Source organism: Comamonas humi, from assembly GCF_054782535.1.
On the sequence record NZ_BAAGSH010000018.1, the window covers coordinates 112,096 to 222,771 of the forward strand.

General features: G+C 67.5%; 107 protein-coding genes (1 of these 107 only partly in view). 55 read left to right on the forward strand and 52 right to left on the reverse strand.

Annotation, left to right across the window (positions count from 1 at the left end; translation table 11 throughout):
* Window positions 1-312, reverse strand: partial view of a sterol desaturase family protein gene (locus tag ACYVKR_RS18600; RefSeq protein WP_460482445.1) — the start only. It extends 813 nt beyond the left edge of the window; only the first 312 of its 1,125 coding nucleotides appear in the window; the start codon lies at window positions 310-312; its stop codon lies off the left edge, out of view.
* Between the two features lie 269 nt (window positions 313-581).
* On the opposite strand from ACYVKR_RS18600, the gene ACYVKR_RS18605 reads away from it, so the two are divergent.
* Window positions 582-1,043 (forward strand): Lrp/AsnC family transcriptional regulator, encoded by a 462-nt coding sequence (locus ACYVKR_RS18605; RefSeq protein ID WP_460482446.1) that lies wholly within the window; start codon window positions 582-584, stop codon window positions 1,041-1,043.
* Between the two features lie 70 nt (window positions 1,044-1,113).
* Complete coding sequence (locus ACYVKR_RS18610; protein ID WP_460482447.1) at window positions 1,114-1,470, forward strand: VOC family protein; 357 nt, start codon at window positions 1,114-1,116, stop codon at window positions 1,468-1,470.
* Here ACYVKR_RS18610 and ACYVKR_RS18615 read toward each other — a convergent pair.
* Window positions 1,467-2,369: a LysR substrate-binding domain-containing protein gene (locus ACYVKR_RS18615; RefSeq protein ID WP_460482448.1), complete on the reverse strand. Its 903-nt coding sequence runs from the start codon at window positions 2,367-2,369 to the stop codon at window positions 1,467-1,469. The two genes, ACYVKR_RS18610 and ACYVKR_RS18615, sit on opposite strands and share 4 nt — an antisense overlap.
* A 75-nt stretch (window positions 2,370-2,444) precedes the next feature.
* On the opposite strand from ACYVKR_RS18615, the gene ACYVKR_RS18620 reads away from it, so the two are divergent.
* The 11 genes from ACYVKR_RS18620 to ACYVKR_RS18670 all read left to right on the forward strand — a co-directional run bounded on the left by ACYVKR_RS18620 (window position 2,445) and on the right by ACYVKR_RS18670 (window position 12,377).
* Entirely contained in the window at window positions 2,445-3,614 is a 1,170-nt protein-coding gene (locus ACYVKR_RS18620; RefSeq protein ID WP_460482449.1) for an MFS transporter, read from the forward strand.
* Window positions 3,615-3,632: 18 nt separating this feature from the next.
* Window positions 3,633-4,439 (forward strand): 2,5-didehydrogluconate reductase DkgB, encoded by an 807-nt coding sequence (gene dkgB / locus ACYVKR_RS18625; protein WP_460482450.1) that lies wholly within the window; start codon window positions 3,633-3,635, stop codon window positions 4,437-4,439.
* A gap of 154 nt (window positions 4,440-4,593) precedes the next feature.
* Window positions 4,594-4,953: a MoaF-related domain-containing protein gene (locus ACYVKR_RS18630; RefSeq protein ID WP_460482451.1), complete on the forward strand. Its 360-nt coding sequence runs from the start codon at window positions 4,594-4,596 to the stop codon at window positions 4,951-4,953.
* Window positions 4,954-5,493: 540 nt separating this feature from the next.
* Entirely contained in the window at window positions 5,494-6,501 is a 1,008-nt protein-coding gene (locus tag ACYVKR_RS18635) for a thiamine pyrophosphate-dependent dehydrogenase E1 component subunit alpha (protein WP_187737502.1), read from the forward strand.
* Window positions 6,502-6,527: 26 nt separating this feature from the next.
* The gene (locus ACYVKR_RS18640) at window positions 6,528-7,565 is read left to right on the forward strand and encodes an alpha-ketoacid dehydrogenase subunit beta (protein ID WP_460482452.1); all 1,038 of its coding nucleotides are present in this window, start codon (window positions 6,528-6,530) and stop codon (window positions 7,563-7,565) included.
* Window positions 7,562-7,807, forward strand: a complete 246-nt coding sequence (locus ACYVKR_RS18645; protein WP_283488632.1) for a lipoyl domain-containing protein — start codon at window positions 7,562-7,564, stop codon at window positions 7,805-7,807. Before ACYVKR_RS18640 ends, ACYVKR_RS18645 begins: the two co-directional genes overlap by 4 nt.
* The gene (locus tag ACYVKR_RS18650) at window positions 7,804-8,526 is read left to right on the forward strand and encodes a dihydrolipoamide acetyltransferase family protein (protein ID WP_460482453.1); all 723 of its coding nucleotides are present in this window, start codon (window positions 7,804-7,806) and stop codon (window positions 8,524-8,526) included. Before ACYVKR_RS18645 ends, ACYVKR_RS18650 begins: the two co-directional genes overlap by 4 nt.
* 8 nt (window positions 8,527-8,534) lie before the next feature.
* Complete coding sequence (locus ACYVKR_RS18655) at window positions 8,535-9,245, forward strand: lipoate--protein ligase family protein (protein ID WP_460482454.1); 711 nt, start codon at window positions 8,535-8,537, stop codon at window positions 9,243-9,245.
* Window positions 9,246-9,317: 72 nt separating this feature from the next.
* Window positions 9,318-9,899, forward strand: coding sequence for a gluconate 2-dehydrogenase subunit 3 family protein (locus ACYVKR_RS18660; protein ID WP_460482455.1), 582 nt, complete (start codon window positions 9,318-9,320; stop codon window positions 9,897-9,899).
* 32 nt (window positions 9,900-9,931) lie between these two features.
* Complete coding sequence (locus tag ACYVKR_RS18665) at window positions 9,932-11,512, forward strand: GMC family oxidoreductase (protein ID WP_460482456.1); 1,581 nt, start codon at window positions 9,932-9,934, stop codon at window positions 11,510-11,512.
* A gap of 13 nt (window positions 11,513-11,525) precedes the next feature.
* The gene (locus tag ACYVKR_RS18670; RefSeq protein WP_460482457.1) at window positions 11,526-12,377 is read left to right on the forward strand and encodes an alpha/beta fold hydrolase; all 852 of its coding nucleotides are present in this window, start codon (window positions 11,526-11,528) and stop codon (window positions 12,375-12,377) included.
* On the opposite strand, the gene ACYVKR_RS18675 is transcribed toward ACYVKR_RS18670, so the two are convergent.
* A complete protein-coding gene (locus ACYVKR_RS18675; RefSeq protein ID WP_460482458.1) occupies window positions 12,319-13,338 on the reverse strand; it encodes a diacylglycerol kinase family protein in 1,020 nt (339 codons plus the stop codon). The two genes, ACYVKR_RS18670 and ACYVKR_RS18675, sit on opposite strands and share 59 nt — an antisense overlap.
* A gap of 171 nt (window positions 13,339-13,509) precedes the next feature.
* Between ACYVKR_RS18675 and ACYVKR_RS18680 the strand changes: the two genes are divergently transcribed.
* Window positions 13,510-15,453 (forward strand): sigma-54-dependent Fis family transcriptional regulator, encoded by a 1,944-nt coding sequence (locus tag ACYVKR_RS18680; protein WP_460482459.1) that lies wholly within the window; start codon window positions 13,510-13,512, stop codon window positions 15,451-15,453.
* Window positions 15,454-15,712: 259 nt separating this feature from the next.
* Window positions 15,713-16,627, forward strand: coding sequence for a tyrosine-protein phosphatase (locus ACYVKR_RS18685; protein WP_460482460.1), 915 nt, complete (start codon window positions 15,713-15,715; stop codon window positions 16,625-16,627).
* A gap of 167 nt (window positions 16,628-16,794) precedes the next feature.
* On the opposite strand, the gene ACYVKR_RS18690 is transcribed toward ACYVKR_RS18685, so the two are convergent.
* The 9 genes from ACYVKR_RS18690 to ACYVKR_RS18730 form a co-directional block, all read right to left on the reverse strand.
* The gene (locus ACYVKR_RS18690) at window positions 16,795-17,589 is read right to left on the reverse strand and encodes an ABC transporter ATP-binding protein (RefSeq protein WP_460482461.1); all 795 of its coding nucleotides are present in this window, start codon (window positions 17,587-17,589) and stop codon (window positions 16,795-16,797) included.
* A 17-nt stretch (window positions 17,590-17,606) separates the two neighbouring features.
* Complete coding sequence (locus tag ACYVKR_RS18695; protein WP_460482462.1) at window positions 17,607-18,491, reverse strand: ABC transporter permease; 885 nt, start codon at window positions 18,489-18,491, stop codon at window positions 17,607-17,609.
* 94 nt (window positions 18,492-18,585) lie between these two features.
* Window positions 18,586-19,554, reverse strand: a complete 969-nt coding sequence (locus tag ACYVKR_RS18700; RefSeq protein ID WP_460482463.1) for an ABC transporter substrate-binding protein — start codon at window positions 19,552-19,554, stop codon at window positions 18,586-18,588.
* A gap of 192 nt (window positions 19,555-19,746) precedes the next feature.
* Window positions 19,747-21,453: an electron transfer flavoprotein-ubiquinone oxidoreductase gene (locus ACYVKR_RS18705; protein WP_460482464.1), complete on the reverse strand. Its 1,707-nt coding sequence runs from the start codon at window positions 21,451-21,453 to the stop codon at window positions 19,747-19,749.
* A 243-nt stretch (window positions 21,454-21,696) separates the two neighbouring features.
* Entirely contained in the window at window positions 21,697-22,188 is a 492-nt protein-coding gene (locus tag ACYVKR_RS18710) for a dihydrofolate reductase (RefSeq protein ID WP_460482465.1), read from the reverse strand.
* On the reverse strand, window positions 22,185-23,264 hold the full coding sequence (locus ACYVKR_RS18715) for an acyltransferase family protein (RefSeq protein ID WP_460482466.1): 1,080 nt from the start codon (window positions 23,262-23,264) through the stop codon (window positions 22,185-22,187). Before ACYVKR_RS18715 ends, ACYVKR_RS18710 begins: the two co-directional genes overlap by 4 nt.
* 38 nt (window positions 23,265-23,302) lie before the next feature.
* A complete protein-coding gene (locus ACYVKR_RS18720) occupies window positions 23,303-24,121 on the reverse strand; it encodes a thymidylate synthase (RefSeq protein ID WP_460482467.1) in 819 nt (272 codons plus the stop codon).
* Window positions 24,122-24,232: 111 nt separating this feature from the next.
* Entirely contained in the window at window positions 24,233-25,675 is a 1,443-nt protein-coding gene (locus ACYVKR_RS18725; RefSeq protein WP_460482468.1) for an FAD-binding oxidoreductase, read from the reverse strand.
* 14 nt (window positions 25,676-25,689) lie between these two features.
* Window positions 25,690-26,085 (reverse strand): DUF2069 domain-containing protein, encoded by a 396-nt coding sequence (locus ACYVKR_RS18730; protein WP_460482469.1) that lies wholly within the window; start codon window positions 26,083-26,085, stop codon window positions 25,690-25,692.
* Between the two features lie 29 nt (window positions 26,086-26,114).
* Between ACYVKR_RS18730 and ACYVKR_RS18735 the strand changes: the two genes are divergently transcribed.
* Window positions 26,115-27,410, forward strand: a complete 1,296-nt coding sequence (locus tag ACYVKR_RS18735) for a YihY family inner membrane protein (protein ID WP_460482470.1) — start codon at window positions 26,115-26,117, stop codon at window positions 27,408-27,410.
* A 9-nt stretch (window positions 27,411-27,419) separates the two neighbouring features.
* Here the strand turns inward: ACYVKR_RS18735 and ACYVKR_RS18740 are convergent, their stop codons facing one another.
* From ACYVKR_RS18740 to ACYVKR_RS18755, 4 genes are read right to left on the reverse strand one after another with little or no spacing between them, the layout of a single operon-like run.
* Window positions 27,420-28,304, reverse strand: a complete 885-nt coding sequence (locus ACYVKR_RS18740; RefSeq protein WP_460482471.1) for a PoNe immunity protein domain-containing protein — start codon at window positions 28,302-28,304, stop codon at window positions 27,420-27,422.
* 17 nt (window positions 28,305-28,321) lie between these two features.
* Entirely contained in the window at window positions 28,322-29,131 is an 810-nt protein-coding gene (locus tag ACYVKR_RS18745) for an alpha/beta fold hydrolase (protein WP_460482472.1), read from the reverse strand.
* A 30-nt stretch (window positions 29,132-29,161) separates the two neighbouring features.
* Window positions 29,162-29,584 (reverse strand): GNAT family N-acetyltransferase, encoded by a 423-nt coding sequence (locus ACYVKR_RS18750; RefSeq protein WP_460482473.1) that lies wholly within the window; start codon window positions 29,582-29,584, stop codon window positions 29,162-29,164.
* 5 nt (window positions 29,585-29,589) lie between these two features.
* Complete coding sequence (locus ACYVKR_RS18755; protein WP_460482474.1) at window positions 29,590-30,888, reverse strand: O-acetylhomoserine aminocarboxypropyltransferase; 1,299 nt, start codon at window positions 30,886-30,888, stop codon at window positions 29,590-29,592.
* Between the two features lie 99 nt (window positions 30,889-30,987).
* On the opposite strand from ACYVKR_RS18755, the gene ACYVKR_RS18760 reads away from it, so the two are divergent.
* Window positions 30,988-31,434, forward strand: a complete 447-nt coding sequence (locus ACYVKR_RS18760) for a CBS domain-containing protein (RefSeq protein WP_460482475.1) — start codon at window positions 30,988-30,990, stop codon at window positions 31,432-31,434.
* A gap of 59 nt (window positions 31,435-31,493) precedes the next feature.
* Here ACYVKR_RS18760 and ACYVKR_RS18765 read toward each other — a convergent pair whose 3' ends face one another.
* Window positions 31,494-32,066 (reverse strand): peroxidase-related enzyme, encoded by a 573-nt coding sequence (locus ACYVKR_RS18765; RefSeq protein ID WP_460482476.1) that lies wholly within the window; start codon window positions 32,064-32,066, stop codon window positions 31,494-31,496.
* Between the two features lie 43 nt (window positions 32,067-32,109).
* A complete protein-coding gene (locus ACYVKR_RS18770) occupies window positions 32,110-32,919 on the reverse strand; it encodes an IclR family transcriptional regulator (protein ID WP_460482477.1) in 810 nt (269 codons plus the stop codon).
* A gap of 120 nt (window positions 32,920-33,039) precedes the next feature.
* On the opposite strand from ACYVKR_RS18770, the gene ACYVKR_RS18775 reads away from it, so the two are divergent.
* From ACYVKR_RS18775 to ACYVKR_RS18805, 7 genes are all read left to right on the forward strand, one after another.
* Window positions 33,040-34,047 (forward strand): Bug family tripartite tricarboxylate transporter substrate binding protein, encoded by a 1,008-nt coding sequence (locus ACYVKR_RS18775; RefSeq protein WP_460482478.1) that lies wholly within the window; start codon window positions 33,040-33,042, stop codon window positions 34,045-34,047.
* A gap of 42 nt (window positions 34,048-34,089) precedes the next feature.
* On the forward strand, window positions 34,090-34,776 hold the full coding sequence (locus tag ACYVKR_RS18780) for an RraA family protein (RefSeq protein ID WP_460482479.1): 687 nt from the start codon (window positions 34,090-34,092) through the stop codon (window positions 34,774-34,776).
* Window positions 34,773-35,702, forward strand: a complete 930-nt coding sequence (locus ACYVKR_RS18785) for a Rossmann-fold NAD(P)-binding domain-containing protein (protein ID WP_460482480.1) — start codon at window positions 34,773-34,775, stop codon at window positions 35,700-35,702. Before ACYVKR_RS18780 ends, ACYVKR_RS18785 begins: the two co-directional genes overlap by 4 nt.
* Window positions 35,703-35,739: 37 nt before the next feature.
* Window positions 35,740-36,708 carry a Bug family tripartite tricarboxylate transporter substrate binding protein gene (locus ACYVKR_RS18790; RefSeq protein WP_460482481.1) on the forward strand — a complete coding sequence of 323 codons (969 nt, stop codon included), beginning with the start codon at window positions 35,740-35,742 and terminating at the stop codon, window positions 36,706-36,708.
* 63 nt (window positions 36,709-36,771) lie between these two features.
* Window positions 36,772-37,764, forward strand: coding sequence for a Bug family tripartite tricarboxylate transporter substrate binding protein (locus ACYVKR_RS18795; RefSeq protein ID WP_460482482.1), 993 nt, complete (start codon window positions 36,772-36,774; stop codon window positions 37,762-37,764).
* Window positions 37,765-37,863: 99 nt separating this feature from the next.
* Window positions 37,864-38,727, forward strand: coding sequence for an amidohydrolase family protein (locus ACYVKR_RS18800; protein WP_460482483.1), 864 nt, complete (start codon window positions 37,864-37,866; stop codon window positions 38,725-38,727).
* Window positions 38,728-38,738: 11 nt separating this feature from the next.
* A complete protein-coding gene (locus ACYVKR_RS18805) occupies window positions 38,739-39,653 on the forward strand; it encodes an SMP-30/gluconolactonase/LRE family protein (protein ID WP_460482484.1) in 915 nt (304 codons plus the stop codon).
* Between the two features lie 7 nt (window positions 39,654-39,660).
* On the opposite strand, the gene ACYVKR_RS18810 is transcribed toward ACYVKR_RS18805, so the two are convergent.
* From ACYVKR_RS18810 to ACYVKR_RS18860, 11 genes are all read right to left on the reverse strand, one after another.
* On the reverse strand, window positions 39,661-39,972 hold the full coding sequence (locus ACYVKR_RS18810) for a putative quinol monooxygenase (RefSeq protein WP_460482485.1): 312 nt from the start codon (window positions 39,970-39,972) through the stop codon (window positions 39,661-39,663).
* A 92-nt stretch (window positions 39,973-40,064) separates the two neighbouring features.
* A complete protein-coding gene (locus ACYVKR_RS18815; protein WP_460482486.1) occupies window positions 40,065-40,694 on the reverse strand; it encodes a C40 family peptidase in 630 nt (209 codons plus the stop codon).
* A 61-nt stretch (window positions 40,695-40,755) separates the two neighbouring features.
* Window positions 40,756-41,643, reverse strand: a complete 888-nt coding sequence (gene prmB / locus ACYVKR_RS18820; protein WP_460482487.1) for a 50S ribosomal protein L3 N(5)-glutamine methyltransferase — start codon at window positions 41,641-41,643, stop codon at window positions 40,756-40,758.
* Window positions 41,644-41,685: 42 nt separating this feature from the next.
* Window positions 41,686-42,849, reverse strand: a complete 1,164-nt coding sequence (gene dapE / locus ACYVKR_RS18825; RefSeq protein ID WP_460482488.1) for a succinyl-diaminopimelate desuccinylase — start codon at window positions 42,847-42,849, stop codon at window positions 41,686-41,688.
* Window positions 42,850-42,947: 98 nt separating this feature from the next.
* Window positions 42,948-44,111 carry a PilT/PilU family type 4a pilus ATPase gene (locus ACYVKR_RS18830; RefSeq protein WP_460482489.1) on the reverse strand — a complete coding sequence of 388 codons (1,164 nt, stop codon included), beginning with the start codon at window positions 44,109-44,111 and terminating at the stop codon, window positions 42,948-42,950.
* 138 nt (window positions 44,112-44,249) lie between these two features.
* Window positions 44,250-45,074: a 2,3,4,5-tetrahydropyridine-2,6-dicarboxylate N-succinyltransferase gene (dapD, locus tag ACYVKR_RS18835; RefSeq protein ID WP_460482490.1), complete on the reverse strand. Its 825-nt coding sequence runs from the start codon at window positions 45,072-45,074 to the stop codon at window positions 44,250-44,252.
* Window positions 45,075-45,079: 5 nt separating this feature from the next.
* On the reverse strand, window positions 45,080-46,288 hold the full coding sequence (gene dapC, locus ACYVKR_RS18840) for a succinyldiaminopimelate transaminase (protein ID WP_460482491.1): 1,209 nt from the start codon (window positions 46,286-46,288) through the stop codon (window positions 45,080-45,082).
* 59 nt (window positions 46,289-46,347) lie between these two features.
* The gene (locus ACYVKR_RS18845; protein ID WP_460482492.1) at window positions 46,348-47,016 is read right to left on the reverse strand and encodes an RnfABCDGE type electron transport complex subunit B; all 669 of its coding nucleotides are present in this window, start codon (window positions 47,014-47,016) and stop codon (window positions 46,348-46,350) included.
* On the reverse strand, window positions 47,013-48,335 hold the full coding sequence (locus ACYVKR_RS18850; RefSeq protein ID WP_460482493.1) for a polyhydroxyalkanoate depolymerase: 1,323 nt from the start codon (window positions 48,333-48,335) through the stop codon (window positions 47,013-47,015). The genes ACYVKR_RS18845 and ACYVKR_RS18850 overlap by 4 nt, the downstream gene beginning before the upstream one ends.
* A gap of 236 nt (window positions 48,336-48,571) precedes the next feature.
* A complete protein-coding gene (locus ACYVKR_RS18855; protein WP_460482494.1) occupies window positions 48,572-49,630 on the reverse strand; it encodes a GTP pyrophosphokinase in 1,059 nt (352 codons plus the stop codon).
* A gap of 13 nt (window positions 49,631-49,643) precedes the next feature.
* Window positions 49,644-50,714, reverse strand: a complete 1,071-nt coding sequence (locus ACYVKR_RS18860) for an AI-2E family transporter (protein WP_460482495.1) — start codon at window positions 50,712-50,714, stop codon at window positions 49,644-49,646.
* A 245-nt stretch (window positions 50,715-50,959) separates the two neighbouring features.
* On the opposite strand from ACYVKR_RS18860, the gene ACYVKR_RS18865 reads away from it, so the two are divergent.
* The 5 genes from ACYVKR_RS18865 to ACYVKR_RS18885 all read left to right on the forward strand — a co-directional run bounded on the left by ACYVKR_RS18865 (window position 50,960) and on the right by ACYVKR_RS18885 (window position 58,591).
* The gene (locus tag ACYVKR_RS18865; protein WP_460482496.1) at window positions 50,960-53,839 is read left to right on the forward strand and encodes a 2-oxoglutarate dehydrogenase family protein; all 2,880 of its coding nucleotides are present in this window, start codon (window positions 50,960-50,962) and stop codon (window positions 53,837-53,839) included.
* Between the two features lie 81 nt (window positions 53,840-53,920).
* Entirely contained in the window at window positions 53,921-55,180 is a 1,260-nt protein-coding gene (gene odhB / locus ACYVKR_RS18870) for a 2-oxoglutarate dehydrogenase complex dihydrolipoyllysine-residue succinyltransferase (protein ID WP_460482497.1), read from the forward strand.
* 64 nt (window positions 55,181-55,244) lie between these two features.
* Window positions 55,245-56,672: a dihydrolipoyl dehydrogenase gene (gene lpdA / locus ACYVKR_RS18875; RefSeq protein ID WP_460482498.1), complete on the forward strand. Its 1,428-nt coding sequence runs from the start codon at window positions 55,245-55,247 to the stop codon at window positions 56,670-56,672.
* Window positions 56,673-56,756: 84 nt separating this feature from the next.
* A complete protein-coding gene (gene zapE / locus ACYVKR_RS18880) occupies window positions 56,757-57,860 on the forward strand; it encodes an AFG1/ZapE family ATPase (RefSeq protein ID WP_460482499.1) in 1,104 nt (367 codons plus the stop codon).
* Window positions 57,860-58,591 (forward strand): hypothetical protein, encoded by a 732-nt coding sequence (locus tag ACYVKR_RS18885; RefSeq protein WP_460482500.1) that lies wholly within the window; start codon window positions 57,860-57,862, stop codon window positions 58,589-58,591. Before zapE ends, ACYVKR_RS18885 begins: the two co-directional genes overlap by 1 nt.
* Window positions 58,592-58,597: 6 nt before the next feature.
* Here ACYVKR_RS18885 and ACYVKR_RS18890 read toward each other — a convergent pair whose 3' ends face one another.
* From ACYVKR_RS18890 to ACYVKR_RS18915, 6 genes are all read right to left on the reverse strand, one after another.
* Window positions 58,598-59,626, reverse strand: a complete 1,029-nt coding sequence (locus ACYVKR_RS18890; protein WP_460482501.1) for an Ldh family oxidoreductase — start codon at window positions 59,624-59,626, stop codon at window positions 58,598-58,600.
* A gap of 14 nt (window positions 59,627-59,640) precedes the next feature.
* Entirely contained in the window at window positions 59,641-60,597 is a 957-nt protein-coding gene (locus ACYVKR_RS18895) for a M14 family metallopeptidase (protein WP_460482502.1), read from the reverse strand.
* A gap of 152 nt (window positions 60,598-60,749) precedes the next feature.
* Window positions 60,750-61,532, reverse strand: coding sequence for a tRNA (guanine(46)-N(7))-methyltransferase TrmB (gene trmB / locus ACYVKR_RS18900; RefSeq protein ID WP_460482503.1), 783 nt, complete (start codon window positions 61,530-61,532; stop codon window positions 60,750-60,752).
* Window positions 61,533-61,567: 35 nt separating this feature from the next.
* Window positions 61,568-62,527, reverse strand: coding sequence for a glutamyl-Q tRNA(Asp) synthetase (gene gluQRS / locus ACYVKR_RS18905; RefSeq protein ID WP_460482504.1), 960 nt, complete (start codon window positions 62,525-62,527; stop codon window positions 61,568-61,570).
* 26 nt (window positions 62,528-62,553) lie between these two features.
* Window positions 62,554-63,684 (reverse strand): NAD(P)/FAD-dependent oxidoreductase, encoded by a 1,131-nt coding sequence (locus ACYVKR_RS18910; protein ID WP_460482505.1) that lies wholly within the window; start codon window positions 63,682-63,684, stop codon window positions 62,554-62,556.
* A gap of 76 nt (window positions 63,685-63,760) precedes the next feature.
* Window positions 63,761-64,693: a LysR family transcriptional regulator gene (locus ACYVKR_RS18915; RefSeq protein WP_460482506.1), complete on the reverse strand. Its 933-nt coding sequence runs from the start codon at window positions 64,691-64,693 to the stop codon at window positions 63,761-63,763.
* 147 nt (window positions 64,694-64,840) lie between these two features.
* On the opposite strand from ACYVKR_RS18915, the gene ACYVKR_RS18920 reads away from it, so the two are divergent.
* Together ACYVKR_RS18920 and ACYVKR_RS18925 are read left to right on the forward strand one after the other, a co-directional pair.
* On the forward strand, window positions 64,841-65,542 hold the full coding sequence (locus ACYVKR_RS18920; protein WP_460482507.1) for a pirin family protein: 702 nt from the start codon (window positions 64,841-64,843) through the stop codon (window positions 65,540-65,542).
* A 55-nt stretch (window positions 65,543-65,597) separates the two neighbouring features.
* Window positions 65,598-66,002: a DoxX family protein gene (locus ACYVKR_RS18925; protein ID WP_460482508.1), complete on the forward strand. Its 405-nt coding sequence runs from the start codon at window positions 65,598-65,600 to the stop codon at window positions 66,000-66,002.
* 3 nt (window positions 66,003-66,005) lie between these two features.
* Here ACYVKR_RS18925 and ACYVKR_RS18930 read toward each other — a convergent pair whose 3' ends face one another.
* Window positions 66,006-66,743 (reverse strand): rhodanese-like domain-containing protein, encoded by a 738-nt coding sequence (locus ACYVKR_RS18930; protein ID WP_460482509.1) that lies wholly within the window; start codon window positions 66,741-66,743, stop codon window positions 66,006-66,008.
* Window positions 66,744-66,805: 62 nt separating this feature from the next.
* Window positions 66,806-68,485, reverse strand: a complete 1,680-nt coding sequence (locus tag ACYVKR_RS18935; protein ID WP_460482510.1) for a SulP family inorganic anion transporter — start codon at window positions 68,483-68,485, stop codon at window positions 66,806-66,808.
* A gap of 162 nt (window positions 68,486-68,647) precedes the next feature.
* On the opposite strand from ACYVKR_RS18935, the gene ACYVKR_RS18940 reads away from it, so the two are divergent.
* Window positions 68,648-69,628 (forward strand): S66 peptidase family protein, encoded by a 981-nt coding sequence (locus tag ACYVKR_RS18940; protein ID WP_460482511.1) that lies wholly within the window; start codon window positions 68,648-68,650, stop codon window positions 69,626-69,628.
* Between the two features lie 45 nt (window positions 69,629-69,673).
* Window positions 69,674-70,582, forward strand: a complete 909-nt coding sequence (locus ACYVKR_RS18945; protein ID WP_460482512.1) for an adenylate/guanylate cyclase domain-containing protein — start codon at window positions 69,674-69,676, stop codon at window positions 70,580-70,582.
* Here the strand turns inward: ACYVKR_RS18945 and ACYVKR_RS18950 are convergent, their stop codons facing one another.
* The 5 genes from ACYVKR_RS18950 to ACYVKR_RS18970 form a co-directional block, all read right to left on the reverse strand.
* Window positions 70,583-70,909, reverse strand: a complete 327-nt coding sequence (locus ACYVKR_RS18950) for a thioredoxin family protein (RefSeq protein WP_460482513.1) — start codon at window positions 70,907-70,909, stop codon at window positions 70,583-70,585.
* Between the two features lie 25 nt (window positions 70,910-70,934).
* Entirely contained in the window at window positions 70,935-71,564 is a 630-nt protein-coding gene (gene mobA, locus ACYVKR_RS18955; protein ID WP_460482514.1) for a molybdenum cofactor guanylyltransferase, read from the reverse strand.
* Window position 71,565: 1 nt separating this feature from the next.
* Complete coding sequence (moaA, locus tag ACYVKR_RS18960; RefSeq protein ID WP_460482515.1) at window positions 71,566-72,723, reverse strand: GTP 3',8-cyclase MoaA; 1,158 nt, start codon at window positions 72,721-72,723, stop codon at window positions 71,566-71,568.
* Between the two features lie 45 nt (window positions 72,724-72,768).
* Window positions 72,769-73,308 (reverse strand): DUF2889 domain-containing protein, encoded by a 540-nt coding sequence (locus tag ACYVKR_RS18965; RefSeq protein ID WP_460482516.1) that lies wholly within the window; start codon window positions 73,306-73,308, stop codon window positions 72,769-72,771.
* A 95-nt stretch (window positions 73,309-73,403) separates the two neighbouring features.
* Window positions 73,404-74,837, reverse strand: coding sequence for an aldehyde dehydrogenase family protein (locus tag ACYVKR_RS18970; protein WP_460482517.1), 1,434 nt, complete (start codon window positions 74,835-74,837; stop codon window positions 73,404-73,406).
* Window positions 74,838-75,010: 173 nt separating this feature from the next.
* Between ACYVKR_RS18970 and ppa the strand changes: the two genes are divergently transcribed.
* From ppa to ACYVKR_RS18995, 5 genes are all read left to right on the forward strand, one after another.
* Window positions 75,011-75,538, forward strand: a complete 528-nt coding sequence (gene ppa, locus ACYVKR_RS18975; protein WP_460482518.1) for an inorganic diphosphatase — start codon at window positions 75,011-75,013, stop codon at window positions 75,536-75,538.
* 113 nt (window positions 75,539-75,651) lie between these two features.
* Window positions 75,652-76,767: an NAD(P)/FAD-dependent oxidoreductase gene (locus ACYVKR_RS18980; protein WP_460482519.1), complete on the forward strand. Its 1,116-nt coding sequence runs from the start codon at window positions 75,652-75,654 to the stop codon at window positions 76,765-76,767.
* Between the two features lie 161 nt (window positions 76,768-76,928).
* Window positions 76,929-77,246 (forward strand): glycine zipper domain-containing protein, encoded by a 318-nt coding sequence (locus tag ACYVKR_RS18985; protein WP_460482520.1) that lies wholly within the window; start codon window positions 76,929-76,931, stop codon window positions 77,244-77,246.
* 81 nt (window positions 77,247-77,327) lie between these two features.
* Window positions 77,328-77,723: a phage holin family protein gene (locus ACYVKR_RS18990; protein ID WP_460482521.1), complete on the forward strand. Its 396-nt coding sequence runs from the start codon at window positions 77,328-77,330 to the stop codon at window positions 77,721-77,723.
* A 24-nt stretch (window positions 77,724-77,747) separates the two neighbouring features.
* Window positions 77,748-78,086 (forward strand): hypothetical protein, encoded by a 339-nt coding sequence (locus ACYVKR_RS18995; protein WP_460482522.1) that lies wholly within the window; start codon window positions 77,748-77,750, stop codon window positions 78,084-78,086.
* Window positions 78,087-78,151: 65 nt separating this feature from the next.
* On the opposite strand, the gene ACYVKR_RS19000 is transcribed toward ACYVKR_RS18995, so the two are convergent.
* Window positions 78,152-79,600, reverse strand: coding sequence for a short-chain fatty acyl-CoA regulator family protein (locus ACYVKR_RS19000; protein ID WP_460482523.1), 1,449 nt, complete (start codon window positions 79,598-79,600; stop codon window positions 78,152-78,154).
* Between the two features lie 115 nt (window positions 79,601-79,715).
* On the opposite strand from ACYVKR_RS19000, the gene scpA reads away from it, so the two are divergent.
* Genes scpA through accC form a run of 5 tightly spaced genes read left to right on the forward strand, consistent with a single transcriptional unit; the run spans window position 79,716 to window position 87,572 of the window.
* Window positions 79,716-81,860, forward strand: coding sequence for a methylmalonyl-CoA mutase (gene scpA / locus ACYVKR_RS19005; protein ID WP_460482524.1), 2,145 nt, complete (start codon window positions 79,716-79,718; stop codon window positions 81,858-81,860).
* 41 nt (window positions 81,861-81,901) lie between these two features.
* On the forward strand, window positions 81,902-82,933 hold the full coding sequence (gene meaB, locus ACYVKR_RS19010; RefSeq protein ID WP_460482756.1) for a methylmalonyl Co-A mutase-associated GTPase MeaB: 1,032 nt from the start codon (window positions 81,902-81,904) through the stop codon (window positions 82,931-82,933).
* 26 nt (window positions 82,934-82,959) lie between these two features.
* Window positions 82,960-84,492 (forward strand): acyl-CoA carboxylase subunit beta, encoded by a 1,533-nt coding sequence (locus ACYVKR_RS19015; protein ID WP_460482525.1) that lies wholly within the window; start codon window positions 82,960-82,962, stop codon window positions 84,490-84,492.
* A gap of 23 nt (window positions 84,493-84,515) precedes the next feature.
* The gene (locus ACYVKR_RS19020) at window positions 84,516-85,463 is read left to right on the forward strand and encodes a hypothetical protein (RefSeq protein ID WP_460482526.1); all 948 of its coding nucleotides are present in this window, start codon (window positions 84,516-84,518) and stop codon (window positions 85,461-85,463) included.
* A gap of 60 nt (window positions 85,464-85,523) precedes the next feature.
* Complete coding sequence (gene accC / locus ACYVKR_RS19025; RefSeq protein ID WP_460482527.1) at window positions 85,524-87,572, forward strand: acetyl-CoA carboxylase biotin carboxylase subunit; 2,049 nt, start codon at window positions 85,524-85,526, stop codon at window positions 87,570-87,572.
* Window positions 87,573-87,666: 94 nt separating this feature from the next.
* On the opposite strand, the gene ACYVKR_RS19030 is transcribed toward accC, so the two are convergent.
* On the reverse strand, window positions 87,667-88,707 hold the full coding sequence (locus tag ACYVKR_RS19030) for an AraC family transcriptional regulator (protein ID WP_460482528.1): 1,041 nt from the start codon (window positions 88,705-88,707) through the stop codon (window positions 87,667-87,669).
* A gap of 182 nt (window positions 88,708-88,889) precedes the next feature.
* Between ACYVKR_RS19030 and ACYVKR_RS19035 the strand changes: the two genes are divergently transcribed.
* The 3 genes from ACYVKR_RS19035 to ACYVKR_RS19045 are packed head-to-tail and all read left to right on the forward strand — an operon-like array spanning window position 88,890 to window position 91,550.
* Window positions 88,890-89,444, forward strand: coding sequence for an RBBP9/YdeN family alpha/beta hydrolase (locus ACYVKR_RS19035; protein WP_460482529.1), 555 nt, complete (start codon window positions 88,890-88,892; stop codon window positions 89,442-89,444).
* Between the two features lie 49 nt (window positions 89,445-89,493).
* Window positions 89,494-90,498 (forward strand): Bug family tripartite tricarboxylate transporter substrate binding protein, encoded by a 1,005-nt coding sequence (locus ACYVKR_RS19040; RefSeq protein WP_460482530.1) that lies wholly within the window; start codon window positions 89,494-89,496, stop codon window positions 90,496-90,498.
* Between the two features lie 59 nt (window positions 90,499-90,557).
* Window positions 90,558-91,550, forward strand: coding sequence for a Bug family tripartite tricarboxylate transporter substrate binding protein (locus tag ACYVKR_RS19045; protein ID WP_460482531.1), 993 nt, complete (start codon window positions 90,558-90,560; stop codon window positions 91,548-91,550).
* A gap of 47 nt (window positions 91,551-91,597) precedes the next feature.
* Here ACYVKR_RS19045 and ACYVKR_RS19050 read toward each other — a convergent pair whose 3' ends face one another.
* Window positions 91,598-92,629 carry an AraC family transcriptional regulator gene (locus ACYVKR_RS19050; RefSeq protein WP_460482532.1) on the reverse strand — a complete coding sequence of 344 codons (1,032 nt, stop codon included), beginning with the start codon at window positions 92,627-92,629 and terminating at the stop codon, window positions 91,598-91,600.
* Window positions 92,630-92,910: 281 nt separating this feature from the next.
* On the opposite strand from ACYVKR_RS19050, the gene ACYVKR_RS19055 reads away from it, so the two are divergent.
* The 4 genes from ACYVKR_RS19055 to ACYVKR_RS19070 all read left to right on the forward strand — a co-directional run bounded on the left by ACYVKR_RS19055 (window position 92,911) and on the right by ACYVKR_RS19070 (window position 97,043).
* Window positions 92,911-93,891 carry a quinone oxidoreductase family protein gene (locus ACYVKR_RS19055; RefSeq protein WP_460482533.1) on the forward strand — a complete coding sequence of 327 codons (981 nt, stop codon included), beginning with the start codon at window positions 92,911-92,913 and terminating at the stop codon, window positions 93,889-93,891.
* 13 nt (window positions 93,892-93,904) lie between these two features.
* The gene (locus ACYVKR_RS19060; RefSeq protein ID WP_460482534.1) at window positions 93,905-94,747 is read left to right on the forward strand and encodes a TauD/TfdA dioxygenase family protein; all 843 of its coding nucleotides are present in this window, start codon (window positions 93,905-93,907) and stop codon (window positions 94,745-94,747) included.
* Between the two features lie 30 nt (window positions 94,748-94,777).
* Window positions 94,778-95,788, forward strand: a complete 1,011-nt coding sequence (locus tag ACYVKR_RS19065) for a tripartite tricarboxylate transporter substrate binding protein (RefSeq protein ID WP_460482535.1) — start codon at window positions 94,778-94,780, stop codon at window positions 95,786-95,788.
* A 178-nt stretch (window positions 95,789-95,966) separates the two neighbouring features.
* Window positions 95,967-97,043 carry a porin gene (locus tag ACYVKR_RS19070; protein WP_460482536.1) on the forward strand — a complete coding sequence of 359 codons (1,077 nt, stop codon included), beginning with the start codon at window positions 95,967-95,969 and terminating at the stop codon, window positions 97,041-97,043.
* A 230-nt stretch (window positions 97,044-97,273) separates the two neighbouring features.
* On the opposite strand, the gene ACYVKR_RS19075 is transcribed toward ACYVKR_RS19070, so the two are convergent.
* Window positions 97,274-98,332 (reverse strand): beta-keto acid cleavage family enzyme, encoded by a 1,059-nt coding sequence (locus tag ACYVKR_RS19075; RefSeq protein ID WP_460482537.1) that lies wholly within the window; start codon window positions 98,330-98,332, stop codon window positions 97,274-97,276.
* Between the two features lie 306 nt (window positions 98,333-98,638).
* Between ACYVKR_RS19075 and ACYVKR_RS19080 the strand changes: the two genes are divergently transcribed.
* From ACYVKR_RS19080 to ACYVKR_RS19095, 4 genes are all read left to right on the forward strand, one after another.
* Window positions 98,639-99,697 (forward strand): beta-keto acid cleavage family enzyme, encoded by a 1,059-nt coding sequence (locus ACYVKR_RS19080; RefSeq protein WP_460482538.1) that lies wholly within the window; start codon window positions 98,639-98,641, stop codon window positions 99,695-99,697.
* Between the two features lie 181 nt (window positions 99,698-99,878).
* Window positions 99,879-100,868 carry a Bug family tripartite tricarboxylate transporter substrate binding protein gene (locus tag ACYVKR_RS19085; protein ID WP_460482539.1) on the forward strand — a complete coding sequence of 330 codons (990 nt, stop codon included), beginning with the start codon at window positions 99,879-99,881 and terminating at the stop codon, window positions 100,866-100,868.
* Window positions 100,869-100,870: 2 nt separating this feature from the next.
* The gene (locus ACYVKR_RS19090) at window positions 100,871-101,329 is read left to right on the forward strand and encodes a hypothetical protein (RefSeq protein WP_460482540.1); all 459 of its coding nucleotides are present in this window, start codon (window positions 100,871-100,873) and stop codon (window positions 101,327-101,329) included.
* Window positions 101,326-101,697 (forward strand): hypothetical protein, encoded by a 372-nt coding sequence (locus ACYVKR_RS19095; protein WP_460482541.1) that lies wholly within the window; start codon window positions 101,326-101,328, stop codon window positions 101,695-101,697. The genes ACYVKR_RS19090 and ACYVKR_RS19095 overlap by 4 nt, the downstream gene beginning before the upstream one ends.
* Here ACYVKR_RS19095 and ACYVKR_RS19100 read toward each other — a convergent pair.
* The 6 genes from ACYVKR_RS19100 to ACYVKR_RS19125 all read right to left on the reverse strand — a co-directional run bounded on the left by ACYVKR_RS19100 (window position 101,686) and on the right by ACYVKR_RS19125 (window position 109,439).
* Window positions 101,686-102,717, reverse strand: coding sequence for an AraC family transcriptional regulator (locus ACYVKR_RS19100; protein WP_460482542.1), 1,032 nt, complete (start codon window positions 102,715-102,717; stop codon window positions 101,686-101,688). The genes ACYVKR_RS19095 and ACYVKR_RS19100 overlap by 12 nt on opposite strands.
* A 250-nt stretch (window positions 102,718-102,967) precedes the next feature.
* On the reverse strand, window positions 102,968-104,098 hold the full coding sequence (locus tag ACYVKR_RS19105; RefSeq protein WP_460482757.1) for a TIGR03364 family FAD-dependent oxidoreductase: 1,131 nt from the start codon (window positions 104,096-104,098) through the stop codon (window positions 102,968-102,970).
* Between the two features lie 2 nt (window positions 104,099-104,100).
* On the reverse strand, window positions 104,101-105,741 hold the full coding sequence (locus tag ACYVKR_RS19110; protein WP_460482758.1) for a putative 2-aminoethylphosphonate ABC transporter permease subunit: 1,641 nt from the start codon (window positions 105,739-105,741) through the stop codon (window positions 104,101-104,103).
* Window positions 105,742-105,963: 222 nt separating this feature from the next.
* Entirely contained in the window at window positions 105,964-107,187 is a 1,224-nt protein-coding gene (locus ACYVKR_RS19115; protein ID WP_460482543.1) for a P-loop NTPase family protein, read from the reverse strand.
* A 5-nt stretch (window positions 107,188-107,192) separates the two neighbouring features.
* Window positions 107,193-108,227, reverse strand: a complete 1,035-nt coding sequence (locus tag ACYVKR_RS19120) for a type 2 periplasmic-binding domain-containing protein (protein ID WP_460482544.1) — start codon at window positions 108,225-108,227, stop codon at window positions 107,193-107,195.
* Window positions 108,228-108,326: 99 nt separating this feature from the next.
* Window positions 108,327-109,439, reverse strand: a complete 1,113-nt coding sequence (locus tag ACYVKR_RS19125) for a DNA-binding protein (RefSeq protein ID WP_460482545.1) — start codon at window positions 109,437-109,439, stop codon at window positions 108,327-108,329.
* 134 nt (window positions 109,440-109,573) lie between these two features.
* On the opposite strand from ACYVKR_RS19125, the gene ACYVKR_RS19130 reads away from it, so the two are divergent.
* A complete protein-coding gene (locus ACYVKR_RS19130) occupies window positions 109,574-110,617 on the forward strand; it encodes a site-specific integrase (protein WP_460482546.1) in 1,044 nt (347 codons plus the stop codon).
* Window positions 110,618-110,676: the final 59 nt, after the last annotated feature.

Genomic DNA, 110,676 nt, shown 5'->3' on the forward strand with positions numbered 1-110,676 from the left:
GCCGCCCAGCAGCAGCGACAGCGCCACCAGCCCGAAGGCCCAGGCGGCGATCCAGCGCACCCGGCCCAGCACGATCAGGCCCAGGCTGACGCCGCCCGAGACCACCATGCACCAGAACAGCAGCTGCCGCAAGGCATCGACGCTGTAGGACTTGCGCAGCTCGGGCGTCGTCAGGTACTGCGGGAAGTGGAAGGCCAGCACGCCCAGCAGGCACAGCGCGGCCAGGATGAGCGCGGCCACGCCCAGCACCATGCCCTTGCCCGGCTGCAGCGCGCCGTGGCTTTCGGAGAGTCGATTCAATCGTTTGAACATCGCACAGGTCCTGTAAAACAGGGCGAACTATGCCACGGCTGCAGCCGCTTCGGGCCGTCCAATGCAACAACTCCCGGGCAGCGGTAACCGCCAGGGAGCTGGGCATGCGAGGGATTGTCGGTAAACAGGCTCTGCGAGAAAGCGGCTTCGGTAAAAGTGTTTCGATGGAGAAAGTATGCGTGCATAGCGCCGGGAGGATTTTTTGTTTTATCTGATAATTGGTGGTAATTTGGAAAAATATTCTGCTGATTTGAGAATGGTAAAAAATCATGCTGCTTGATCGTCTGGATCGGAAAATTCTTGCGGTGCTGCAGGCCAACAGCCGCGCCAGCCTGCAGGACATAGGCCACGCCGTGGGCCTGAGCCCGTCGCCGTGCTGGGGCCGCATCAAGAAACTGGAGGAGGCCGGCGTGATCGAGGGCTACACCGTGCGCCTGAACCCGCAGGCGCTGGGCCTGGGCGACACGGTGCTGGTGCAGGTCACGCTCGACAGCCACTCCGACAACACGCTGGAGAAGTTTGGCGAGGTGCTGGCCACCATCCCCGAGGTGGTCGAGGCGCACCTGGTCTCGGGCGAATACGACTACCTGCTGCGCGTGGTGGTGAAGGACACGCGCGACTACGAGCGCCTGCTGCGCGAGCAGCTCTACAAGATCAAGGGCATACGCCACAGCCAGTCGAGCTTCGTGCTGCGCACCTTGAAGAAGGCGGACCTGCCGCTGGGCGTGTGAGGCGCCGCGTCCGACAGCCGCTGGCGCCGGCCGGTGGCATCATGGCCAGCACAGCGCAACGGAGGACCACATGGGCACCCAGGGCCGTGATCGGCAGATCGACAACATCGAGTTCCAGGTGGCGGACATCGCCCGCAGCAAGGCCTTCTATGGCCAGGTGTTCGGCTGGACCTTCACCGACTATGGGCCGAGCTACACCGAGTTCAGCGACGGCCGGCTCACCGGCGGGTTCACCACCGGCGGCGAGGTGCGGCCCGGCGGCCCGCTGGTGATCCTCTATGCCGACGACCTGGCCGCGGCGCAGCGCCGCGTGGAGGCGGCCGGCGCGCACATCAGCCGCGCGGCGTTCGCGTTTCCGGGCGGGCGGCGCTTCCACTTCATCGACCCCGACGGCTACGAGCTGGCCGTCTGGTCGGCCGACGCCTAGTCCTGGAAGGCCCGCTGGCCGAGCACCTCGACCACATGGTCTACAAAGCAGGTGATGCGCGCCGCCAGCGCGGTGTTGCGGTAGTAGACCGCGTTGATCGACTGGCGCACGTCCAGCGTCTGGCCGGGGAACAGCTGCACCAGCTGGCCGCTGCGGCGGTCCTCGCGCGTCATGAAGTCCGACAGGCAGACCAGCCCCAAGCCCGCCAGCGCCATGTGCCGCAGCGTCTCGCCGCTCGAGGAGGCGATCGTCGGCTGGATGCGCAGGGTGTTGCCAGCCGCATCGCGCAGCGGCCACTCGTTCAGCGACTCGGGCTGGGTGAAGCCCAGCAGCGCATGGCGGGCGAGCTGGCCCGGATGGGCGGGCTTGCCGTGGCGCTTCAGGTAGGCGGGGCTGGCGAGCACGCGCACGCGGCTGACACCGATGGGCCGCGCATGGAGCGTGGAGTCCTTCAGCACGCCGATGCGGAAGGCTACGTCGGTGCGCTTCTCGATCAGATCGATGATGCCCTCATTTGAATTCAGCTCCAGCTCCACCTCGGGGTAGCGCTCGCGAAAGCCCTCGACCAGCGGCACCAGCACATGCAGCATGAAGGGCGTGGCGGCATCGACGCGCAGCCGGCCGGCCGGCCGCAGCCGCCTTGCCGCCATTTGCTCCTCGGCCGCGTCGACCGAGGCCAAGATGGCGCGGGCCTGCTGCAGGAAGGCCGCGCCTTCCTCGGTCAGCTCCAGCCGCCTTGTGGTGCGCCGCAGCAGCGTGGTCTGCAGCTTTTCCTCCAGCCGGCCCAGCGTGCGGCTGGTGGCCGAAACCGTCAGCCCGAGCAGCTCCGAGGCCGCGGTGATCGAGCCGGTATCCACCACGGCCACCAGGGCCTGCAGTTCGTCGAGCGTGGTCTTCATTGTTGAATTGAAATCAAGAGTATTTGTTTGATATGGGGCTTAATCTGCAAATATTAACCGGGCACACTGCAGGCCATGAAATCCTCTGCTGCATTGTTCGCCCTCGCCATCGGGGCATTCGCCATCGGCACTACCGAGTTCACCCCCATGGGCCTGCTGCCCGTGATCGCCGACGGCGTGGGGGTCAGCATCCCCACGGCCGGCATGCTGGTCTCGGCCTATGCCATCGGCGTGATGGCCAGCGCGCCGGTCATGACCCTGCTGTTCAGCCGCTTCGGCAAGCGCGCGGCGCTGATGGCACTGATGGTGCTGTTCACCGTGGGCAACCTGCTGTCGGCGTTCGCGCCCAGCTACACCACGCTGCTGCTGTCGCGCCTGATCACCAGCCTCAACCACGGCGCCTTCTTCGGCATAGGCGCCGTGGTGGCGGCCAGCGTGGTGCCCAAGGACAAGCAGGCCAGCGCCATCGCCATGATGTTCATGGGCCTGACCATCGCCAACATCGGCGGCGTGCCGGCCGCGACCTGGATAGGCCAGCAGGTGGGCTGGCGCGTAGCCTTCGGCGGCACGGCCGTGCTGGGCCTGGTCACCATCGCCGCGCTGTGGCTGGCCCTGCCCCAGGGCGAACCCGGCACGCGCCCCGACGTGCGCCGCGAGCTGAAGGTGCTGACCCGCCCCGAAGTCCTGCTGGCCATGGGCACGACGGTGATGGGCGCGGGCGCCATGTTCACGCTCTACACCTATGTCGCCCCCGTGCTGGCCGACCTCACCCACGCCAGCCCCGGCTTCGTGGCCTTTGCGCTGGTGCTGATCGGCATCGGCTTCACGCTGGGCAACAGCATAGGCGGCAAGCTGGCCGACTGGTCGCTCGATGGTGCCACCAAGCTCATCCTCGCGGCGCTGGCCGTGGTCATGGCCGTGCTGCCGCTGCTGATGAGCACCCATGTGGGCGCGGCCATCGGCCTCGTGGCCTGGGGCGCCGCGGCCTTCGGCATCGTGCCGCCGGTGCAGATGCGCGTCATGCAGGCGGCCTCGCAAGCTCCGGGCCTGGCCTCGTCGGTCAACGTGGGCGCCTTCAACCTGGGCAATGCCGTGGGCGCGGCCCTGGGCGGCGCCGTGATCGGGCAGGGCCTGGGCTATGCGGCCGTGCCGCTGGCCGGAGCAGCCCTGGCCGCCGGTGGCCTGGGGCTGGTCTGGCTGGGCAATACCCGCCGCCGTCCTGTTTCGATTTCTTCTTCCATCTAAATCCCCTAGGAGTTTTCCATGAGCAATATCCCAACCTTTGGCGTCGGTACCTTCCGTTTGAATGGCCAAGTCGTGATCGACTCGGTGCGCAACGCCCTGGACGTGGGCTACCGCGCTGTCGACACGGCGCAGATCTACAGCAACGAGGCCGAAGTCGGCCAGGCGATTGCAGAAAGCGGCGTGGCGCGCGAAGCGCTTTTCGTGACCACCAAGATCTGGACCGACAACTACGCCAGAACCAAGCTGGTGCCCAGCCTGCGTGACAGCCTGAAGAAGCTGCGCACCGACTACGTGGACCTGACGCTGATCCACTGGCCGGCCCCTGGCAATGGCGTGGAACTGCCCGAGTTCATGGAAGCGCTGGCCGAGGCCAAGGCCCAGGGCCTGACGCGCCAGATCGGCATCTCCAACTTCAACATCGAGCTGACCCGCCAGGCCATCGCCGCCGTGGGCCAGGGCGAGATCGCCACCAACCAGATCGAACTCAGCCCCTACCTGCAAGGCAGCAAGCTGACCGCCTTCCTCATGGAGCAGGGCATCCAGGTGACCTCCTACATGACCCTGGCCTACGGCAAGGTGCTCAAGGACCCGGTGCTGGCCCGGATCGCCGGCAAGCACCAGGCCACGGTGGCGCAGGTGGCGCTGGCCTGGGCGCTGCAGCTGGGCTATGCGGTGATCCCGTCCTCGACCAGGCGCGAGAACCTGGCCAGCAACCTGCTGGCCCGCGACCTCAAGCTGGACGCCGAGGACATGGCCCTGATCGCCACGCTGGAGCGCAATGGCCGCGAAGTCAGCCCCGAGGGCCTGGCCCCGGTGTGGGATTGAGGAGCGCTTGCAATGACTGCTCTGGCGCGCGCTTGACCGAAGGCAGCTTCGCCGAGCACGTGCTGCCTGTTTTTCACTTCCCGTCGACCCGAGCGGCCACGCCGGGCGGGCGGCGCGGTCCGTTCCCCGTTCCCCGTTCCTGCAGCGATCCACCATGAATTCCACACACACTTCCCGTCCGCCGTTTGCGGGCCGCGGCTTCCGTGTCGATTACGACGGCCTGTCCGCGCACAACATCTACTCCGAAGACGGCGACACCATCCAGTACGCCATCGTCTCCGGCCCCTACGCGGGCGCCAGCGGCCAGGCGCGCTGCCAGTGGCAGCAGATCGGCGAGGGTGTCTATGCGATCTCGTGGCAGGAGGCCGACGGCGCCACGGTGGTGCATGTCGACGACTTCGCCCGGGGCCGTTCGCAGGCCTTCTTCACGGCGGCCGACCTGAGCTTTCACCGCATGCAGGGGCCGCTGACGGCCATGGATGCGGCAGAGGCGGGCACGACCAAGGTCGTTTGACCTGCCGCTGCGGCAAGGGCCTGTCTTTCAAAAAAGAGAGCTTTTAGCGCTTATCTGCATTGGTTTGTGAATGGGAAATATATTGAGAGTAAATGCAGATGAGCGCTAGATGCTATTGTTTTTGATTTTCCATGCGCATGGCTTTGCCAAACATATGCGCCAATCCGCTGGGCGCCTGGGGGCTCGTGAACGGCCAGCCCACGCCCGCGGCCAAGTCCTGATCGCCGGCGCTGTCTCACTGGCCTGAGACAGCTGTCACATCTTCCGCAGCCCGATGCGACACCTGTCGCATCGGGCTGTCGCATTTGTCGCATGCGCCCGGGGTGAGACCACCCCGTCTCGCGGGCTGCCAGGGCAGGGCAGGGCCGAAATCCGGGCTGGCATGCCGGAATTTCCTGGGATTTACCCGTACTTGTTGGTGATGGCACAGCGGTTGGCACACCGCTTGCGCTGAAGGGTGCGTGGACGCGATGGCGTGCATGCAGGGCCCGGCCGGTGCAACCGGCGGGCCGCAACCCAACGACAGACGGAGACATCACCATGAATCCAAGCACCGAGCGCAAGCTGTGGATGTACGAGAAGATGATCGAGATCCGGGAATACGAAGAGACCATGGCCCGGGTCTACATGGAAGGCAAGCTGCCGCCGCATATCCAGAAGGGCCTGGCCTTCGACATCGGTTCCGGCCCCGTGCCGGGCGAGATGCACCTGGCGGCCGGGCAGGAGCCCGTGGCGGTGGGCGTATGCGCCCATCTGCATGACGACGACACCGTGGTTGGCTCGCACCGCCCGCACCACTTTGCGATCGCCAAGGGCGTGCCGCTCAATCCCATGACGGCCGAGATGTTCGGCAAGGACACGGGCCTGGGCCGCGGCAAGGGCGGGCACATGCACCTGTTCGATCCGGCGCACAAGTTCAGCTGCAGCGGCATCATCGGCGCCAGCATGCCGCCGGCCTGCGGCGCGGCGCTGGCCGCCAAGAAGCGCGGCAAGGACTGGGTGGCCGTGGCCTTCTTCGGCGAGGGCGCGACCAACCAGGGCGCCTTCCACGAATCGATGAACCTCGCGGCGCTGTGGAAGCTGCCCGTGCTCTTCGTCTGCGAGGACAACAAGTACGCAATCTCGGTGGAAAAGAGCGAGTCCACCTCAGTGGCCTGGAATGCCGACCGCGCCGCCGCCTACGGCATGCCCGGCGTGCTGGTGGACCAGAACGATGCGCTCGCGGTCTACGAGGCCGCCGGCGTGGCCATCGCTCGCGCCCGCCGCGGCGAAGGGCCGACGCTGATCGAGGTCAAGACCGACCGCTATCTGGGCCACTTCCAGGGCGACCCCGAGACCTACCGCCCCAAGGGCGAGGCGGCCGAGCTGCGCAAGAACGACCCGATCCCGCGCCTGGCCGAGCACCTGCGCCGCGCCGGCCTGCTCGACGACGCGGCCGACCAGGCGCTGCGCCAGCGTGTCAACGCGCGCATCGCCGAGGCCTACGAGTACGGTCGCAGCAGCCCGTACCCCAAGCCCGAGGACGCGCTGCTGCACGTCTTCTGCTAACGCCCCACGAACTTCGGAGACCCAGCATGACAACCCGCAAATTGACCATGGCCCAGGCCGTGTCGGAGGCCATCGGCCAGGAAATCGAGCGCGATCCCAATGTCTTCGTGATGGGCGAGGACATCGGCAAGTACGGCGGCATCTTCGGCGCCACCGGCGGCCTGCTGGCCAAGCACGGCAAGGACCGCATCATGGACACGCCGATCTCGGAGACCGCCTTCATCGGCACCGCCATCGGCGCGGCGGCCGAGGGCATGCGCCCCATCGCCGAGATCATGTTCGTCGACTTCTTCGGCGTGTGCATGGACATGATCTACAACCACATGGCCAAGAACATCTACATGGCCGGCGGCAACATCAAGATGCCCATGGTGCTGATGGCGGGCATCGGCGGCGGCTACAACGATGCGGCCCAGCACTCGCAGTGCCTGTACGGCACCTTTGCCCACATGCCGGGCATGAAGGTGGTGGTGCCGTCCAACGCCTATGACGCCAAGGGCCTGATGACCCAGGCCATCCGCGACGACAACCCGGTGGTGTTCCTGTTCCACAAGGGCATCATGGGCCTGCCGTGGATGTCGTACTTCGAGGGCAGCACCAACGAGGTGCCCGAGGAGCAGTACACCATCCCCTTCGGCCAGGCCAAGGTCGTGCGCGAGGGTGCCGACGTGACCATCGTCACGCTGAGCCAGATGGTGCAGAAGACCGTGCTGGCCGCGCAGCAGCTCGCCGATGCGGGCATAGACGCCGAGGTGATCGACCTGCGCACCATCGTGCCGCTGGACCGCGAGGCGGTGCTCAAGTCGGTGCGCAAGACCGGCCGCCTGCTGGTGGCCGACGAGGACTACCTGAGCTTCGGCCTGTCGGGCGAGATCGCCGCGCTGGTGGCCGAGAACCTCGACAACGTGCGCCTCAAGGCCCCGGTCCGGCGCCTGGCCGTGCCCGACGTGCCCATCCCCTTCAGCCGCCCGCTGGAGCAGTTCGTCATTCCCCAGGTCGACGCCATCGTTGCCGCCGCGCAGCAGCTCGTCGCCGCACCGCAACTCGAAGGAGCCTACGCATGAGCACCGACATCATTCTTCCGCAAGACGCCTGGCAGGACGTGGAGCCCGGCACCGAGGCCCTGGTCGAGGACTGGCTGGTGCAGGTGGGCGACAGCGTCAAGGCCGGCCAGCCGCTGGCCAGCGTGGTCGTGGTCAAGTCCAGCCACGAGGTGCTGGCGCCCGCCGATGGCGTGGTCGAGTCCATCCTCGTGCCGGCCGAAGGCACCTTCAAGCCCGGCCAGAGCCTGGGCACGCTGGCATGAGCACCGCCGCCGCCACTGTTGCTGCTGAAGCCGGCGTTGCCAACGCCAGCGCCCCGGGCATCCCGCTCAAGGGTCTGCGCGGCGCCATCGCGCGCAACATGGCCGTGGGTTGGCAGGCGCCGCGCGTGGCCATGGGCGTCGATGTCGATGTCTCGGCCTGCCAGGCCTGGCTGCGGGCCCACCCGATGGCGGAGGGCGGGGCCAAGCCCACCATCACCGCTTGCGTGCTGCGCGCCACCGCGCTGGCGCTGGCCGGGCACCCGCGCATGAACGCGCTGCTCAAGGACAACGTCATCGAGTGCCAGGGCGCCGTGAACCTGGGCCTGGCCGTGGCGCTGGACGAGGGGCTGATGGTGCCGGTGATCCGCGATGCCGAGACCAAGCCAGTGGCGCAGCTCGCGCAGGAAACGCGCGAGCTGGCGGCCGGCGCCCGCACCGGCAAGCTGTCGCCCAAGGCCTACCAGGGCGCGACCTTCACGGTTACCAACCTGGGCATGACCGGCATCGACTGGTTCACCCCGGTGCTGAACGCGCCGCAAGTAGGGATCCTGGGTGTGAGCAGCGTGCGCGAACGCGCCGTGGTTCGGGACGGAAAGCTGGGCATCGCCGCGATGACGACGCTGACCCTGGTGTTCGACCACCGGGCCATCGACGGCTACCCGGCAGCGCAGTTCCTGCAGGCCGTCAAGGCCCACCTCGAAGCCCCCGATTCGCTGTAAGGCCGGCCATGTCCACGATCCCCTCTCTGACACCACCCGAGGCCGTGCGCGAGCAGCTGTGGAACGAGCAGCAGCTTGCCCAGCCGGTGGCCGTGCCCGGCTTTCGCCTCTGGCGCTACCAGGAGCCGGCCATCGTGCTCGGCTGTTCGCAGCGCCGGCTGCTGGCGCAGGCCCGTGGTTCCGTGCCGGTGCTGCTGCGCCAGTCCGGCGGCGGCGCGGTGCTGACCGGGCCGTGGATGCTGGGCCTGTCGGCGGCGCTGCCGACCGATCACCCGTTGGCCCGCCAGGGCCTGGTCGCCAGCTACCGCTGGCTGGGCGAGGCCATCGCCGGGGTGTTGCAGCAGGGCGGCGTGGAGGCACAGGCCCTGGCCCCCGAGGCGCTGCGCGCCATGAGCGCTGCGCAGCGCACGGCGGTGGACTGGGCCTGCTTTGGCGGCCTGTCGCCCTGGGAGGTGCTGGCCGGCGGCCGCAAGATCGCTGGCCTGGCGCAGGTGCGCCGCGCCCACGGCGTGCTGCTGGTCGGCGGGCTCCTGCTGCAGCCTTCGCCGTGGCGGCTGATGGGCGAGGCCCTGGGCTGCGATGCATCCGATGTGCAAGCCCTGGCCGCCGCCACCGTCAGCGCCGGCGAGCTGGCCGCGGCCTTCGATGGCCAGGCCTGCGCCGAGCGGCTGGAGCGGGCGCTGCAGGCCGCCCTGGAACAGGAGGCCTGCCCCATGTGAGCCGATGAACGACCTTTGCGACCCCGGGATTCCGATCCACACACCAACCCATAAAGCGATGGAGACACGACGATGAAAAACCTCAACGACCAACCGGCACCCGGCGCCATGCGCGTGCTGGACAAGCAGCCCGCGCTGCAGCGCCGCAGCTTCCTGCGCGGCGGCGGCCTCGGGGCCATCGGCATCACGGTCATTCCCGCGGCCAGCCTCGCGGCCGCCAAGGACGTGGCCGCCCAGCAGAGCTTCCGCCACCTGGGCGCGGCCACCGGCAAGACCCTGGTGCGCATGGCGCGCGACATCTACCCGCACGACAAGCTGGCCGACAAGTTCTATGTCGAGGCCGTGGCGCCATACGACACGGCGGCGGCCAAGGACAAGACCGAGAAGCAGCTGCTGACCGACGGCGTGAAGGACCTGGACCGCCGCGCCAAGGAGCGCTACGGCATGCCCTATGCCGCGGTGAAGACCGAGGAAGAGCGCGTGGCCCTGCTCAAGGACATCGAGGCCACGCCGTTCTTCAAGAAGATCCAGGGCGGCCTAGTCACCGGCCTCTACAACAACAAGAAGCTGTGGCCGCTGTTCGGCTACGAGGGCTCGTCCTGGCAGAAGGGCGGCTACGTGAACCGCGGCTTCGACGACATCGACTGGCTGTGACAGCCCGGGCATCAGCGAAGGAGACATCCATCATGGCAGACCAAACCAAATTTTCCCTGAATGACGACAGCGTCGTCGTGATCGTCGGCTCGGGCGCGGGCGGCGGCACGCTGGCCAACGAGCTGGCGCAGCGCGGCGTCAAGTGCGTGGTGCTGGAGGCCGGCAAGCACTACACCCAGAACGACTTCGAGAACGACGAGTGGGCGATGTTCAACAAGATCTCGTGGCTGGACAAGCGCATCTCGGCCGGGGGCTGGCACCACACCCAGACCTACCCGAACCTGCCGGCCTGGATCGTCAAGGGCGTGGGCGGCTCCACGGTGCACTGGTCGGGCGTGGCGCTGCGCTTCCAGGAGCACGACTTCCACACCAGGACGACCTACGGCGCCATCGAGGGCGCGAACGTGCTCGACTGGCCGATCACGCTGGCCGAGCTGGAGCCGTACTACGACCTGGCCGAGAAGAAGATGGGCGTGAGCGGCAGCAAGGCCAGCGGCCTGCCGCCCATGCCGCCCAACAACCACTACAAGGTGATCGAGGCCGGCGCCCGCAAGGTGGGCTACAAGAACATCGTGCGCCCGGCGGCGTCGAACAGCGAGGTCTACGACGGCCGTCCCGCCTGCCAGCAGATCGGCTTCTGCATGCAGGGCTGCAAGATCGGCGCCAAGTGGTCCACGCTGTACACCGAGGTGCCGCGCGCCCAGGCCACGGGCAATGTCGAGCTGCGGCCCGAATCGATGGTGCTGCAGATCCAGCACGACAAGGAAGGCCGCGCCAACGGCGTGCTCTATGTGGACGGCAAGGGCCGCCGCCAGCTGCAGAAGGCCCGCGTGGTCTGCGTGGCGGGCAACTCCATCGAGTCGCCGCGGCTGCTGCTGAACTCGGCCTCCAGCCTGTTCACCAATGGCCTGGCCAACTCCTCGGGCCAGGTGGGCAAGAACTACATGAACCACGCCACGGCGGCGGCGGTGTCCATCCACAAGAAGCCGGTCTACATGTACCGCGGCTTCGACATCGCGGCCGTGGTGGCCGACGAGGTGCCGCTCGACACCAAGCGCGGCTTCGTCGGCGGCTACTACCTCGAGGGCCTGGCCATCCACCTGCCATACACGGCGGCCTTCATGAAGCCTGGCGGCTGGGGGCGCGACTTTGCCTCGGCCATGGAGGCCTACGACCACATGAGCTGCGTCTGGGTCTGCGGCGAAGACCTCGCGCGCGAGCAGAACTCGATCACGCTGCACCCCACCGAGAAGGACCAGTACGGCCTGCCCGTGCCCATCGTGACCAAGACCTACCACGCCAACGACGACAAGATCACCGCCCACGGCCTGGTGCAGTGGCGCAAGCTGTCCGAGGCGGTGGGCGCGACCCGCGTGATCGACATGCCGGCCTATCCGGCCAGCCACAACATGGGTACCAACCGCATGAGCGCCAAGGCCAGCGACGGCGTGGTCAACAAGTGGGGCCAGGCGCACGACGTGAAGAACCTCTTCATCTCGGACGGCAGCCAGTTCACTTCCAGCGCCGCGGCCAACCCCACGCTGACCATCGTGGCGCTGGCGATCCGCCAGGCGGAGTACATCGCCGGGGCCATGCAGCGGCGCGAGCTGTGAAGGGAGGCAGGACATGAAGCTGTCCTGCCGCAGCTACCCGGGTGGCGACGCCGGCTGCGCGCCGCTGGTGCTGCTGCATGGCCTGTTCGGCAGCGCCGCGCAGTGGCACCATATCGCGGCGCCGCTGTCGGCCCGCGCGCGCGTGCTGGCGGTGGACCTGCGCAACCATGGCCTGTCGCCGCATGCCGATGCCATGGACTACGAGGCCATGGCCGAGGACCTGCGCGAGCTGCTCGACGCCCAGGGCATCGCCCAGGCCCGCATCGTGGGCCACAGCATGGGCGGCAAGGTGGCCATGGCTTTCGCGCTGCGGCACCCCGAACGCACCGAAGCGTTGGCCGTGCTCGACATCGCGCCGGTCGCCTACCACGACCATTTCTCGGCCCTGGTCTGCGCCGCGCTGCGGCTGGACCTGGCCGCCGCCCGTTCGCGACAGGACGCCGACCGCCAGCTCGAACGCTTCGTGCCCTCGGCCCGGCTGCGGGCCATGCTGCTGCAGAACCTGGCCTGGCGCAACGGGCGGCTGGCCTGGCGCATCCACTGGCTGGGCATAGGCGGCTCGCTGCCGCAGCTGCTGGGCTTTCCGGCCGCGCTGCAGCGCGCGTCCAGCGCCGTTGATGCACTGTTCGTGCGCGGCGAGGCCTCGGACTATGTGCTGCCGCGCCACGAGGACGCGATCCACGCGCTGTTCCCGCGGGCGCGGATCGAAGACCTCGCGGACGCCGGCCACTGGTTGCACGCCGACCAGCCCGCCGCGCTGCTGCAACTGCTGGCCGAATGGCTGGAAAGGCCGGCCGCGGCCCCGTTCAGCCCAGTGGCAACCGGTTGGCCAGGGCGGCCTGCCGCAGCACCGCTTCGACCATGATGCTGCGCGGGCCCAGGCCGTCCAGCGTCACCGTCAGCGGCGCATGGGCGGCGATCTCGATGCTGCGCTCGCCGTCGAGCGCCAGCGTGCCCCGCGTGGCCGATATGGCCACCGGCACGCCGGGCTGCAGGCGGGCCAGGCGGCCCACGCCCACCTCGGCCACCATGCCCGGCATCAGCGGCGCCTGCACGGCGCAGGGCGCCCCGGCGGCCATGCGCAGGTGCAGGCCATGGGCGCAGTCGCGGCCGGTGGGCTCCAGCAGCGCGGCGATGGACGCCAGGCCGATGACGCCGGGCTCGCAGAAGCTCACGAACAGCTCCTGCAGGTCCTGGGCGCAGTCCACCGCGCCGGCGCCGGTGGCGTCCTGGCGCGAGACGGCGACATCCACCAGCGCCAGCTCGTCGATGCCCTGGCCGCGCACCCGCAGCCGCTTGTTGCGGCGGATGCCAATGTCCTCGCCCACCCGGCCCGTGGCCACCAGCGCGGCGGCCATGCCGGCCAGCGTGGCATCGAAGCGCTCGGGAAAGGCGTTGTTGGTGCCGGTCGAGAGCGTGGCCAGCGGCACCTCGCCGCAGCCCCGGGCCACCGCGCGGTGCGTGCCGTCGCCGCCCAGCACGGCGATGGCGCGCACGCCGCGTTCTGCCATCAGCGCCGCGGCGCGGGTGCTGTCCTGGGCGCTGTCGGTCAGCGCCAGCTCCAGCAGCCGTACCTCGGGCATCACGGGCTGGCGCAGCCGTGCCTGCTGTGCGCGGGACTGCACCTCGCGCGCCAGGCCCGAGGTGTCGGGCATCAGCCAGGCCTCGGTGATGCCCAGCGCGCCCGCGGAGGACAGCAGGCGCAGCATGGCGTTGATCTTCTCGGCCATCGAAAAGGTGCTGCCCCAGGAGAACAGCCGCCGCAGGTCGCGGCCCGACGAGGGGTTGGCAATGACGCCGATGGAGAGGGGGTGTGCGAGGGTCATGCAGCCAGCCATGCAAGAAAGAGGCCAACCCGGTTTTGCCGTAAGGCCGCTGCAAGCCGCGGGCTTATCATGCGCAGGTATGCAACAACTGTCGCGGCCGCCTGCGGCAGCTGTCGCATCCCATGCAGGTCCGACCTCGGCCGATGAGCGCGAGGCGAATGGAGACAGACAATGCAATGGAACCCCACGAAGCCTTCCGACAGCGCCCCGGCCGCGCCGGTCGACGTCGCGCTGATCGAGCGCTCGCGGCTGCGCTCCTTCGAGCTGCACCGGCTGGACCCCGGGCGCGGCGAGCCGCCGCGCGTGCTGACCACCAACGCCCTCAAGGACCACCGCGAGCCCATGGAGCGCTTCATGCGCATCGCGCGCGGCGGCATGGAGACGCTGTTCGGCCAGATCCGCGATGCGGGCTATGTGGTGCTGCTGACCGACACCCACGGCGTGGCGGTGGACTTCATCGGCAACCCGCTGTTCGACCAGGACTGGCGCCGTGCCGGGCTGTGGCTGGGCAGCTGCTGGACCGAGGAGAAGGAGGGCACCTGCGCGGTGGCGCTGGCCAACCTCGAGCAGCGCGCCATCACCGTGCACCATGCGGAGCATTTCCGTGCGCCCAACCAGCGGCTGACCTGCAGCGCCGTGCCCATCTTCGCGCCCGACGGGCGGCCGCTGGCGGTGCTCGACGCCTCGGCCATGGAATCACCCGACGACCGCCGCAGCCAGCACCTGGTGCTGCAGATGGTGCGCTCGGCCGCGCGCATGGCCGAGGACGCGAACTTCCTGCACGAGTTCGAGCACCACCACGTGCTCAAGCTCGCGCGGCGGCGCGACTTCCTCGAAGTCTCGGCCGACGGCATGCTCGCGCTCGACGAGGCGGGCCGCATCGTCGCCATCAGCCAGTCGCTGCGCGAGCAGGGCGCCTTGGTTGCCGACGTGGGCCGCAGCATCGAGGCCGTCTTTGACCAGCGCTTCGAGCAGGTGGCCGATGCGGCGCAGCACGGCGGCTATCCGCTGGCCATGCGCTACCTGCCGACCGGCACGCAGTGCTTTGCGCTGGTGCGGCCGCCGCGCCGCCGGCCCGCTGCGGCACCAGCGGCACCGCGCCCGGCAGCGCCTGCCGCAGCGCCGGTCGATGTGGATGCGCTGCAGGCGATCGCCGGCCACGATCCGCAGATGCAGACCAACGCGCGCCAGGCGCTGCGCGTGCTCGACAAGGGGCTGGCGATATTGCTGCACGGCGAGTCGGGCTCGGGCAAGGAGGCCTTTGCCAAGGCCATGCACGAGGCCAGCGCGCGCCGGGCCCAGCCCTTCGTGGCGGTCAACTGCGCGGCGATTCCCGAGACGCTGATCGAGAGCGAGCTGTTCGGCTACCGCGAGGGCGCCTTCACCGGCGCGCGGGCCAAGGGCGCGCGCGGCAAGATCGCGCAGGCGCATGGCGGCACGCTATTCCTCGACGAGATCGGCGACATGCCGCAAGCCATGCAGACGCGGCTGCTGCGCGTGCTGGCCGAGCGCGAGGTCACGCCGCTGGGCTCGGAGCAGCCCATCGCCGTCGACGTGCAGCTGATCTGCGCCACGCACCGCGACCTGCGCGAGATGGTGGCGCAGGGCCAGTTCCGGCTCGACCTGTACTACCGCCTCAACAGCGTGACGCTGGCGCTGCCGGCGCTGCGCGAGCGGGCCGACAAGGCGCAGCTGATCGACCGCCTGCTGCAAGAGGACGGCCAGCAGCTCTACGGCCGCGCCGTGGCCATCACCGAGGCGGCCCGCGGCCTGCTGCTGGGCTACGGCTGGCCGGGCAATATCCGCCAGCTCAAGAACGTGCTGCGCACGGCGATGGCGCTGAGCGGCGGCGAGGCCGTGGGCCCCGAGCACCTGCCGGCAGAACTGCAGGGCGGCCAGCCCGCCGTGCTGCCGCCCGAGCGCATGCTGTCGTTCGGCGGGGTGGAGCCCGAGGCGGCGGAAGCGCCGGGCGAGCGCGCCGCGCTGCTGCAGGCGCTGAAGGCCAGCCGCTGGAACGTGACCGAGGCCGCGCGCAGCCTGGGCATGTCCCGCGCCACGGTGTACCGCCACATGCAGAAATGGCAGATCCAGAGCCCCAACCGCCAGGGGCATTGAGTTTTTCGCACTTCTGTTTTGATAGCTGCTTGCGCTCATGATTGCTTGGCTCTAGGAAAAAAAGCACCTGAAGACAAGCAATGGCAAGCGCCAGCAGCTATCAAAAACACCAAACCCCATACCTTCATCCACCCCGCCTAGGCCGTTCAGACTAAGGTGTAGAGCCGGTTTGGAAAGTGAATCGTCCCTGATAGCCTGCGCCCTGCCAAAGATCCACGAGGGGTGGATGGATGGCATAGATCCACACAAGGAGACAGGCATGAAGGGTTTGACAGGGACGACCGCAGCGGTGGCCGGCAGCGGCATGGACAGGCGCCACCTGCTGCGCCTGGGGCTGCTGGGGCTGGTGTCCACCGGTGCCGGCGGGCTGCTGGCGGCCTGCGGCGGCGGTGACGGCGGCGGCATCGAGCCGAAGGCGGCGACGCCGCGGCTGGCGTCCATCAACAACTTCCGCGACGTGGCCGGCGCCGATGACGCCTCGGTCTACCGCAATGCGGTCGGCCAGCCGCTGCGGCGCGGCGTGTTCTACCGCTCCAACGCCGTGCTGCCGAGCGCGGCCGACGCAGCGACGCTGGCTGGCCTGGGCATCACCACCGCCTACGACCTGCGCACCACGAACGAGGTGGCCAAGGACCCGGACCGCCTGCCGGAGGGAATCCGCTATGTGCACGTGAACATCTTCGGCACGGCCGACCCGGTGTTCTCGCCCTTCCGTACGCCCAAGGAGGCCGAGGCCGCGATGGAGGAGATGGGCCGCGTGATGGTGCGCGACGCCGGCATGCGCGGGCGCGTGGGCCAGTTGCTGCGCAGCATGGCCACCACCGGCGATGCGCAGCTGTTCCACTGCACCGCCGGTAAGGACCGCACGGGCTGGGTGACGGCGCTGCTGCACACCATCGCCGGCGTGCCGCGCGAGACCACCATCAAGGACTACCTGCTCACCAACACCTACACCGAGGCCTGGATGCAGGCCACCTACCAGCAGATGCTGGCGCACAACGGCAAGGCCGCAGCCGACATGTACTGGCCGCTGCTGGGCGTGCAGCGCAGCTACCTGGAGGCGGAATTCGCCGAGGCGGAGCGCGGCTTCGGCTCGATGGACAACTACCTGAGCGAGGGGCTGGGCCTGGGCGCGGACGAGATCGCGCAGCTGCGCGGCAAGCTGCTGGGCTGAAGTAGCTGCTATCGTTGGAGGAGCTGCCAGCGCTTGCCATATCTGATTTTCAGATATGAAACCATCAAATATATAGAACTGCCAAGCGCTGGCAGCTATCAAAAAGAAAGTCCGCCACTGGCGGACTTTCTGTTGGGGGAGGGCCGCAGGCGCCCCTGGCGCCGGGCTCAGCCCAGCAGCAGCGCGTCGTCGGAGAGCTTTTCGCCGCGCACCTTCTCGAACATCTGCAACAGGTCGGGCACGTCCATCTTCGCGCGCTCCTCGCCGCTCACGTCCAGCACCACCTGGCCCTGGTGCAGCATCACGGTGCGCGTGCCCACGTCCAGCGCCTGGCGCATGCTGTGGGTGACCATCATCGTGGTGAGCTTGCCTTCCTCGACGATGCGCGCGGTGAGCTGCAGCACGAAGTCGGCGGTGCGCGGGTCGAGCGCGGCGGTGTGCTCGTCCAGCAACAGGATGCGCGAGGGCTGCAGCGCGGCCATCAGCAGGCTCACCGCCTGGCGCTGGCCGCCCGAGAGCAGGCCGATGCGGTCGGTCAGGCGGTTCTCCAGGCCCAGGCCCAGCGTGGCCAGGCGGTCGCGGTACAGGTCGCGGTTGGCGGCCTTCACGGCCTTCGAGAGGCCGCGGAAGTTGCCGCGCTCGTGCGCCAGCGCCATGTTCTCCTCGATGGACAGGTCCTCGCAGGTGCCGGCCATCGGGTCCTGGAACACGCGGGCCACGCGCGAGGAGCGCTCCCACACGGGCTTGCGGGTCATGTCCTCGCCGTCGATGACGATGGAGCCGGTGTCCACCAGCAGGTCGCCCGAGATGGCGTTCAAAAAGGTGGACTTGCCGGCGCCGTTGGAGCCGATGACGGTGACGAACTGGCCGGCGGGAATCTCCAGCGTGGCGCCGCGCAGGGCGCGGGTCTCGATGGGCGTGCCGGGGTTGAAGGTGATCTTGAGGTCTTTTGCGCTCAGCATGTTGTTGTCTCCGGGCATCACAGCTTCTTGGCCAGCTTGCGCTTGAGTTGCGGGATGACCAGGGCCACGGTCACCAGCACGGCGGTCACCAGGTTCAGGTCCTGGGCCTTGAGGCCGATGAAGTCGCTGTTCAGCGCCAGCGCGATGAAGAAGCGGTAGACGATGGCGCCCAGGATCACGGCCAGCGTGGCCATCACCAGGCGGCGCGACGGCAGGATGGCCTCGCCCACGATCACCGCGGCCAGGCCGATCACGATGGTGCCGATGCCCATGGAGATGTCGGAGCCGCCCTGGGTCTGCGCGAAGAGGGCGCCGGCCAGCGCCACCAGCGCGTTCGAGACCGCCATGCCCAGCAGGATCATGCCGCCGGTGTTCACGCCCTGGGCGCGCGCCATGCGGGCGTTGGTGCCGGTGGCGCGGATGGCCAGGCCCCGTTCGGTCAGGAAGAACCAGTCCATCGCCAGCTTGGCGGCGATCACGATCACCAGCAGCAGCAGGGGGCGGAACACGTAGTCTTCCATCGAGGCCGGCTGCAGTTGGTTGAACAGCGTGGGGTCGTTGATCAGCGGGATGTTGGGGCCGCCCATGATGCGCAGGTTCACCGAGTACAGCGCGATCATCATCAGGATGCTGGCCAGCAGGTCCATGATCTTGAGCTTGACGTTGAGCCAGCCGGTGATGAAACCCGCCACCGCGCCGGCGAGGCCGGCGGCGATGGTAGCCACGAGGGGGCTGTAGCCGCCTGCGATCATCACGGCGCAGACCGCGCCGCCGAGAGGAAAGCTGCCATCCACCGTGAGGTCGGGAAAGCGCAGCAGCCTGAAGGAGATATAGACGCCCAGGGCGACCAGGGCAAAGATCAGGCCGATCTCGATGGCGCCCAGAAAGGAAAACAGAGTCATGGTCGTTGCGAACAAAAGAGCCCCGCTTCTGGCGGGGCTGTGATGTCAATAGCCGGCTTGCACGGATGGTGCAAGCGCCGGCTGCTCATGATTTTTACTGGACGACCTTGGTGGCCGACTTGATCAGTTCGTCGGACAGCTTCACGCCCTGCTTCTCGGCGGCGCCGGGGTTCACGAAGAGTTCCACCTTGGTCGAGACTTCGGGCTTGATGTCGCCGGGCTTCTCACCCTTCAGGATGCGGGCCACCATGCGGCCGGTCTGCTCGCCCAGGTCGCGGTAGTTGATGCCCAGCGCGGCCACGGCGCCGCGGCCGACCGAGTCGGTGTCCGAGGCCACCAGCGGCAGCTTGGATTCCTGGCCCACCTTGACCAGCGATTCGTAGGCCGACACCACGTTGTTGTCGGTGTTGGTGTAGATCACGTCGGCCTTGCCGACCAGGCTGCGCGCGGCGCTGCTCACGTCCACCGAGCGGGGCGCGGCGGCTTCGACCAGGGTCATGCCCATCTTGGGCAGCAGGGCCTTCAGCTCCTTCACCACCACGGTGGAGTTGGCTTCGCCGGGGTTGTAGACCATGCCCACGCGCTTGGCGTTCGGCACCACCTTCTTCAGCAGCTCCATCTGCTTGTCGAGGGCCAGCAGGTCGGACACGCCGGTCACGTTGGTCTTGGAGGGCTCCCAGCTCGGCACCAGCTTGGCGACGACCGGGTCGGTCACGGCGGAGAACACCACCGGCACGCTCTTGCTGGCAGCCACCACGGCCTGGGCCGAGGGGGTGGCGATGGCAACGATCACGTCGGGCTTGTCGCCGACGAACTTGCGTGCGATCTGCGCGGCCGTGCCGGTGTTGCCCTGGGCGCTCTGGTACTGCCACTTCAGGTTCTTGTCGGCTTCGAAGCCCTCGGCCTTCAGCGCGGCCTGCACGCCGTCGCGCACGGCATCCAGCGCGGGGTGCTCGACGATGGCGGTCACGGCCACCGATTTCTGATCCGCCGCTTGCGCGGGGGCGATGGCGGCGATTGCCAGTGCGAGCGCGCCCAAGGGTGCCCAGGCCAGTTGCTTCATATGCGTATCTCCACGGAACGTGAAAGTTGAACGGACGTGCGGGTTTGGACCTCGCACAAAAGTGGCAGCAGTCTACACCCGGTAACGCGCGCAAGATACATTAAGCGCATATCGGAATCCCTAGTTGCGACGCGCTTTGCGGGGCCAAAAAAAACGGCCACCTTGGGGTGGCCGTTGCGGGTTTGAAAGACTTTACATGCCCGAGTAGTTCGGGCCGCCGCCGCCTTCGGGCGTAACCCAGACGATGTTCTGCGTCGGGTCCTTGATGTCGCAGGTCTTGCAGTGCACGCAGTTCTGCGCGTTGATCTGCAGGCGCTGGGCGTGGCCGCCCTGGGTCTCGTCGGGCACGAACTCGTACACGCCGGCCGGGCAGAAGCGGGCCTCGGGGCCGGCGTACTTGGCCAGGTTGATGTTGACCGGCACCGAGGCGTCCTTCAGCGTCAGGTGCGAGGGCTGGTTCTCGGCGTGGTTGGTGTTGCTGATGAACACGCTGGAGAGGCGGTCGAAGGTCAGCTTGCCGTCCGGCTTCGGGTACTCGATGGGCTTGCACTCGGCCGCGGGCTTGAGGTAGGCGTGGTCGGGCTTGTCGCGGTGCAGCGTCCAGGGGATGTTGCCCTTGAGCACGAACTGCTCGATGCCGTTCATCACCGTGGCGGTGACCAAGCCCTTCTTGAACCAGGCCTTGAAGTTGCGGCTCTTGTTCAGCTCTTCGTACAGCCAGCTCTTCTCGAAGGCCGCGGGGTAGGCGGTCAGCTCGTCGTGCTGGCGGCCGGCCACGATGGCATCGTAGGCGGCCTCGGCGGCCAGCATGCCGGTCTTGATCGCGGCGTGGCTGCCCTTGATGCGGCTCACGTTCAGGTAGCCGGCGTCGCAGCCCACCAGCGCGCCGCCGGGGAAGATGGTCTTGGGCAGCGACAGCAGGCCGCCGGCGGTGATGGCGCGCGCGCCGTACGACAGGCGCTTGGCGGGCTTGATGCCCTTGGACTCGTCGCCCTCGAGGTAGTAGCGGATGTTGGGATGGGTCTTCCAGCGCTGCATCTCCTCGAACGGCGAGAGATACGGGTTGCTGTAGTCCAGGCCGGTGATGAAGCCCAGCGTGACCAGGTTGTCATCGAGGTGGTAGAGGAAGGCGCCGCCGTAGGTGTGGTTGTCCATGGGCCAGCCGGCGGTGTGCATCACGAAGCCGGGCTGGTGGCGCTTGGGGTCGATCTCCCACAGCTCCTTGACGCCGATGCCGTAGGTCTGCGGGTCCTTGCCGGCGTCGAGCTTGAAGCGGGCGATCAGCTGCTTGCCCAGGTGGCCGCGCGCGCCTTCGGCGAAGACGGTGTACTTGGCATGCAGCTCCATGCCGAGCTGGAAGTCGCCGGTGGGCTCGCCTTCCTTGCTGATGCCCATGTTGCCGGTGGCCACGCCCTTGACGGAGCCGTCGTCGTTGTACAGCACCTCGGCGGCCGCGAAGCCGGGGAAGATCTCCACGCCCAGCGCCTCGGCCTGGTCGGCCAGCCACTTGGTGACATGGCCCAGGCGCACGATGTAGTTGCCGTGGTTCTGGAAGCACGCCGGCAGCAGGAAGTTGGGCGTGCGCAGGCCCGACTTTTCGCTCAGGAAGACCATGGCGTCATCGGTGACGGCCTGGGTCAGCGGCGCGCCTTTTTCCTTCCAGTCGGGGATCAGCTCGGTCAGCGCGCGCGGGTCCATGATGGCGCCCGAGAGAATGTGGGCGCCGGGCTCGGAGCCTTTTTCGAGCACGACGACGGAAACGTCCGTTCCCTTCTTGGCCGCGAGCTGCTTGAGGCGGATGGCCGTGGCCAGGCCGCCGGGCCCGCCACCGACGATCACAACGTCGTATTCCATCGCTTCGCGGGGGCCGAACTGGGCCAGTATCTCTTCTTGGTTCATCGGGGCTCCGGGGAGAAAAATAATCTTGTGGGCTCGCGTGGCGCGGCTTCTGCCTGTAACAGGCACATCCAGTCGATTTTAGGGCGATGCTGCACTGCGGGAGTTAGTAGAAACCTGGGGTTATTACCAATCAAACACCGGTTTGTTTCGCATCGCCCCGCTGCAGATCACACTGGCATATGCCGATATGCTATGAAAATTGAATGTCACCAATCAATTGTTAGGTGATGGTTAGACTTGGCATCAGGCGGTCCGGCGCCGGTATTCGACAAAGCTGAACGGCAATCCGTTACCACTGGTGTGGCGCTCGCGGCTGAGCTCGGTCCAGGCGGCGTCCAGCCCCGGCGCGAAGGCGTCGCCGTCGAAGTCCTGCTCGATCTCGGTGACGACGACCACGCCGGCCAGCGGCAGCGCCTGCGCATACAGCTCGGCGCCACCGATCACCCAGGTGGGCCGGCCGCTGGCCTCGGCGGCGGCCAGGGCCTGCTCCAGCGAATGGGCGACCTGCGCACCCTCGGCCTGCCAGCCGGTCTGGCGGGTCACCACGATGTTGGTGCGGCCCGGCAGCGGGCGAAAGCGCGGCGGCAGCGAGTCCCAGGTCTTGCGGCCCATGACGACGGCCGCACCCGCGGTGCGCTGCTTGAAGTGGGCCATGTCCTCGGGCAGGTGCCAGGGCATGGTGTTGTCCTTGCCGATGACGCCGTTGCGGGCGCGCGCGTAGATGAGATGGATCATGGTCGGGGAGCCAGCCAGCGGCTGATCTGGTTGCGGCAGAGCAGGTAGAGCGGGTGCTCCACCCAGTGGTAGTAGAGGGCGGACGCGAGCACCACCAGGGCCAGCGCCAGCAGCGTCATCGGGCCTCGCAGCTGCAGCGCTGCGGGCAGCGCGGCCCACAGCAGCGCCAGGCACCAATATACGAGCATGTGCAGCAGGTAGATCGCGAACGAGTAGTCGCCCAGCCGGGCCAGCGCGAGCAGCACGCGGCTGCGCGGCTCGGCCAGCGCCAGCGCCATGCCGACCAGGGCGGTGGCGGCCGTGCCGATCAGCAGCGCCCGCTCGGGCCAGTGGAAGAAGCCGGACAACCCCGGCTCGTAGACGACGAAACGCTGCGCGTACACCACCGCGCAGGCGCCCAGCGCCACGGCGGCGGTGGCCCACAGGCCCCAGCGCTGCCGCGGGCGGACCTGCACGAAGCGGTAGAGGAAGTAGCCGAGCAGGAACTCGGCCACCAGCGGCGAGGCGTAGAGCATCAGCAACCAGCCGGCCTGCTCGAACATCTCGGGCGCAAAGCGCTGCTGCGCATGGTGGTAGCCGATGCTCAGCACCAGCGCGGCGAACAGCAGCCCCAGCACGCGATCGCGCCAGGCCGGGGGGAGCAGCAGGCTGGCGGCGATGAGGGCGTAGAAGTACAGCTCGAACACCAGCGTCCAGATCACCGGGCTGATGTGGTGGGTGAAATTGGTGGGGTAGAGCAGGGCCGACGCGAGCAGGCCCACGTTGGGCGGCAGGCGGTGCGCCGCGCCGAGCACCGCCACGAACAGCAGCAGCGCGGGCCACCAGCCGGTGTAGATGCGCGAGAACCGGACCAGCCCGAAGCGCAGCGCCGCCCGCCAGCCATGCGGCATGCCCGCGGTGGAGCGGGCCATGATGACGCCGCTGATGACGAAGAAGATGTCCACGCCGGCATAGCCGCCGGCCGCGACCTGCTGCAGCAGTGGCGGTAGTTGCGCGAAGAACGGAAGGCCCTGCACATGCAGCAGCGCCACCCACATCGCCGCGGCAAAGCGCAGTATCTGTATGTGCTGGAGCATGCGGCCGCGGGGCTAGGCCGGCAGGAGAAGGGTGCCGCTCACACCGCCACCGGCGCCTTGATCGCCAGGTGGTGCTGGTAGTCCACGACCTCGAAGTCCTCGTACTCGTAGTCGAAGATCGACGCCGGGCGGCGCTTGATCTGCAGCTGGGGCAGTGGCAGCGGCTCGCGGGCGAGCTGGGTCTCGACCTGCTCGAAGTGGTTGTTGTAGATGTGGCAGTCGCCGCCGGTCCAGATGAAGTCGCCCACCTCCAGGTCGCACTGCTGCGCCAGCATGTGGGTCAGCAGCGCGTAGCTGGCGATGTTGAACGGCACGCCGAGGAAGATGTCGGCGCTGCGCTGGTAGAGCTGGCAGCTGAGCCTGCCGTCGGCCACGTAGAACTGGAAGAAGGCGTGGCAGGGCATCAGCGCCATCTCGCTCAGCTCGGCCACGTTCCAGGCGCTGACGATGATGCGGCGGCTGTCGGGGTTGGCCTTGAGCTGCTTGACCACCTCGGCGATCTGGTCGATGTGCGTGCCGTCGGCCTTGGGCCAGCTGCGCCACTGCACGCCGTAGACCGGGCCGAGGTCGCCATCGGCGCGCGCCCATTCGTCCCAGATGGTGCAGCCGCGCTCCTGCAGCCATTTCACATTGCTGTCGCCGCGCAGGAACCACAGCAGCTCCAGGATGATGGACTTGAGGTGCACCTTCTTGGTGGTGACCAGCGGAAAGCCCTGGCGCAGGTCGAAGCGCATCTGGTAGCCGAACACGCTCTTGGTGCCGGTGCCGGTGCGGTCGGTCTTGGCCACGCCATGGGTGTAGACGTGCCGCATGAAGTCTTCGTAGGTGGACGGAGCGGGGCGGGGAGCGGTGGTCATGCGGGTATTCTCAAAAAAGTGAGCTGCTGGCGCTTGATGAGCAACGATTCTGGATGGTTTTTATACGTAAATCATTGCACAGCAAGTGCTAGCAGCTATGGTTTTATCGGCTCAGGCAGCGGGCGCGGCGCGTCGCAGCATGCACTGCGGGTTCAGGATGCCCTGCGGGTCCAGCGCCTGCTTGATGGCGTGCATCATAGCCAGCGCCACGGGCGACTGGTATTGCGGCAGGGTTTCTGCCTTGAGCGCGCCGATGCCGTGCTCGGCCGAGATCGAGCCGCCGAACTCGGCCACCGCGTCGTAGACCAGGTGGTTGACCTGGTACTCGCGCTCGCGCAGGAAGGTGGGGCCATCGGCGCCCTCGGGCGCCTGCACGTTGAAGTGCAGGTTGCCGTCGCCCAGGTGGCCGAAGTTCACCAGGCGCATGCCAGGGATCTCTTGGGCCAGCAGTGCCTCGGCGTGCTCGACGAAGGCCGGGATGCGCGAGATCGGCACCGAGATGTCGTGCTTGATGTTCAGCCCTTCCTCGGCCTGGGCCAGCGGCACGCTCTCACGGATGTGCCACAGGTTGTGTGCCTGCGAGAGGTTCTCGGCCACCACGGCGTCCATCACGCAGCCCTGCTCGAAGGCCGCTTCCATCAGCGCCTCGAAGCGTGCGCGGGCATGCTCCTCGGATTCGCTGTCCGAGTTCTCCAGCACCACGGCGTAGGGGTAGTCCTCGTTATCGATGAAGGGCACGCGCAGCTGCGGCATGTGCTTGTGCACCAGGGTCAGCGCAAAGCGGTTCATCACCTCGAAGCCGGTCAGGCCCGCGCCCAGGTAGCGGTGCGCCTGGCCCAGCAGCTCGACGGCCGCTTCCATCGACGGCACGGCCGCCCAGGCGGTGAGCTGGCTCGCGGGCAGCGGGTAGAGCTTCATCGTCGCCGCGGTGATGATCCCGAGCGTGCCTTCGCTGCCTATCATCAGGTTGCGCAGGTCGTAGCCGGTGTTGTCCTTGCGCAGGCCCTTGAGGCCGTTCCAGACCTCGCCCTGCGCGTTGACCACCTCCAGCCCCAGGCACAGCTCGCGCGTGTTGCCGTAGCGCACCACCTGGGTGCCGCCGGCGTTCGTGCCCAGGTTGCCGCCGATGGTGCAACTGCCCTCGGCCGCCAGCGACAGCGGGAACAGGTAGCCCTCGCGCTCGGCGGCCTCCTGCAGCGTCTGCAATATGCAGCCGGCCTCGACGGTAAAGGTCAGGTTGTCTTTGTCGAAGGCGCGGATGGCGTTCATGCGGGTGAGGCTCAGCAGCACCTGGGTGCCCGTGCCGTCGGGGATGGAGCCGACGACCAGGCCGGTGTTGCCGCCCTGCGGCACGATGGCCGTGCGGTGCGCGGCGCAGGCCTTGACCACGGCGGCCACCTGCTCGGTGCTGGCGGGGCGCACCACGGCCAGCGCACGGCCGCGCTCGCGGCGGCGCCAGTCCTGTTCGTAGGCGGTGAGGTCGCCCTCGGTCAATACATGGGCATCGCCCACGATCTGGCGCAGCGCGGCCAGCAGGTTCAGCTTGTCAGTCATTGCAGTTCTCGGTATCAGGGGCGGGCAGCCTTGGCGGCGCGCAGGCGCCAGCGCACATGCAGCGTGCAGGCCACGAACAGCAGCAGGCACAGCGCGATCTCGGCCAGGGCCAGCCAGCGGCTGGGAGCGGGGTCGCTCCAGGCGCGCACCACGCCTTCGGTAAAGTACAGCCAGACCAATAGGCTCAGCCAGCGAAAGGTATACATGCGGCGCTTGAGCAGCCCGGCCAGCGGCAGGGCCAGCGGCAGGGCCTTGAGGGCCAGCCACGAGCCGCCCGGGCGCAGCGGCGCCAGCCACAGCTCCCAGGCCAGGCACAGCAGCAGCAGCGCGCCCAGGGCGCCTACGGCCAGCCATTGGGTGCCCAGTGCCTGGGCGCTGGGCTGAACAACAGTTACAGAATTCGTCCGCATGAGGCTGGCATCATAGCGGTCCTATGACTATGGATAAGGAACGAGCGCCGGCCGTGCCGCTATCGGATCGCGCTGCCCAGGTGCTGGAGCGGCTGGCGAGCTTTCCCTGGGGCACCACGGCCAATACGCTGCGCGTGCGCTTCCGCGAGGACCGCCTGGGGCTGACCGCCAGCAGCCTGACCTTCACCACGCTGCTGGCGCTGGTGCCCTTCGTGACGGTGGCGCTGGCGCTGTTCACCGCCTTCCCGATCTTTTCGCAGGTGGAGGGCGTGCTGCAGCGCTGGCTGGTCAGCAGCCTGATCCCGGCCACCATCGCCAACCAGGTGCTCGACTACGTGACCCAGTTCGCCAGCAAGGCCAGCCGCCTGGGCCTGGCCGGCCTGAGCGCGCTGCTGGTGACGGCGCTGGCGCTGATCCTGACCATCGACCGCACGCTGAACACCATCTGGCGCGTGCCGCGACTGCGCCCGCTGGGCCAGCGCGTGCTGATCTACTGGGCCGCGATCACGCTGGGCCCGGTGGTGCTGGGCCTGAGCCTGGCGCTCACCTCGTCGGCCGTGGCGGCGTCGCGCAGCGTGTTCGGCTCCATGCCCTTTTTGCTGCGGCTGCTGTTCGACTCGATCGAGTTCGTGCTGATGGCGGCGGGCATGAGCGCCATGTACCGCTACGTGCCCAACACCCACGTGCCCTGGCGCCATGCGCTGGCCGGCGGCGTGTTCGTGGCGCTGGGCATCGAGCTGGCCAAGAAGGTGCTGGGGCTGTACCTGGCGAGCGTGCCGGTGTACTCGATGATCTACGGCACCTTCGCCACGCTGCCCATCCTGCTTGTGTGGATCTACGTGGCCTGGGTCATCGTGCTGCTGGGCGCGGTGGTGGCCGCCTACCTGCCCAGCCTGCTGGCGGGCGTGCACCGCCTGCCCACGGCGCAGAGCTGGGATTTCCAGCTCGCACTGGAGTCGCTGCAGGCGCTGGGCCAGGTGCGCTTTCTGCCCGAAAAGGGCCTGCGCCTGCACGAGCTGGCCACGCGCCTGGGCGTGGAGGAGGGGCAGCTGCGCCGGCCGCTCGAGGTGCTGACCCTGCTCGACTGGGTGGGCGCCGTGGCCGATGTGCAGGACAAGGCCACCATGCCGGTGGACAACGAGCTGCGCTACGTGCTGCTGATCGACCCGGCCGCGACGCGGGCGCAGCCGCTGTTCGAGGTGCTGCTGCTGGAGCACAACGCCGCCACCGACGCACTGTGGTGGCACTGCGGACTGGACCAGCTCATGCTGATCGACGTGCTGCAAAAGCGCGAACTGGTGGAGGCGGCGGCGCAGCCGGCCTGACCACCGTCTTCACGCCGCCGGCGCCGCGCGGGCAAAGTCCACCAGATCGGCCGGATAGTGGGGACTGGCGCGCAGGGCCGCGTCGTCCCAGCCATACAGCACCGAGAGCGCGGCCACTTCCAGCGCCCAGTAATAGGTGCCCATCCAGGGGCCGCCTTTCTTTTGCCGCTGGGGCGGGAGCCGGTGGAAGTCGGTGTACTGCGCCTGCAGGTAGGGCACCAGCGGATCGGGCAGGGCCACATCGAGCTGCTCGAAGAACGGCAGCAGCGCGCCATAGGGGCGCCGGTGGAACAGGGTTTCGTTGACCGAGTGCAGCTCGATCGCGCCGGCGCTCAGGTAGTCGAGCAGCCGGTCGGTGTCGAACTCGAGCACCTGCTCGACGATGGCTGGCACTTCGTCCTGGGCCGCCAGCAGCGAAGCCAGGGCCAGCAGGATGACGGCAAAGGGGTAGTCGCTGCCGCGCGTGGCCAGGACGGGCGCCACGCCATAGGGTTCGCCGTACGGCTCGCCGGTTTCCGCCGCCATGCTGGCGCGCGCATGGCCGGCCACGGCGGCGGCGTCCTGCCACAGCGCCACGGTTTCGAGGTAGATGGGGCGCAGCACATCGCCGGGCAGGCCCAGGTCGATGCCGTAGATGAGCAGGCGGCAGGCCTGCCGGCCAGCCTCCTGCCACTGCCAGAGGTTCTCCAGCGCGGCATGGGCCTGCAGTTGGGCCGGCGCTTGGTAGCCCGGGCTGGCCGCAAAGCGGCCGAGCGCCGCCAGCGCCTGTTTCCAGTCCGCCCGCTTGTCCGCGAGGGCCAGCCTGCGCCGCGGCGCGAGGCTGCTCAGGGCGATGGTGCGCCAGGCGGCGCAGGCGGTGGCCAATTGGCCGCGGTGCAGGAAAGCGGAATCCATGCGGGGAGCCTGGCGGCTCATCGGGCGAGGAAATCGCGGATGGCGAACAGCGTTTCGTCCGGCGATTCGCTCATCTGGTTGTGGCCGTGGGGAATCGTCTGCACCGCCACCGCCTGGCCCGCTGCCTGGGCGGCGGCGATCAGGCCCTTGGCGGCCTTGGGCGGCGTCATCTGGTCCTGCTCGCCCAGCACGAAGAGCACCGGGCAGGCCAGCGCGGCCATCGCCGCCTCGCCGCCCAGGTAGCTGTCGCAGGCCACGAAGCCGGCATGCAGCAGGTTGGTGCGGGCATTGCTGGCCAGCACGCGCCGTCCCAGCGCCGTGCCGGCGCCGAACACCCAGCTGCCCGCGCCGCCCGGCGGCGACAGCGTGGCGCGCGAGAAGGTCTGCACCATGGCGATGGCCTGGTCGGGCGCGCTCTGTGCCAGGTCGAGCAGCGCGGGCGAGACCTTCATCGGCGCGGCCGTGCCCACCAGCACCAGGTGGCTGATGCGTTCCTTCAGGCGGGCCGCGGCCTCCATGGCGATCAGGCTGCCCCAGCTGTGGCCGATCAGCGCGGCTTGCCGTACGCCGGCAGCGTTCATCAAATCGCCGATGAAGGCGGCCGCCGCCTCGACAGACTGCGGCGCCTCGCCGCCGCTCCTGCAGTGGCCGGGCAGGTCCAGGGCCAACACGTTCCAGCCGTGGTTGGCGAGGTAGCGGCTTTGCAGCGCCCAGACGCTGTGGTCGCAGAGCACGCCATGGATGAAGATGGCCGTGGGCTTGGCGGCGTCGAAGGGCTTGCCGCCGGTGTAGGCGTAGATCTGTGCGTCTTGAACTTGTAGGTGCATGTCGGTCTCCGAATTCAGGCGGGGCGTCGCTCAGTGGTCCGCAATCAGCCGTTTGCCCATCGAGACGGTCCGGTCGTCGGCGTAGCCCAGGCTGGCGTAGAAGGCGATCACCGCCTCGTTGCCGGCGCGGATCTGCAGGTTGAGCTTGGGGCAGCCGCGTGCGGCGAGCAGTTGCTCGGCCCGCTCCATCAGGCGGCGCGCGTGGCCCTGGCGCTGCTGCGCCGGGTGCACGGCCAGGTAGTTGATCCAGCCGCGGTGACCGTCGTAGCCAACCATGATGGAGGCCATAACGGCGCCGGCCTCGTCGGTGCCCACCAGGAACAGCTCGGGATGGACCTGCAGCTTGCGCGCTATGTCCTTGTAGGGATCGTTCCAGGGCCGCGTCAGGCCGCAGGCCTGCCACAGCTGTACCGTGGCCTCGGTATCGGCCGGGGCAAAGGGGCGGATCAGCATGGCGGTCAGGCAGCCTTTTCCGCGGCCTTGAGCGCGCGCTTGAGGTCCTCGATCAGGTCATCGGCGTCTTCGAGGCCAATCGACAGGCGGATCGTGCCCTGGCCGATGCCAGCCTGGGCCAGCGCCTCGTCGCTCATGCGGAAGTGCGTGGTGCTGGCCGGGTGGATGACCAGCGAGCGGCAGTCGCCCACGTTGGCGAGGTGGCTGAAGAGCTTGAGCGTCTCGATGAACTTCTTGCCCTGGTTGCGGTTGCCGGCGATGTCGAAGCTGAACACCGAGCCCGCGCCACGCGGCAGCAGCTTCTGGGCCAGTGCATGCGAGGGGTGCGACTCCAGCATCGGGTGGCCCACGCGGCTGACCAGCGGGTGGCTGGCCAGGAACTGCACCACCTTCTCGGTGTTGCGCATGTGCTGCTGCATGCGCAGCGGCAAAGTCTCTATGCCCTGCAGGATCAGCCAGGCCGTGTGTGGGCTCATGCAGGCGCCGAAGTCGCGCAGGCCTTCGCGGCGCGCGCGCAGCAAAAAGGCGCCCACCGTGCTTTCCTCGCTGAACACCATGTTGTGGAAGCCGTCGTAGGGCGCGGTCAGCTCGGGGAAGCGGCCGCTCTTTTCCCAGTCGAAGCTGCCGCCATCCACCACCAGGCCGCCGATCACCGTGCCGTGGCCCGACAGGAACTTGGTGGCCGAGTGGTAGACCATGTCCGCACCATGCTCGAAGGGCTTGATCAGCCAGGGCGAGGTGAGGGTGGAGTCCACCAGCAGCGGCACGCCCGCCTCGTGGGCTATGGAAGAGACGGTGGGAATGTCCAGCACATCCAGGCCCGGGTTGCCCACGGTCTCGCCAAAGAAGAGCTTGGTGTTGGGGCGCACCGCGGCGCGCCAGCCGTCGATGTCGCCGGGCTGCACGAAGGTGGTGTCGATGCCGAAGCGGCGCAGCGTGTAGTGCAGCAGGTTCTGGCTACCGCCGTACAGCGCCGTGCTGGCCACGATGTGGCTGCCCGCGCCCATCAGCGTGGCGATGGACAGGTGCAGCGCGGCCTGGCCGCTGGCCACAGCGATGGCGCCCACGCCGCCTTCCAGGGCCGACACGCGCTGCTCCAGCACGGCATTGGTCGGGTTGCTCAGCCGGCTGTAGACATGGCCGGGCCGCTCCAGGTTGAACAGGCTGGCCGCGTGGTCGCTGGACTCGAAGACGAACGAGGTGGTCAGGTGGATGGGAGTGGCGCGCGCACCGGTGGCGGGGTCGGGCTGGGCACCGGCGTGCAGGCTCAGCGTATCGAAGCCGGGGTCGGAAAATCCGGGCATGCAAAGTCTCCTGATTCGTGTGGACTGCGGATGATTGTCGGCTATATTTGTGGCTTATCAGGCCTGCGGCCGTATCTGGGTCAATTGGGAGATAACGCCATGAAAGTCAGCGACATCCTGCGCGTCAAGGGCAACACCTTGTACACCGTGAACGTGGACGAGCCACTGAGTACCGCCATCGAAACCATGGCCGACAAGGACATCGGTTCGCTGGTCGTGATGGACCATGGCGAACTGGTGGGCATGCTGACGTTCCGCGAGGTCATCGTCACCATCGTCAAGAGCGGCGGCGACGCCGGCGCGCAGCAGGTGCGCAGCGCCATGGACGATGCGCCGCTCACCTGCACCACAGAGACCGAGCTCGACGAGGTGCGCCGCATGATGCTGGACCGCCACGCGCGCTACATGCCGGTGATGGACAAGAAGATGCTGATGGGCGTGATCAGCTTCTACGACGTGGCCAAGGCCGTGGTGGACAGCCAGAACTTCGAGAACAAGATGCTCAAGGCCTACATCCGCGACTGGCCGGCGGGCGACGACGAATAGGCGCGCGGCACGCGCGAAAAAACCAAGGGTGGCTGAGCCACCCTTTTTTCATGCCTGTTTCATTTCTGTCGCGGCAGCCGGCCCATCAGGAAGAACTCGGTGTTGGGCTGCATGCCGGCAAAGCTGGCCATGCGGTTCGACAGGCCGAAGAACGCGGTGATCGCCGCGATGTCCCAGATGTCCTCGTCGTCGAAGCCGTGCGCATGCAGCGCGTCGAAATCGGCATCGGCCATTTCCTGCGAGCGGGTGCAGACCTTCATCGCAAAGTCGAGCATCGCGTGCTGGCGCGGCGTGATGTCGGCCTTGCGCCAGTTCACCGCCAGCTGGTCGGCCAGCAGCGGCTGCTTCTCGTAGATGCGCACCAGCGCGCCGTGCGCCACCACGCAGTACAGGCACTGGTTGTGCGCGCTGGTGGCGGTGACGATCATCTCGCGCTCGCCCTTGGTCAGCGAGCCTTCCTCCTTCAGCATCAGCGCATCGTGGTAGGCGAAGAAGGCGCGCCACTCGGCCGGCCGCCGTGCAAAGGCCAGGAAGACGTTGGGGATGAAGCCGGCCTTCTCCTGCACTTCGAGAATGCGCTGCTGGATGTCGGGCGGCAGGGTGTTGAGATCGGGCAGGGGGTAGCGGCTCACGGCTTGTCTCCAGGGTTGCTGCGATAGGTAGGGCACCACGGTATCACGGATGCCAGCGGCTGGGCGGTAGCGCGGTGGGCGCGGCGCTGGCGTTGCCGGCCAGCGCGTACGAGAGCTGGCGGGCCGCGTTCATCACCAGCGGCGCCAGCTTCTCGAGCGTGGCGGGGGGCAGGCGCGACTCGGGGCCCGAGATGCAGACCGAGCCCAGCAGCCGCTGGTTCATGCCGAAGACCGGCGCCGACACGGTGGCCACGCCGGTTTCGCGCTCGCCGATCGACCACTGGTAGCCCTGCTTGCGGATCTGCTCGTAGACCCGGCCCGGCGCGCCCGAGAACGCCAGGATCACGCGGCCCGGCGAACCCTGGTCCAGCGGCAGGCCCTCGCCCATGCGCGCGTGGTGGCGCAGCGCCTGCGGCCCCTCGACGCGCACCAGGCAGGTGCGCACATTGCCCTCGCGCACATAGAAGGCCGCGCTTTCGCCGCTGCTCTGCGTGAGCGCGCGCAGCGCCGGCTCCAGCACGTTCTGCACGTCGAAACCCGCCTGGTAGCGCGCCCCTAGCCAGCCCGCCGATGGCCCCAGCCGCCAGTCGCCGTCGTCGCGCTGCACCAGGTAGCCCGATTGCGCCAGCGTGCGCGCCAGCCGCAGCACCGTGGTCTTGTGCAGGCCGCAGCGGCGGCTGAGTTCGGCCAGCGGCAATTGCGACTCGCCCAGTGCAAAGGCATCGAGCACCTGCAGCGCGCGCGTCACCGCGATGACGCCGCCATCGTTGCCCGCGGGCGCGGAGGGCGCTGCCGGGGAGCCGGAAGGCGCGGTACGGCGCGGTCTGGAAGCATGGTGTTCAGGGTTTTCCATGGCTGTTTTGTTTCGTTCTGTGCAACGTCATTGTATGGATTGAAACGTTTTTCCACAATCGCCTCCATGCCAGGCCCGGATGCCCGGCAAGTTTGCTGAACACACAAGGAGACCCCCAGCATGCGTTTCTTCCCCGCTTCCCGCAGCCGCGCCGCCACCTGCATGGCCATCGCCGGCGCCGGCCTGCTCGCCCTGGCGCTGCCGGCCGGCACGGCCTTCGCCCAGTCCGACTATCCCGCCAAGCCGATCCGGCTGATCGTGCCGTTTCCGCCCGGCGGCGGCACCGACATGATCGCGCGCACCGTGGCCCAGAAGGTGGCCGAGCAGAACCAGTGGAGCGTGGTGGTGGACAACCGCCCCGGCGCCGGCGGCAACCTGGGCGTGGACGCGGCGGCCAAGGCGCAGCCCGACGGCTACACGCTGGTGATGGGGCAGACCAGCAACCTGGCGATCAACCCCACGCTGTACGCCAAGCTGCCCTACAAGCCGCTGAAGGACCTGGCGCCGGTGGCCTTGGTGTCGTCGTCGCCCATCGTGATGGTGGCGCAGGTCACCTCGCCCTTCAAGAGCTATGCCGACGTGGTGGCCGCGGCCAAGAAGGCACCCGAGTCGCTGACGCTGGGCTTTTCCGGCAACGGCACCGTGGCCCACCTTGCGGGCGAGCTGGCCGAGAACGCCGCCGGCATCCAGCTGCGGCACGTGCCCTACAAGGGCGCGGCCCAGGCGATGACCGACGTGATGAGCGGCCAGGTCGACCTGTACATGTCGTCCATCCCCACGCTGCTTGGCCATGTGCGCAGCGGCAAGCTGCGGCCCATCGCGGTCACTTCCAAGACCCGCTCGTCGCAACTGCCCGACACGCCGACGCTGGCCGAGGCCGGCTACAAGGACTTCGACGCGATCTCCTGGTTCGGCATCCTCGCGCCCGCCGGCACGCCGGCCGCCATCGTGAACAAGCTCAACCAGGCCATCAACCAGGCGCTGAAGCAGCCCGACGTGGCCGAGCGCCTGCGCTCCGAAGGCGGCGACGTGCTGGGCGGCAGCCCCGAGCAGTTCAGCCAGCTGCTCAAGACCGAGATCCCGCGCTGGGGCGAGATCGTCAAGCGCTCGGGCGCCAGCCTGGACTGAGGCCGGCCACTCTCTTTTTCTCTTCTCCTTTGACGCACCACCATGACCCAACTCCCCGAAATCATCCGCAACATCGAGCGCGTAGGCGCCGATGTCGTCCAGCAGGCCGCCAGCTTCCAGGCCGCCATCCTCGCCGACGTGGCGGGCCGCCGCGGCACCATGAACGCCCGCGTGGCGCCGGTGCACGAGCGCATGCAGCTTGCCGGCCCGGCCTTCACCGTCGAGGTGCGCCCTGGCGACAACCTCATGATCCACGCCGCCATCGCGCTGGCCCAGCCCGGCGACATCCTGGTGATCGACGGCAAGGGCGACCAGACCGCGGCCCTGATGGGCACGCTGATGCTCAGCGCCTGCAAGAAGATAGGCCTGGGCGGCGTGATTGTCGACGGTGCGATCCGCGACAAGCTCGAGCTGCTGGAGCTGGGCTTTCCGGTGTTCAGCGCCGGCTACAACCCGGCGGGCCCGACCAAGTTCGTGCCCGGGCGCATCAACCACCCGATCAGCTGCGGCGGCGCCACGGTGAACCCCGGCGACCTGGTGGTGGGCGATGCCGACGGCGTGGTGGTGATCGAGCGTGCCAAGGCGCCGGCCATGCTGGCACTGGCGGTGAAGAAAGTGGCCGACGAGGCGGCACGCATCGATGCGATCACCCGGGGCGACACGGCCTCGAAGTGGCTGCCGGCCGCATTGCGCGCCGCCGGCGTGCTGAAGGAAGGAGAGACCCTGTGAGCCGCGGCAACATCCTCATCACCGCCGCCGACCTGGCGCCCCAGGCGCTGGCGCTGCTGGCCGACTACCGCATCGTCTATGCCGGCAAGACGCCCAGCGAGGACGATATCGTCGCGCTGTGCCGCGAGCACGACCCGGCCGCCATCATCGTGCGCTACAGCAAGGTCGGCGCGGCCGCCATGGACGCCGCGCCTTCGCTGAGGGTCATCTCCAAGCACGGCAGCGGCACCGACACCATCGACAAGGTGGCGGCCAAGCAGCGCGGCATCGAGGTGGTGGCCGCCGTAGGCGCCAACGCCGCCGCGGTGGCCGAGCAGGCCCTGGCGCTGCTGCTGGCCTGCGCCAAGTCGGTGCCGCAGCTCGACGAGCGCATGCATGCCGGCCATTGGGACAAGGCCACGCACAAGAGCCTGGAGCTGGGCGGGCGCACCATCGGCCTGGTGGGCCTGGGCGCGATCGGCCTACGCTTTGCGAAGATGGCCGATGCGCTGGGCATGCGCGTGCTCGGCTTCGATCCTTTTGCCAAGAACCTGCCGGACTTCGTGCAGCCCGCCGATCTGGAAACCCTCTGGCGCGAGAGCGATGCGATCTCTTTGCATTGCCCGCTGACGGATGACAATCGCGGCTTGCTGAACGCCGACACGCTGGCGCGCTGCAAGCGCGGCGTGATCGTGGTCAACACCGCGCGCGGCGGCCTGATCGACGAAGCCGCGCTGCTGGCTGCGGTGCAGGGCGGCCAGGTGCGCATGGCTGGGCTGGACAGCTTTGCCATCGAGCCCATGGTGGCCGGCCACCCGTTCCAGCACCAGCCGGGCTTCATCCTCAGCCCGCACATCGGTGGCGTGACCAGCGACGCCTATGTGAACATGGGCCTGGGCGCCGCGCGCAATGCGCTGGCGGTGCTGAACAGCGCGGCCACGGCCTGACTTCTTCCCGTTTCGACTTTAGAGGAGAGAACACGTCATGAACCGTCGCAATTTCAACGTGCTTGCCGCTGCGCTGGCGGCTGGGTTCGGTGCGCTTCCCGCCGCCGCATCGAGCTGGCCGAGCAAGCCGATCACGCTGGTGGTGCCCTACGCGCCGGGCGGAACGGCCGATGCCCTGGCCCGGGTGCTTGCCCAGCATCTGGGAACCAGACTCAAAGTGTCCGTCGTCGTGCTGAACAAGGCGGGCGCCAGCGGCGTCATTGGCGCGGCATCGGTCGCGCAGGCCCCGGCGGATGGCTATACGGTGCTGTACGACGCGACGCCGCTGTCCATCAACCCGCATCTGCAGAAGCTGCCTTTCGATGCCGACAAAGACCTGCAGCCGGTGACGCTGGTGGGCGTGACGCCCATGCTGGTGGTGGTTCCCAAGAGCTCGCCCTACAACACGCTGCAGGAACTCATCGCGGCGGCTGCCAAGGAGCCCGGCAAGCTGACCTTCGGCTCGGGCGGCCAGGGCACCGTGCAGTACATGGGGGCCGAGCTGTTCAACCAGGGCGTCGGCATCAAGATGCTGCATGTGCCGTATCGCGCCGGCGGATTGGCGCTGCAGGCGATTCTTGCGGGTGAAGTGGACATGGGCTTCTTCAACCTGCCGGCGCTGAGCAGCCACATCAAGGGCGGGGCGCTCAAGCCCCTGGCCATCACGTCGGCCAAGCGCAACCCCTTGTTCCCCAACGTCCCCACCATCGGCGAAGCCGGCGTGAAGGGCTACGAGGTCTATGAGTGGAACGGCATGTTCGTGCCCAGCGCCACGCCGGCCGAGATCGTGGCCCGGCTCAACGCTGCCGTGCGGGAGGTGCTGGCCATGCCCGAGGTCAAGGCCCGCTTCGATGCGCTGGGCTCGGAGATCGTGGGCTCGCAGCCGGATGAGTTCCGCAGGCGCCTGGCGGCGGAATCCGCACGGTGGGCAGAGACCATCAAGGCCGCAGGCATCAAGAAGGAGTAGGCGGGCGGCGCGGGCCCGGCGCCTGCGCCATTCGCATGGATTGAGACTGCAAGGAGACTCCATATGTTCAAGCCAAATCAGCCTCTGGCGCTTGCTGGCAAAGCGCTGGCAGCTTCTCTTTTAGTAGCATCCGGCCTCTGCCTTGCGCAGCCGGGCGCCTATCCGTCCAGGCCGGTGCGGCTGGTGGTGGGCTTTGCGGCGGGCGGCCCCACCGACGTGGTGGCCCGCGCCTTTGCCGACCATGCGGGCCGCGCGCTGGGGCAGCCCTTCGTGGTCGAGAACAAGCCCGGCGCCAACACCATCCTGGCGGCGCAGGCCGTGGCCAGCGCGCCGGCCGACGGCTACACGCTGCTGTTCGGCGCCACCAACCACACGATGATCCCGGCGCTCTATGGCTCGCGGGTGAAGTTCGACGTCATCCAGTCCTTCCAGCCGCTGTGCACCGTGGCCACCAGCCCCACGGTGCTGGTGGTGGGGCCGGCGCTCCAGGTGCGCACGCTGGGCGACTACATGGCGCTGGCGCGCAAGGAGCCGGGCCGGGTGACGGTGGGCTCGCCCGGCGTGGGCAGCTCGGTCCACTTCGCGACCGAGATGTTCGCGCAGGCCAATGGGTTGCGCTTCAACCACGTCCCCTACAAGGGCGCATCGCCGGTGGTGACCGACCTGATGGGCGGGCAACTCGACAGCTCGTTCGCCACGCTGGGCTCGGTGCTGCCGCAGATCCAGAGCGGCAAGCTCACCGCGCTGGCGGTGGCCGCGCCCAGGCGCTCGGCACTGCTGCCGCAGGTGCCGACCTTTGCGCAGGCCGGCGGCGGCGATTTCTCGGCCGATGCCTGGTACGGCGTGCTGGCCCCCGCGGGCGTGCCCGCACCGGTGGTGCAGGCGCTGGAGGCCGTGGCCGCCGGCTTTGCCGGCAGCGCCGCCGCGGCCGACAAGCTGCGCGGCCTGGGCCTCGAAGCCGCACCGCGCTGCGGCGCGCCGTTCGCCGAACAGGTGCGCCGCGAAGTGGCCACCTATACCCGCATCGCGCGGGAGCTGGATATCAAGGCCGACTGAAAGGCTGCAATCTCTTGCCTGCAAGGATGAATCTTCCATGAACCGCATGTATTTCTCTCCAGCTTTGTGCGTGGCGGCGAAGGTCGCCGCGAACAAGCCATGACCAGCGCCGTGCCGCATTCCGCGGGCCTGAACCGGCCCGCGCAGACGCTGCCGCCGCTGGCCTGCGACAGCCACATGCACATCTTCGATGCGCGCTTCGCGCCGTCGCCGCACTGGACGCGCCAGCCGCCCGATGTGCCCGTGGCCGCCTACCGGCAACTGCAGCAGCGCCTGGGTACGCAGCGTGCGGTGGTGGTCACGCCGTCCACCTACGGCACCGACAATGCCTGCACGCTGGATGCGCTGGCGCAGCTGGGCGACGGCGCGCGCGGCGTGGCCGTGGTGGCCCAGGAGGTGGGCGACGCCGAGCTGGACCTGCTGGCGGCGCGCGGCGTGTGCGGGCTGCGCGTGAACTTCGTCAGCCCGCAGGCCTGGGGCCGGACCACGCAGCAGATGCTGACCACGCTGGCTGCCAAGGTGCAGCGCCTGGGCTGGCACATCCAGGTCTTCATGCACCCGGAGCAGCTGGTGCAGCTGGCCTCGGTGCTGGCCGCGCTGCCAGTGCCGCTGGTGATCGATCACCTGGGCCGCATCGATCCGGCCGAGGGCACGCGGGGCGCGGCCTATGATGCGCTGCGCCGGCTGCTCGACGGCGGCAACACCTGGGTCAAGCTCTCGGGCGCCTACATGCGCTCCACGGTGCATGGCCCGTCGTACGCCGATACGCTGCCGCTGGGTCGGGCGCTGGTGCGCGCCGCGCCCGAGCGGCTGGTGTGGGGCAGCGACTGGCCGCACACCACCGAGGCGCCCGGCAGCGTGAACGACGCCGATCTGGTCGATCTGCTGTGGGCCTGGGCCGGCACGCCGGCCACGCTGGAGCGCATCCTTGTCGACAACCCGGCGCACCTGTACGGTTTTTGAAGGAATCCGCCATGTTTCTGCTGCAAGCCCCCGAAGTCCGCGAACTGGATCTGTTCAGCGCGATGCCCGAAGACCTGCGCCGCCGCGAGCGCGGTGCCTGGGCCGATGCCAACCGCGGCGGCGTGGTGACCGATTCCTTTCTCGAAGGCCCGGTGTTCGACGAGGCCGGCAGCCTCTACGTGACCGACATCCCCTGGGGCCGCGTGCTGCGCATCGACCCGCAGGGGCGGTGGTCGCTGGTGGCTGAGTACGACGGCGAGCCCAACGGCATGAAGTTCCTCGACGCCGGCACGCTGCTCATCACCGACTACAAGAACGGCCTGGTGCGCCTGGATGTGGCCAGCGGGCAGGTCAGCCCCTACCTGGAGCGGCGCAACAGCGAGCGCTTCAAGGGCGTGAACGACCTGGTCTTCGACAGCCAGGGCAACCTGTATTTCACCGACCAGGGCCAGAGCGGGCTGCACGACCCGTCGGGGCGGCTGTACCGGCTGCGGCCGAACGGCCAGCTCGACCTGCTGCTGGCCAACGTGCCCAGCCCCAACGGCGTGGCGCTGTCGCCGGACGAGCGCGTGCTGTACCTGGCCGTGACGCGCGGCAACTGCGTCTGGCGCGTGCCGCTGCTGCCCGACGGCAGCGTATCGAAGGTGAGCCAGTTCTTCACGTCCTACGGCCCCAGCGGCCCGGACGGACTGGCGGTGGACGCGCAGGGCCGCTTGCTGGTCGCCAACCCGGGCCTGGGCCATGTGTGGGTGCTCAACAGCCGCGCCGAGCCGGTCCAGGTGCTGCGCGGCGTGCCCGGCAGCTCGCTCACCAACCTGGCCTTCGGCGGCGCGGACCGGCGCATGCTGTATGTGACCGACTCCACGCACGGCCGCATCCTGCGCGCCACGCTGGAGGCGCCGGGGCTGCCGCTGCAGCGGCCGTAGCGGGCGATCAGCCCGCAGGCTGCAGGATGTGGATGAGCCGCGAGGCCACCAGCGGCTTGGTCTGGGCGCCATAGGCCAGCATGTGCGGCGCGGCGGCATGGGCCTGCAGCGCGGCCATGCTTTCCCATTTCTCGATGACCATGAAGGTGTCCGCCCCGATGCTGCCCTTGGACGGCGGCAGGCCGTCGGCGTCGATGGCGGCGTTGTATTCGATGCAGCCGGCTTCGGCGAGCACGGCGGGGCGGTTGGCGGCAAAGGCCTCGAGCACGGCGGCGCGCTGGCCGGGCTGGGCGGTGATGATGGCGACGACCTGGATCATGGCGGAGGACAGCAGGGTGGGGACGGGGCCATTCTAGGAACGGGGCCGGGTCCGCGGCTGTCTCCGGGGCGCCAGGCGGGCGCCGGTGCGCCTCAGTGCAGGGCGCCGCTGGTGCTGAGCAGCAGGGTCAGCAGGTCGTCGGCCTTTTTCTCGTCGGTGCCCACCTTGGTGAGCTGCATCGCCAGTTCGGGCGAGCCTTCGACGCGGCGGGCGCCGTCGAAGCGGCGCTGCCAGTAGGAGATGGTCATGTCTTCGATGCGCACGCGGGCGCCGGTGCGCGGCGCGTGGATGAACTTGCCGTCGCCCATGTAGATGCCCACATGGCTGAAGGCGCGGCGCATGGTGTTGAAGAACACCAGGTCGCCGGGTTTGAGTTCGCTCTTGTCGATCTTCTCGGTGGCGGCGGCCTGCTCGTCGGCGCGGCGCGGCAGGATGGTGCCCCAGGCCTGGGCGTACAGCGCGCGCACCAGGCCGCTGCAGTCGAAGCCGGTCTCGGCGCTTTCACCGCCGTGGCGGTAGGGCACGCCGATGAAGTTCATGGCATTGGTGATCACCTGGGCGGTGTTGTCCTGCACGCTGTGGCGCATGTCGTCGAGCCGCGAAACAATGCCCCGGTGTTTGGGCGCGGACTCGTCCGCCACCGCAGTCGGTGCAATATTAGGAGCAGCCTGGGCACAGGCGGCGCCAGCCAGGATGATGGTGCAGAGCCATTTCGAAGACATAGCGCGCGACTTTAACATAGTTGACTTTTGGGATAGTTGCGAGCAAATGTAAGCAATATCTTCAAATGCGAGCCTCGCGCCAGGCCTGCAGCGCTTCGGCGGTGACGAGCAGCACCTGTTCGTCGCCGGCGCTGGTGTCGAGCCAGAAGACCGGCAGCGTGGGGAAGGCGGTGTCGAAAAATGGCTTTTCGTTACCAATTTCCAGCACTAGCACACCCTGCGGGCCGAGGCGCGCGGGCGCATCGGCGAGCAGCTGGCGGATGAAGTCCATGCCGTCGCTACCACCGGCCAGCGCCAGTTCGGGTTCGGCGCGGTACTCGGCCGGCAGGGCGGCCATGCTGTCGGCGTTCACGTAGGGCGGGTTGCACAGGATCAGGTCCCAGGGGCCGGGCACCGCGGCCAGGCCGTCGGATTCGACCAGCGCCACGCGCCCGCCCAGGCCGTGCTTGTCGACGTTGATGCGAGCCACGGCCAGCGCGTCGGGCGAGAGGTCGGCGCCCGTCACCTGCACGTCGGGATAGGCCATGGCCGCGAGGCAGGCCAGGCTGCCGTTGCCGGTGCACAGGTCGAGCACCTGGTGGGTCTGGTCGCTGAGCCATTCGTCGATGCTGCCGTCGGCCAGCAGTTCGGCGATCAGGCTGCGCGGCACGATGGAGCGCTCGTCGATATAGAAGGGCACGCCCTGCAGCCAGGCCTCGCGCGTGAGGTAGGCGGCGGGCTTGCGGCTGGCGATGCGCTCGGCGACCAAGGCGCGCACCTGCTCGGCATCGGCGTCGGTGACGGTCTGTGTGTCGAGGCTGTCCAGGTCGGTGTCCAGCGGCAGGCCCAGCTTCCACAGCACCAGCCAGGCGGCCTCGTCGTGGGCGTTGGTGGTGCCATGGCCGAAGTGCACGCCGGCGGCGGTGAGGGCTTCGGCGCTGCCAGCGATGAGTTCGTGCAGAGTGGGCATCAATAGATTGCTATTTAATTTATAGCTATTTGCGCTTGTTGATCAAGCGTTGGAGGCCGATTTGGCCAGATTTTCCAGCACGCGGCGGTAGATGTTCTTCAGCGGCTCGATGTCGGCTACGGCCACGTGCTCGTCGATCTTGTGGATGGTGGCGTTGGGCGGGCCCAGCTCGATGACCTGCGGACAGATGCGGGCCACGAAGCGGCCGTCGCTGGTGCCGCCGGTGGTGGACAGCTCGGTGGCGATGCCCACCTCGTCGTGGATGGCCTGCTGCACGGCGCTGACCAGGGTGCCGGGCGTGGTCAGGAAGGGCTGGCCGCCCACGGTCCACTGCAGCTCGTAGTCGAGGCCGTGGCGGTCGAGCACCTCGTGCACGCGGGCCTGCAGGCCCTCGGCGGTGGATTCGGTGCAGAAGCGGAAGTTGAACATCACCTGCACCTCGCCGGGGATGACGTTGGTGGCGCCGGTGCCGCCGTGCATGTTGCTGATCTGCCAGCTGGTGGGCGGGAAGAACTCGTTGCCGCGGTCCCATTCGGTGGCAGCCAGCTCGGCCAGCGCGGGCAGGGCCTGGTGGATGGGGTTGCGCGCCAGCTGCGGGTAGGCGATGTGGCCCTGCACGCCGCGCACGGTGAGCTTGCCGCCCATGGTGCCGCGGCGGCCGTTCTTGATCATGTCGCCGGTGCGCTGCACCGAGGTGGGCTCGCCGACGATGCAATAGTCGAGCGGCTCGCCGCGCTGCTCCAGCGCCTGCACGACGACGGTGGTGCCATCGACGGCCGGGCCTTCCTCGTCGCTGGTCAGCAGCAGGGCGATGTTCAGCGGCGCCTGGGGCTGGGCGGCGATGAATTCCTCGACCGCGACGACGAAGGCGGCGATCGAGGTCTTCATGTCGCTGGTGCCGCGGCCGTAGAGCTTGCCGTCCTTGTGCGTGGGCACGAAGGGCGGGCTGCTCCACTGCTCCAGCGGCCCGGTGGGCACCACGTCGGTGTGGCCGACGAAGACCAGGGTCTTGGCGCCGGCCGCGGCGGCGCTGCGCTTGGCCCAGAGGTTGCTCACGCGGAAATCGTCCGGGCCGCTGTCGATGCGCTCGCACACGAAGCCGCAGGGCGCGAGCAGCTCGGCGATCATCTCGAGGCAGCCTTCGTCGCTGGGGGTGATAGAGGGGCGGGAGATCAGTTGCTCGGTCAGTTGCAGGGTTCGGGACATGGCGGGCGGGCTCGCGGGCCGAAGAAGAGGGGCAGAAAAGGGGGCCAAAACCGCAAGGCGGCCGGTGGCCGCCTTGTCGAGGGAAGGAGTGTGCGATCTTACTGCGGGTTCACGTCGAGCACGATTTCGGTGAACGAAGGGCCGTCGTCGGCCGCGGCTTCGGCGGCGGCGACCTGGGCCTTCGCGGCCTTGGTAGCCATCTGGAAGTCGTTCTGCAGCCGCCAGGTGAGGTTGGTGGGCGAGTCGGCGTGGGCCAGGCCTTCCTGGCGGTCGATGGTGCCGGCCATGATGAGCTGGGCCAGCGACTGCTCGAAGGTGACCGAGCCGGGCGCCATGGACTTTTCCATGGCCTCGCGGATGCCGGTGAAGTCGCTCTTCTCGATCAGCTCGGACACCAGCGCGGTGTTGAGCATGACCTCGGCCGCCGCCGTGCGCTTGCCGGTGCGGGTCTTGACCAGGCGCTGCGAGATGATGGCCCGCATGGCCGCGGCCAGGTCGCCGAGCATGGTGGGGCGCACCTCGACGGGGTAGAAGCTCAGGATGCGGTTGAGCGCGTGGTAGCTGTTGTTGCCATGCAGCGTGGCCAGGCACAGGTGGCCGGACTGGGCGTAGGCGATGGCGGCCGACATGGTCTCGCGGTCGCGGATCTCTCCGATCAGGATCACGTCGGGCGCCTGGCGCAGCGCGTTCTTCAGCGCAACCTGCAGCGATTGGGTGTCGCTGCCCACCTCGCGCTGGTTGACGATGGAGCGCCGGTTGGCGAACTGGTACTCGATCGGGTCTTCCACCGTGAGGATGTGGCCTGCCTGGTGCGTGTTGCGGTGGTCGATCATCGCCGCCAGCGAAGTGGACTTGCCCGAGCCGGTGGCGCCCACCAGCAGCACCAGCCCGCGCTTGGCCATGACGAGTTCGCTGAACACCTCGGGCAGCGCCAGGCTCTGCAGCGTGGGCACGTCCTGCGGCACGAAGCGGATCACCACCGCGTACGAGCCGCGCTGGCGCATGGCGCTGACGCGGAAGCGCCCGACGCCGGCCAGCGGCACGGCGAGGTTCAGCTCGCCAGTCTCCTCCAGCTCTTCCATGCGCTCGGGCGAGACGATCTCGGACAGCAGGGTGCGGGGGGCGTCGGGCGACAGCGTCTGCTGGTTCAGCGGAATGCAGTCGCCCTGGATCTTGACCAGCGCCGGCGCGTTGGCCGACAGGTAGACGTCCGACGCCTTCTGCTCGGCCATCAGCCGCAGGATTCTTTCCATCGTGCCCATAAGCTCCCTCCCTAGCTCTGACTACAAATAAATATAGCTGCTAGCGCTGGTTCTATAAGGGTTTCAATATATTTTCTATTTGAAACCCTTGCCAGTTGTGCGCTAGCAGCTATGGTTTTACGCTTGCCGCGTCGATGCTCAGTCGCGCAGCAGGTCGTTGATGCTGGTCTTGGCGCGGGTTTCCGGCGTGACCTGCTTGACGATCACCGCGCAGTACAGGCTGTGGCTGCCGTCCTTGGAGGGCAGCGAGCCGCTGACCACCACCGAGCCGGCCGGAATGCGGCCGTAGGTGATCTCGCCCGTCATGCGGTTGTAGATCTTGGTGCTCTGGCTGATGTACACGCCCATGGAGATCACCGAGTTTTCCTCGACGATCACGCCCTCGACCACTTCGGAGCGTGCGCCGACGAAGCAGTTGTCCTCGATGATGGTCGGGTTGGCTTGCAGCGGCTCCAGCACGCCGCCGATGCCCACGCCGCCAGAGAGGTGCACGTTGGCGCCGATCTGCGCGCACGAGCCCACGGTGGCCCAGGTGTCGACCATGGTGTTCTCGCCAACGTAGGCACCGATGTTCACATAGCTGGGCATCAGCACCGCGCCCTTGGCGACGAAGCTGCCGCGGCGCGCCACGGCGGGCGGCACCACGCGCACGCCGGTGGCGGCGATGTCGGCCTCGCTCATGCCGGCGAACTTGGTCGGCACCTTGTCGAAGAAGTTCAGGTCGCCGGATTGCACCACGGCGTTGTCCTTCAGGCGGAAGGACAGCAGCACGGCCTTCTTGAGCCACTGGTGCACCGTCCACTGGCCCACGCCCTCGCGGGTGGCCACGCGCAGCGCGCCGGTGTTCAGGCCATCGATCACATGGTCGACCGCATCCACGACCTCCTTGGGAGCGGAAGAGGGCGACAGCGAGGCACGGTTGTCCCAGGCGGATTCGATGATGGTTTGCAGTTGTTGGCTCATGTCTACTAGTTTTTCCACGATTGAATGAATTGCACGATGCGCTGCGCGGCTTCCAGGCATTCGGCCGTCTCCGCCACCAGCGCCATCCGTACCCGGCCCGCGCCGGGATTGGCGCCATGGGCGTCGCGTGCCAGATAGCTGCCCGGCAGCACCGTGACATTGTATTGGGCGTACAGCTCGCGGGCGAACTCGGCGTCGCTCAGGCCCATCTGCGGCGGCACGCCGGCCCACAGGTAGAAGCTGGCGTCGGGCAGGCGCACGTCCATCACGCTGGCCAAGAGCGGCGTGACTTCGGCGAACTTCTGCCGGTACATCTCGCGGTTGGCCTGCACGTGCTCCTCGTCGCCCCAGGCGGCGATGCTGGCCGTCTGCACCGACGGGCTCATCGCGCTGCCGTGGTAGGTGCGATACACCAGGAAGGACTGGATCAGCTTCGCATCGCCGGCCACGAAGCCGCTGCGCAGGCCCGGCACGTTGCTGCGCTTGCTGAGGCTGGTGAAGGCCATCAGGTTGCGGAAATCGCTGCGGCCGAGCTGGTGCGCGGCCTCCAGGCCGCCCAGCGGCGGCTCTTCGCGGAAGTAGATCTCGCTGTAGCACTCGTCCGAGGCGATCACGAAGCCGTAGCGGTCCGACAGCTCGAACAGCTTCTTCCATTCGGCCAGCGGCATCACCGCGCCGGTGGGGTTGCCGGGCGAGCACACGAAGATCAGCTGCGTGCGCTGCCACACGGATTCGGGCACGCTGTCCCAGTCCACCGCGAAGTTCTTCTCGGGCACGCTGGGTGCGTAGTACGGCGTGGCGCCAGCCAGCAGGGCCGCGCCTTCGTAGATCTGGTAGAACGGGTTCGGGCAGATCACCGTGGGCTCGGCGCGCGTGGGGTCGATCACCGTCTGCGTGAAGGCGAACAGCGCCTCGCGCGAGCCGTTGACCGGCAGCGTCTGCTGCTGGGCATCGACCGGTATGCCGTAGCGCCTGGTCAGCCACTGGCCAAAGGCCTCGCGCAGCGCCGGCACGCCAGCGGTGGCCGGGTAGCTGGCCAGGCCGGTCGACAGGCTGTCCGCCAGCGCCTGCTGGATGAACGGCGGCGTGGGGTGGCGTGGCTCGCCGATCCCCAGGCTGATGGGCCGGTGGGCGGCGGACGGCGTGGCGCCCGCGAACAGCTGGCGCAGCCGCTCGAAGGGGTAGGGCTGCAGTTTGTGGAGCAAGGGATTCATAGCCGGACGATTATCGTCCAAGCCGGCCGGCGTCGGGTGCTGCCGGGTTGCCGGGGCGACTAGGCGCCGCCGCTGCGCTGGCGTGCCTTGGCCAGGATCGCGGCCAGGGCGACCTGCTTGGCGCTGCCGGCATCGGCTGGCGGGGCCACGGCGGCAGGCGCCGGTGCGGGCGCAGCGGGCTTGGCCGCCGGCTGCAGCCGCGCCTGGTGGCGCTGGTAGCGCGCGCGGGCCTCGGCGGCCTGTGCGGGCGACCAGGCGGCCCAGCCGGTAGCGTCGCCGCTCACCGGCTCCAGCACGATGCAGTCGACCGGGCAGACCGGGATGCACAGCTCGCAGCCGGTGCAGGCCGCATCGATCACCGTGTGCATGAGCTTGTTCGCGCCCAGGATGGCATCGGTGGGGCAGGCCTTGATGCACAGCGTGCAGCCAATGCACCAGTCCTCGTCGATGCGGGCCAGCAGGCGCGGGCCTTCCGCGCCGTGCACCGGGTTGAGCGCGATTTCTGGCTGGCCGGTGAGGGCGGCGAGGCGGCGCACGCCTTCCTGCCCGCCCGGCGGGCACTGGTTGATGGCAGCCTGGCCGGTGGCAATGGCCTCGGCATAGGCGTGGCAGTCGGGATAGCCGCAGCGCGTGCATTGCGTCTGCGGCAGCGCCGCATCGATGGCTGCGGCAGAAATGAAAACAGCCAGCGGCTGGGCTGGCTGTGGTGCGGGGGAGGGTGAACTCACGCTACATGCAGATTCTTCAGTTCAGGCTGGCTGGATTGTACCGGCACGGCCTGCTGGTCCACATTGTTGGCCAGGATGAACTCCTTGAGCTGCGGGTACACCATCTTGCGCCAGCGGCTGCCGCTGAAGATGCCATAGTGCCCGGCGCCCGTGACTTCGAGGTGGCGCTTCTCGCCGGTGATGCCGGTGCACAGGTCGTGCGCCGCCCGGGTCTGGCCGGAGCCGGAGATGTCGTCCAGCTCGCCTTCCACCGTCAGTAGCGCGGTGCCGGTGATGTCCTGCGGCTTGACCAGTTCCGGCTGGCCTTCGGGCGAGCGGATCTGCCAGGTGCCGTTGACCAGCGAGAAGTCCTGGAACACGGTCTTGATGGTCTCGAGGTAGTAGTCGGCGTCCATGTCGAGCACGGCGTTGTACTCGTCGTAGAAACGGCGGTGGTGCTCAGCGCTCTCGCCGTCGCCCTTGAGCAGGCTCTTGAAGTAGTCGTAGTGGCTGCTGGCATGGCGGTCAGGGTTCATCGCCACGAAGCCCGAATGCTGCAGGAAGCCGGGATAGACACGGCGGCCCGCACCGGGGAAGTTGGTGGGCACCGGGTAGATCACGTTGTTCTCGAACCAGCGGATGTCGTGGTTGGTCGCGAGGTTGTTCACGGCCGTGGGCGACTTACGGGCATCGATGGGGCCGCCCATCATGGTCATCGACAGCGGCGTCTTCTCGCCACGGCTGGCCATCAGCGACACGGCAGCCAGCACCGGCACGGTGGGCTGGCACACGCTGACCACGTGGCAGTTGCCGTACTTGGACTGCACGTAGCGGATGAACTCCTGCACGTAGTTGACGTAGTCGTCGAGGTGGAAGCTGCCTTCGGCCTGCGGCACGAGGCGGGCATTGACCCAGTCGGTGATGTAGACGCGGTGGTCGGTCAGCATGGTGCGCACGGTCTCGCGCAGCAGCGTGGCGTAGTGGCCCGACAGCGGCGCCACGATCAGTACGGCGGGCTGGTTCTTGAGCGCAGTCAGGGTCTGCGGATCGTCGGAATAGCGCTTGAAGCGGCGCAGCTCGCAGAAGGGCTTGGAGGCTTCGACCCGTTCGTGGACGGCGATCTCGTGGCCGTTGGATTCGACGGTGTTGATGTTGAAGCGGGGCTTCTCGTAGTCCTTGCCCAAGCGGTACATCAGGTCGAAGCCGGCGGAGACGCGCTGCGTCATGGTGTTCTGGCTAACGGGCCACAACGGGTTGTTGAGCATCTTGGCGGTGGCGTGCGCGTATTCGGCGAACGGCTCCAGCAGTGCACGTTGGGTTTCGTAAATTTGGTACAGCATTGAAACTCCCGTATGTTGCGGTGCAATGTAGCACCAAGACTTGACAGGCTGTGTAAACAATCCGCTGGTGGAAGTACTAGGGGGACCGGTGCAATGGAGGCCACCGGATCTGGATTGATATTATAAATTTGATAGCGTCACAGTGTTGTCATCTGTGGCTTTTCCGCCATCCACCTCGGCAGCACCGCACAAGGGCGGCCCGCTGCGGCGGATGAGGCGCCCCTAGGGTAAGCCAGTTAAGGACTTTCACCAGTACGGCCCGCCTGGCGCAGCCATTCGTCGAAGGCTTCGCGGGCCGAATTGCGCAGCACCTTGCGAAAGCGCTGCTGGTCTTCGAGGTACAGGCAGTGCCGCATCACGGTGAAGGGGTTGAAGCTGCTACTCGGGTACAGGTGCTGGAAATGAGCCTTGTAATGCCGCGCTGTGGACAGGTGCTTCTGCACCACGGTAAACAGCACCGAGGCCCGATCCATGGCGAAGTCCTGCGTCATCTCGTCCACGAAGAACTCGACCTTCTGTGGCTGGAACTCGTAGCCCGGGAAGTGCTTCTGCCCGAAGCCGACCAGGCGGAAGGCCGTCAGCCGGTCCAGTTCCTCGGAATGGGCCGCCACGTCTTCCGGCGCCTCGGTCTGCCCCAGCGACAGCGCGAGGTTGGTCTCGTTGCGGATCTGCAGGAATTCCCGATCAGCCAACTCAAACAATGCCGACAGGATGTTGATCCGGCGCTTCAGGTTGGTGGGAATGGATTTCTTGTACTTGATCTGGTGGTCGAGCTCGCTCCAGGAGTCCTGGATGATGGTGCGGATCTGCAATTCGAAGGCCTGCGAGGCATAGGCCTGGTGCTGCGGCGCCTGCATCTGCGTGGAATTCAGGCGCAGATCCATATGGATGCCCTTGTAGCCGAATTCCGATTCGGTATCTTCCATCGGCGCGGTTTTGTCGGTGATCTCGATCACGTCGAAATACTCGCGCACGGCCTGCATGATGATCGGCGGCTCGTCCTCGTACAGGCAGACCACGCGCACGCCCACCAGGTCGCTGATGTAATCCTTGATGGCGTAGCTTTGCTGCTCCTCGTCCAGCGCATTGCGGTATTTGCGCTTGAACTTGCGTATGCATTCGTCCGCGTTTTTGACCCGCCATTCGATTTTGGCGATATTGACGGCAGGCAGCGTCGCCAATATCGACGACAGCAGATTGCCATAGGCCTCGGCGGCCGCATCCAGGCAGCTCAGCCGGTCTTCGTAATAGGCGAGAAATTCACGGCGGTGATTCTCGAAATCGGGGTAGGGCATAAGAACACCGGAATCAGGAGGCGGAATGGTCTTCGATATGCGCGTCCGGCGCAAAGATATCCCAGGCGGCGACGAACAGCGCCGCGATCAGCGGGCCGATCACGAAGCCCGTCAGCCCGAACAGCGACAGGCCGCCCAGGGTGGAGATCAGGATGACATAGTCGGGCAGCTTGGTGTCCTTGCCCACCAGCAGCGGGCGTAGCACGTTGTCCACCATGCCCATGATGCCGGCGCCGTAGCCCGCCAGCACCACGCCCTGCACAACAGAGCCGGTGGCGAAGAAGTAGATGGCCACCGGAGCCCAGATGATGGCGGCGCCGACGGCGGGCAGCAGCGACAGGAAGGCCATCACCACGCCCCACAGCAGCGGGCCCTGGATGTCGAGGATCCAGAAGATGATGCCGCCCAGGGCGCCCTGCGTGGCGGCGACGGCCAGGTTGCCCTTGACCGTGGCACGCACCACGGTCACGAACTTGCGGCCCAGCTTGCGCTTGTGGTCGATATCCAGCGGCGTGGCGTTGACGATTTTCTGCGTCAGGCTGGAGCCGTCGCGCAAGAAGAAGAACAGCAGGTACAGCGCAATACAGAAACTGACCAGAAAACCCACGGTGTTCTGGCCGATGGCCAATGCCTTGGTCGCGACAAACTGGCTGATCTGCACCGCCAGGCCGGAAATCTTTTCCTGGATGGTCTTGGCATCGGCGAGCTGGAATTTCTGCAGCAGGTCGAGCACCCACTGGGGCAGGCTGGCATAGATCTGCTGGAAATACTGGCCGAAATTCAGCTGCCCCGACGAAACCCGGTCGTAAATGGCCGCCGCCTCCTTGGTGAGCGAGATGAAAATCAGGGTCAACGGCAGAATGACCAGTACCAGGCACAGCGCCAGGGTAATGAGGCTGGCGATGGTCGGATAACGGGGCAGGCGCCGGGCAATCCTTTTGTGCAGCGGCATGAAGACCACCGCCAATATCACGCTCCACAGTACCGCCCCCTGGAAGGGCCAGAGCACGGCCAGGAAGGCCAGCGTCACCAGGATGAGCAAAAGAATGAAGGCCCTGTCTTGCAAGGTTTGGGTTTTGAGCATGAAGCAATGCGGAGAGCGTACGATGCCGCCACTGTATCGGAGCGCCATGGCGGCACCGGAAAATCTATGCATGGCGTGTGGCGCAACGATGGCATGCCGCGACAGGGGCCGGCAGAAGTGGCACAATAGCCGCCGTTCGGCCCTTCCCAGCCACAGTCGCATCCGCCAATCGGTTCAGCCGTGTCGCGGAAGGTTTTACTTACCAGCTAATGTTCCCTGAAGGGGAGCGGAGGTCAGCGGAAAATATGAGCGATACGAACTCTGTGTATCAGGCCTACCAAGGCAACACCTATCTTTTTGGCGGCAACGCGCCGTATGTCGAGGAGATGTACGAGAACTACCTCGAGAACCCAGGTAGCGTACCCGACACGTGGCGAGCCTACTTTGACGCACTGCAAAACGTCCCCGCGACGGACGGCAGCGCCGCCAAGGATGTTCCGCACCTTCCCGTCATCAATGCATTCGCCGAGCGCGCCAAGCAGGGCGGCACCCGCGTGGTGGTGGCCAGCGGCGCTGATTCGGAGCTGGGCCGCAAGCGCACCGCGGTGCAGCAGCTGATCGCTGCCTACCGCAACGTGGGCGCACGCTGGGCCGACCTGGACCCGCTCAAGCGCGCCGAACGCCCCGAGATCCCCGAGCTGGAGCCTTCGTTCTACGGCTTCACCGACGCCGACCAGGAAACGGTGTTCAACACGAGCAACACCTTCTTCGGCAAGGAGTCGATGTCGCTGCGCGAGCTGCTGAACGCACTGCGCGAGACCTACTGCGGCACCCTCGGCACCGAGTACATGTATGCCACCGACCAGAACCAGAAGCGCTGGTGGCAGCAGAAGCTGGAGACCATCCGCAGCAAGCCCGCCTTCGACGCCGAGCAGAAGAAGCGCATCCTCGACCGCCTGACCGCGGCCGAAGGCCTGGAGCGCTACCTGCACACCAAGTACGTCGGCCAGAAGCGCTTCTCGCTCGAGGGCGGCGAGAGCTTCATCGCGGCGATGGATGAGCTGATCAACGATGCAGGCCAGCGCGGCGTGCAGGAAGTGGTGATCGGCATGGCCCACCGCGGCCGCCTGAACGTGCTGGTGAACACGCTGGGCAAGATGCCCAAGGACCTGTTCGCCGAATTCGACCACACCGCGCCGGAAGACCTGCCGGCCGGTGACGTGAAGTACCACCAGGGCTTCAGCTCCGACGTGTCGACCAAGGGCGGCCCGGTGCACCTGTCGCTGGCCTTCAACCCCTCGCACCTCGAAATCGTGAACCCCGTGGTCGAAGGCTCGGTGCGCTCGCGCATGGACCGACGCAACGACCCGCAGGGCAAGCAGGTGCTGCCGGTGCTGGTGCACGGCGACGCCGCCTTCGCCGGCCAGGGCGTGAACCAGGAAACCCTGGCGCTGTCCGAAACCCGTGGCTACACCACGGGCGGCACGGTGCACATCATCATCAACAACCAGATCGGCTTCACCACCTCCGATCCGCGCGACCTGCGCTCCACGCTGTACTGCACCGACATCGTCAAGATGATCGAGTCGCCCGTGCTGCACGTCAACGGCGACGATCCGGAAGCCGTGTGCCTGGCCATGCAGCTGGCGCTGGAATTCCGCATGGAGTTCTCCAAGGACGTGGTGGTGGACATCATCTGCTTCCGCAAGCTGGGCCACAACGAGCAGGACACGCCGGCGCTGACGCAGCCGCTGATGTACAAGAAGATCGGCCAGCACCCCGGCACCCGCAAGCTGTACGCCGACAAGCTGGCCACGCAGGGCCTGGGCGAGACGCTCGGCGACGACATGGTCAAGGCATACCGCGCCGCCATGGACGAGGGCAAGCATACGGTTGACCCGGTGCTGACCAACTTCAAGAGCATGTACGCGGTGGACTGGAGCCCCTTCCTGCACAAGAAGTGGACCGACGCCGCCGAAACCGCGATCCCGCAGGCCGAGTGGAAGCGCCTGGCCGAGCGCGTGACCACGCTGCCCGAGTCGGTGACGCCGCACCAGCTCGTGAAGAAGGTGTACGACGACCGCGCCGCCATGGGCCGCGGCGAAGTCAACGTGGACTGGGGCATGGGCGAGACCATGGCCTACGCCTCGCTGGTGGCATCGGGCTATCCGGTGCGCCTGTCGGGCGAAGACTCCGGCCGCGGCACCTTCACGCACCGCCACTCGGTGGTGCATGACCAGAAGCGCGAGAAGTGGGACGAAGGCACCTACATCCCGCTGCAGAACGTGGCCGACAAGCAGGCGCCGTTCGCCGTGATTGACTCCATCCTGTCCGAAGAGGCGGTGCTGGGCTTCGAATACGGCTACGCGTCGAACGACCCGAACACGCTGGTCGTCTGGGAAGCCCAGTTCGGCGACTTCGCCAACGGCGCCCAGGTGGTGATCGACCAGTTCATCGCCTCCGGCGAGGTGAAGTGGGGCCGCGTCAACGGCCTGACGCTGATGCTGCCGCACGGCTACGAAGGCCAGGGCCCCGAGCACAGCTCGGCGCGCCTTGAGCGCTTCATGCAGCTGGCTGCCGACCAGAACATGCAGATCACGCAGCCGACCACGGCCAGCCAGATCTTCCACCTGCTGCGCCGCCAGATGGTCCGTTCGCTGCGCAAGCCGCTGATCATCATGACCCCCAAGTCGCTGCTGCGCAACAAGGACGCGACCTCGCCGCTGTCCGAGTTCACCTCCGGTGGCTTCCAGACGGTGATCGGCGAGCGCGACGCTGCCGTGCTCGCCAAGGCCGACAAGGTCAAGCGCGTGATCGCCTGCTCGGGCAAGGTGTACTACGACCTGGTGAAGAAGCGCACCGAGGACGGTGTCTCCGACGTCGCCATCGTGCGCGTGGAGCAGCTGTACCCGTTCCCGCACAAGGTGTTCGCGGCCGAGCTCAAGAAGTACCCGAACGCCAAGGAAGTGGTCTGGTGCCAGGACGAGCCCCAGAACCAGGGTGCCTGGTTCTTCGTGCAGCACTACATCCACGAGAACATGTTCGACGGCCAGAAGCTGGGCTACTCCGGCCGCGCTGCCTCGGCATCGCCCGCCGCCGGCTACTCGCACCTGCACGTCGAGCAGCAGAAGGCGCTGGTCGAAGGCGCATTCGGCAAGCTCAAGGGCTTTGTGCTGACCAAGTAAAGAACCGGGAGTGCGTTGGGCCCGCGGCGTTGGAGCGCCGGGCCCGGCGCCCCACGCTGAACCGTATTTTGAGGAATTCCCATGGCAATCGTAGAAGTCAAAGTCCCCCAGCTGTCTGAATCCGTGGCCGAAGCCACGCTGCTGAACTGGAAGAAGAAGGCCGGCGAAGCCGTCGCCATCGACGAGATCCTGATCGAGATCGAGACCGACAAGGTTGTGCTCGAAGTGCCCGCCCCCGCCGCTGGCGTACTGACCGAGATCGTGCAGGGCGATGGCGCCACCGTCACTGCCGAGCAGCTGATCGCCAAGATCGACACCGCCGCCGTGGCCGGCGCCGCCGCTCCTGCGGCAGCAGCCCCCGCATCCGCACCTGCCGCGGCCGCTCCGGCTGCTGCACCCGCTGCCGCCGGCGGTAACAAGGGCGACGTGGCCATGCCGGCCGCCGCCAAGCTGCTGGCCGAGAACAACCTGTCCGCTGGCGCCGTGGCCGGCTCGGGCAAGGACGGCCGCGTGACCAAGGGCGACGTGCTGGCCGCCGTGGCCGGTGGCGTCAAGTCCACCGCCGCCACCATCCCCACCGGCGCGCCCACCAAGTCGCTGCCCCAAGTGGCCGCGCCCGTGGCCCAGCCCGACCTGGGCGACCGCCCCGAGCAGCGCGTGCCCATGAGCCGCCTGCGTGCCCGCGTGGCCGAGCGCCTGCTGCAATCGCAGTCGACCAACGCCATCCTGACCACGTTCAACGAAGTGAACATGGCCCCGGTGATGGACCTGCGCAAGAAGTTCCAGGACGCGTTCACCAAGGAGCATGGCGTCAAGCTGGGCTTCATGTCCTTCTTCGTGAAGGCCGCCGTGCATGCGCTCAAGAAGTTCCCGGTGCTGAACGCCTCGGTGGACGGCAACGACATCGTCTACCACGGCTATTTCGACATCGGCATCGCCGTGGGCTCGCCCCGCGGCCTGGTGGTGCCGATCCTGCGCAACGCCGACCAGATGAGCTTCGCCGACATCGAGAAGAAGATCGCCGAGTTCGGCAAGAAGGCTGCCGACGGCAAGCTGGGTATCGAGGACATGACCGGCGGTACCTTCTCGATCTCCAACGGCGGCACCTTCGGTTCGATGATGTCCACCCCCATCATCAACCCGCCGCAGTCGGCCATCCTGGGCGTGCACGCCACCAAGGACCGCGCCATGGTCGAGAACGGCCAGGTGGTCGTGCGCCCGATGAACTATCTGGCCATGTCCTACGACCACCGCATCATCGACGGCCGCGAAGCCGTGTTGGGCCTGGTGGCGATGAAGGACGCGCTGGAAGATCCGTCGCGCCTGCTGTTCGACCTGTAATCGGCCGTGCGCCAAGACCCACCCTCGGGTGGGTTTTTCGATACCAAGACAAGAGATTCAACACATGAGCAAGCAATTTGACGTCATCGTGATCGGCGCCGGCCCTGGCGGCTACATCGCCGCGATCCGCGCCGCCCAGCTGGGCAAGAGCGTGGCCTGCATCGACGAGTGGAAGAACGCCGCCGGCGGCGCCGCGCCCGGCGGCACCTGCACCAACGTGGGCTGCATCCCGTCCAAGGCACTGCTGCAGTCGTCCGAGCATTTCGAGCATGCCCGCCTGCATTTCGCCGACCACGGCATCTCCACCGGCAAGGTCGAGATGGACGTGGCCAAGATGCTGGCCCGCAAGGACACCGTCGTGAAGCAGAACAACGACGGCATCCTGTACCTGTTCAAGAAGAACAAGGTCACCTTCTTCCACGGCCGCGGCTCGTTCGTGAAGGCTGCCGACGGCGGCTACGAGATCAAGGTCGCCGGCAAGGAAGAGGAAACCCTCTCCGCCAAGCAGATCATCGTCGCCACCGGTTCCAACGCCCGCCCGCTGCCCGGCGTGCCTTTCGATGAAGAGAACATCCTGTCCAACGACGGCGCGCTGCGCGTGGGCAAGACCCCCAAGACCCTGGGCCTGATCGGCTCCGGCGTGATCGGCCTGGAGATGGGCTCGGTCTGGCGCCGCCTGGGCTCGGAAGTGACCGTGCTCGAAGGCATGGACAAGTTCCTGCCCGCCGTGGACGAGCAGATCGCCAAGGAAGCCAAGAAGGCCTTCGACAAGCAGGGCCTGAAGATCGAGCTGGGCGTGAAGGTCGGCGAGGTCAAGACCGGCAAGAAGGGCGTGACCGTCTCCTACACCAACGCCAAGGGCGAAGCCCAGACGCTGGAAGTCGAGAAGCTGATCGTCTCCATCGGCCGCACCGCCAACACCACCGGCCTGAACGCCGAAGCCGTGGGCCTGCAGCTCGACGAGCGCGGCGCCATCGTGGTCGATGCCGACTGCAAGACGAACCTGCCGGGCGTGTGGGCCGTGGGCGACGTGGTGCGCGGCCCGATGCTGGCGCACAAGGCCGAGGAAGAGGGCGTGGCGGTTGCCGAGCGCATCGCCGGCCAGCACGGCCACGTGAACTTCGACACCATCCCCTTCGTGATCTACACCAGCCCCGAAGTGGCGTGGGTGGGCCGCACCGAGCAGCAGCTCAAGGAGCAGGGCGTGGCCTACAAGGCCGGCAGCTTCCCGTTCCTGGCCAACGGCCGTGCGCGCGCGCTGGGCGACACGACCGGCATGGTCAAGTTCGTGGCCGATGCCAAGACCGACGAGATCCTGGGCGTGCACATGGTGGGCCCGATGGTCTCCGAGCTGATCTCCGAAGCCGTGGTGGCGATGGAGTTCAAGGCCTCGAGCGAAGACATCGCCCGCATCTGCCACGCGCACCCCTCGCTGTCCGAGGCGACCAAGGAAGCGGCACTCGCCGTGGACAAGCGCACGCTGAACTTCTGAGCCTGATGGTTTGAAGCCAAATTAGCCTCTAGCGCTTGCTACATAAGCGCTAGAGGCTATTGTTTTTATAGTATTGACGACACCATGGGCACTTCCGTTCGAGAACTGTACGAGGCCGAACTCCAGGCCAAGGGCTTCCAGAGCGATCCGGCGCAATTGCAGGCCATCGACGCACTGCAGCGCTGCGCCGACGAATGGGCGGTCTACAAGACCAAGCGCTCCAACGCCCTCAAGAAGCTGATCAACCACCCGGACCTGCCCAAGGGTGTGTACATGTACGGCGGCGTGGGCCGGGGCAAGAGCTTCCTGATGGACTGCTTCTTCAATGCCGTCCCCATCCGCCGCAAGACGCGGCTGCATTTCCACGAGTTCATGCGCGAGGTGCAGCGCGAGCTGTCGGCGCTCAGCGGCACGCAGAACCCGCTCGACGTGCTGGGCGCGCGCATGGCCAAGCGCTACAAGCTGATCTGCTTCGACGAGTTCCACGTGGCGGACATCACCGATGCGATGATCCTCTACCGCCTGCTGCTGGCGCTGTTCGACAACGGCGTGGGCTTCGTCACCACCTCGAACTTCATGCCCGACGGGCTGTACCCGGACGGCCTGCACCGCGACCGCATCCTGCCCGCGATCGCGCTGCTCAACGAGCGCATGGACGTGGTGAACGTGGACAACGGCACCGACTACCGCCGCCGCACGCTCGAGAAGGTGCAGCTCTACCACTGCCCGCTGGGGCCGGAGGCCGACCAGGCCATGGAGGATGCCTTCAACCACCTGGCCGAGACCAAGGACGAAAGCCCGGTGCTGAAGATCGAGGCGCGCGAGATCCATGCGCGCCGGCGCGCCGGCGGCGTGGTGTGGTTCGACTTCCAGACGCTGTGCGGCGGCCCGCGCTCGCAGAACGACTACCTGGAGATCGCCAGCCAGTTCCACACGGTGCTGCTGTCCGACGTGCCCTTCATGCCCGTCAGCCTGGCCTCGCCCGCGCGGCGTTTCACCTGGCTGGTCGATGTGCTGTACGATCGGCGCGTGAAGCTGATCATGTCGGCCGCCGTGCCGCCCGAGCAGCTCTATGTGGAAGGCCCGCTGGTGCACGAGTTTCCACGCACCGTGTCGCGGCTCAACGAAATGCAGTCGCAGGAATACCTGTCGCTGGAGCGGCGGGTGGTCGATACCTCCCTTACCTGATGCCGAATCCCCATCTTCTTTCGTGGACCCTGGCTGCTGCACTGGCGGCAGCCTCGGCCGCCGCCCATGCCCAGCCGGCCGAAACCCCGGCCCCGAGCGCCGCCGCCGCGCAGCGCGCCAGCGAGCGCGAGGCCATCGCGCAGCAGCGCCAGGCCAACCAGGCCCAGCTGCTGGCCAACGAGAAGATCTGCTACCAGCAGTTCGCGGTGACGGACTGCCTGAAGAACGTCCGCCGCGACTCGCGCCTGCAGGAGCAGGCGCTGCACAAGCGCGAGCTGGTCATCAATGCCGCCGAGCGTGCCGAGCGCGTGCAGCAGCAGGAGGCCAACCGCGCCCAGAAGCGCAAGGACCACGCCGACAAGGCCGCCACCATGCTGGATGCGCCGCCGGCCGGCGAGACGCTGGAGCAGCGCGATGCCGAGCACCGCGACGAGGCGCGCCAGCGCGCCAAGCCGGGCGCGAGCGAGGCGGAAAGGGCCGCCCAGCGCGAGCAGCAGCACCACGATGCTGCGCAGCGCGCGGCGCAGCAGAATGACAAGCGCGCCTCGAAGGCGCGCGAACTGGACCGACGCAACACCGAAAGCCCGGCCAAGGTCGACGAGGCCCGCGGCAAGTACGACGCCAAGCAGACCCAGGCCATTGAGCGCAAGCGCGAGTACGAAGAGCGCATGAAGAAGCTCCAGGACGATGGCAAGGTCTCGCGCCCGCTGGGCGATCCGCCCGCGCCCTGAGCGGCCTCAGCGCTCCAGCAGCGCCATGATTTCCTCGTGCAGGCCGCGCGGCACGGCGATGCCGCGGCGCTCGCTGTCGCGGCGGGCTGCATAGCGGCGCTCGGACGGCAGGCGCGCGCCCTGGTTGGTGATCGAGGCGAACAGTTCTTCGGCCCGCTGCTGGTGCAGGGGCCAGTCGTCGCCGGCGAAGCGCTCGGGGTCGAAGGCCAGGATCAGCTCGCCGTGGCAGGGCTGGCCGCCGCGGCCGGCGTCGAAGGCGATCGAGTCCTGGCTGGTCCAGTCGCCGATCAGGATGCCCGCCATCAGTTCCACCATGGTCGACAGCGCCGAGCCCTTGTGGCCGCCGAAGGTCAGCATGGCGCCGCGCGCCACGGCCAGCGGGTCGGTGCTGGGCGCGCCGTTCTCGTCGACGCCGGCGCCATCGGGCAGCGGCGTGCCGGCGCGGCGGTGCAGCTCCAGGTCGCCGCGCGCGATGGCGCTGGTGGCAAAGTCGAACACGTAGGGCACCTCGCCCGGGCGCGGCCAGCCGAAGGCGATGGGGTTGGTGCCGAACACCGGCTTGCTGCCGCCGGCCGGCGCCACCCAGGCGTGGCTGGGCGTCATGATCAGCGCGGCCAGGCCGTGCGCGGTGATGGCCTCGACCTCGGGCCAGAGCGCGGTGAAGTGCACGCACTGGTTGATGACCAGCGCACCCAGGCCCAGGCGCTTCGTGGTCTCGACCAGCGCGGGCAGGCCGGTCTCGAAGGCCAGCGGCGAGAAGCCGCGCTGCGCATCCACGCGCACCACGGCGCCCTGCACGGGCTGCAATTGCGGCTGCGCCTGCAGGTTGACCAGGCCGGTGCGCGCCGCGCTGGCGCAGCTCAGGATGCGGTAGATGCCATGCGAGCCGCAGGCATCGCGCTGGCCGCTGACGACAACCTGGGCAATCGCGCGGGCGTGGTCTTCGCCCAGGCCCACGTGGCGGGCCACGCGCTGGGCCAGCTGCAGCAGTTCGTCGAAGGAGAAATACAGGGAATCGGTGGCGGAATCGTGCATGGATGAAGAAGGGCTCAACGCCGGGCGAGGTAGAACCATTCGCGGTCCAGCGGCGCGTCGTCGTGCGGGAAAAGCATGCAGCCGTCGAACGGCGCATGGATGGGGGTTCCGTCCTCGCGGGTGGCGAGCAGGTCGCCACGCCGGAACGGGTCGAAATTCTTCCAGCTGCAGGCCAGGCGGTCGCCGCCGTGGCGCTTGATGAACACCTCCTGCAGCCGCACGATCTGGTGCGCGGGCTGCGGGCTGGGCTGCAGATCGACCAGGCCGAGCAGCTGCAGCGCGCCGGCGATGGCGCGGTCGGCCACCTCGATGGCGGCGGGTTCGTCGTGCGCGCCCGATTCGACGGTGATCGCATAGCCGCCGCGGCTGCGCATGAATTCGTTGGTGCCCAGGCCTTCGTCGCTGCGCATGCGGCCGCGGCTGGCCTGCACGGCTTTGTCGTAGACCTCGAGCCAACCCTGCACGATGCGCGGCAGGCCCACGGCCTGGGCCAGCGCCAGCTCTTCGGCGGCGCGGGCAAAGGGTTCGAGCGGGCCGGGGTTGTTCTGCGGGCCAGTCATCGCGAACGGCACGCCATCGCCCTCGTAGGAATGCAGGTCGAGCAGCGCGTCGTGGCTGGCCAAGAGCGGCGCCAGCACGCTGACGGCGTGGTCCTCGTAGTCCAGCGGCTGCTCGTGCGGCAGGAAGCGCCGGTTCAGGTTGCGGTCGCCCTCGCGGGTGTTGCGCGCAAAGGCTTTGGGGTTGGCGACGGGCACCAGGGTGAGCCGGCCGCGCAGCAGCTGCGCCTGTCCAGCCTCGAAGCGCTGCACCCAGCGGCGGATGGCATGCGTGCCGCTTTGCTCGTTGCCATGCACCGCGCCCAGGATGATCAGCGCCGGGCCGGGCTCGGTGGCCGCCCAGCCGTGCCACTGGATGGGAAACGGCGAGGCGGAGGCTGGCGCGGGGCGCAGTTCAAAAGCAGGAGAAGCCATGGATGGCATCGTACCCGATGGCTGTTACCGCGCCGGGACAGCGCCTTGGTCATGCAGAAAAGATAGCTGCTTGCGCTTGCTCCGTATTGGTTTCAAGGTGAAATATATCTAGAAACCAATAGGGGTGAGCGCAAGGCGCTCCTGTTTCAGGATCAAGCGCTGCGCGTGAACACCAGGTCCCACACGCCGTGGCCCAGGCGCAGGCCGCGGTTCTCGAACTTGGTGAGCGGGCGGTAGGCGGGCTGCTCGGCGTAGCCGTCGGCGCTGGTGGCGGTGTTGGCCAGCTGCGGGTTGGCGCCCAGCACCTCGAGCATCTGCTCGGCATAGGGCTGCCAGTCGGTGGCGCAGTGGATGTAGGCGCCGGGCTTGAGGCGCTCGACGATCCGCGCGATGAATGGCGGCTGCACCAGGCGGCGCTTGTTGTGCTTCTTCTTGTGCCAGGGATCGGGGAAGAAGATGTGCACGCCGTCGAGGCTGGCGGGCGGCAGCATGTTTTCCAGCACCTCCACGGCGTCGTGCTGCAGGATGCGGATGTTGCCGATGTCCTGCTCGCCGATGCGCTTGAGTAGCGCGCCCACGCCGGGCTCGTGCACTTCGCAGCACAGGAAGTTGTCATCCGGCCGCACGTGGGCGATGTGGGCCGTGGCCTCGCCCATGCCGAAGCCGATCTCGAGGATCAGCGGCGCGCTGCGGCCAAAGGCTGCCGGTGCGTCCAGCGGCTGCTCGGCATAGGCCAGCACGAATTGGTCGCCGAAATCGGCAAAGGCCTTGGCCTGGCCGGTGGTGGTGCGGCCGGCGCGGCGCACGTAGGAGCGGATGGTCTTGGGATGGGCCACGCCCTCGGGCGCATGGCCGGGCCGGGCCGAGGCATCGGCGGCGTTGGTGACCACGGGGGCGGAGACAGGGGCGGCGGGAGCGTTCGGTTCGTGTTGCATGAAAAAGGGGAGTGCACCGGGGCAGAAATCAGGCGCTATTGTAGTTTTGTGCGGCCGCCGTGCAGGCGCGCCCACTGCGCGGTCCAGTCCTGGAGCGCGGCGTCGATGCCGTCGGCCGCGGATTCGAGCCTCAGAAATGCCGCCGCCTGGCGCAATGCCGCCAGCGCGTGCGCCGGGGTTTCGGTGTCGGCGGGCGGCGCGCCATGCTGCTTGGAGAGCTTTTCGCCATCGGCCTGCAGCACCAGTGGCGTGTGCATATAGCGCGGCGCGGGCAGGCCCAGCGCAGCTTGCAGCAGCAGCTGGCGTGGCGTGTTGTCGGCCAGATCGGCGCCGCGCACCACGTCGGTGATGCGCTGGGCCGCGTCGTCCACCACCACGGCGAGCTGGTAGGCCCAGAGCCCGTCGGCGCGGCGGACCACGAAGTCGCCCACCGTCGCGGCCACGTCCTGCGTCTGCGCGCCCAGCTCGCGGTCGTGCCAGTGCAGCGCGTTATCCACTATCGAAAAAGGAGCTGCTTGCGCTTGCTGGACGGGCGATTTCTGCCAAAACTCCTCAAAGCGCTGGGTGTGGAAGCGCCAGGCGCGCGCGGGCTTGCCGTGCAGGCCGTCGCGGCAGGTGCCGGGGTAGGGGCGGTCGATATGGCGCTCGTGGTGCAGCCCGGACGCGGCCTGGGCGGCCTCGATGTCGCGGCGCGTGCAGCCGCAGGGGTAGGCCCAGCCGGCGGCCTGCAGCCGGGCCAGCGCGGCGGCATAGATGCCGTCGCGCTGCGACTGCCAGACGGGCGGCTCATCGGCATGCAGGTGGCATTGTTCGAGCTGCCGCAGGATCTGCCGGTCGGCCCCGGGCGGGCAGCGCGGCGGGTCGATGTCCTCGATGCGCACCAGCCAACGCCCGCCGTGGGCGCGCGCATCCAGCCACGAAGCCAGTGCGGCAACGAGCGAGCCCGCATGCAGCGGGCCCGTGGGAGAGGGAGCGAAGCGGCCGACGTAGCCCATGCCGCAGGACTAGAGCGTGTTATGCACTAGCTGCGGCGCCCCAGGATGGCCAGGGCCATCTCCAGGCCGGAGACGAATGCGTCTTCGACGCGGTAGCCCCGGCACCAGTCGCCGCAGGCGCCGAGCTGGCTGGTGGCGTCCCACAGGTGGCTGCGGGGCTTGCCGTCGCTGCCGGCGGGCAGCGGGTTGATGGTCTTGGCGAACTGCCACTGCAGGATGTGGATCTCGCTGGGCGTGGCGCGGATGCGGGTCACGTCGGCGAAGGCCTGCAGCATCTTGGCGGCCACGCGCTCGGGCTCGTCGTTCTCGTGCTTGCGGGCCCAGTCGGGGCTGGCCTGCACCGTCCAGCGCTCGAGCTTGCTGCGGCCGGGCTTGCTGGATTCGCGCGCCACCCAGGTGATGCGCGGGTGCTCGGTGCGGGCCGCGTTCCACTGCGGGCCCATGCGGGTGATGGCCGGGTCGACGGCATGGGCGTAGGCCAGCAGCAAAGTCCAGCTCGGGGCCATGTACACGCTGCCCAGCTGCCAGCCGTCCGGCTGGGCGATGCCGCTGTCGGCGAGCAGCTGCTCGACCTGCGCGGCGGGCGTGGCGCAGACCACGCCGTCCAGCCCCGCCAGCACCTGCTGGCCGCCGTCGGCGTCCTCGGTGCGCAGCTGCCATTGCTGGCCGTTGAGGGTGTCGCGCTCGATGGCCAGCACCTGGGTGTTCAGCCGCAGCTGGCCCTGGCTGCCGGCGATGGGCGCGGCCCAGGCCTCCAGCAGGCTGCCCATGGTGGGCTGGGCCACCATGTGGGCTTCCATCTTGGGCTGGGTGGCCATGACCTGCTTGCCGGTCGGGTCCAGCGTACGGATGGCGTTCACGCTCCAGGGGCGCAGCGCCGCCGGCGTGGTGTCCAGCGCTTGCTGGAAGCGCGCATCGCGCACGGTGAAGAACTGCGCGCCGGCGTCGAAGCTGCCGTGCGGCGTGTCCACGCTGGCCATGCGGCCGCCCACTTCGGGCTGCACGTCGAGCACGGTGACGCGGTGGCCCGCCTGCATCAGCGTGCGGGCGCAGGCGATGCCTGCCATGCCGGCGCCAATGACGGCGTAGTGGCGGGGAGTGGCAGCCTTGGAGGCGGCAGGTTTCTTGCGTGGGGTGGAAGCAGGGCGGCTGGACATGGGCGGTGTTTGTGAAAGCGGGTGGCGGCCATGTTAAACGACGCCGGACCGCCCGCCGGCACAAAAGTGATCAGGATTACGCCACGTAGTGGTTGTTCAGCAGTGCGTCGCGCGTGTTGGGCACGGCCAACTGGTCCAGCCACCACTGCAGGCCGCGGCCCGGGGCCGTGGTGGTCCAGGCGTAGTGCATGCGGATGCTGCGGCTCTCGCGCGCCAGCGCCAGCTGCACCAGCTGGCCCGATTGCAGGTAGGGGCGCACCATGTTGCTGGGCAGGTTGCCCACGCCCATGCCGCGCAGTTGGGCCTGGAGCTTGGCCTGCATGTTGTCCACGGTCAGCACCTCCTGCCCGCCGAGCACGCCTACCGTCACGCCCTGGCCGGCGCGCGACGAATCGGCCACGGCGATGATGCGGTGGCGGCGCAGCACTTCGTCGCTGATGGGCTGGGGCTCGCTCGCCAGCGGATGGTGCGGGGCCACGACGCAGACGAAGCCCATCTCGCCCAGCGCGCGTAGCTGCAGGCCGCTCATCGTCGAGGCATCGACCGCGATGCCCAGGGCCAGGTCGGCGCGGCCCGAGGTGAGCATCTCCAGCGTGCCCGAGAGGATGCTGTCCTTGAGCTTGAGCCGCGTGGGCGGCGCCACCGCGTAGAAGGCCTCGACCAGCTCGAACAGCGTGGTGCGCGACAGCGCGCCGTCCACGGCGATGGTCAGCTCCGGCTCCCAGCCGGTGGCCACGCGGCGCACGCGGTTGGCGACGGCATCCACCTCCTGCAGCAGGCGCGCGCCCTCGCGCAGCAGCTCCAGCCCGGCCTCGGTGGCGCGGGCCTGGCGGGCGCTGCGGTCGAACAGCAGCACGTCGAGCGCATCCTCGACCTGGCGCACGCGGTAGGTGAGGGCGCTGGGCACCATGCCCAGCTTGCGCGCGGCGGCGGCAAAGCTGCCGGTGTCGGCAATGGCCTGCAGCAGGGCCAGGGTGTCGGGGGTCAGGACGTCGCGTTCGCGCAGCATGGTGGGCCTGTGGGTCTATATGCAATTTTTTTGAATGATGCCATCAAAAGCGCCGCGCCACGCACCCCAGCGGCCGGCATACAGTTGCATCCATGGCAGGCAATCAAGATTTTTGAATGGCTGCCCCCACCCAACCAGGAGTACCTCATGCTGATGGTTCGTAAATCCGCCGACCGGGGCCACGCCGATCATGGCTGGCTCAAGTCCAAGCACAGTTTTTCTTTCGCTGGCTACTACGACCCGCGCTTCATGGGCTGGGGCAACCTGCGCGTCATCAACGAGGACCGCATCGCGCCCGGCACCGGCTTCGGCACCCATGGCCACAAGGACATGGAGATCATCAGCTACGTGCTGGAAGGCAACCTCGCGCACAAGGACAGCATGGGCCACATCGAGGGCCTGCCGCCCGGCGACGTGCAGCGCATGAGCGCTGGCAGCGGCGTGATGCACAGCGAGTTCAACCACGCCCAGGGCCAGGAGACGCACTTCCTGCAGATCTGGATCGAGCCCAGCGTGCGCGGCATTGAGCCCAGCTACGAGCAGAAGGCCTTTGCCGACGCCGACAAGCGCGGCCGGCTGCGCCTGGTGGCTTCGCCCGACGGGGCCGACGGCTCGCTGAGCCTGCACGCTGATGCGCGGCTGTATGCCGGCCTGCTCGACGGTGCCGAGACGGCGGAACTGGCGCTGGCGCCTGGCCGCAAGTCGTATGTGCATGTGGTGCGCGGCGCGGTGTCGGTCAACGGCACGGCGCTGACCGGTGGCGATGCGGCCTACCTCGATGGCGAGACCCGCATCCAGCTGGAGCAGGCCCGCGACGCCGAGGTGTTGGTATTCGACCTCGCCTCTTGACGACATTGGCACCCTTGTGGATGCTTGTATTTCTCTACATTGAACAGGAGTTGATATGAATGGATTGCAAAACCCCTTGTCCCTGCTGGGCCGCATACTGCTGGCGCTGGTGTTTCTTCCCGCCGGCTGGGGCAAGCTGACTGGCTTCCAGGGCACGGTGGGCTACGCCGCCTCGGCCGGCATGCCCATGCCCGAGATCAGCGTGGGCATCGGCCTGGTGGTCGAGCTGCTGGGCGGCCTGGCGCTGCTGTTGGGCTTCAAGACCCGCTATGCGGCCCTGGTGCTGGCGGTGTTCACCGCGGTGGCGAGCTTCTTCTTCCACAAGTACTGGGCCGTGCCCGCCGACAAGGCCATGGTGCAGCAGTTGCTGTTCATGAAGAACATGGGCATGGCCGGTGGCCTGCTGGCCTTCGCGGCCTTCGGCGCCGGTGGCTGGAGCGTGGACGGCAAGAAGGCCTGAGCCTCAGGCCGACGGAGCGCGCAGGCCGTTGTCGACGGCCCGCCGCTCGTCGAACACGAAGCAGTCCCCCTTGAAACCCAGCCCGTCGGTCTCCTCGAAGTACTTGAGGATGCCGCCGTCGAGCTGGTACACCGACTCCACCCCCACGGCCTGCATCAGGATGGCGGCCTTCTCGCAGCGGATGCCGCCGGTGCAGTAGCTGACCACGGTCTTGCCCGCCAGCGCCTGCCGGTTTTCCTGTAGGCGGCCTGGGAACTCGGTGAACTTCCCTAATCCCCAATCGATCGCGCCTTCGAAGGTGCCGGCCGCCACCTCGTAGTCGTTGCGGGTGTCGAGCATCACCACTGGGCGGCCCCCATCGTCATGCCCCTGGGCCAGCCAGCGGCGCAGCACCTGCGGGCTGACGGCCGGAGCGCGCCCCGTGGCGGGGCGGATGGTGGGGTGGTCCATGCGGATGATCTCGTTCCTGACGCGCACCAGCATCTTGCGGAACGGCGCGGTGTCCGTCCAGCTTTCCTTGGGCGACAGGTCGGCAAAGCGCGGATCGCCGCGCATCTCATCGACGAAGGCGCGCACGTCGGCCGCCGGCCCGGCCAGGAAGAAGTTGATCCCTTCGCCGGCCAGCAGGATGGTGCCCTTCAGGCCCAGCTCCAGCGCGCGGTCTTCCAGCCGCTGCCGCCACTCGGCGGCATCGGGCAGGTCGACGAACTTGTAGCAGGAGATGTTGAGTACGGATGGCATGGCCGGCGCAGTGTAGCGTGTTTTTAAGCCAAATTGGCATCCAGGGCAATAGCAGCGAGCGCCTACAGCTCTTCTTTTGATAGTAATTGCAGCCGGTGCACAGCCTCGGTGTCGGTGCGGTAGGTGACGATGCCGCTGGCCGGGCCGAGCAGCCCGGCGCGCTCCAGCGTTTTTTCGACCGGCAGCTTGAGTCCGCTGATGTGCAGCGTGCCGCGCAGCCTGTGCACATGGCTGGCGAGCTGCGCGAACATCTCCACGCCGGTCACGTCGATGCGGTTGATGGGCTGGGCAAACAGCACCACATGCCGCGTGCCGGAAGCCCGCGCGAGGTCGTCGGAAATACGGCTCTCCAGCGCCTTGGCCGAGGCGAAGTCCAGCTCGGCATCCATGCGCAGCGCCAGCAGGTCGTCGGCCAGCGGCGGCAACTGCCACAGGTGGCGGTCGCGCAGGCTGCCGTCCGGGTGCAGGCCGACCTCGATGATGCGCGGATGCAGCCGCTGGTACAGGAAGTGGCTCAGGTTGACCAGCAGCCCGGTGATGACACCCCAGTACAGCCGCGGCGCGGTGAGCAGGGTCACGCCGAAGGTGAGCAGCGCGATGCTGGCCTCCACCCGCGACACGCGCCAGAGTTGGGCCACGAACTTCGGCTTGATGAGCCCGGTGACGGCAGTGACCACAATGGCCGCCAGCACGCCCTGTGGCACGTAGTACAGCGCGGGCGTGAGCCACAGCAGCGCCACCAGCACCAGCACCAGCGCGAACAGCGTGGCCCAGCCGGTCTTGGCGCCGGCATACAGGTTGATGGCCGAGCGCGAGAACGAGGCGCTGGTGGGGAAGGCGCCCACCAGGCCCGAGCTGATCTTGGCCATGCCATGGGCGATCAGGTCCTGGTTCTCGTTCCAGCGCGTGCCGCCCTGGTTGTGCTCGACCTTGGCGCTGGAGGCCGTCTCCAGAAAGCTCACCAGCGTGACCACCAGCACCGGCATCATCAACTGGCCCAGCACCTCCCAGCCCTGCCAGCCGGGCCAGTACCACTGCGGCAGCCCCGAGGGCAGGCTGCCCACGACGGCGCCGCCCCGGTCGGCAAAATCGAAATACCAGCTGATCAGGCCGGCCAGCACGACCACCACGATGGCGGCGGGAAAGCTGGCCTTCCAGCGCTTGAACAGCACCAGCAGCAGCCAGCTGCCGAGACCAAAGCCTGCGCTCGCCAGGTCGAAGTGGTACCACGATGGATCGGACAGCACCGCGCCCCAGGTGGTGCGCAGCCCCAGCAGCGCCGGCAGCTGCGAGGCCAGGATCAGCAGCGCGGCGGCCTGCGTGAAGCCGTTGAGGATGGGCGAGGTGACCAGGTTCAGCAGCCAGCCGAAGCGGACGATGCCGAGCACGATCTGCAGCAGCCCCGAGAGGATCGCCATCCACGCGGCCAGGGCCACCCACTGGGCGCTGCCCGGCTCGGCCAGCCCCGCCAGCGAGGCCCCCACCAGCAACGAGGTGAGCGCGGTCGGCCCCACGCCCAGGCGGGTGGACGAGCTCCACAGCACCGCCACCAGCGGCGGCACCAGCGAGGCGTAGATGCCGGTGACCAGCGGCATGCCGGCCAGCGCCGCATAGGCCACGCCCTGGGGCACCAGCATCAGGCCCACCGTCATCCCCGCCAGGAATTCGCCCTTGAGCAGCTCTCCGGTGGGGCGAGGCCAGGCGAGGAAGGGGAACAGCCGGTGGATCAGTGGTGCGTGCATGGTGGCATTGTGGCCCGCTTGGCGCTGCCAGGCAGTCGCCTTGGCGAGGGAGCGGGCGTTGTCGTTGGTTCTCGGCAGGTATTTTGCGCCGCCGCCGGGCGCATAATCCAGAGCCGGGCCGCGCATTGTCGCGGCCTTGTCCTGAGATTCGAAAAATTCTTCATGCACGACGCACACGCCCATCAACATTGCGACGATCCAGACTGCCACCATGACCACAGCCGTGGCAGCCGGCGCATCTACATCTACTCGCCGGCCGGAGCAGTGCGGGACAAGAAGGCCTTTCGCCGCGCGGTGGCGCGCCTCAAGGCCCTGGGCCACGAGGTCGAGATCGACCCCTCGGCACTCGACTCGCACCAGCGCTTTGCGGGCGACGACGAGGCCCGCCTGGCCGCCATCGCACGGGCCTGCGCCAGCGGCGCCGATGTGGCGCTGATCTCGCGTGGCGGCTATGGCCTGACCCGGCTGCTGCACCGCATTGACTACGACGCCATTGCTCAGGCCATTGCCGGCGGCATGCGCTGGGTGGGCTACAGCGACTTCACCGCGCTGCAGCAGGCGCTGGTGGCCAAGACCGGTGCCGTCACCTGGGCCGGGCCGGCGCTGGTCGAGGATTTCGGCTCGGAGGACGAGTCGGACGACATCATGCTCGACTGCTTCCAGGATCTGCTGGCCGGCAGCGGCGAGGGCGTGGGCTGGCGGCTGCCCAAGGGCGACGAGCCGGCGGATGGCGAAATCTATGTGCCAGAGGCCCAGCTCTGGGGCGGCAACCTGGCCATGGTGGCCTCGCTGCTGGGCACGCCGTACCTGCCCTCGGTCGACGGCGGCATCCTGTTCCTCGAGGACGTGGCCGAGCCACCGTACCGCACCGAGCGCATGCTGACCTCGCTGCTGCACGCCGGTGTGCTGCAGAAGCAGCAGGCCATCGTGCTGGGGCAGTTCTCGAACTACAAGCTCACGCCGCACGACAAGGGCTTCAAGCTGGCCAGCGTGGTGCAATGGGTGCGCGAACAGGCGCAGGTGCCGGTGTTCACCAACCTGCCGTTCGGTCATGTGCCCACCAAGGTGCTGCTGCCGGTGGGCGCGAAGGTATCGCTCAGTGTGGAAGGGCGCGATGCACTGATCTACTGGGGGCACGCATAGAAGGCCATCGCAGCGCAGTCAGAACAAGAGAAGAGGGAGGGAGCCATGGCGAGCATATCCACCGTGGTGTTTGTCGATATTTCGGGCAGCACGGCGCTGTACGAGACGCTGGGCAATGAACAGGCCGCGCATGCGGTCACGGACATCACCGCCTCGGCGCGCAAGGTGATCGAGCAGGCCGGCGGCCGCACCGTGAAGACCATGGGCGACGGCGTGCTGGCGGTGTTTGGCGACAGCGCCGGCGCTGCGTCCGCGCTCAAGCTGGTGATGCGCCGGCACTATGCGCGCTGGCAGAACACCCCCGCCGCCGCGCAGTTCCATGTGCGCGCGGGCGTGTGCACCGGCGAGGTGGTGTCGTTGGGCGATGACTGCTACGGCGACGCCGTCAACATGGCCGCGCGCCTGTGCGAGAAGGCCGGGCAGCGCGAGGTGTGGGTCAGCGCATCGACCATGGCCTCGGCCGCGCGGGCCGATCTCGAGTTCCTGCCACTGGGCTGGATGGAGGTGCGCGGCAAGGCCGAGCCGCAACTGCTGTTCCAGATGCAGTGGGCCGAGCCCGAGTCGAACGAGGTGGTGACCGTCTACGACTCCATCCTGCCGATCACCGAGCCGGAAACCATGGTGCCGCTGAAGCTGCGCCTGGTGGCCAACGGCCTGGAGAAAACCTTTTCGCTACAGGAAATGCCGGTGCAGATCGGCCGCTCGTCCGACTCGGACTGGTGCGTGGCCGACCGGCGCGTCTCGCGCCAGCATGGCCGGGTGGACATGCGCAACGGCGCCCTGGTCTACACCGACCTGAGCCGCTATGGCACCTGGGTGGTGTTTGCCGACAGTGCGCCCATGGTGCTGCGGCGCGAGTCATGCCAATTGCACGGCTCGGGCGTGATTGCGCTGGGCGTCACTACCGAGGACCGCACGGCGCCGTGCACCATGTTCTCGGTGTACCACGCCTAGTCAGGGCGCCAGCGCCGCCAGCAGCTCGCCGAGCGCGGCCTGGCTGGTGGGGCGCACCACGCGGGCCACTTCCTGGCCATCGCGCAGCGCGATCAGCGTCGGCCACAGCTTGACGCGGTAGCTGCGGCCCAGGGGTTTGCCGGGGCCGTCTTCGACCTTGACATGGGCAATGTCGGCGCGGCCGGCCAGCGCCTGCTCGATCAGCGGCTGCGCGCCGGTGCAGTGCGGGCACCAGGGCGTGCCGAACTCCAGCACGGCCAGGCCGCTGCGCTGCTCCATGGATGCGCGGGTGGGTTCCTGGGCGAGATGTTGGGCTGAATAGCTCATGGGCTGGTTTCCATTCGGTGGCGGCTTACCGCAGGGCGAGCGACTGCTCCAGCCATTGCAGATCCGCCGGGGTATTGGCGTTGAAGAAGCTGGCCGGCCCGTCGGGCTCGACCAGCACCTGCACGAAGGCATGCTGCTGAGCCCATTGCCGCACGCGTTGGCCGTCTTGCTCCAGGAAGTTCCGCAGGCTGGCCCGCAGCGATGCCTTCATCAGGCAGAACACCGGCTGGAGCACACGGGCACCGTCGTCGCCGGGCGTGCACACCATGGCGATATCGGCCTGCCCAGCCTGCGCTGCGGCAGCCAGGCGTGCGACCAGATCGGCGGGAAAACGCGGCGTGTCGCAGGGCACGGTCACCAGCCAGGGGGTGCGGCAATGCTCCAGCCCGGCCAGAAAACCGGCCAACGGCCCGGCATGCCGAGGCGTGGAGACGTCGAAACCCGCGTCGCTGACCACGGGCCAGCCCAGGGCCTGGTACTGCGCGATGTGCCGGTTGGCGTTGAGCAGCAGCGGCCCGACCTGCGGCGCCAGCTGCTGCGCGGCCCAGGCGGCCAGCGGCCGGCCCTGCAGCAGCACGAGTCCCTTGTCCGCATGACCCATGCGCGAGCCTTCGCCGCCCGCCAGCACCAGGCCGGTGATGTCCGTGCCCACCATGTCAGCCGCCGATGTAGCTCATCTCGATGCGCTGGCGGCCGGCGGCTTCCGCGGCGCTTTGCTGGCTGCGGCGTTCGGAGTAGTTGTCGTCGCGCTGGCGCCAGACGCCTGCCAGGGCCTGGGCGATCTGCGCGTCGCTGTAGTCGCCGCGCAGCAGGCTGCGCAGGTCCCAGCCGGTGCTGGCGAACAGGCACAGGAACAACCGGCCCTCGGTGGACAGGCGAGCCCGGTTGCAGTCGCCGCAGAAGGCGTGCGAGACGCTGCTGATGAGCCCGATCTCGCCGAGGCTGCGGTCATGCTTGCCGTCGGCGCCGGCATAACCCCATCGCGAGGCAGTCTCACCGACTGCCGTGGCGGCCAGCGGCACCAGTGCGTGGTGCTCCTGCAGGCGCGCCAGCAGTTCGTCGGAGGGCAGCACGTCCTGCATGCGCCAGCCGTTGGTCGCGCCCACGTCCATGTATTCGATGAAGCGCAGCGTGACGCCGCTGCCGCGGAAATGCTGCGCCATGGCCACGACCTCGTGGTCGTTCACGCCGCGCTGCACCACCATGTTGACCTTGATGTTGGCAAAGCCGATGGCCTGCGCGGTCTCGATGCCATCGAGCACCGCGGACACCGGGAAGTCCATGTCGTTCATGCGCCGGAACAATGCGTCGTCCAGGCTGTCGAGGCTCACCGTCAGGCGCTGCAGCCCGGCATCCTTCAGTGCCCGCGCCTTGCGGGTCAGCAATGAGCCATTGGTGGTGAGGGTCAGGTCGGGCGCCTCGCCCTGAAGGGTACGCAGCTCGGCCAACTGGCTGATCAGCACCTCGAGGTTCTTGCGCAGCAGTGGCTCGCCGCCGGTGATGCGCAGCTTGCCCACGCCCAGGCGCAGGAAGATGCGGGCCAGCCGGGTGATTTCCTCGAAGCTCAGCAACGCCGCGTGCGGCAGGTAGGGGTAGTCCTTGTGGAAGACGTCCTTGGGCATGCAGTAGCTGCAGCGGAAGTTGCAGCGGTCGGTGACGCTGATGCGCAGGTCATGCAGCAGCCGGTGCCGCTGGTCGGGCACGAGGTCCGGCGGCCAGCTATCGCTGTCGCCGATGGGGGGAATCGGGAACGTGGGCGCAACACCGCGGTCGGCGGCGCGCAGGTCCACGAGCGGGATCACGGGTTGAGGCATGGGGCCAATGGTACCCGAGCCTGCATGGCTGCGCGCCCGGCGTTGCTATCGTTTCCAGCCGACGAATTGAGGGTAGATGCGTGCGACGGCGGCGCCGTTGAAGTCCCAGCCGGTGCACTGGCCCAGGTGGCGCGGCGGCTGGCTGGGGTCGAGGGCGGCGAACGAGCCCTGCACCGACTGGAAGGCGGCCGTGGCCATGTTGAACAGCAACTCGCGCATATGGGTGCAGCCCTGCACGTTCCCCAGGTTCTGTTCGATGGACTTGCGCCAGCCGCGCGCCATGCTGCAGCCGACCATGCGCTGCATGGTGTCCAGCGCCGGGGGACAGGTGTCGTGCGGATGGGCGTCCATCGCGGCTTCGATGGCCTGCACCACCAGCCGGCCATCCACCGTGGCCCGGATCCACATGTGGTGGATGGCGCTGCCTGCCTTGACGACGCGCGGGCCGGAGAGGGTGACGTCGTAGGGCTTGGTGTCCAGTAGTTCGCCCTCGATGTCCCACAGCCCGTCGTCGCGCTTGAAGCTGCGGTAGCGCACGTCGCGTGAATGGCCAGGGGTGCGGGAGGCGGACGGAGACAGGGGCATGGGGCGGATTACCGAGCGAACGAATGCAGTGACTATCGCGCAAACCGCCGGGCTTGTCAGTGCAGCAGGCGACAGTCCCCGGCCTCCGCGCAGGTTCAGCCGTGGCGGATGGCGACGGTCTTGAGCACCGTGAAGCCATACAGCGCCTCGAAGCCCTTCTCGCGGCCGTGGCCGCTGGACTTGACGCCGCCGAACGGCAGTTCCACGCCGCCGCCCGCGCCGTAGTTGTTGATGAAGACCTGGCCGCTCCGAATCGCCCGGGCCATGCGGAACTGGCGGCTGCCGTCGCGCGTCCACACGCCGGCGACCAGGCCGAAGTCGGTCGCATTGGCCATGGCGATGGCTTCCTCCTCGGTGTCGAAGGCCATGCTGCTGAGCACCGGGCCGAAGACTTCGTCCTGCGCCAGGCGGTGCTGCACGGGCACGTCGCGCAGCAGGGTAGGGGCCTGGTAGTAGCCGGTGTCGGGCGCATCGTCGACGATGCTGCCCTCGGCCACGACGGCGATGCCGTCGTTGTGTGCGTCCGAGAGGAAGTCCCACACCCGCTGCTGCTGGCTCTGGCGGATCAGCGGGCCCAGGTCGAGGTCCTGGCTGGCCGGCCCGACGCGCAGCGCCTCGAAGGCCGAGGCCAGGCGGGCGAGCAGGGTTTCGTAGATCGAGCGTTCCACCAGCAGGCGCGAGCCGGCCGAGCAGGTCTGGCCGGAGTTCTGGGTGATGGCATTGATGATGACGGGAATCGCCGCATCCAGGTCGGCATCGGCAAACACGATCTGCGGGCTCTTGCCGCCCAGCTCCAGCGTGCAGGGGCAGTGGCGCTCGGCCGCGGCCTGCTGGATCAGCGTGCCGACCCGGGGGCTGCCGGTGAAGCTGATGTGCTGCACGCCGGGGTTGCGGGCCAGGGCCTCGCCGACCTCGTGCCCATAGCCGGTCACCACGTTGATGGCGCCGGCCGGAAAGCCTACGTCCGATGCCAGCTGCGCCACGCGCAGCACGCTCAGGCAGGCATCCTCGGATGGCTTGACCACGCAGACATTGCCGGCGGCAAGCGCACCGCCCACGCAGCGGCCGAAGATCTGCATCGGGTAGTTCCAGGGCACGATATGGCCGGTCACGCCGTGCGGCTCGCGCCAGGTCAGCACGCTGAAGCCAGGGGTATAGGGGATGGTCTCGCCGTGCAGCTTGTCGCAGGCGCCAGCGTAGAACTCGAAATAGCGCGCCAGGGCCTGCACGTCGGCACGGGCCTGCTTGGTGGGCTTGCCGCAGTCGCGCTGCTCGATGGCGGCCAGCTCGTCGGCGTGGGCCAGCACGGCCTGGGAAAGCTTGAGCAGCAGGCGCCCGCGCTCCAGCGGCGCCAGCTTGCTCCAGACGTTGTCGTAGCACAGGCGCGCGGCCTGCACGGCATGGTCCACGTCTTCGGCATTGCCGCGCTGGATCTCGTCGTACGGCTGGCCGTCGGAGGGATCGATCACGGCAATTGTTTTGCCCGATAGCGAAGGAACGGCCGCATTGGCGATATGGTGGAACTGCATGATTCTCCCCTGGAGGCAAGGCTGTGGACCCGCGCCGGCAACGGCAGAGGGCGACGATGCCGGGCAAGTCTACGCCATGTGGCGCGCGAAGCGCCTAAAATCACGCGGTTTGGCTGTCACCCGGGCGGGTGCGCAAGCCGGGATGTTTTTCTCTTTCTCTACCTAGGAAGCCTATGTCGTTCGAAAAAGTGCCTGCAGGCAGCAAAGCCCCCGAAGTGTTCAACGTGGTGATCGAGATCTCGGCCAATGCCGCGCCGATCAAGTATGAAGTGGACAAGGAAGCCGACGCCGTCTTCGTGGACCGCTTCATGACCACCGCCATGCACTATCCCGCCAACTACGGCTACGTGCCCCAGACCCTGTCGGGCGACGGCGACCCGGTGGACGTGCTGGTGATGACCCCGTTCCCGCTGCCTCCGGGCGTGGTCGTGCCCTGCCGCGCACTGGGCATCCTGATGATGGAAGACGAGGCCGGCGTCGACGGCAAGGTGCTGGCCGTGCCCACGCAGAAGATCCTGCCCCAGTACGCCAAGATCGAGTCGATCGACGACATCCCCGAGATCACGCTCAAGCAGATCTCGCACTTCTTCGAGCACTACAAGGACCTGGAGCCGGGCAAGTGGGTCAAGGTGACCGGCTGGCAGGGCGTGGATGCGGCCAAGAAGGAAGTCGTGGACGGCATCGCCAATTACAAGAAGTAAGCCATGTGCCGGCCCAGGCCGGCCTGCGCGAAGAAACCGGGCAATGTCCCGGTTTTTTTATGGATGCGCGGCTGCCCGCGGGTAGACTGGCTGCCCAGTTTCAGGAGAGTTCGATGGCGGATGTGGTGGATTGCGTGGTGATTGGCGCGGGCGTCGTGGGGCTGGCGGTGGCCCGGCGCCTGGCGCTGGCCGGCCGTGAGGTGATGGTGCTCGAAGCCCAGGATGCGATTGGCACCGGCACCAGTTCGCGCAACAGCGAGGTGATCCATGCCGGCATCTACTACCCCGAGGGCTCGCTGAAGGCGCGCCTGTGCGTGCAAGGCAAGGAGCTGCTCTATGCCTATTGCGCCGAGCGCGGCATCGATCACCGCCGCTGCGGCAAGCTGATCGTCGCCACCTCCGAAGCCCAGCGTGGCGAGCTGCAGAACATTGCCCGGCATGCGGCTGCCAATGGCGTCGATGACCTGGTCCTGCTCGACCGGGCCCAGGCCCGGCAGCTGGAGCCCGCGCTGGAATGCGTGGCGGCGCTGCATTCCCCCAGCACCGGCATCGTCGACAGCCATGGCCTGATGTTGGCGCTGCAAGGCGACCTGGAGCATGCCGGCGGCATGGTGATCTTCAATGCGCCGCTGGTGCATGCGCAATGCGGGGCCGAGGTGGATGGCGTCTCCGGCATCCTGCTGCGCACCGAGGACGGCACCGAGCTGCTGGCGCGTACCGTCGTCAATGCGGCCGGCCTGTGGGCGCCCGACCTGGCGGGCAGGTTCGAAGGGCTGGACGCGCAGCACGTGCCCAAGGCCTACTACGCTAAGGGCAACTATTTCGTGCTGTCGGGCCGGGCACCGTTCACGCACCTGATCTATCCGGTGCCCGAGGCGGCTGGGCTGGGCGTGCACCTGACGCTGGACCTGGGCGGACAGGCCAAGTTCGGGCCCGACGTGCAATGGGTGGAGCATGCCGACGACCTGCTGGTGGACCCAGCGCGCGGCGACGTGTTCTACGCCGCGGTACGAAGCTACTGGCCCGCCCTGCAGGATGGGCAGTTGCAGACGGGCTATGCCGGCATCCGCCCCAAGATCAGCGGCCCGGGCCAGCCGTCGGCCGATTTCTGCATCCAGGATGCCGGAGTCCATGGCGTGCCGGGGCTGGTGAATCTCTTCGGCATCGAGTCGCCGGGGCTCACGAGCTGCCTAGCCATTGCCGACGAAGTCGCGGGCCGGCTGGCGTAGCGAATCTGCGGGAGTAGGCCTGCTCCGACAGCCCCGTGCGTAGTTACCATGCGCCGGCAGTGCTACATATTCCGTTACCATCGGACCAGGCTGCGGCACCGGGCCTGGCGCCCGCGATGCCGCGATTCCCTCCATCCCTGTGAAACAAGAAAAGGATGCATATGCGTATTTCTTCGAATCTGAGCGACACCGTCTCCAGCGCCCAGGCGGACCTGGAAAAGCTGGTCAGCGATCTGCGCGGTGTTCTGTCGAGCAAGGACCTGGACAACCTGCCCGAGATCCGCCAACTGCGTGCGCGCCTGGACGAGACCGTCGGCAATGCGCGCGACGGCGCCATCCGCGCCGCCCAGGATGCCGCCCGCCAGGCTAAGGAAGCTGCGCTGGCCGCTGACCGCTACGCCCACGACGAGCCTTGGCGCGTGGCCGGGGCTGCGCTGGCCGTGGGTGCCTTGATCGGCTTCCTGTTCTCGCGCCGCTGAGCCGGTCCCGCCAGGCCTGCGTAACCAAAGCCTGCATGCCGGTGAAGCGCCGGTGCCTGCAGGCTTCAGATGGGGGGATTCATGAATTGGTTGTCTTTGCTGGGCCTGGACTCCTGGGTCGATCGCTGGCGCACGAGCCTGCACGAGGGCACGATTGCCGTCGAAGACCGTATGGATTTGCTGGCCCTCGAGTGGCGCCAGCAAAAGCAGTACCTGCAATACCTGCTGGTGGTGGGGCTGGTCGCGGCCGGCCTGACCATCGTGGCGCTGGTCGCGCTGTCGACGGCCATCGTGGTGCATTTCTGGGACACGCCGAGCCGCGTGACCGCCGCCTGGTGCGTGGCGCTGGTGTGGATGGTGGCCTGGGTGGCGGTGCTGGTGTCGCTGGTCGGCACGGTGCGCAAGGCGTCGCAGGCGTTTTCGCTGAGCCGGCGCGAGCTGCGCAAGGACTGGCGGACCTTCAAGGGCCGGTTGTGATCCACCGATGAGAGAGATACCTGCATGACCGACCACCGCTCCCACGACGATTCGCACCACAACCATCCCGCTGCCGGGCCGGTGAGCCCGGAAGCCCAGGAGGTGCTGGCCCGCATCCAGGCTCAGCGCGAGCGCCTGCGGGCCCGTCAGGCTGCGCAGCGCCAGGCCGCAGCCTTGCAGCACGCCCATCCGGTGGCGCGGGATACCAGCTATGGGCCGCTGGTGGAAAGGGCGGTTGCCTTTGGCCGCCAGCATCCGGTGGCCTGTGCTGCAGCGCTGGGCCTGTCGCTGGTGCTGGGGCCGCGCCGGCTGATCCGCTTCGCGGCCTTTGCCTTGCCGCTGGCGATGAAGCTGCGCAAATAGGCGACAGGATTCCTGGTAGCCCCAAAAAGCGGCCTGGCCGCTTTTTTTACGTCCATCCAGCAGGATCAGGCGGGGGCGTAGGGCGCGAAGCGGCGGGCGTTCGGATCGATGCTGAGCGGGCGTCCGAGCGCCGGAAAGGCCCGTTGCACGCAATTTTCCCGGTCGCAGACCTTGCAGCCCGCACCGATGGGGACGGCCCGCTCCGGGGTTTCGAGCCCCAGGCCATCGGCATAGACCAGCCGGTGGGCATGGCGTGCATCGCAGCCCAGTGCTACCGAGAAAACGCGGCGTGGCGTCCCGTAGCCGCCGAGCCGGTGCTCCACCGTGCGCGCAATCCAGAGGTAGGTGCGCTCGTCGGGCATGCGGGCCAGTTGCGTGAGTATCTTGCCGGGCTGGGAGAAGGCGTCATACACGTTCCAGAGCGGACAGGTGCCGCCGGAGCGCGAGAAGTGGAAATCCACCGAAGACTGGCGCTTGGACATGTTGCCGGCGCAATCCACCCGCACAAAGAAGAACGGAATGCTGTGCGGGTGCGAATGCCGCATGGTGGACAGGCGGTGGCCTACCGTCTCGAAGCCCACCCCAAAGCGTTCGCCGAGCAGGTCGATGTCGTAGCGCAGCTCGTCGGCGGTGTTCTGGAAGAGCCGGTTGGGCAGCAGCAGTGCGCCGGCGAAATGGTTGGCGAAGCCGATGCGCGCCAGCGCGCGTGCCTCGTCGCTGCCGAAACGGGCCGCATCGATGAAGCCGTCGATGGTGGGCCCCGATTCCAGCAGCGCCAGCTGGATGCCGAGCTGAAATGCTTGCTGCCCGGCGCTCAGCCCGGTGGCCAGGTGCAGTTCCCGGGCCTGGGATTCCAGCCAGCGCAACGGCTGCTCGGCTGCGGGGGAGCCAGGGTCGCGTCGCACGGCGATGCCATGGCGCGCCTGCAGCCTCAGTTCCAGCGCCGCCGCCAGCTGGACGGCGTGCGGGGCATGGGGATCGAAATAGTGGGGCTGCAACTGCTGGTACAGCTGCTCGGCCTGCTCATCCAGCAGGGCCAGGTGCTGGTGGCCGGCATAGAAGAACTCCCGCACTTCCTCGTAGGGCTGCACAGGCGCCGCGGCGGCATGCGGGAGCTGGTCGCCGTAGGTGTTCTCGGCAATCAGCGACAGGCGCTCTTCGGTGGCCCTCAAGCGCTTGTGCATGCCCACGATGGCGCGGGTCGCGGCCGGCAGCTGCTGGGCGAGGATCTTGGTCTCCGACAGGGGAACCTGGTCGCCATCCGGCATCTCGGCCAACACGTTGCGCAACTCGCCCAGCTGCCGCGCCTGGGTGTCCTCGGAGAACTGCTGCAGGTCGATGCCGAATGCCGCCTGCAGCCGCAGCAGCACATTAACCGTCAGCGGCCGCTGGTTGTTCTCGATCTGGTTGAGATAGCTGGATGACACCTTCAGCGCCTGTGCCAGCGCAGCCTGGGTCAGGCTGCGCTGCTCCCGCAGCGTCTTGAGGTGGGTGCCCATGAAGGCCTTGCTCATGTTTGCAAACCTCGCAAATTTACAGAGTTAATTCGCAAGAATTTCACTTCTTGTCATTGCGTATCTTCGCTATTTTTGCGAAGATTGTAAACATGGATATCACAGGATAAGCACCATGGCTTTCGATTTTGGAGATCTGCAGCGCTGGAACCTCGCGGCCGGCAAGTCGGCCCCCCAGGGCAACGTGGACGCCTTGAACTGGGTCACGCCGGACGGCATCACCGTCAAGCCCCTGTACACCGCGGCCGACCTGCAAGGCTTGCAACATACCGACACGCTGCCCGGTTTTGAGCCCTACATCCGCGGCCCGCAGGCCACGATGTACGCGGTGCGCCCCTGGACCATCCGCCAGTACGCGGGCTTCTCGACCGCCGAGGAGTCCAATGCCTTCTACCGCCGGGCACTGGCCGCCGGCGGGCAGGGCGTGTCCGTGGCCTTCGACCTGGCCACGCACCGCGGCTACGACAGCGACCATCCGCGCGTCACCGGCGACGTGGGCAAGGCTGGCGTGGCGATCGACAGCGTGGAAGACATGAAGATCCTGTTCGACGGCATCCCGCTCGACAAGGTCTCCGTCTCGATGACCATGAACGGCGCCGTGCTGCCGGTGCTGGCCGGCTATGTGGTGGCGGCCGAGGAGCAGGGCGTGGCGCAGGACCAGCTCTCCGGAACGATTCAGAACGACATTCTGAAAGAGTTCATGGTGCGCAACACCTACATCTACCCGCCCAAGCCGTCGATGAAGATCATCGGCGACATCATCGAGTACACGAGCCAGAACATGCCCAAGTTCAACTCGATCTCGATCTCGGGCTACCACATGCAGGAAGCCGGCGCCAACCAGGCGCTGGAGCTGGCCTTCACGCTGGCCGACGGCAAGGAGTATGTGAAGACCGCCATCGCCAAGGGCATGGACGTGGACGCGTTCGCGGGCCGCCTGTCGTTCTTCTGGGCGGTGGGCATGAACTTCTACCTGGAGATCGCCAAGATGCGCGCCGCGCGCCTGCTGTGGTGCCGCATCATGAAGGACTTCAACGCCAAGAACCCCAAGAGCCTGATGCTGCGCACCCACAGCCAGACCAGCGGCTGGAGCCTGACCGAGCAGGACCCCTACAACAACGTGGTGCGCACCACCATCGAGGCCATGGCGGCCGTGTTTGGCGGCACCCAGAGCCTGCACACCAATGCCCTGGACGAAGCGATCGCGCTGCCTACCGAATTCTCGGCCCGCATCGCGCGCAACACCCAGCTCATCATCCAGGAAGAGACCCACATCACCAATGTGATCGACCCCTGGGCCGGCAGCTACCTGATGGAGAAGCTGACGCAGGACATGGCCGATGCCGCCTGGAAGATCATCGAGGAAGTGGATGCCATGGGCGGCATGACCGCCGCCGTGGACAGCGGCTGGGCCAAGCTCAAGATCGAGGCCGCGGCCGCCGAGAAGCAGGCGCGCATCGACTCGGGCAAGGAAGTCATCGTCGGTGTCAACAAGTACAAGCTGGCCAAGGAAGACCCGGTCGACATCCTCGAGGTGGACAACGTCAAGGTGCGCGACAGCCAGATCGCCCGCCTGAAGAATATCAAGCAAAAACGCGATCAAACCCAGGTGGAGCAAGCGCTAGCTGCTCTCACATCTGCAGCAGAATCCGGTGAAGGCAACCTGCTGCATCTGGCGATCAACGCCGTGCGCCTGCGCGCCACGGTGGGTGAAGTCTCCGACGCGCTGGAAAAGGTCTTCGGCCGCCACCGCGCCGATACGCAGAAGGTGACCGGTGTGTACGCGGCCGCCTACGACTCGGCCGAAGGCTGGGAAAAGCTGAAGGGCGAAATCGCCGCCACGGCCGAGGAACTGGGCCGCCGCCCGCGCGTGATGATCGCCAAGCTGGGCCAGGACGGCCACGACCGCGGTGCCAAGGTGGTGGCCACGGCCTTCGCCGACCTGGGCTTCGACGTGGACATGGGCCCGCTGTTCCAGACGCCCGAGGAGTGCGCGCGCCAGGCCATCGAGAACGACGTGCACGCCGTCGGCGTGTCCACGCTGGCCGCAGGCCACAAGACCCTGGTGCCGGCCATCATCGAGGCGCTGAAAGAGCAGGGCGCGGACGACATCATCGTCTTCGTCGGCGGCGTGATCCCGGCGCAGGACTACGACTTCCTCTATGGCGCCGGCGTCAAGGGCGTCTACGGCCCGGGCACGCCGATCCCGGCCAGCGCCAAGGATGTGCTGGAGCAGATCAAGAAGGCAGCATTGGCATGACGCTGGGCGCCAATGGCAGCCAGCCCTTGGGCCACGAATCGATGAACGCACCGCCACTGCCCTGGCTGGACGGCATCCTGCATGGCGCCTCGCCGCAGAAGCGCCGCGCCATGGCCAAGGCCATCACGCTGCTGGAATCCACCCGCGCCGACCACCGTGCGCAGGCCGACGCCATGCTGACCGCGCTGCTGCCGCACACGGGCCGGGCGTTTCGCCTGGGCATCAGCGGCGTGCCCGGCGTGGGCAAGAGCACCTTCATCGAATCGCTGGGCCTGTACCTGATCGCCCAGGGGCTGAAGGTGGCGGTGCTGGCCATCGATCCCTCGTCCACCGTGTCGGGGGGCTCCATCCTCGGCGACAAGACGCGCATGGAGCAGCTCTCGGTCAACGAGAACGCCTACATCCGCCCCAGCCCCAGCAGCGGCACGCTGGGCGGCGTAGCCGAGAAGACGCGCGAGGCCATGCTGGTCTGCGAGGCCGCGGGCTATGACGTGGTGATCATCGAGACCGTGGGCGTGGGCCAGAGCGAGATCGCGGTGCACGGCATGACCGACATGTTCGTGCTGCTGCAACTGCCCAACGCCGGCGACGACCTGCAGGCCATCAAGAAGGGCGTGATGGAGATCGCCGACCTGGTCGTCATCAACAAGGCCGACATCGACCCCCACGCTGCCACCCGCGCCCAGGCGCAGATCACCTCCAGCCTGCGCCTGCTGGGCATGCACGGCAACCCCGACCATGCCACGACCGGGGCGCTGTGGCAGCCGCGCGTGGTGCAGATCAGCGCCTTGCTGGGGCAGGGCGTGGAAGGCTTCTGGCAGGCGGTGGCGAGCTACCGCGAGATGCAGACCGCCAACGGGCGCCTGCAGTTGCGCCGCGAAAAGCAGGCGCTGGCCTGGATGTGGGAGCGTATCGACCACGGGCTCAAGCAGGCCTTTCGCGCGCACCCCCAGGTCAAGGCTATGCTGCCGCAGTTGCAGGCCGACGTGGCGGCCGGGCGTATCGCGGCATCGACCGCAGCAAGAAATCTGCTCGCAGCGCAATCCAGTCAAGCGCTGCCAGCTACTGATTGAATAGCAATTTCAACGAAAGAGCGATCATGCAAGACATCCTCAAACAATTGGAGAACAAGCGCGAGCAGGCCCGCCAGGGTGGCGGCGAGAAGCGCATCGCCGCGCAGCACAAGAAGGGCAAGCTCACGGCGCGCGAGCGCATCGAGCTGCTGCTGGACGACGGCACCTTCGAGGAATGGGACATGTTCGTCGAGCACCGCTGCACCGACTTCGGCATGCAGGAGCAGAAGATCCCCGGCGACGGCGTGGTCACCGGCTACGGCATGATCAACGGCCGCCTGGTGTTCGTGTTCAGCCAGGACTTCACAGTGTTCGGCGGCGCGCTCTCCGAGACGCATGCCGAGAAGATCTGCAAGATCATGGACCAGGCGATGAAGGTGGGCGCCCCGGTGATCGGCCTGAACGACTCGGGCGGTGCGCGCATCCAGGAGGGCGTGGCCTCGCTCGGCGGCTATGCCGACGTGTTCCAGAAGAACGTGCTGGCCTCGGGCGTGGTGCCCCAGATCTCGATGATCATGGGCCCGTCCGCCGGCGGCGCGGTGTATTCGCCGGCCATGACGGACTTCATCTTCATGGTCAAGGACAGCTCCTACATGTTCGTGACCGGCCCCGAGGTGGTGAAGACCGTCACGCACGAGGAAGTCACGGCCGAGGAACTGGGCGGCGCTGTCACCCACACCACCAAGAGCGGCGTGGCCGACCTGGCCTTCGAGAACGACGTGGAGGCGCTGATGATGCTGCGCCGCCTGTACAACTACCTGCCGCTGAACAACCGCGAGAAGGCGCCCGTGCGCCGCACCACCGACCCGAGCGACCGCGCCGACCTGTCGCTGGACACCCTGGTGCCCGACAACCCGAACAAGCCCTACGACATGAAGGAGCTGATCGTCAAGACCGTGGACGACGGCGACTTCTTCGAGCTGCAGCCCGACTACGCCAAGAACATCATCATCGGCTTTGCACGCATGGCCGGGCAGACGGTGGGCGTCGTCGCCAACCAGCCGCTGGTGCTGGCCGGCTGCCTGGACATCAAGAGCTCCATCAAGGCCGCGCGCTTCGTGCGCTTCTGCGATGCGTTCAACATCCCCGTCGTCACCTTCGTGGACGTGCCCGGCTTCATGCCCGGCACCAGCCAGGAATACGGCGGCATCATCAAGCACGGCGCCAAGCTGCTGTACGCCTATGCCGAGGCCACGGTGCCCAAGATCACCATCATCACGCGCAAGGCCTACGGCGGCGCCTACGACGTGATGGCCTCCAAGCACCTGCGCGGCGACGTGAACCTGGCCTGGCCCCATGCCGAGATCGCGGTGATGGGCGCCAAGGGCGCGGTCGAGATCATCTTCCGCGAGGACAAGAACGACCCCGCCAAGCTCGCCGCCAAGGAGGCCGAGTACAAGGCCCGCTTCGCCAACCCCTTCGTGGCCGGCGCGCGCGGCTTCATCGACGACGTGATCCTGCCGCACGAGACGCGCAAGCGCATCTGCCGCAGCCTGGTCATGCTGCAGAATAAGAAGCTGGACAACCCCTGGCGCAAGCACGGCAACATCCCGCTGTAAAGCCACGCAGACTCCAGGCCGCCATGCTGTCCCTTCCCATCCCCGCACTGAACCATGCCGCACGCATGGCGCTGCTCGGCGCCTGCCTGCTGCTGGCCGGCGGTGGGGCGGGGGCACAGGAGCGTTCTGCCATGGAGCTGGCCGACAGTGCCCGGCTCTATGACATGGGCTCCATCGCCGATGCGGGCGGGCGGGGTGCACGCTGGTGGGTGGAGGCCGTGCCGCAAGGCGGCAATCCGGCCTCGCCCTGCGCGCCCCGCACGCTGCACGTGCTGGTGGATGTGCACATGCAGCTGGCCCGCGAGGGCGTGGCCCGCGAGTGGATGCAGCTGGCGCACCAGCGCTGGGTGCAGGACTGCGCCGCCGAGCGGCGCGCCACCGCGCCGATGATGGTGCGCATCCAGATCCACCAGGGCTTCGAGCTGGCGCCAGACGCATCCGGCCACATGCCGCGCGGCCTGGTGAATGCGATGGCGGCCTTCCAGAACGGCAGCCTGTCGTTCCAGCAGTACCAGAACAGTGCTGCCCAGGCGCCGGCGCAGTCGCCCGACGAGGGCAACGGGTACGAGGCCAATGCCCAGCGCCTGTCCCGCCTGGCCCAGCGCTACCAGGCGGGCCGCGTGATGGACATGCAGGGCCTGGACCGCCTGCGCTCGAAGCCGGTGGAAAAGGTGCTGCTGATGGCCATCCAGCCGGGTGCGCTGGTAGGGCGCAACAAGCGTGTCGTGCACGGCGCGCGGCACGAGGGTTGGGACGCCAGTTCCGCCGTGGTGGAAGGCGCCGAGGTGGCCAAGTGGAACGACGACAGCCGCATGGTGGCCGTGCGCGTGAAGGCGCGCTCGACCGACGTGCGCACGCCGGACCGGTGGGTGCTGACGCTACTGGGAAGCCAGCCCTGCCGCCAGCGCGATTGCGAAGATTTCTTGCTGATGCCCGGAGGGCAGTGGATCACCCAGCGCGAGCTGCACTGATGCCCCCGAGGCCATGACCGATTGATTGACAGATAGATACCGAGACCAGGAGCGAACCCTATGTTTTCCAAGATCCTGATTGCCAACCGTGGCGAAATCGCTTGCCGAGTAATTGCTACTGCCCGCAAGATGGGCATCGCCACCGTCGCCGTCTACTCCGACGCCGACAAGGACGCGCGCCACGTCAAGCTGGCCGACGAGGCCGTGCACATCGGCGCCGCGCCGTCGCGCGAGTCCTACCTGCTGGCCGACAAGATCATTGCCGCCTGCAAGCAGACCGGCGCCCAGGCCGTGCATCCCGGCTATGGCTTCCTGTCCGAGAACGAGGCCTTCGCGCGCCGCGTGGAGGAAGAGGGCATCACTTTCATCGGCCCCAAGCATGCGGCCATTGCCGCGATGGGCGACAAGATCGCCTCGAAGAAGCTGGCGAACGAGGCCAAGGTCAACACCATCCCCGGCTACAACGACCCGATCTCGGGCCCCGAGCAGGCGGTGGAGATCGCCAAGGACATCGGCTACCCGGTGATGATCAAGGCCTCGGCCGGCGGCGGCGGCAAGGGCCTGCGCGTGGCCTACAACGACAAGGAAGCCTTCGAGGGCTTCGCCAGCTGCCAGAACGAGGCCCGCAACAGCTTCGGCGATGACCGCGTGTTCATCGAGAAGTTCGTGCAGGAGCCGCGCCACATCGAGATCCAGGTGCTGGGCGACGGACACGGCAACGTGGTCTACCTGAACGAGCGCGAATGCTCGATCCAGCGCCGCCACCAGAAGGTGATCGAGGAGGCGCCGTCGCCCTTCATCAGCGACGCCACCCGCAAGGCCATGGGCGAGCAGGCCGTGGCGCTGGCCAAGGCCGTGGGCTACCAGAGCGCAGGCACGGTGGAATTCGTGGTCGGCAAGGACCAGGACTTCTACTTCCTCGAGATGAACACCCGCCTGCAGGTGGAGCACCCGGTGACCGAGTGCATCACCGGTTTGGACCTGGTCGAGCAGATGATCCGCGTGGCCGCCGGCGAAAAGCTCTCGTTCGCGCAGGGCGATGTGCAGCGCAACGGCTGGGCCATCGAGTGCCGCATCAACGCCGAAGATCCGTTCCGCAACTTCCTGCCGTCCACCGGCCGCCTGGTGCGCTTCCAGCCGCCCGAGCAGAGCATGTGGCAGGCCGACACCGAACACCTGCAGGGTGTGCGCGTGGACACCGGCGTGTACGAGGGCGGCGAGATCCCGATGTACTACGACTCGATGATCGCCAAGCTCATCGTGCACGGCAAGGACCGCAACGAGGCCATCGCCAAGATGCGCGAGGCGCTCAACGGCTTCGTGATCCGCGGCATCAGCAGCAACATCCCGTTCCAGGCCGCGCTGCTGGCCCACCCCAAGTTCGTGTCGGGCGAGTTCAACACCGGCTTCATCGCCGAGCACTACGGCCAGGGTTTCCATGCCGAGGATGTGCCGCACGACGACCCCGATTTCCTCGCTGCGCTGGCGGCCTTCATGAACCGCCGCTACCGCAGCCGCGCCGCCTCCATCAGCGGCCAGGTGCAGGGCCATGAGGTCAAGGTGGGCGTGGACTACACCGTGGTCGTGCTGGGCGCCGAAGGCCAGAACCGCCATGTGCAGGCCCATGTGACCGACTTCGAGCGCGACACCCGCTCGGCCAAGGTGGAGATCGGCGGCAAGCACTACGACTTCCAAAGCAATACGGTGCTGCGCGAGCTGCGCGTGCAGGGCACGGTGAATGGCCAGCCCTTCACGGCGCAGGTGGAGCGTGGCACGGCCAAGAACCCGCTGGTGCTGCGCGTGATCCACAACGGCACGCAGATCGACGCGCTGGTGCTGTCGCCGCTGGGTGCCCGCCTGCACGAGCTGATGCCCTTCAAGGCACCGCCGGACCTGTCCAAATTCCTGCTGTCGCCCATGCCCGGCCTGCTGGTGGACGTGGCCGTGCAGCCCGGCCAGAAGGTGCAGGCCGGCGAGAAGCTGGCGGTGATCGAAGCCATGAAGATGGAGAACATCCTCTTCGCGGCGCAAGACGGCGTGGTCAGCAAGGTCAGCGCCGGCAAGGGTGATTCGCTGGCGGTGGACGACGTGATCCTGGAATTCGAGTGATCCTTCTGGCGGCGCGCCGCCAGTCCAACCCAAAGCCCCGCATGCTTTCAGGCCTGCGGGGCTTTTTCATGGAGCAGAACTGCAGGATCCTGGGTCAATGAGTTGCGCCGCCTGAAGGCTCAGCCAGGATGGCCGCCTGTTTCTGTGCGCGGCTTTCCTTGGCACTGCAGCCAAACTGCGCCACGTACCAGCGCGAAAAACTGCTGGAGGCGGTGAAGCCCAGGATCTCGGCGATCTCGGTCAACGGGCGGTCGCTGTCGAACACATAGCGCGTGGCCAGTTCCCTGCGGATATCGTTGACCAGCGAGGAAAAGCTCTGCCCATGCTCGGACAGGCGGCGCTGCACCGTGCGCGGCACGATTCCCAGATGCTCGCTCACCCGCTCGATGGTGCAGCGCCCGCTGGGCAACAGCAGCAGGACCGTGCGCCGCACATCGTCCAGCACGTGGGCGTCGGGCGCTTTGACGGTATCGTCGATCAGCTTCTGGGCGTAGCGCGCCATGGCCGGATCGGCAAACGGGTTGCGCGCATCCAGATCGGCCTTGCCGCAGACGATGCAGTTGAACAGATGGTTGAACTCGACGGCATGGCCGAAAAGCTGGTGGTGAACGCCCAGGTCGCGCGGCGCCGCATGCTCGAAGCACACTCGCCGGGGCTGCCAGTCATTGCCGACCAGCTGGCGAATCAGCCGCACCATCACCCCCAGCGCCAATTCCACGCGCTGCCGCGTGGGCTGGTGCACGCTGCCAGCCATCACCGTTTCTCGGATCACCACCATGCCGCCGCTTTCCTCCACGGCCAGCGACAGCGCGCCGTTGAGCATGGCCAGGTGGTGGATGAGCAAGTGCAGCGATTCGCGCAGCGTGGCCTGGTCCCGGATCAGCAGGCCCACGGCACCCAGGTTCGACAGCAGGCGCGAGCGGGCCATGCACAGGCCGAAGCTCTCGTTGCCTGATACCGTGGCCGAGGCCTGCAGCAAACGGCCGACCGCCTCGACGGGGATCATCAGGTCGGGCTCGTCCAGCACGCTGGGGTTGAGCCCCGCATCGAGCAACATGCGTTCGGGGTTCAATCCGGAGGCATTGGCCACTTCCCGGTAGTTGGTGAGGCAGGCTGCACGGACAAGGGATGCCATCGTTGTAGGGCTGGTCGGGTGGCATGGAATGCAAAGCGTTTGTCATCTACGGACAAGCGCAGATGGCGCATCGCGCACACACTGGGTGTGTCGATCAATTCTACATGGCAGACCATGCCAACGAGCCTGCGGCCGCCCCGAAACGGCGCTGCCGGCGATACGAAAGCCCCACTGAAACCACCATGTCCGAGCAAGCCACCATCCTGATCGTTCCCGGTCTGCGCGACCACGTTGCGGAGCACTGGCAGACCCTGCTGGCCGCCCAGCTGCCCAAGGTGCGCACTGTACCGCCCCTGGAGCAGGATAAGCTCAGCTGCGCCGCCCGCGTCGAGGCGATCGAGCGCACGCTGGCCGGCATCGACGGGCCGGTCATCATCGTCGCGCACAGCGCCGGCTCGATGATGGTGGTCCATTGGGCACAACAAGCCACCCGCCCCATCCAGGGCGCGCTGCTGGCTGCGCCGGCGGACATGGAGACGCCCATGCCCGCCGGCTACCCCACGGTGGAACAACTGGGCGCCAATGGCTGGCTGCCCATCCCGCTCAAGCCGCTGCCGTTCCCCAGCATCGTCGCGGGCAGCAGCAACGATCCGCTGGCGCAGCTGGAGCGGGCCCGCGGATTTGCAGCCGCCTGGGGCAGCCGCTTCGTGGAGCTGGGCGCCGTGGGGCACCTGAATCCGGCCTCGGGCTATGGCGAATGGCCCCGGGCGATGGAGCTGATCCGCGAACTGGGCTAGGGCCAGGTTTTTCCCGGTTCATGCGATTCAAAAAACAAGGAGACATACGATGAAGCACCTATATACGAGACGATCGCTCGCCCGCCTGCTGGGCATCGGGCTCGCCGCAGCGGCGTACGGAGCCTGTGGCTCGTCGGCCCTGGCAGACACCACCTGGCCAAACAGGCCGATCACCCTAGTGGTGGCGTCTTCGGCGGGCTCTGGCACGGACCTGCTGGCCCGGGAGCTTGCGCAGCGCATGGCCGTCGAACTCAAGCAGCCCGTGGTGGTGGACAACAAGCCCGGCGGCAGCGGCGTCATCGGCACCCAGGCCGTGGTGCGCGCGGCGGCCGACGGCTACACGCTGCTCTACACCACGGGCAGCAACACGGTGATGGCGCCCGCGCTCATGAAGAACCTGCCTTACGACGTCACGAAGGACCTGGTGCCCGTGGCCCAGACGGTCGAGGGCGGCGTGATCCTGCATGTCAGCAACGACCTGCCGGTCACCAGCCTGCCGGAACTGGTCAAGCTCGTGAAGGCCAACCCTGGCAAGTACTCCTATGGCACCTGGGCCGTGGGCTCGTCGGGCCACCTGACGATGGAATGGCTCAAGCGCAAGACGGGCATGGACTTGCCCCATGTTCCCTACAGGCAGACCAACCAGCTGCTCACCGAGCTGACCACCGGCACGCTGAAGATCGGCTTCACCGACCCGGGGGCGCCGCTGCCCTTCATCGAGTCCCGGCGGCTGCGCAGCATCGCGGTGACCGGCGTCGTGCGCCTGCCGCGCACACCGGACATCCCCACGTTCCGGGAGCAGGGCTTCGACTTCGAGCCGGTGGGCTGGTTCGGGGTCCTGGCGCCGGCGCGCACCCCCGCGGCCATCGTGGAGCGCCTGGGAGCGTTGATCACACGCATCCAGAACCAACCCGACATGGTGAAAAAGGTCGCCGCCCTGAACGTCCAGCCTGCCCAGGCCAAGACACCTGCGCAGTTCCAGGCCATCATCCAGCGGGATCTGCAGATGTGGAAGCAGATCGTGACCGATACGGGCATCACGCTGGACAACTGAGCGGGCAGCTTCCTTTTCCCTCCACCTCCGATCGAGCATTGAAAACAAGGAGATATCCCATGATGAACACCCCCAAGAAACAGAGGCTGGCCCTGCTGATCGGCCTGGGCCTGGCCGTCGCGGCGTATGGCCCGATGGCCGTGGCCGCCCCCGCGTGGCCGAGCAAGCCCATCCGCCTGGTGGTGGCGGGCCCGGCGGGCGGCAGCGCCGACGCGCTGGCCCGCGTGCTGGCCGAAGGCCTGCACCAGGGGCTGGGCAAGCCCGTCATCGTCGAGTCCAAGCCTGGCGCCTCGGGCGCGATCGCCATCAATGATCTCAAGGCCAACGGCAAGGACGGCCATACCTTCCTGGTGATCCAGGGCGGTGCGGTCAGCGAGGTGCCCCTGGCCTACAAGGTGAACTACAAGCCCTTCACCGACATCAAGCCGCTGGCCCAGATCAGCCGCACGGCCCTGGTGCTGGTGGCCAACAAGGACCTGAAGCTGAACAACCTGCAGGACGTGGTCAAGTATGGCCAGGCGCAGAAGGAAAGCGTTGACTTCGCCTCCTACGCCACGGGCATGCGCGGGCATACCGCCGGCATCCTGCTCGGGCAGCTGACCCATATGAACATGCGGCACATCGGCTACAAAGGCTCGCCGCCGGCCCTGACCGACCTGATGGGTGGCCAGTTCCCGCTGATGTTCGATGGCGCCACCACCTCGGTGCCGTTGATCAAGGGCGGCAAGATCAAGGCCATCGCCGTGAGCTACCCGACGCGGATCGGGGCATTGCCGGATGTGCCCACCTTCAAGGAGCTGGGCTATCCGCAGCTGTCCAAGGCGGGCTGGTTCGGCGTATGGTCGCTGCCGGATGCACCGAAGGAAGTCCAGCAGAAGATGCGCGAAGTGACGCTGGAGTATTTCAAGAAGCCCGAGGCCCTGGAACGCATCAAGGCCATCGGCATGGAGCCGGGCGCACCGCTGACCACCGAAGAGCTGCAGGCCGATCTGAAGGAGGCCTACCAGGAGCAGGCGGCCTTGCTGAAGTCGATCAACTACCAGCCCGAGTAAGACGGGATGGCGCCACCGGGGCGCAGGCAGCCCCGGTGTTGCTTTTTTCAGCTGGTTTCCGTCGCCGCGGGCGTGGCCAGGTTCTGATCGCGCCAGTGGCTCGGGCTTTGCTCGAACTGCTTGGCGAACCAGCGCGAGAACGAGCTGATCTCGGAGAAGCCCGACAGGGTGGCGACATCGCCGATCGGCAGGTTGGCGTTTCGCAGCGCGCGCACGGCGGCGCGCATGCGGACGGTGTTCAGCGTCAGCTGGTAATTGGTGCCGGCCACTTCCAACTGCCGCTGCAGCGACCGCGTCGTCTGTCCCAGCATCTTGGCCACCTGCGCGATGTTGTGGTGGCCATGGGGCAGCAGCGCCTGGATGGCCCGGTGCACCTGCTGCTCGACGCTGACCGCGGCCGATTCGGGGGCCAGTGAATTCAGCAGGAACCTGGCATGCTGCTCCATGGCCGCGTCGTAGTGCGGCTGCGTGCCATGCAGGTCGTCCTGCGCCAGGACGATGCCGTCGAAGTCCGAATCGAACACCACATCGCAGCCGAACAGGGCCTGGTGCCGGCGGAGGTTCGGCGGCGCGCTGTGCGTGAAATGCACGCTGGACGGGCTCCAGGCCTGGCCGAGCTGATGCCGGCAGAGGCTGAGCAGCACCGCAATGCCCAGCTCGATGGGATGGCGCCCCGGCACATCCCGCTCGGTGGCCAGGTTCAACTGGATGAAGGCGAGCCGCCCCTGCTGCACCGTGTCCAGCACGATGGTGCTGCTCAGCAGGTGCTGGTAATCCTTCATGGTCTGCAGCGCGCTGGCCAGGCTGGCCTGGTGCTGCAGGGCCAGGCTGATGCAGCCGAAATCCGAGAGCCGCCATTCGGCGCCCATCAGCAGGCCCAGCGGCGCGTGGCTGGACTCGTGGGCGGAGGCCTCCAGCAGATCCGCGAACGATGCCTCCGGGATCCTCAGGTCCCCGGTGGACAGGCAGACCTGGTCCAGATCCATCTTGCTCAGCATTCTCAAGGGGTCCATGCCCAGTCCCTGGGCCACCTGGGAGTACTTCTTGAGGCTGATGCTTCGGACTATGGGAATGGGCATGGCTAAAGGCCTTTTGGATAGTCGTGGGTCATGCAAAAGCGCGTGCGTCGGCGAGGTCTCCAGCAGCGTCAAAAAAGGAGCCATCGCACTTTCGGCCGATGGTACTGCCAGCTTGAAAACCTCGCGTGCGCCGTAGTCACGGGTTTTCCCTTGGCTGTCGCCATTTGCTAAATGCTGGCGCTTTTGGCTAATAGCGCAAGCGGGCTGCTACTCGACAATTTTTCCACACGAAGGCCAGGGAGTCATCCCGGGCCAGGCCCATCAGAAGCAAGGAGAGCATGTTGGCAAAAGCAGTACTGTTTGACCGGACCGGTGGCCCCGAAGTCCTGTACGTCAAGGACGTGGAAGTAGGGCAGCCGGGGCCGGGCGAGGTGCGCCTGGAGCAGAAGGCCGTGGGCCTGAACTATGCGGACACCTACTTCCGTTCCGGCATCTACCCGGTGCCCCTGCCCAGCGGCATGGGCGTGGAGGGCGCCGGCGTGGTGACCGCCGTGGGCGACGGCGTGGTCAACGTCAAGGTCGGCGACCGCGTGACCTACACCGGCTTCACCAACACCCTCGGCGCCTACAGCACCGAGCGCCTGGTGCCGGCCGCGGCGCTGATCGCCATGCCCGACCAGCTGGACTTCGAGACGGCCGCCTGCATCACCATGCGCGGCCTGACGTCGGCCTACCTGATGCGCCGCATCTATGACTTCAAGCCCGGCGAAACCATCCTGCTGCACGCGGCGGCCGGCGGCGTGGGCCTGATCGTGTCGCAATGGGCCAAGCTGCTGGGGCTGACGGTGATCGGCACGGTATCGACCGACGCCAAGGCCGAAGTGGCGCGCGCCCATGGCTGCGACCACCTCATCAACTACAGCCGCGAGGAGGTGGCGCCCGCAGTGCGTGCGCTGACCGACGGGCGCGGCGTGGACGTGGTGTTCGACAGCGTGGGCAAGGACACCTTCATGGCCTCGCTCGATTCGCTGCGCCGCCGCGGGCTGATGGTCTGCGTGGGCACGGCCAGCGGCCCCATCCCGCCGTTCGATCCGCACATCCTGGCGCGCAAGGGCTCGCTGTACCTCACGCGCCCGGCGCTGGCCGACTACATCGCCGATCCGGCCGAGAAGCAGGCCCTGCTGGCCGAGCTGTTCGACCACGTGAGCCAGGGCCGCATCCGCATCGACATCCAGAAGCGCTATGCGCTGGAAGAGGCCGAGCAGGCCCACCGCGACCTGGAATCGCGCAAGACGGTGGGCGCCTCGGTATTCGTTCTGTAAGGAGACTAGACCCATGCAAGTTCGCAAAATGACCTGCACCATCGGTGCGGAAATCTTCGGCGTCAGCCTCGGCGACGCATCGCGCGATGCAGGCCTCGCCGAGGCCATCAAGGAGCAGCTGCTCGAGCACAAGGTGCTGTTCTTCCACGACCAGAACATCACCCGTGCCGAGCACGCGGCGTTCGCGCGCTATTTCGGCGATCTGGAAGACCACCCCGTGGCCGGCAGCGACCCGGACCACCCCGGCCTGGTGCAGATCTACCGCAACGACAAGCGCGAGAACTACGAGAACAACTACCACACCGACGGCCAGTGGCGCGAGACGCCGGCGATGGGCGCTGTGCTGCGCTGCATCGAATGCCCGCCGGTCGGCGGCGACACCATCTGGGTGAATATGGTCGAGGCCTACAAGAACCTGCCGCAGGAGATCAAGGACAAGATCGACGGGCTCAAGGTCAAGTGCAGCATCGAGCACTCCTTCGGCGCCGTGATGCCCGAGGAAAAGCGCAGGGAGCTGGGCCGCAACAACCCCATGGTCGAGCATCCGGTGGTGCGCACCCACCCCGAGACGGGCGAGAAGATCCTCTACGTGAGCAGCTTCTCCACCCATTTCGCCAACTACCATACGCCCGAGAACGTGCGCTTCGGCCTGGACAAGACGCCCGGTGCCAGCATGCTGCTGAACTACCTGATCAGCCAGGCGTCCATCCCCGAATACCAGGTGCGCTTCCGCTGGAAGCCGAACAGCGTCGCCATGTGGGACAACCGCTGCACCCAGCACTATGCCGTGCAGGACTACTGGCCCGCGCCGCGCAAGATGGAGCGCGCCGCCATCGTGGGCGACCGCCCCTTCTGATACCGGCCAAGACCGAAGGAGACACTCCCCATGCACCACAACAAACCCACCCCGACGCGCCGCTGGGCACTGGCAACCGCCCTGGGCCTGGCCTGCGGCGTGCCGATCGCCCAAGCCCAGGCCCAGGCGCAGTCGCCGGTCAGCTGGACGAGCAAGCCGCTGCGCCTGGTCGTGGGCGGCCCGGCCGGCGGCAATGCCGACGCGCTGGCGCGCCTGCTGGCCGAGGGGCTGCACCAGAAGCTGGGCAAGCCGGTGATCGTCGAGTCCAAGGCCGGCGCCGCTGGCGCGCTGGCCGTCAACGACCTGGCCGCCAATGGCAAGGATGGCTCCACCTTCCTGGTCATCCAGGGCGGCATCGTCAGCGAAACCCCGCTGGCCTACAAGGTGCACTACCAGCCGTTCAAGGACCTGAAGCCGCTGGCCCAGCTCAGCCGCAACGGCCTGGTGCTGGTGGCCAACAAGGAGCTGCCGGTCAACAACCTGCAGCAGCTGGCCGACTACGGCAAGACGCAGAAGGACGGGTTGATGTTCGCCTCGTATGCCACCGGCATGCGCGGCCACACCTCGGGCGTGGTGCTCGGCCAGGCGCTGGGCGTCCCGATGAAGCACGTCGGCTACAAGGGCTCGCCGCCAGCGCTGACCGACCTGATGGGCGGCCATGTGCCGCTGATGATGGATGGCCTGACCACCTCGCTGCCACTGATCAAGGCCGGCAAGATCAAGGCGCTGGCCGTGAACTACCCGACCCGCATCTCCGAGCTGCCCGACGTTCCCACCTTCAAGGAACTGGGCTACCCCAGGCTGGCCGAGACCAGTTGGTTCGGCGTGTGGTCGCGCCCCGAGGCGCCGGCCGAGGCGCAGCGGGTCATTCGCGAGATCTCGCTCAAGTACTTCGCGCAGCCCGAGGTGCAGAAGAAAGTCCGCGAGATGGGCATGGAGCCCGCGGGCACCGCCACCTCCGAGGAGCTGATGGCAGGACTGCAGCAGGCCTACAAGAGCCAGGCCGAGATCCTGAAGGCCATCGACTACCAGCCGCAATAAGACAAGTGCCCCGGGCAAGCGCCCGGGGCGGCCGGCCTGCAGGGCGCCGGAGGGGTAGGGCATCTTTTCGCCAGGCAATGGGGCGCGCAGCCGTGCGCCCCAGGAATGGGTGCGTCCGCATTTCGTTTCAGTATTAGACAAACCAAGGAGAACGGTCGTGAAGAAAATGAAGCTCGCAATGGCTTGCGCCGCAGTGGCGGCGGGCCCCGCCGCGATGGCGCAATCGGTGCAGATGTATGGGGTGGTGGACATGGCCCTGTCCGCCTACCGCGCCGACGGCGTGGGCACCCGCACCATGGTCACGTCCAACGGCAACCAGGCCAGCCGCCTGGGCTTCCGGGGACGCGAAGACCTGGGCGACGGCCTGACCGCCGGCTTCGAGATGGAGGCCGGCCTGAACCCCGACGTGGGGGGCGGGCAGGCCACCAACACCAACAACCAGCCCAGCGGCAATGCCGCCGGCGGCGTCACCTTCAACCGCAAGTCCTATCTGTTCATGGACAGCAAGGCCGGCCAGTTCCGCCTGGGCCGCGACTATGTGCCGGGCTTCTGGAACCTGTTCGCCTACGATCCCTTCCGCAACGGCGTGGGCATCGGTGGTTTCTCGACCTATGGCGGCACCTCCACGGTGTTCCGCGCCTCCAACAGCGTGGGCTATTTCTCGCCGGGCTGCTCCAGCTTCACCTGCAAGGGCTTCTACTTCCAGGCCATGTACGCCTTCGGCGAGAACCGCGCCGCCGATGCCAACAAGGGCGACGGCAACTACTGGGGCTGGCGTGCAGGCTACGGCGGCGCGAACTGGGACGTGGCGATCTCCGACGGCAGCACCAAGAACACCGCCGCGGCCAACTATGGCCAGCGCAACATCGGCGGCTCGTACCACTGGAACGACCACCGCCTGATGCTGCTGTGGGGCGAGAACCGCACGGGCAACCACCTGGCGACGCTGGGCGGCGCCAACCGCATACGCTTCAGCCAGATCGGCGGCTGGATCTCGACCGGCGGCGCCAACTACATTCCGGTGAGCATCACCTACCTCAAGCGCAATGACGCGGTGGACAGCAGCGCGCGCAAGTTCTCGGTGGGCTATGTGCATACGATGTCCAAGCGCACCGCGCTGTATGGCACCTATTCGTATGTGTCCAACGGCGGCACGCTGAACCTGCCGGTCAGCTCCGGCACCGAGCTGGGGCCCATCCCCACGGCCGGCGGCAAGGCATCGGGCTTCGATTTCGGCATCCGCCATACCTTCTGAAGGCATGGGGCTACGCGCCCTGTTTGGCCTGGCCCTTGCGGCCAGGCCTTTTTTTATGCCCAAACGGATTTTGCATGAAAATGCCATCCAGCCCTCATGCATCAAGCGCAAGCAGCTCTCATTTTTGATACGCCACTGCCGGCGCGCGGCCATAAAAAAAAGCCCCGGGGCCTGGCGGGCACCCGGGGTAGACGGAGGCAACTCGCGCGGCCGTCGGGCCGCATTCACTATCACATGCTCTTGCGCAGGAAACCCTGGTTACCGCCATTGCGGTTGGGCGCGAAGCCATTGGCGGCCAGGCTTTCTTCCACGGTGTCATAGAACACGCCGATCTTGCTGATCTCGCGGGCTTCCTTGGCGGTGGCGATCGGGCGGCCGAATTCGCGCGAGATGCGCACCAGCTGCTCGATCTGCGAGACCGTGCTGGCCTTGGCGCTGCGGTCCTGGTTCCACAGGCAGTCTTCGGTGCCGCAGCGCACGTGCAGGCCGGCGGCGATGCCCCACATGTTCACCGGCAGCACGTTGCGCGCATTGCTTTCGACGGTGAGCACGGCGCCGTCCGGCACGGCACGCACGAAGTTCGCCAGGCTGTACAGGCTGGGCGTGTCCATGCCGCCGGCGATCGCCACCCAGTTCATCACCAGCGGGCCCATGTAGAAGCCGCGGCGCATCAGGCGCTCGACCGATTCGAAGCTGTTGAGGTTGTAGCACTGGAAGGCGCTCTGGATGCCGGCCTTGGTCAGGCGGCGCACATGCTCTTCGACCCAGCCGGGCTGGGCCGGCACGGTCATTTCCTTGTAGGCGTGGAAGATGGCCGGGTTCTCGCGCGAGGTGCCCTTGAAGTCGGCATCGTCGACCTGGTCGGTCACGTTCATCTGCGAGGTGTTCACCGTCACCGTCACCTGGTCGGGCACGGGGTCGAGGTCGGCCAGCATGTGGCGCGTGTCGTCGGAGAGCCACTTGGCGGCCTGGCCTTCGTCCTCGGGGGCGAAGCTGATCGAGCCGCCCACCTGGATCACCATCTCGGGCACGGCCTTGCGCACGCCGGCGATCAGCTCGTTGAACTTGGACAGGCGCTTGCTGCCCTTGCCGTCCAGCTCGCGCACGTGCAGGTGCAGCACGGTGGCGCCGGCGTTGTAGCAATCGACGGCCTTCTGGATCTGGTCCTCCATGCGGACTGGAATGTCTTCCGGAAAGTCCGCCGGCAGCCAGCCCGGCGCGTAGGGGGCGGCCGTGATGATCAGCGGCTGCTGGTTTTCGGGGAAAAGGTGTCCGTCGAGAAAGTTCATGGAGGTCTCCGATGGTTGAGGTATATGCCCAGCCGCGGCTGGCGTCCGGCCCGGAAAGTCCCAGGCTGAACCGGCAGTACTGAACATTAAGACCGCAGGCGCGCCGGCTGCTATTCCAAAGACACGCGTGGCTTGTCAATTTGTGCCATGGGGCCCGTCCGGTGGTTTTCGCGGACAAATCCGCCGCTGGCCAGCGAGCATCGCCATGTCCCAGATAGGCAAGATCATGTCCCAATAAGGCAAATGAAAAAAGACGCTGCGCCAGATACTGGCTCCATTGACATTCCCACCTGGAGACATCCCACCATGAACTTCCTCGACGGCCACCTGTATCCCGAAAACCAGCAACCGCTGATCATCACCGCCGCGCCTTATGCGCCGGGCTGGATTCCCGCGGACTTCCCCGAAGACATTCCCGTCACCATGGAAGACCAGATCCAGAAAGCCGTGGACTGCTACGAAGCCGGCGCCACCGTGCTGCACCTGCATGTGCGTGAAGAAGACGGCAAGGGCAGCAAGCGCCTGTCCAAGTTCAACGAACTGATCGCCGGCGTGCGGGCCCGCGTGCCCGAGATGGTCATCCAGGTCGGCGGCTCGATCAGCTTCGCCCCCGAGGGCCCGGACGGCGAGGCCAAGTGGCTGAGCGACGACACCCGCCACATGCTGGCCGAGCTGACACCCGTGCCCGACCAGGTGACGGTGACGGTCAACACCACGCAGATGAACGTGACCGAGCATGCCGGCGAGGACGACTTCCGCGGCGTCTCGCGCGGCTTCCCGCACCTGCACAAGACCTACAAGGACATGATCGTCCCGTCGAACCCCAGCTTCGTCGAGGAACACATCCGCCGCCTGACGGCCGCCGGCATCCAGAGCGAGTTCCAGGTCTACAACATCAACAGCTTCGAGACCATCGAGCGCATGATCCGCCGCGGCGTCTACAAGGGCCCGCTGGTGATGAACTGGGTCGCCATCAGCGGCGGCATGGATCAGGCCAACATCTTCAACCTGGCCAACATGCTGCGCGCCGTGCCGGACGGCGCCATCGTCACGGTGGAAAGCTCGGTGCTCAACGTGCTGCCCATCAACATGATCGGCATCGCGCTGGGCCTGCACGTGCGCTGCGGCACCGAGGACGTGCTGTGGAAGCAGGACCGCTCGGGCAAGATGAGCTCGGTCGAGCAGATCAAGCAGCTGGTGCGCATCGCCGGCGAGTTCGGCCGCCCGATCGCCACCGCGCAGCAGGCCCGCGAGATCATGAAGATCGGCGTGTTCTACGAGACCGCGGACGAGACGCTGGCCGCCAACGGCTTCGCGCCCAACCGCAACGGCGCCAACCAGGGCTTCCTGCGCAAGCCGCTCTGAAGCCCGCAGGGGCAGGGCGCCGGGAGCATATCCCGGTTTATCAAAAATGATAGTGGCCAGCGCTTGGTATATCTGGATTCTGGATGAATTTCCATTCAGAAGCGAGCAGTAACAAGCGCTAGCAGCTATGCTTTTTGACAAGCCCAGCCCCACGCACGAACCGCCATCGAGGAGCAAAGCAATGTCAATATCACTGAGCCGCAGACAGCTGGTTCTGGGCGCGGCCGCATCGCTGGCCAGCGGCTGGGCCGGCGCGCAGGGCAGCAAGGCCTGGCCCACGCGCCCCATCCGGGTCATCGTGCCCGGCGGGGCAGGGGGCATCCTGGACGTGCTGGCGCGCCAGCTCTACACCCGGCTGCAGGAGACGCTGGGCCAGCCCTTCGTCATCGACAACCGGCCCGGCGCCAACGGCCTGATCGGCTCCACCGCCGTCAAGAACGCCGCGCCGGACGGCTACACCATCCTGCACAGCACGGCGTCGTCGATGGTGATGGGCGAGGCGCTGAACCCGGCGCTGCCGGTCAAGACGCTGCGCGACCTGGAGCCGGTGGTGCTGTCGTCGGTCGGCGGCGTGCTGCTGGCCGTGCATCCCTCGGTGCCGGCCAAGACGCTGCCCGAGCTGGTCGAGCTGCTGCGCAAGAACCCCGACAAGTACCCGTCGTACGGCAGCTGGGGCGTGGGCTCGAACGGCCACCTGACCATGGAGTGGCTCAAGCAGCGCACCGGCATCAGCGTCAACCACGTGCCGTACAAGACCGCGCCGGCGCTGCTGACCGACATCGTCTCCGGCGTGATCCCGATCGGCTGGATCGACGTGGTCTCGCCGCTGGGCTTCATCGCCCAGGGCAAGCTGCGCGCCATCGCGCTGACCGGCACCGTGCGCAGCCCCAAGCTGCCGGAGGTCAAGGTGCTGTCCGAGCAGGGCTACCCCTTCACCGCGGCCGGCTGGCAGGGCGTGTTCGTGCCCAAGGGCACGCCGCCGGAGATCGTGGCGCGCCTGCACGAGGCGGTCAACCACGAGCAGGTGCAGCCCGCCTTCCGCGAAGCCCTGATGCAGGCCAACATCCCGCCCGCGCAGGCCGTGAGCCGCGAGGCCTTCGTGCAGACCATCACCAACGACCTCGCCACCTGGCGCAAGGTGGTGGTGGACGGCAACATCAAGCCGGAGTAGGGATGCGGATCGCCTCGCACGCCGACAAGATCGGCCGCCTGCTGGAGCTGCGCGAGCGGCTCGATCCGCTGCAGGACTTCGAGCTGTGGTACTGGACGGGCCTCACGGCCGGCACCAACATCTGGAACGCCTCGCTGCACGCGGCGGGGCTGACCAGCGAGGAGCGCGTCTTCTCCACCATCCCCGGCGTGCACGTGGTGCCGCAGGCCGACGGCAGCTGCCGCCGCGAGCTGCGCGGCCCCGGCGACGTGAGCCATGTGGGCTGGCCGGCGATTCCCGGCGACATGCCCGAGCCCATCCAGCGCCTGGAGGCCGCGCTGCATGCGCTGGAGGAGCACCGCGACCCGTGCCTGCGCGGCGACCGCGCGCCCAGCGAGGCCATCGTCGCCGAATGCAACCGGGCGCTGGAGCAGGCCGTTTCCGTCTACCACGCCCTGGTGGGCCAGGAGCTGCGCGCATGACCCCAGACAACCACCGCCACCGCGCCGAGCGCATCGAGCGCTCGCTGGCCCATCTCACCGACGCGGATTGGGAAATCCGCATCGAGGCCGCGATGCTGGCCGGCACGCACTGGGTCAACTACGCGCTGCACCAGCGGGGCGTGAGCATGGCGCAGGAAGACATGGTCCATGCCTCGATGTGCCTGGTCAGCGTGCTGCGCAAGTACCGGCTGGCCGAGCCGCTGCTGATCGAGCAGCTGGAGGAAATCGAGGAGCTGCGCCCGCTGTATGTGCGCGGCGACCTGGACGGCGGCCCGCAGGCGGCGAGGAGGGCGCTTGCGCTGCTCGACGCGATAGGCGCGCGGGCGAGGGCGCTTTCAGCGGGCTGATGGTGTCGCCATATCCGCAGCCTGCTTGCTCCATTGCGAGGCGCTGCAGCCGAAAAGGCCCTGGAACCAATGGCTGAAGCTGCTGGGCTGCGCAAAGCCCAGCAGCTCGGCCACCTCGCCGAGCGGCAAATCGCTCTCGCGCAGGTGGTGCTTGGCCAGATCGGCGCGCACCTGGTTCAGCAGCTGGCTGAAGGTCAGTCCCTCGACAGCCAGCCAGCGGTGCAGGGTGCGGCGATCCACGTTCAGGTAACGCGCCACCTCGTTGGCCGTGCAGTTGCCATTGGGCAGCAGCGCCAGGATGATCTGGCGGCAGGTCTGCTGCGTGCTCTCGCTGCGGTCCACCAGGGCCGCCTCCAGGTACTTGCGCGCAAAGCCGGCGGCCACCTGGTCGCCGTTCTCGCGCGGCCGCGCCAGGTCGCTCGCCAGGCAGACCAGGCCGTTGAACTCCTGGTTGAACTGCACCGGCCGGCGGAAGAACGCCCGGTGCGCCGAGACGTCCTGCGGCGGGCGGTGCGTGAAACAGACCTCCAGTGGCTGCCACTGCTGGCCGATCAATTCGCTGAGCATGCGGAACATGGTGCCCACGGCCAGCTCCACCGACTGCCGCATCGCCAGCCCCGGCGTGGGCAGCAGGTCTTCGCGGATGATGACGGAGCCGCCGGCGTCCTCGACGCGGATCATCAGCGAGGCGTTCACCAGCTTGAGGTAGCGGCACAGCGTGTCGAGCGCGGCGCGCGGCGTGGGTTCCTCGCGCAGCACCAGGCTGATGGGCCCGAGCGCCGAGAGCCTGCGCCGGGCCGCGAGGCGCAGCGCCAGATCTTCGGTATTTGTGGCGCGGGCCGTGATCTCCAGCAGCTCGCGCATGGCATCGCGCGGGATCAGCATCTCCGTATCCTGCAAAAAGCCAGCCTGCAGGCCCACGCTGCGCATGAACGCAAAGGGATCTCTGCCCAGCGACTGGACCAGCTCGACATAGCCGTCCAGGCTGCCGCTGCGTATCAGGTGGGAAATGTGTTTCATGCTTGGCGCCGCCGGCGGTAGTTTGCCTCAGCTTGCGGCGGAATGCGCCGGTCTGCGGCAGACAATTTGCCGTGGAAAGTTGGAAGATGGGGGCTGCCTGGGGCTGCTTTAGGGGTTGGCGGCCTTGGCTCTGTACAATCTCACTGTGTAATTTATACGATGTATATTATGTTAAGTAATAAATGGACTTTCCAGCGCAGATCCTCCACTTCCCAGCCGCTCTCCTGAAATCCGGCAATTCCCCCGAAGCCTACCAGGCCGCAAACGTATCGTGTGCCACGCCAAAACCGGTGCTGGCCCCGGTGCCGCTGGTGACGATGGCCACGCGCGTGGCGTCGTCCGGGGCTTCGATGATGCAGTCGGTGTGCGGCGCCGATGGATAGATGCCCACCCAGCGTTCCACAACCTCCAATTCTTCGATGTGCAAGGCCTCGCGCAGATGCCGCAGGATCAGCGCATCGACCTGCTGGCTGGCAAAAGGCGGCACGGCGGCGCCGTAGTGGTGCGAATCGCCCACGACCAGGCTGCCATCGGCGCTTTGCACCGCGATCAGGTGAATGCCGTGCTCCAGGCTGGCGGGTTCTTCCTGCTGCAGCTGTTCCAGCAGCTTCTGCGCCGCTGGCAGCCGGCTGTAGCCGTGGTAGCGCACCAGGCTCAGGTCACCCATCACCGCCGATTGCAGCTTGAAAGCCGGCTGCGGCCGCACGCGCAGCATCTGCAGCTGGCACAGCCGCACCTCGTGCTGGGCGAATAGCTCGCGGTACAGGCCATGGATGTCGGCATTGGTGCAAACCACCACGCGCTCGGCATGCAAGATGCCGCAGGTTGTGCGCACGCGCGGCGTGGCCACTTCGAGCACGGCTTCGCCGAAGCGAAAGACCACGCCATGCCGCTCGGCCAGCCATGCCGTGAGCTGGGCTATGGCCTCGCGCGATTCGATCCGCAGCTCGGCCGAGCTGTGCAGCACGGCCTGGGCGCGGTCCAGCCGCAGTTCGGGTGCATGGCGCGCGGCCTCGGCCGGCGACCAGAGGCTGCAGCCTTCGGCCATGCCGGTCTGCATGAATTCCTCCAGCACCGCCAGCGCCTGCGGCCGCGTGGCCACCAGGTTCAGGCCGGTGTGCAGCACGGCGATGCCGGCCTGCGGCGCGACCTGGGCCCAGATGTCGCGCGAGAGGCGGGCACGGCGCCAGGTGTCGCCGCTCCCCTGCCCTGTCACCGTGATGAAGCCGAAATTGCGGATGGAGGCGCCGACGCAGGCCGCATCGCGCTCGACCACGCAGACCCTGAGGCCGCGCTGCGCCGCCGTGTAGGCATGGGCCAGGCCGACGATGCCGGCGCCGACCACGATCAGGTCGAAGGAGTCGCGTGCAGACACGGCCAGCCTCAGACGCGCTGGCGCCAGCGCTGGGTGCGCTGCGTCAGCCACCAGCCGAGCACCTGGTACAGCACCGTGGCCACGCAGGACACGAGGGCGATCAGCACCGCCATTGCCGCGGCGGCGGCCGTGTCGCCGGCTTCGTCGAGGTTGAGGATGGCGACCGCGCCCAGGCGGTTTTCGGGCGCATAGAGGAAGACCACGGCCGAGATCGTCGTCATCGCGGCGACGAAGTAGTAGCGCGACACCTCGAGCAGCGCCGGCAGGCACATGGGCAGGGTCACGCGGCGCAGCGTCACGTAGAAAGGCACCTTGAGCGAGGCGCTCACGGCCTCGAACTCGCCGTCTATGGATTTCAGCGCCGTCACCATCGTCATGTGGCCGGTGGTGTAGTAGTGCATCACCGTGCACAGCACCATCAGCGCCATGGTCTGGTACAGGCCGTTCAGCGGATTGCCCGGCGCGTTGAAGAAGAAGATGTAGCCCAGGCCCAGCACCAGGCCGGGCACCGCCATGGGCAGCATGGCCAGCAGGCGCAGCAGCGGCCGCAGCCAGGCGGCGCCCTTGGTCTTCTCAAGCAGGTAGGCGCCGGCAAAGACGATGACCGGCCCGGCAACGGCAGCGCAGACCGCCATCTTCAGGCTGTTGAAGATGGCGGTTTCCACGCCCGCATCGACCAGGCCGCTGGTGTAGTGCGACAGCGTGGGCTGCAGCTGGTACGGCCAGAAGCTGGCCAGCGAGGCAAACACCGCCATGCCGAACATGGCCAGCATCAGCGCTGCCGCCAGCCAGCAGCCGGCCAGCGCGATGCGATCGCGCAGCGCATGCGGGCGCGGCTGCAGCACGACGGACTTGGCCGTCAGCACGGCGGTCTGGCGCTTTTGCACCTGCATGTCGATCACATAAGTAAGCACGGCGGGCGCGAGCAGCAGCAGCGCCACGACGGCGCCGCGCTGGAAGTCCTGCTGGCCGATGACCAGCTTGAACACGTCGGTGGCCAGCATGTTGAAGTTGCCGCCGATGACCTTGGGAATGCCGAAATCGGTGATGACCAGCGTGAACACCACCAGCGCCGCCGAGACCAGCCCATAGCGCGCCGCAGGCACGGTCACCGTCCAGAACTGGCGCGCCGCGCTGGCGCCCAGCGCGGTGGCGGCCTCGTACAGGCGCTGGTCGCCCACGGCCAGCGCGGTGACGAGGATCATCAGCGCATGCGGGAAGGTGGCAAAGCACTGGGCCAGCACCACGCCGGGCGCGCCGTAGATGCTGGCGAAGCCCAGCGACTGCCAGAACGCCTTGAGCGCGCCCTGGTTGCCGAACCAGTAGATCATCGAGATGGCCGACAGCAGCGACGGCGCGAGCAGCGGCAGCAGGCTGACGGCGCGTAGCACGCCCTTGCCCGCCATGCAGGTGCGCGTGAGCGCGTAGGCAAAGCCGAAGGCCAGCGGGATCACGATCACCGTGACCAGCAGCGAGACCCAGACGCTGTTCCACAGGCTGGCCAGCAGCGCCGGTGAGCGGAAGTAGGCGATGAAGTTGTCGAAGGCGCTGTGGGCGGCAGCATCGGCCGCGTTGATCGACGGGCTGAACGCCTGGGCCAGCAGGGCCAGCAGCGGGGCCAGCAGGCCTACGGCCATCAGCGCGGTCATCAGCAGTAGCGCCACATGTGCCAGGCGGTCGGCGGGGGCGGTCTTGAGCCGCAGGGCCTGGGGCCGAAGCAGGGGCTGCGCTTGTTCGAAGGGAGTGCTCACGGGAGGTGTCCGGTCCCGGCGGGGCGGGGATGCATGCTGTCAAAAAAGTGAGCTGTTGGCGCTCATTGCATCTGGCTTTTCATATTCTTTGGCATGAAAAACCAGATACAGAAAGCGCCATCAGCTATGGTTTTGTTTGTCGACCGCAAAGATCTTGAGCTGCTGCGGCTGGATGCCGAACTGCAGCCAGCGGCCGGGCTGGATGTCGAGCTGCGCCCAGGTGGCTATCGAGAACTGCAGCTGCAGCTTGTGGCCGGGCAGGCGCTGGGTTTCCACATGGGCCACGCAATGCGAGCCCAGGAACTCCATCTGCTCGACCACCCCGCTCCAGGCGTGGGCGCCCTCCTCGTCCGCCGGCATGCCCGCAACAGGCATGGCCGTGCAGTTTAGGATGCGGCAGTCCTCGGGCCGCAGGTAGGCCACGACCTCCTGGCCGGCGCGCAGGCTGGCCGCCTGCGGGCAGAACAGCCGCTGGCCGGCCAGCAGCACGGTGCCGTCGCCGCCGGCAATGGCGGGCAGGCGGTTGGCCTTGCCGATGAACTCGGCCACGAAGGGCGTGGCGGGCCGCAGGTAGATCTCCATCGGCGTGCCCACCTGCTCGATCACGCCGTGGTTCATCACCACCACGCGGTCAGCCACGGACAGCGCCTCTTCCTGGTCGTGCGTGACCATGATGGTGGTCACGTACAGGCGCTGCTGCAGCGCGCGGATCTCGTTGCGCAGGTGTACGCGCACCGTGGCGTCGAGCGCCGACAGCGGCTCGTCCAGCAGCAGCAGGCCGGGCGACATGGCCAGCGCGCGGGCCAATGCCACGCGCTGCTGCTGTCCACCGGACATCTGCGCCGGGTACTTGTCGCCGCTGCCAGGCAGGCCCACGGTGTCGAGCAGGCCCTGCACCTTGGCCTCGACCCGGGCGCGCGGCTGGCGCTGGCTGATCAGGCCGTAGGCCACGTTGTCGGCCACCGAGAGGTTGGGAAACAGCGCATAGGACTGGAACACAATGCCGTAGTCCCGCTGCGCGGCCGGCAGGCGCGAGATCTCGCGGCCGGCCTGCCAGATTTCGCCGCCGCTTTGCGCCTCCAGCCCCGCAATGGCGCGCAGCAAGGTGGTCTTGCCGCAGCCCGAGGGCCCGAGGAAGCAGACGAACTCGCCGCGCTGGATGTCGAGATCAATGCTCTGCAGCGCGGTGAAGGCGCCGTACTGCTTGTGCAGCTGGCGGATGGAGAGGTAAGGCGCCCCGCCCGCCTCGCTGCCGCCGGGCGCGACCGCGCCGGCCGCCGGCACGGCCGACGGGCGCTGCACCGCGGCGGGCGCATCCTCGATGAAGCGGGCCATGGCGGGCATGGGCATTACTTCTTGGCCTCGCTCTTGCCGTCGTAGCGGCGCGTCCACTCGCCCAGCACGCGCTCGCGGGTGTCGGCCATCTTGGCGAAGTCGAGCTTGATCAGGCGGCTCTCGTAGTCGGCCGGAATGCTGTCGAGCTTGGGCGCCACGCCGGGCACGGCGGTGACGGCGAAGTTCTTGCCGTACAGCTGCATCGCATCCTTGCTGGCCGACCAATCCGCCAGCTTCTGCGCGGCTTCCAGGTTTTTGGTGCCCTTGTAGATGGCGGTGCCTTCCAGGTCCCAGCCCAGGCCTTCCTTGGGGAACACCAGCTCGATTGGCGCGCCCTTGGACTTGTTGACGTGACCGCGGTACTCGAACGAAATGCCGGCCACGTACTCGCCTTGCGCCGCCATGTTGCAGGGCTTGGAGCCGGAGTGCGTGTACTGCGCGATGTTCTCGTGCAGCGCATCCATGTACTTCCAGCCGCCGCCCTTGCCGCTGTCGTCGCCGAACAGCTGCAGCCAGGCCACCACGTCGAAGTAGCCAGTGCCCGACGAGGCCGGGTTGGGCATGACGACCTGGCCCTTGAACTCGGGCTTGGTCAGGTCGTGCCAGCTGGTGGGCACGGGGATGTTGCGCTTCTTGGCTTCCACCGTGTTGAAGCAGATTGTGGCGCCGAAGACGTCCATGCCCACCCAGTGCGGCGGGTTGCGGCCGTCGCGGTACTGCGGCGTGACGGCGGCCAGGTTCTTGGGTGCGTAGCCCTGCAGCATGTCGTTCTTGTCGAACAGCGCCAGGCTCGATGCGGCCACGCCCATGATCACGTCGGCCTTGGGGTTGGCCTTCTCGGCCAGCAGCTTGGCGGTGATCACGCCGGTGGAGTCGCGCACCCACTTGATGGCGATATCGGGATGGGCCTTGTTGAAAGACTCCTGGTAGGCCTTGAGCTGGTCGATCTCCAGCGCGGTGTAGACGGTCAATTCCGCCTTCTGCGCCCAGGCGCCCACGGTACCCACCAAACCCACGACCAGCGCGGCCCACGTCTTGCGATGCAACATTCGAAATCCTTGCGTTGACTGGAGGCCGGTTCCCTCGAAAGGCGAACCAGCCCGGACGGCCGCAAGTATCTGAATGTGGCGTGACAGCGCTGTGACGCGTCAATGACGGCGCAATGACAGGCGCCCGGGGCGCGGCACGGCGGCTGCATTGGCCCTGGCTGCGGCCGGCCGCAACGGCCTGCGTGCCGCCCTGCCCTCGCCGGCTTGCGCATCGGTTGGGGAGCTTGCCTGGCGCGCAGCCGCCTCGGCCTGCGCCTGCCACTGCGCCAGTTGCTGCTGCAGCAGTGCGGTGCGCGCGGCCTCGGCTTCGCCCTGCGCCGCGTGCAGCGCCTGCATGTCCTTCAGCTGCCGGGTTCCCGCGGCGACCTGTGCCTGCGCGCGCTCCAACTCTGCCTGCAGTTCGCTGCGTTCGCGCTGCCATAGGGCCTGCTGCTGCAGATGCTGTTCCTGCTCCTGCCGCTGCGATTGCAGCAGTTGCTTCACCTCCTGCCGCACGCGGTCCAGCTCCTGCAGGTGGTGGCGGTTCTGCGCGTCCATTTGCTGCTGCTGCGCCCGTTGCTCGGCGGCGTGCTTTTCGCGGGCCTCGTCCCACGAGCGCCGCGTGAGCAATACCTCGCGCTCCAGCTGCTGGGCTCGCTCGGCCTGGCGGGTGATGGTCGCATCCTTGTGCGCGGCGGCCGCCTCCAGTTCGGCGATCCGCACGCCTTGCAGCCGCGCCTGCGCGTGGGCTGAGGCCAGGGCCTGCTCCAGCGCGGGCCGCTGCTGCTCGAAGGCTTCGCGCTCGGCCTGCAAGGCGGCCTGGGCCTGCGCCAGATGGCTTTCGCGCTCTTCCAGGGCCTCCATCCGCGCCTGCAGGGCCTGCTGCGCCGCCTGCCCAGCCTCTTCCACCGCGCCTTGCCACAGCGCATGCATGGCTTGGCGCAAGGGGTCGGGCAGCAGCGATCGCCCTTGCGCGCCCTCCTCCACAGCCTGCGAAGCCACCGCTGCACCGGTCATGCCTGGACGCTCGCCGCCGCCAGCACCACGCAGTCGCGGCCCCAGCGTGGCAAACCATTCCTCCAGCATCGGGCTCACGGTATTGGGCGAGCCGCGCCCGAGCTTGAGGCGCACGCGCTCGATGGTCGGGCGTTTGCCCTCCTGCAACAGCGCATCGGCCGCCTGCCACACCTCGTCGCGCTGAACACCGCGCGCGCTACGCAAAATGCCGTTCATCTGCTATCCTTCGCCTTATTACTTTCGATAAGTGATATTTATCGAAAATTAACTCATGTATTACGTAATATTTTATACATCATATGTATGAAATTCAACATATAAATTCTCTCACCGCCGATTTGCGCCCTTTGGTGCCCTCTGGCGCCCAGGGGCTGGACGCCGGCGGCGCGCAGGCCTTGGCCGCGCTGCTGGCCGAGGGCGAATCGCCCCACACCATCAGCAGCTACCAGGCGGCGCTGCGCTATTGGGAGGCGTGGGTACAGCTGCGCTACCGGCAGGCGCTGGCCCTGCCCTTGCCGGCAGCGGTCGTGCTGCAGTTTGTGGTGGACCATGTGCAGCACCGCGCCGAGGCAGGCCTGCAACAGGCACTGCCACCCGAGATCGATCAGGCGCTGGTGGCCAGCGGTGCCAAGGGCAAGCCGGGGCCGCTGGCGCTGAGCACCGTGATCCACCGGCTGGCGGTGCTGTCCAAGCTGCACCAGGTCCGGCAACTGCCCAATCCCTGCCAGGACGCCGAGGTGCGCCACGCCATCACCATGGCCCGCAAGGCCTATGCGCGCCGCGGCGAACGTGCGCAGAAGAAGGCCGCTCTCACCCGCGCACCGCTGGAACTGCTGCTGGACACCTGCGACGACAGCCTGGCGGGCAAGCGCGACCGCGCGCTATTGCTGTTCGCCTGGGCCAGCGGCGGGCGGCGCCGCTCCGAGGTGGCTGGCGCCACGCTGGAGCAGTTGCATGCCATCGCACCAGGACAATATCTTTATGAGCTGAGCCACTCCAAGACCAACCAGACCGGGCGCGATCTGCCAGAGAACCGCAAGCCCATCGTCGGCGTGGCTGGCCGTGCGCTGGGCGAGTGGTTGGCGGCCTCGGGCATTGCGGCAGGCCCCCTCTTTCGCCGCATCTACAGGAACGGGCGCGTGGGCAGCGAGGCGCTCACACCCGTATCCGTCTCGGCCATCGTCAAGCAGCGCTGCGCGCTTGCGGGGGTGGAGGGTGATTTTTCGGCGCATTCGCTGCGCTCCGGCTTCGTCACCGAAGCCGGCCGGCAAAGCATGCCACTGGCCGACACCATGGCGCTCACCGGCCACCGCAGCGTGCAGTCGGTGCTGGGCTACTTCCGCGCCGAGTCGCCGTTGCACAACCCTGCGGGCAAATTGCTGGAGTCCGACTAGGCGGCTGCCCTGCAAATGCTCCAAAGCGATTGAGCCTTGAGGCAGGCCCGCACCACTTC

Coding starts and splice junctions, on each gene's coding strand:
- ACYVKR_RS18815 (WP_460482486.1), bottom strand. CDS start 40,694: ATGTCTTCGAAATGGCTCTGCACCATCATCCTGGCTGGCGCCGCCTGT.
- ACYVKR_RS18995 (WP_460482522.1), top strand. CDS start 77,748: ATGACCGACCACCGCTCCCACGACGATTCGCACCACAACCATCCCGCT.
- ACYVKR_RS18670 (WP_460482457.1), top strand. CDS start 11,526: ATGAAGCTGTCCTGCCGCAGCTACCCGGGTGGCGACGCCGGCTGCGCG.
- ACYVKR_RS19050 (WP_460482532.1), bottom strand. CDS start 92,629: ATGCCCATTCCCATAGTCCGAAGCATCAGCCTCAAGAAGTACTCCCAG.
- ACYVKR_RS18685 (WP_460482460.1), top strand. CDS start 15,713: ATGAAGGGTTTGACAGGGACGACCGCAGCGGTGGCCGGCAGCGGCATG.
- ACYVKR_RS19045 (WP_460482531.1), top strand. CDS start 90,558: ATGATGAACACCCCCAAGAAACAGAGGCTGGCCCTGCTGATCGGCCTG.
- ACYVKR_RS19070 (WP_460482536.1), top strand. CDS start 95,967: ATGGCTTGCGCCGCAGTGGCGGCGGGCCCCGCCGCGATGGCGCAATCG.
- ACYVKR_RS19000 (WP_460482523.1), bottom strand. CDS start 79,600: ATGAGCAAGGCCTTCATGGGCACCCACCTCAAGACGCTGCGGGAGCAG.
- ACYVKR_RS19015 (WP_460482525.1), top strand. CDS start 82,960: ATGCAAGACATCCTCAAACAATTGGAGAACAAGCGCGAGCAGGCCCGC.
- ACYVKR_RS18665 (WP_460482456.1), top strand. CDS start 9,932: ATGGCAGACCAAACCAAATTTTCCCTGAATGACGACAGCGTCGTCGTG.
- ACYVKR_RS19090 (WP_460482540.1), top strand. CDS start 100,871: ATGCGGATCGCCTCGCACGCCGACAAGATCGGCCGCCTGCTGGAGCTG.
- ppa (WP_460482518.1), top strand. CDS start 75,011: ATGTCGTTCGAAAAAGTGCCTGCAGGCAGCAAAGCCCCCGAAGTGTTC.
- ACYVKR_RS18895 (WP_460482502.1), bottom strand. CDS start 60,597: ATGGCTTCTCCTGCTTTTGAACTGCGCCCCGCGCCAGCCTCCGCCTCG.
- ACYVKR_RS18705 (WP_460482464.1), bottom strand. CDS start 21,453: ATGAACCAAGAAGAGATACTGGCCCAGTTCGGCCCCCGCGAAGCGATG.
- ACYVKR_RS18700 (WP_460482463.1), bottom strand. CDS start 19,554: ATGAAGCAACTGGCCTGGGCACCCTTGGGCGCGCTCGCACTGGCAATC.
- ACYVKR_RS19095 (WP_460482541.1), top strand. CDS start 101,326: ATGACCCCAGACAACCACCGCCACCGCGCCGAGCGCATCGAGCGCTCG.
- ACYVKR_RS18980 (WP_460482519.1), top strand. CDS start 75,652: ATGGCGGATGTGGTGGATTGCGTGGTGATTGGCGCGGGCGTCGTGGGG.
- ACYVKR_RS18660 (WP_460482455.1), top strand. CDS start 9,318: ATGAAAAACCTCAACGACCAACCGGCACCCGGCGCCATGCGCGTGCTG.
- ACYVKR_RS18635 (WP_187737502.1), top strand. CDS start 5,494: ATGAATCCAAGCACCGAGCGCAAGCTGTGGATGTACGAGAAGATGATC.
- ACYVKR_RS18770 (WP_460482477.1), bottom strand. CDS start 32,919: ATGGAAAACCCTGAACACCATGCTTCCAGACCGCGCCGTACCGCGCCT.
- gluQRS (WP_460482504.1), bottom strand. CDS start 62,527: ATGGGCTACGTCGGCCGCTTCGCTCCCTCTCCCACGGGCCCGCTGCAT.
- ACYVKR_RS19020 (WP_460482526.1), top strand. CDS start 84,516: ATGCTGTCCCTTCCCATCCCCGCACTGAACCATGCCGCACGCATGGCG.
- ACYVKR_RS18965 (WP_460482516.1), bottom strand. CDS start 73,308: ATGCCCCTGTCTCCGTCCGCCTCCCGCACCCCTGGCCATTCACGCGAC.
- ACYVKR_RS18985 (WP_460482520.1), top strand. CDS start 76,929: ATGCGTATTTCTTCGAATCTGAGCGACACCGTCTCCAGCGCCCAGGCG.
- ACYVKR_RS18830 (WP_460482489.1), bottom strand. CDS start 44,111: ATGGGCACGATGGAAAGAATCCTGCGGCTGATGGCCGAGCAGAAGGCG.
- ACYVKR_RS18860 (WP_460482495.1), bottom strand. CDS start 50,714: ATGCTCAAAACCCAAACCTTGCAAGACAGGGCCTTCATTCTTTTGCTC.
- ACYVKR_RS19040 (WP_460482530.1), top strand. CDS start 89,494: ATGAAGCACCTATATACGAGACGATCGCTCGCCCGCCTGCTGGGCATC.
- ACYVKR_RS18745 (WP_460482472.1), bottom strand. CDS start 29,131: ATGCACCTACAAGTTCAAGACGCACAGATCTACGCCTACACCGGCGGC.
- ACYVKR_RS18775 (WP_460482478.1), top strand. CDS start 33,040: ATGCGTTTCTTCCCCGCTTCCCGCAGCCGCGCCGCCACCTGCATGGCC.
- ACYVKR_RS18930 (WP_460482509.1), bottom strand. CDS start 66,743: ATGCCATCCGTACTCAACATCTCCTGCTACAAGTTCGTCGACCTGCCC.
- ACYVKR_RS18780 (WP_460482479.1), top strand. CDS start 34,090: ATGACCCAACTCCCCGAAATCATCCGCAACATCGAGCGCGTAGGCGCC.
- ACYVKR_RS18750 (WP_460482473.1), bottom strand. CDS start 29,584: ATGCTGATCCGCCCCTTTGCCCCGGCCGATACCGAGGCCACGGTACAG.
- scpA (WP_460482524.1), top strand. CDS start 79,716: ATGGCTTTCGATTTTGGAGATCTGCAGCGCTGGAACCTCGCGGCCGGC.
- zapE (WP_460482499.1), top strand. CDS start 56,757: ATGGGCACTTCCGTTCGAGAACTGTACGAGGCCGAACTCCAGGCCAAG.
- ACYVKR_RS18650 (WP_460482453.1), top strand. CDS start 7,804: ATGAGCACCGCCGCCGCCACTGTTGCTGCTGAAGCCGGCGTTGCCAAC.
- ACYVKR_RS18735 (WP_460482470.1), top strand. CDS start 26,115: ATGGATAAGGAACGAGCGCCGGCCGTGCCGCTATCGGATCGCGCTGCC.
- ACYVKR_RS18715 (WP_460482466.1), bottom strand. CDS start 23,264: ATGCTCCAGCACATACAGATACTGCGCTTTGCCGCGGCGATGTGGGTG.
- ACYVKR_RS18950 (WP_460482513.1), bottom strand. CDS start 70,909: ATGAGCTATTCAGCCCAACATCTCGCCCAGGAACCCACCCGCGCATCC.
- ACYVKR_RS18915 (WP_460482506.1), bottom strand. CDS start 64,693: ATGCTGCGCGAACGCGACGTCCTGACCCCCGACACCCTGGCCCTGCTG.
- ACYVKR_RS18610 (WP_460482447.1), top strand. CDS start 1,114: ATGGGCACCCAGGGCCGTGATCGGCAGATCGACAACATCGAGTTCCAG.
- ACYVKR_RS18630 (WP_460482451.1), top strand. CDS start 4,594: ATGAATTCCACACACACTTCCCGTCCGCCGTTTGCGGGCCGCGGCTTC.
- ACYVKR_RS18865 (WP_460482496.1), top strand. CDS start 50,960: ATGAGCGATACGAACTCTGTGTATCAGGCCTACCAAGGCAACACCTAT.
- odhB (WP_460482497.1), top strand. CDS start 53,921: ATGGCAATCGTAGAAGTCAAAGTCCCCCAGCTGTCTGAATCCGTGGCC.
- ACYVKR_RS18890 (WP_460482501.1), bottom strand. CDS start 59,626: ATGCACGATTCCGCCACCGATTCCCTGTATTTCTCCTTCGACGAACTG.
- ACYVKR_RS19030 (WP_460482528.1), bottom strand. CDS start 88,707: ATGGCATCCCTTGTCCGTGCAGCCTGCCTCACCAACTACCGGGAAGTG.
- ACYVKR_RS19065 (WP_460482535.1), top strand. CDS start 94,778: ATGCACCACAACAAACCCACCCCGACGCGCCGCTGGGCACTGGCAACC.
- dkgB (WP_460482450.1), top strand. CDS start 3,633: ATGAGCAATATCCCAACCTTTGGCGTCGGTACCTTCCGTTTGAATGGC.
- ACYVKR_RS18740 (WP_460482471.1), bottom strand. CDS start 28,304: ATGGATTCCGCTTTCCTGCACCGCGGCCAATTGGCCACCGCCTGCGCC.
- ACYVKR_RS18615 (WP_460482448.1), bottom strand. CDS start 2,369: ATGAAGACCACGCTCGACGAACTGCAGGCCCTGGTGGCCGTGGTGGAT.
- ACYVKR_RS19125 (WP_460482545.1), bottom strand. CDS start 109,439: ATGAACGGCATTTTGCGTAGCGCGCGCGGTGTTCAGCGCGACGAGGTG.
- ACYVKR_RS18885 (WP_460482500.1), top strand. CDS start 57,860: ATGCCGAATCCCCATCTTCTTTCGTGGACCCTGGCTGCTGCACTGGCG.
- ACYVKR_RS18795 (WP_460482482.1), top strand. CDS start 36,772: ATGTTCAAGCCAAATCAGCCTCTGGCGCTTGCTGGCAAAGCGCTGGCA.
- lpdA (WP_460482498.1), top strand. CDS start 55,245: ATGAGCAAGCAATTTGACGTCATCGTGATCGGCGCCGGCCCTGGCGGC.
- ACYVKR_RS18920 (WP_460482507.1), top strand. CDS start 64,841: ATGCTGATGGTTCGTAAATCCGCCGACCGGGGCCACGCCGATCATGGC.
- meaB (WP_460482756.1), top strand. CDS start 81,902: ATGAACGCACCGCCACTGCCCTGGCTGGACGGCATCCTGCATGGCGCC.
- ACYVKR_RS18990 (WP_460482521.1), top strand. CDS start 77,328: ATGAATTGGTTGTCTTTGCTGGGCCTGGACTCCTGGGTCGATCGCTGG.
- ACYVKR_RS18725 (WP_460482468.1), bottom strand. CDS start 25,675: ATGACTGACAAGCTGAACCTGCTGGCCGCGCTGCGCCAGATCGTGGGC.
- ACYVKR_RS18940 (WP_460482511.1), top strand. CDS start 68,648: ATGCACGACGCACACGCCCATCAACATTGCGACGATCCAGACTGCCAC.
- ACYVKR_RS18925 (WP_460482508.1), top strand. CDS start 65,598: ATGAATGGATTGCAAAACCCCTTGTCCCTGCTGGGCCGCATACTGCTG.
- ACYVKR_RS18805 (WP_460482484.1), top strand. CDS start 38,739: ATGTTTCTGCTGCAAGCCCCCGAAGTCCGCGAACTGGATCTGTTCAGC.
- prmB (WP_460482487.1), bottom strand. CDS start 41,643: ATGCCCACTCTGCACGAACTCATCGCTGGCAGCGCCGAAGCCCTCACC.
- trmB (WP_460482503.1), bottom strand. CDS start 61,532: ATGCAACACGAACCGAACGCTCCCGCCGCCCCTGTCTCCGCCCCCGTG.
- ACYVKR_RS18645 (WP_283488632.1), top strand. CDS start 7,562: ATGAGCACCGACATCATTCTTCCGCAAGACGCCTGGCAGGACGTGGAG.
- accC (WP_460482527.1), top strand. CDS start 85,524: ATGTTTTCCAAGATCCTGATTGCCAACCGTGGCGAAATCGCTTGCCGA.
- ACYVKR_RS18935 (WP_460482510.1), bottom strand. CDS start 68,485: ATGCACGCACCACTGATCCACCGGCTGTTCCCCTTCCTCGCCTGGCCT.
- ACYVKR_RS18655 (WP_460482454.1), top strand. CDS start 8,535: ATGTCCACGATCCCCTCTCTGACACCACCCGAGGCCGTGCGCGAGCAG.
- ACYVKR_RS18605 (WP_460482446.1), top strand. CDS start 582: ATGCTGCTTGATCGTCTGGATCGGAAAATTCTTGCGGTGCTGCAGGCC.
- dapD (WP_460482490.1), bottom strand. CDS start 45,074: ATGAGCCAACAACTGCAAACCATCATCGAATCCGCCTGGGACAACCGT.
- ACYVKR_RS19110 (WP_460482758.1), bottom strand. CDS start 105,741: ATGACCGCGCTGATGGCCGTAGGCCTGCTGGCCCCGCTGCTGGCCCTG.
- ACYVKR_RS19085 (WP_460482539.1), top strand. CDS start 99,879: ATGTCAATATCACTGAGCCGCAGACAGCTGGTTCTGGGCGCGGCCGCA.
- ACYVKR_RS18910 (WP_460482505.1), bottom strand. CDS start 63,684: ATGTCCAGCCGCCCTGCTTCCACCCCACGCAAGAAACCTGCCGCCTCC.
- ACYVKR_RS18945 (WP_460482512.1), top strand. CDS start 69,674: ATGGCGAGCATATCCACCGTGGTGTTTGTCGATATTTCGGGCAGCACG.
- ACYVKR_RS18680 (WP_460482459.1), top strand. CDS start 13,510: ATGCAATGGAACCCCACGAAGCCTTCCGACAGCGCCCCGGCCGCGCCG.
- moaA (WP_460482515.1), bottom strand. CDS start 72,723: ATGCCTCAACCCGTGATCCCGCTCGTGGACCTGCGCGCCGCCGACCGC.
- ACYVKR_RS19035 (WP_460482529.1), top strand. CDS start 88,890: ATGTCCGAGCAAGCCACCATCCTGATCGTTCCCGGTCTGCGCGACCAC.
- ACYVKR_RS18760 (WP_460482475.1), top strand. CDS start 30,988: ATGAAAGTCAGCGACATCCTGCGCGTCAAGGGCAACACCTTGTACACC.
- ACYVKR_RS18855 (WP_460482494.1), bottom strand. CDS start 49,630: ATGCCCTACCCCGATTTCGAGAATCACCGCCGTGAATTTCTCGCCTAT.
- ACYVKR_RS19060 (WP_460482534.1), top strand. CDS start 93,905: ATGCAAGTTCGCAAAATGACCTGCACCATCGGTGCGGAAATCTTCGGC.
- ACYVKR_RS18640 (WP_460482452.1), top strand. CDS start 6,528: ATGACAACCCGCAAATTGACCATGGCCCAGGCCGTGTCGGAGGCCATC.
- ACYVKR_RS18850 (WP_460482493.1), bottom strand. CDS start 48,335: ATGCTGTACCAAATTTACGAAACCCAACGTGCACTGCTGGAGCCGTTC.
- ACYVKR_RS19120 (WP_460482544.1), bottom strand. CDS start 108,227: ATGTTGCATCGCAAGACGTGGGCCGCGCTGGTCGTGGGTTTGGTGGGT.
- ACYVKR_RS19080 (WP_460482538.1), top strand. CDS start 98,639: ATGAACTTCCTCGACGGCCACCTGTATCCCGAAAACCAGCAACCGCTG.
- ACYVKR_RS18755 (WP_460482474.1), bottom strand. CDS start 30,888: ATGCCCGGATTTTCCGACCCCGGCTTCGATACGCTGAGCCTGCACGCC.
- ACYVKR_RS18675 (WP_460482458.1), bottom strand. CDS start 13,338: ATGACCCTCGCACACCCCCTCTCCATCGGCGTCATTGCCAACCCCTCG.
- ACYVKR_RS18970 (WP_460482517.1), bottom strand. CDS start 74,837: ATGCAGTTCCACCATATCGCCAATGCGGCCGTTCCTTCGCTATCGGGC.
- dapC (WP_460482491.1), bottom strand. CDS start 46,288: ATGAATCCCTTGCTCCACAAACTGCAGCCCTACCCCTTCGAGCGGCTG.
- ACYVKR_RS18620 (WP_460482449.1), top strand. CDS start 2,445: ATGAAATCCTCTGCTGCATTGTTCGCCCTCGCCATCGGGGCATTCGCC.
- ACYVKR_RS18810 (WP_460482485.1), bottom strand. CDS start 39,972: ATGATCCAGGTCGTCGCCATCATCACCGCCCAGCCCGGCCAGCGCGCC.
- ACYVKR_RS19100 (WP_460482542.1), bottom strand. CDS start 102,717: ATGAAACACATTTCCCACCTGATACGCAGCGGCAGCCTGGACGGCTAT.
- ACYVKR_RS18695 (WP_460482462.1), bottom strand. CDS start 18,491: ATGACTCTGTTTTCCTTTCTGGGCGCCATCGAGATCGGCCTGATCTTT.
- mobA (WP_460482514.1), bottom strand. CDS start 71,564: ATGGTGGGCACGGACATCACCGGCCTGGTGCTGGCGGGCGGCGAAGGC.
- ACYVKR_RS18730 (WP_460482469.1), bottom strand. CDS start 26,085: ATGCGGACGAATTCTGTAACTGTTGTTCAGCCCAGCGCCCAGGCACTG.
- ACYVKR_RS18720 (WP_460482467.1), bottom strand. CDS start 24,121: ATGACCACCGCTCCCCGCCCCGCTCCGTCCACCTACGAAGACTTCATG.
- ACYVKR_RS18710 (WP_460482465.1), bottom strand. CDS start 22,188: ATGATCCATCTCATCTACGCGCGCGCCCGCAACGGCGTCATCGGCAAG.
- ACYVKR_RS18800 (WP_460482483.1), top strand. CDS start 37,864: ATGACCAGCGCCGTGCCGCATTCCGCGGGCCTGAACCGGCCCGCGCAG.
- ACYVKR_RS19115 (WP_460482543.1), bottom strand. CDS start 107,187: ATGCCCGCCATGGCCCGCTTCATCGAGGATGCGCCCGCCGCGGTGCAG.
- dapE (WP_460482488.1), bottom strand. CDS start 42,849: ATGTCCCGAACCCTGCAACTGACCGAGCAACTGATCTCCCGCCCCTCT.
- ACYVKR_RS19075 (WP_460482537.1), bottom strand. CDS start 98,332: ATGAACTTTCTCGACGGACACCTTTTCCCCGAAAACCAGCAGCCGCTG.
- ACYVKR_RS18790 (WP_460482481.1), top strand. CDS start 35,740: ATGAACCGTCGCAATTTCAACGTGCTTGCCGCTGCGCTGGCGGCTGGG.
- ACYVKR_RS18690 (WP_460482461.1), bottom strand. CDS start 17,589: ATGCTGAGCGCAAAAGACCTCAAGATCACCTTCAACCCCGGCACGCCC.